Source organism: Pseudomonas sp. NY15437 (genome assembly GCF_048068435.1).
GTDB lineage: Bacteria > Pseudomonadota > Gammaproteobacteria > Pseudomonadales > Pseudomonadaceae > Pseudomonas > Pseudomonas nitroreducens_B.
This window is the reverse complement of record NZ_JBLUQC010000004.1, coordinates 399,754-512,781: the sequence shown is the minus strand read 5'-3', so window position 1 is coordinate 512,781 and position 113,028 is coordinate 399,754. Positions and strand designations below refer to the sequence as shown.

At 66.9% G+C, this 113,028-nt stretch carries 99 protein-coding genes, 1 tRNA gene and 2 pseudogenes (2 of these 102 cut by a window edge); 40 read left to right on the top strand and 62 right to left on the bottom strand.

Going from position 1 to position 113,028, the window contains the following annotated elements:
* The 7 genes from ureA to ACNFIA_RS12465 form a co-directional block, all read left to right on the top strand.
* Positions 1 to 52: the 3' end of an urease subunit gamma gene (gene ureA / locus ACNFIA_RS12495; protein WP_259757577.1), read on the top strand. The gene continues 251 nt to the left of window position 1, outside the view; only the last 52 of its 303 coding nucleotides appear in the window; its start codon lies beyond the left edge, outside the window; it ends in the stop codon at positions 50 to 52.
* Between the two features lie 59 nt (positions 53 to 111).
* Positions 112 to 618, top strand: coding sequence for a GNAT family N-acetyltransferase (locus ACNFIA_RS12490; RefSeq protein WP_416785166.1), 507 nt, complete (start codon positions 112 to 114; stop codon positions 616 to 618).
* On the top strand, positions 615 to 920 hold the full coding sequence (locus tag ACNFIA_RS12485) for an urease subunit beta (protein WP_416785164.1): 306 nt from the start codon (positions 615 to 617) through the stop codon (positions 918 to 920). The genes ACNFIA_RS12490 and ACNFIA_RS12485 overlap by 4 nt, the downstream gene beginning before the upstream one ends.
* 151 nt (positions 921 to 1,071) lie before the next feature.
* On the top strand, positions 1,072 to 2,772 hold the full coding sequence (gene ureC / locus ACNFIA_RS12480; RefSeq protein WP_416785162.1) for an urease subunit alpha: 1,701 nt from the start codon (positions 1,072 to 1,074) through the stop codon (positions 2,770 to 2,772).
* 461 nt (positions 2,773 to 3,233) lie between these two features.
* Positions 3,234 to 5,987 (top strand): autotransporter outer membrane beta-barrel domain-containing protein, encoded by a 2,754-nt coding sequence (locus tag ACNFIA_RS12475; protein WP_416785160.1) that lies wholly within the window; start codon positions 3,234 to 3,236, stop codon positions 5,985 to 5,987.
* Between the two features lie 672 nt (positions 5,988 to 6,659).
* Positions 6,660 to 7,259, top strand: a complete 600-nt coding sequence (locus ACNFIA_RS12470) for a biliverdin-producing heme oxygenase (RefSeq protein WP_416785158.1) — start codon at positions 6,660 to 6,662, stop codon at positions 7,257 to 7,259.
* Complete coding sequence (locus ACNFIA_RS12465; RefSeq protein WP_416785156.1) at positions 7,256 to 9,418, top strand: GAF domain-containing protein; 2,163 nt, start codon at positions 7,256 to 7,258, stop codon at positions 9,416 to 9,418. Before ACNFIA_RS12470 ends, ACNFIA_RS12465 begins: the two co-directional genes overlap by 4 nt.
* A gap of 152 nt (positions 9,419 to 9,570) precedes the next feature.
* On the opposite strand, the gene ACNFIA_RS12460 is transcribed toward ACNFIA_RS12465, so the two are convergent.
* Positions 9,571 to 9,837 (bottom strand): DksA/TraR family C4-type zinc finger protein, encoded by a 267-nt coding sequence (locus ACNFIA_RS12460; protein ID WP_259757584.1) that lies wholly within the window; start codon positions 9,835 to 9,837, stop codon positions 9,571 to 9,573.
* Positions 9,838 to 10,019: 182 nt separating this feature from the next.
* Between ACNFIA_RS12460 and ACNFIA_RS12455 the strand changes: the two genes are divergently transcribed.
* Positions 10,020 to 10,682 carry a hypothetical protein gene (locus ACNFIA_RS12455; RefSeq protein WP_259757586.1) on the top strand — a complete coding sequence of 221 codons (663 nt, stop codon included), beginning with the start codon at positions 10,020 to 10,022 and terminating at the stop codon, positions 10,680 to 10,682.
* 26 nt (positions 10,683 to 10,708) lie between these two features.
* Here ACNFIA_RS12455 and ACNFIA_RS12450 read toward each other — a convergent pair whose 3' ends face one another.
* Complete coding sequence (locus ACNFIA_RS12450) at positions 10,709 to 11,572, bottom strand: isocitrate lyase/PEP mutase family protein (RefSeq protein ID WP_259757587.1); 864 nt, start codon at positions 11,570 to 11,572, stop codon at positions 10,709 to 10,711.
* Between the two features lie 287 nt (positions 11,573 to 11,859).
* Between ACNFIA_RS12450 and ACNFIA_RS12445 the strand changes: the two genes are divergently transcribed.
* From ACNFIA_RS12445 to ACNFIA_RS12430, 4 genes are all read left to right on the top strand, one after another.
* Positions 11,860 to 13,125 carry an Hsp70 family protein gene (locus ACNFIA_RS12445; RefSeq protein WP_416785153.1) on the top strand — a complete coding sequence of 422 codons (1,266 nt, stop codon included), beginning with the start codon at positions 11,860 to 11,862 and terminating at the stop codon, positions 13,123 to 13,125.
* A gap of 72 nt (positions 13,126 to 13,197) precedes the next feature.
* Positions 13,198 to 13,416 carry a hypothetical protein gene (locus tag ACNFIA_RS12440; protein WP_416785151.1) on the top strand — a complete coding sequence of 73 codons (219 nt, stop codon included), beginning with the start codon at positions 13,198 to 13,200 and terminating at the stop codon, positions 13,414 to 13,416.
* Positions 13,417 to 13,502: 86 nt separating this feature from the next.
* Positions 13,503 to 13,847 carry an osmotically-inducible lipoprotein OsmE gene (osmE, locus tag ACNFIA_RS12435; RefSeq protein ID WP_259757591.1) on the top strand — a complete coding sequence of 115 codons (345 nt, stop codon included), beginning with the start codon at positions 13,503 to 13,505 and terminating at the stop codon, positions 13,845 to 13,847.
* Positions 13,848 to 13,988: 141 nt separating this feature from the next.
* Positions 13,989 to 14,444, top strand: a complete 456-nt coding sequence (locus tag ACNFIA_RS12430; RefSeq protein WP_416785149.1) for a GyrI-like domain-containing protein — start codon at positions 13,989 to 13,991, stop codon at positions 14,442 to 14,444.
* A 630-nt stretch (positions 14,445 to 15,074) separates the two neighbouring features.
* Here the strand turns inward: ACNFIA_RS12430 and ACNFIA_RS12425 are convergent.
* Positions 15,075 to 17,165, bottom strand: coding sequence for an AsmA family protein (locus tag ACNFIA_RS12425; protein WP_416785146.1), 2,091 nt, complete (start codon positions 17,163 to 17,165; stop codon positions 15,075 to 15,077).
* A 306-nt stretch (positions 17,166 to 17,471) separates the two neighbouring features.
* On the opposite strand from ACNFIA_RS12425, the gene ACNFIA_RS12420 reads away from it, so the two are divergent.
* The 3 genes and pseudogenes from ACNFIA_RS12420 to ACNFIA_RS12410 form a co-directional block, all read left to right on the top strand.
* On the top strand, positions 17,472 to 18,005 hold the full coding sequence (locus tag ACNFIA_RS12420; RefSeq protein ID WP_259757593.1) for a ferritin-like domain-containing protein: 534 nt from the start codon (positions 17,472 to 17,474) through the stop codon (positions 18,003 to 18,005).
* 332 nt (positions 18,006 to 18,337) lie between these two features.
* On the top strand, positions 18,338 to 18,943 hold the full coding sequence (locus ACNFIA_RS12415; RefSeq protein ID WP_416785144.1) for a hypothetical protein: 606 nt from the start codon (positions 18,338 to 18,340) through the stop codon (positions 18,941 to 18,943).
* 330 nt (positions 18,944 to 19,273) lie between these two features.
* A pseudogene (locus tag ACNFIA_RS12410) lies at positions 19,274 to 19,666 on the top strand (phage infection protein); the annotation flags it as partial.
* Between the two features lie 183 nt (positions 19,667 to 19,849).
* Here ACNFIA_RS12410 and ACNFIA_RS12405 read toward each other — a convergent pair.
* Positions 19,850 to 21,160: an MFS transporter gene (locus ACNFIA_RS12405; RefSeq protein ID WP_416785142.1), complete on the bottom strand. Its 1,311-nt coding sequence runs from the start codon at positions 21,158 to 21,160 to the stop codon at positions 19,850 to 19,852.
* Between the two features lie 218 nt (positions 21,161 to 21,378).
* On the opposite strand from ACNFIA_RS12405, the gene ACNFIA_RS12400 reads away from it, so the two are divergent.
* Entirely contained in the window at positions 21,379 to 21,621 is a 243-nt protein-coding gene (locus ACNFIA_RS12400) for a DUF6868 family protein (RefSeq protein WP_259757596.1), read from the top strand.
* A gap of 111 nt (positions 21,622 to 21,732) precedes the next feature.
* Positions 21,733 to 21,948, top strand: a complete 216-nt coding sequence (locus tag ACNFIA_RS12395) for a hypothetical protein (RefSeq protein WP_259757598.1) — start codon at positions 21,733 to 21,735, stop codon at positions 21,946 to 21,948.
* 7 nt (positions 21,949 to 21,955) lie between these two features.
* Here the strand turns inward: ACNFIA_RS12395 and ACNFIA_RS12390 are convergent, their stop codons facing one another.
* The gene (locus tag ACNFIA_RS12390) at positions 21,956 to 23,032 is read right to left on the bottom strand and encodes a fatty acid desaturase family protein (RefSeq protein ID WP_416785140.1); all 1,077 of its coding nucleotides are present in this window, start codon (positions 23,030 to 23,032) and stop codon (positions 21,956 to 21,958) included.
* Positions 23,033 to 23,046: 14 nt separating this feature from the next.
* A complete protein-coding gene (locus tag ACNFIA_RS12385) occupies positions 23,047 to 24,147 on the bottom strand; it encodes a ferredoxin reductase (protein WP_416785137.1) in 1,101 nt (366 codons plus the stop codon).
* A 154-nt stretch (positions 24,148 to 24,301) separates the two neighbouring features.
* Here ACNFIA_RS12385 and ACNFIA_RS12380 point away from each other — a divergent pair, with 154 nt between their 5' ends.
* The 5 genes from ACNFIA_RS12380 to ACNFIA_RS12360 all read left to right on the top strand — a co-directional run bounded on the left by ACNFIA_RS12380 (position 24,302) and on the right by ACNFIA_RS12360 (position 27,981).
* Positions 24,302 to 24,937 carry a TetR family transcriptional regulator gene (locus ACNFIA_RS12380; RefSeq protein WP_259757601.1) on the top strand — a complete coding sequence of 212 codons (636 nt, stop codon included), beginning with the start codon at positions 24,302 to 24,304 and terminating at the stop codon, positions 24,935 to 24,937.
* A 509-nt stretch (positions 24,938 to 25,446) separates the two neighbouring features.
* Positions 25,447 to 25,947 carry an urease accessory protein UreE gene (ureE, locus tag ACNFIA_RS12375; RefSeq protein WP_259757603.1) on the top strand — a complete coding sequence of 167 codons (501 nt, stop codon included), beginning with the start codon at positions 25,447 to 25,449 and terminating at the stop codon, positions 25,945 to 25,947.
* 100 nt (positions 25,948 to 26,047) lie between these two features.
* Positions 26,048 to 26,725, top strand: a complete 678-nt coding sequence (locus tag ACNFIA_RS12370) for an urease accessory protein UreF (protein ID WP_416785134.1) — start codon at positions 26,048 to 26,050, stop codon at positions 26,723 to 26,725.
* A gap of 10 nt (positions 26,726 to 26,735) precedes the next feature.
* Complete coding sequence (gene ureG, locus ACNFIA_RS12365; protein WP_017518232.1) at positions 26,736 to 27,350, top strand: urease accessory protein UreG; 615 nt, start codon at positions 26,736 to 26,738, stop codon at positions 27,348 to 27,350.
* Positions 27,351 to 27,408: 58 nt separating this feature from the next.
* Positions 27,409 to 27,981, top strand: coding sequence for a HupE/UreJ family protein (locus tag ACNFIA_RS12360; protein WP_416785132.1), 573 nt, complete (start codon positions 27,409 to 27,411; stop codon positions 27,979 to 27,981).
* 589 nt (positions 27,982 to 28,570) lie between these two features.
* Here ACNFIA_RS12360 and ACNFIA_RS12355 read toward each other — a convergent pair.
* The 9 genes from ACNFIA_RS12355 to ACNFIA_RS12315 all read right to left on the bottom strand — a co-directional run bounded on the left by ACNFIA_RS12355 (position 28,571) and on the right by ACNFIA_RS12315 (position 39,308).
* Complete coding sequence (locus ACNFIA_RS12355; RefSeq protein ID WP_416785130.1) at positions 28,571 to 29,335, bottom strand: SDR family oxidoreductase; 765 nt, start codon at positions 29,333 to 29,335, stop codon at positions 28,571 to 28,573.
* Positions 29,336 to 29,861: 526 nt separating this feature from the next.
* The gene (locus ACNFIA_RS12350) at positions 29,862 to 30,785 is read right to left on the bottom strand and encodes an ornithine cyclodeaminase family protein (protein ID WP_416785128.1); all 924 of its coding nucleotides are present in this window, start codon (positions 30,783 to 30,785) and stop codon (positions 29,862 to 29,864) included.
* A gap of 118 nt (positions 30,786 to 30,903) precedes the next feature.
* The gene (locus ACNFIA_RS12345; RefSeq protein ID WP_259757610.1) at positions 30,904 to 31,620 is read right to left on the bottom strand and encodes an ABC transporter ATP-binding protein; all 717 of its coding nucleotides are present in this window, start codon (positions 31,618 to 31,620) and stop codon (positions 30,904 to 30,906) included.
* Positions 31,617 to 32,492: an ABC transporter ATP-binding protein gene (locus tag ACNFIA_RS12340; RefSeq protein ID WP_259757611.1), complete on the bottom strand. Its 876-nt coding sequence runs from the start codon at positions 32,490 to 32,492 to the stop codon at positions 31,617 to 31,619. Before ACNFIA_RS12340 ends, ACNFIA_RS12345 begins: the two co-directional genes overlap by 4 nt.
* Positions 32,489 to 33,793 (bottom strand): high-affinity branched-chain amino acid ABC transporter permease LivM, encoded by a 1,305-nt coding sequence (livM, locus tag ACNFIA_RS12335; protein ID WP_416785125.1) that lies wholly within the window; start codon positions 33,791 to 33,793, stop codon positions 32,489 to 32,491. The genes ACNFIA_RS12340 and livM overlap by 4 nt, the downstream gene beginning before the upstream one ends.
* A 2-nt stretch (positions 33,794 to 33,795) precedes the next feature.
* Positions 33,796 to 34,710 (bottom strand): ABC transporter permease subunit, encoded by a 915-nt coding sequence (locus ACNFIA_RS12330; protein WP_416785123.1) that lies wholly within the window; start codon positions 34,708 to 34,710, stop codon positions 33,796 to 33,798.
* A gap of 132 nt (positions 34,711 to 34,842) precedes the next feature.
* Positions 34,843 to 35,979 carry a branched-chain amino acid ABC transporter substrate-binding protein gene (locus tag ACNFIA_RS12325; protein WP_416785121.1) on the bottom strand — a complete coding sequence of 379 codons (1,137 nt, stop codon included), beginning with the start codon at positions 35,977 to 35,979 and terminating at the stop codon, positions 34,843 to 34,845.
* 412 nt (positions 35,980 to 36,391) lie between these two features.
* A complete protein-coding gene (locus ACNFIA_RS12320) occupies positions 36,392 to 37,675 on the bottom strand; it encodes an NAD(P)/FAD-dependent oxidoreductase (RefSeq protein WP_416785119.1) in 1,284 nt (427 codons plus the stop codon).
* 142 nt (positions 37,676 to 37,817) lie between these two features.
* The gene (locus ACNFIA_RS12315) at positions 37,818 to 39,308 is read right to left on the bottom strand and encodes an aldehyde dehydrogenase family protein (protein ID WP_311197207.1); all 1,491 of its coding nucleotides are present in this window, start codon (positions 39,306 to 39,308) and stop codon (positions 37,818 to 37,820) included.
* A 120-nt stretch (positions 39,309 to 39,428) separates the two neighbouring features.
* Here ACNFIA_RS12315 and ACNFIA_RS12310 point away from each other — a divergent pair, with 120 nt between their 5' ends.
* Positions 39,429 to 40,322: a LysR family transcriptional regulator gene (locus ACNFIA_RS12310; protein WP_416785117.1), complete on the top strand. Its 894-nt coding sequence runs from the start codon at positions 39,429 to 39,431 to the stop codon at positions 40,320 to 40,322.
* A 168-nt stretch (positions 40,323 to 40,490) separates the two neighbouring features.
* Here the strand turns inward: ACNFIA_RS12310 and ACNFIA_RS12305 are convergent, their stop codons facing one another.
* Entirely contained in the window at positions 40,491 to 41,183 is a 693-nt protein-coding gene (locus ACNFIA_RS12305) for an NrtR DNA-binding winged helix domain-containing protein (RefSeq protein ID WP_416785115.1), read from the bottom strand.
* Positions 41,184 to 41,351: 168 nt separating this feature from the next.
* Between ACNFIA_RS12305 and ACNFIA_RS12300 the strand changes: the two genes are divergently transcribed.
* Genes ACNFIA_RS12300 through nadE form a run of 3 tightly spaced genes read left to right on the top strand, consistent with a single transcriptional unit; the run spans position 41,352 to position 44,059 of the window.
* Complete coding sequence (locus ACNFIA_RS12300) at positions 41,352 to 41,999, top strand: nicotinamidase (protein ID WP_416785113.1); 648 nt, start codon at positions 41,352 to 41,354, stop codon at positions 41,997 to 41,999.
* 2 nt (positions 42,000 to 42,001) lie between these two features.
* A complete protein-coding gene (pncB, locus tag ACNFIA_RS12295) occupies positions 42,002 to 43,198 on the top strand; it encodes a nicotinate phosphoribosyltransferase (protein WP_259757621.1) in 1,197 nt (398 codons plus the stop codon).
* A 33-nt stretch (positions 43,199 to 43,231) separates the two neighbouring features.
* Positions 43,232 to 44,059 carry an ammonia-dependent NAD(+) synthetase gene (nadE, locus tag ACNFIA_RS12290; protein WP_416785111.1) on the top strand — a complete coding sequence of 276 codons (828 nt, stop codon included), beginning with the start codon at positions 43,232 to 43,234 and terminating at the stop codon, positions 44,057 to 44,059.
* 46 nt (positions 44,060 to 44,105) lie between these two features.
* On the opposite strand, the gene trhA is transcribed toward nadE, so the two are convergent.
* Together trhA and azu are read right to left on the bottom strand one after the other, a co-directional pair.
* Positions 44,106 to 44,732, bottom strand: coding sequence for a PAQR family membrane homeostasis protein TrhA (gene trhA, locus ACNFIA_RS12285; protein ID WP_259757625.1), 627 nt, complete (start codon positions 44,730 to 44,732; stop codon positions 44,106 to 44,108).
* A gap of 125 nt (positions 44,733 to 44,857) precedes the next feature.
* Entirely contained in the window at positions 44,858 to 45,304 is a 447-nt protein-coding gene (gene azu / locus ACNFIA_RS12280) for an azurin (protein ID WP_259757627.1), read from the bottom strand.
* Positions 45,305 to 45,669: 365 nt separating this feature from the next.
* Between azu and ACNFIA_RS12275 the strand changes: the two genes are divergently transcribed.
* Positions 45,670 to 46,257, top strand: a complete 588-nt coding sequence (locus tag ACNFIA_RS12275; RefSeq protein ID WP_416785109.1) for a TIGR00730 family Rossman fold protein — start codon at positions 45,670 to 45,672, stop codon at positions 46,255 to 46,257.
* 4 nt (positions 46,258 to 46,261) lie between these two features.
* Here the strand turns inward: ACNFIA_RS12275 and ACNFIA_RS12270 are convergent, their stop codons facing one another.
* From ACNFIA_RS12270 to ACNFIA_RS12235, 8 genes are all read right to left on the bottom strand, one after another.
* Positions 46,262 to 46,642 (bottom strand): type IV pilin protein, encoded by a 381-nt coding sequence (locus ACNFIA_RS12270; protein ID WP_416785107.1) that lies wholly within the window; start codon positions 46,640 to 46,642, stop codon positions 46,262 to 46,264.
* Positions 46,643 to 46,647: 5 nt separating this feature from the next.
* Positions 46,648 to 49,875, bottom strand: coding sequence for a pilus assembly protein (locus ACNFIA_RS12265; protein ID WP_416785106.1), 3,228 nt, complete (start codon positions 49,873 to 49,875; stop codon positions 46,648 to 46,650).
* Positions 49,876 to 49,894: 19 nt separating this feature from the next.
* Positions 49,895 to 50,350 carry a pilus assembly PilX family protein gene (locus tag ACNFIA_RS12260; RefSeq protein WP_416785104.1) on the bottom strand — a complete coding sequence of 152 codons (456 nt, stop codon included), beginning with the start codon at positions 50,348 to 50,350 and terminating at the stop codon, positions 49,895 to 49,897.
* Between the two features lie 14 nt (positions 50,351 to 50,364).
* Positions 50,365 to 51,300, bottom strand: a complete 936-nt coding sequence (locus ACNFIA_RS12255) for a PilW family protein (RefSeq protein ID WP_416785102.1) — start codon at positions 51,298 to 51,300, stop codon at positions 50,365 to 50,367.
* Between the two features lies 1 nt (position 51,301).
* Positions 51,302 to 51,775: a type IV pilus modification protein PilV gene (pilV, locus tag ACNFIA_RS12250; RefSeq protein ID WP_416785100.1), complete on the bottom strand. Its 474-nt coding sequence runs from the start codon at positions 51,773 to 51,775 to the stop codon at positions 51,302 to 51,304.
* Positions 51,776 to 52,016: 241 nt separating this feature from the next.
* A complete protein-coding gene (locus tag ACNFIA_RS12245) occupies positions 52,017 to 52,868 on the bottom strand; it encodes a mechanosensitive ion channel family protein (protein WP_259757636.1) in 852 nt (283 codons plus the stop codon).
* Positions 52,869 to 52,977: 109 nt separating this feature from the next.
* Entirely contained in the window at positions 52,978 to 54,099 is a 1,122-nt protein-coding gene (locus ACNFIA_RS12240) for an SO2930 family diheme c-type cytochrome (protein ID WP_416785441.1), read from the bottom strand.
* Positions 54,099 to 55,346: a parallel beta-helix domain-containing protein gene (locus tag ACNFIA_RS12235; RefSeq protein WP_416785098.1), complete on the bottom strand. Its 1,248-nt coding sequence runs from the start codon at positions 55,344 to 55,346 to the stop codon at positions 54,099 to 54,101. Before ACNFIA_RS12235 ends, ACNFIA_RS12240 begins: the two co-directional genes overlap by 1 nt.
* Before the next feature lie 178 nt (positions 55,347 to 55,524).
* On the opposite strand from ACNFIA_RS12235, the gene ACNFIA_RS12230 reads away from it, so the two are divergent.
* Positions 55,525 to 55,935, top strand: coding sequence for a bacteriohemerythrin (locus ACNFIA_RS12230; protein ID WP_416785096.1), 411 nt, complete (start codon positions 55,525 to 55,527; stop codon positions 55,933 to 55,935).
* 35 nt (positions 55,936 to 55,970) lie between these two features.
* On the opposite strand, the gene ACNFIA_RS12225 is transcribed toward ACNFIA_RS12230, so the two are convergent.
* Positions 55,971 to 58,220 carry a YgiQ family radical SAM protein gene (locus ACNFIA_RS12225; RefSeq protein ID WP_416785094.1) on the bottom strand — a complete coding sequence of 750 codons (2,250 nt, stop codon included), beginning with the start codon at positions 58,218 to 58,220 and terminating at the stop codon, positions 55,971 to 55,973.
* Between the two features lie 216 nt (positions 58,221 to 58,436).
* Between ACNFIA_RS12225 and ACNFIA_RS12220 the strand changes: the two genes are divergently transcribed.
* Positions 58,437 to 60,329 carry a diguanylate cyclase domain-containing protein gene (locus ACNFIA_RS12220; protein ID WP_416785092.1) on the top strand — a complete coding sequence of 631 codons (1,893 nt, stop codon included), beginning with the start codon at positions 58,437 to 58,439 and terminating at the stop codon, positions 60,327 to 60,329.
* Here the strand turns inward: ACNFIA_RS12220 and alr are convergent, their stop codons facing one another.
* From alr to rnr, 8 genes are all read right to left on the bottom strand, one after another.
* Positions 60,330 to 61,406, bottom strand: a complete 1,077-nt coding sequence (alr, locus tag ACNFIA_RS12215) for an alanine racemase (RefSeq protein WP_416785090.1) — start codon at positions 61,404 to 61,406, stop codon at positions 60,330 to 60,332.
* A gap of 68 nt (positions 61,407 to 61,474) precedes the next feature.
* The gene (gene dnaB / locus ACNFIA_RS12210; protein WP_259757643.1) at positions 61,475 to 62,869 is read right to left on the bottom strand and encodes a replicative DNA helicase; all 1,395 of its coding nucleotides are present in this window, start codon (positions 62,867 to 62,869) and stop codon (positions 61,475 to 61,477) included.
* 127 nt (positions 62,870 to 62,996) lie between these two features.
* Positions 62,997 to 63,443 (bottom strand): 50S ribosomal protein L9, encoded by a 447-nt coding sequence (gene rplI / locus ACNFIA_RS12205; RefSeq protein ID WP_017518273.1) that lies wholly within the window; start codon positions 63,441 to 63,443, stop codon positions 62,997 to 62,999.
* 21 nt (positions 63,444 to 63,464) lie between these two features.
* Entirely contained in the window at positions 63,465 to 64,334 is an 870-nt protein-coding gene (locus ACNFIA_RS12200; protein WP_259757644.1) for a hypothetical protein, read from the bottom strand.
* A 34-nt stretch (positions 64,335 to 64,368) separates the two neighbouring features.
* Positions 64,369 to 64,599, bottom strand: coding sequence for a 30S ribosomal protein S18 (rpsR, locus tag ACNFIA_RS12195; RefSeq protein WP_003095634.1), 231 nt, complete (start codon positions 64,597 to 64,599; stop codon positions 64,369 to 64,371).
* 29 nt (positions 64,600 to 64,628) lie between these two features.
* Positions 64,629 to 65,045, bottom strand: a complete 417-nt coding sequence (gene rpsF, locus ACNFIA_RS12190) for a 30S ribosomal protein S6 (RefSeq protein ID WP_054906367.1) — start codon at positions 65,043 to 65,045, stop codon at positions 64,629 to 64,631.
* Positions 65,046 to 65,316: 271 nt separating this feature from the next.
* Complete coding sequence (rlmB, locus tag ACNFIA_RS12185) at positions 65,317 to 66,069, bottom strand: 23S rRNA (guanosine(2251)-2'-O)-methyltransferase RlmB (RefSeq protein WP_416785088.1); 753 nt, start codon at positions 66,067 to 66,069, stop codon at positions 65,317 to 65,319.
* The gene (gene rnr / locus ACNFIA_RS12180) at positions 66,066 to 68,795 is read right to left on the bottom strand and encodes a ribonuclease R (protein WP_416785086.1); all 2,730 of its coding nucleotides are present in this window, start codon (positions 68,793 to 68,795) and stop codon (positions 66,066 to 66,068) included. The genes rlmB and rnr overlap by 4 nt, the downstream gene beginning before the upstream one ends.
* Positions 68,796 to 68,998: 203 nt before the next feature.
* Between rnr and ACNFIA_RS12175 the strand changes: the two genes are divergently transcribed.
* Positions 68,999 to 69,085: transfer RNA gene (locus tag ACNFIA_RS12175), tRNA-Leu, on the top strand.
* A gap of 160 nt (positions 69,086 to 69,245) precedes the next feature.
* Here the strand turns inward: ACNFIA_RS12175 and ACNFIA_RS12170 are convergent.
* From ACNFIA_RS12170 to ACNFIA_RS12105, 14 genes and pseudogenes are all read right to left on the bottom strand, one after another.
* Positions 69,246 to 70,130 (bottom strand): methyl-accepting chemotaxis protein, encoded by an 885-nt coding sequence (locus ACNFIA_RS12170; RefSeq protein ID WP_416785438.1) that lies wholly within the window; start codon positions 70,128 to 70,130, stop codon positions 69,246 to 69,248.
* Positions 70,104 to 70,301: pseudogene (locus ACNFIA_RS12165) on the bottom strand (HAMP domain-containing protein); the annotation flags it as partial. The pseudogene ACNFIA_RS12165 and the gene ACNFIA_RS12170, both read right to left, overlap by 27 nt.
* 1,025 nt (positions 70,302 to 71,326) lie before the next feature.
* Positions 71,327 to 72,622: an adenylosuccinate synthase gene (locus tag ACNFIA_RS12160; protein ID WP_416785084.1), complete on the bottom strand. Its 1,296-nt coding sequence runs from the start codon at positions 72,620 to 72,622 to the stop codon at positions 71,327 to 71,329.
* Between the two features lie 66 nt (positions 72,623 to 72,688).
* On the bottom strand, positions 72,689 to 73,867 hold the full coding sequence (locus tag ACNFIA_RS12155; RefSeq protein WP_259757648.1) for an ATP phosphoribosyltransferase regulatory subunit: 1,179 nt from the start codon (positions 73,865 to 73,867) through the stop codon (positions 72,689 to 72,691).
* 34 nt (positions 73,868 to 73,901) lie between these two features.
* A complete protein-coding gene (locus tag ACNFIA_RS12150) occupies positions 73,902 to 74,087 on the bottom strand; it encodes a DUF2065 domain-containing protein (protein ID WP_037012084.1) in 186 nt (61 codons plus the stop codon).
* A 340-nt stretch (positions 74,088 to 74,427) separates the two neighbouring features.
* Positions 74,428 to 75,297 (bottom strand): protease modulator HflC, encoded by an 870-nt coding sequence (hflC, locus tag ACNFIA_RS12145; RefSeq protein ID WP_259757649.1) that lies wholly within the window; start codon positions 75,295 to 75,297, stop codon positions 74,428 to 74,430.
* Complete coding sequence (hflK, locus tag ACNFIA_RS12140) at positions 75,297 to 76,469, bottom strand: FtsH protease activity modulator HflK (protein ID WP_259757650.1); 1,173 nt, start codon at positions 76,467 to 76,469, stop codon at positions 75,297 to 75,299. Before hflK ends, hflC begins: the two co-directional genes overlap by 1 nt.
* 95 nt (positions 76,470 to 76,564) lie before the next feature.
* The gene (gene hflX / locus ACNFIA_RS12135; RefSeq protein ID WP_416785081.1) at positions 76,565 to 77,866 is read right to left on the bottom strand and encodes a ribosome rescue GTPase HflX; all 1,302 of its coding nucleotides are present in this window, start codon (positions 77,864 to 77,866) and stop codon (positions 76,565 to 76,567) included.
* Between the two features lie 12 nt (positions 77,867 to 77,878).
* Positions 77,879 to 78,127 carry an RNA chaperone Hfq gene (gene hfq, locus ACNFIA_RS12130; RefSeq protein WP_017520393.1) on the bottom strand — a complete coding sequence of 83 codons (249 nt, stop codon included), beginning with the start codon at positions 78,125 to 78,127 and terminating at the stop codon, positions 77,879 to 77,881.
* A 106-nt stretch (positions 78,128 to 78,233) separates the two neighbouring features.
* Positions 78,234 to 79,196 (bottom strand): tRNA (adenosine(37)-N6)-dimethylallyltransferase MiaA, encoded by a 963-nt coding sequence (miaA, locus tag ACNFIA_RS12125; RefSeq protein WP_259757652.1) that lies wholly within the window; start codon positions 79,194 to 79,196, stop codon positions 78,234 to 78,236.
* A gap of 78 nt (positions 79,197 to 79,274) precedes the next feature.
* The gene (gene mutL, locus ACNFIA_RS12120) at positions 79,275 to 81,179 is read right to left on the bottom strand and encodes a DNA mismatch repair endonuclease MutL (protein ID WP_416785079.1); all 1,905 of its coding nucleotides are present in this window, start codon (positions 81,177 to 81,179) and stop codon (positions 79,275 to 79,277) included.
* Entirely contained in the window at positions 81,176 to 82,606 is a 1,431-nt protein-coding gene (gene amiB / locus ACNFIA_RS12115) for an N-acetylmuramoyl-L-alanine amidase AmiB (RefSeq protein ID WP_259757654.1), read from the bottom strand. Before amiB ends, mutL begins: the two co-directional genes overlap by 4 nt.
* Before the next feature lie 7 nt (positions 82,607 to 82,613).
* Complete coding sequence (tsaE, locus tag ACNFIA_RS12110) at positions 82,614 to 83,081, bottom strand: tRNA (adenosine(37)-N6)-threonylcarbamoyltransferase complex ATPase subunit type 1 TsaE (RefSeq protein ID WP_259757655.1); 468 nt, start codon at positions 83,079 to 83,081, stop codon at positions 82,614 to 82,616.
* The gene (locus ACNFIA_RS12105) at positions 83,069 to 84,565 is read right to left on the bottom strand and encodes an NAD(P)H-hydrate dehydratase (RefSeq protein ID WP_416785076.1); all 1,497 of its coding nucleotides are present in this window, start codon (positions 84,563 to 84,565) and stop codon (positions 83,069 to 83,071) included. Before ACNFIA_RS12105 ends, tsaE begins: the two co-directional genes overlap by 13 nt.
* Positions 84,566 to 84,716: 151 nt before the next feature.
* Here ACNFIA_RS12105 and queG point away from each other — a divergent pair, with 151 nt between their 5' ends.
* Entirely contained in the window at positions 84,717 to 85,778 is a 1,062-nt protein-coding gene (gene queG / locus ACNFIA_RS12100) for a tRNA epoxyqueuosine(34) reductase QueG (protein ID WP_259757657.1), read from the top strand.
* A 102-nt stretch (positions 85,779 to 85,880) separates the two neighbouring features.
* On the opposite strand, the gene orn is transcribed toward queG, so the two are convergent.
* Positions 85,881 to 86,423, bottom strand: a complete 543-nt coding sequence (orn, locus tag ACNFIA_RS12095) for an oligoribonuclease (protein ID WP_259757658.1) — start codon at positions 86,421 to 86,423, stop codon at positions 85,881 to 85,883.
* A gap of 89 nt (positions 86,424 to 86,512) precedes the next feature.
* Between orn and rsgA the strand changes: the two genes are divergently transcribed.
* Positions 86,513 to 87,544 carry a small ribosomal subunit biogenesis GTPase RsgA gene (gene rsgA, locus ACNFIA_RS12090; RefSeq protein WP_259757659.1) on the top strand — a complete coding sequence of 344 codons (1,032 nt, stop codon included), beginning with the start codon at positions 86,513 to 86,515 and terminating at the stop codon, positions 87,542 to 87,544.
* Between the two features lie 162 nt (positions 87,545 to 87,706).
* On the opposite strand, the gene motB is transcribed toward rsgA, so the two are convergent.
* Both motB and motA read right to left on the bottom strand, forming a co-directional pair.
* Positions 87,707 to 88,765, bottom strand: coding sequence for a flagellar motor protein MotB (gene motB / locus ACNFIA_RS12085; RefSeq protein WP_416785074.1), 1,059 nt, complete (start codon positions 88,763 to 88,765; stop codon positions 87,707 to 87,709).
* A 15-nt stretch (positions 88,766 to 88,780) separates the two neighbouring features.
* On the bottom strand, positions 88,781 to 89,632 hold the full coding sequence (gene motA / locus ACNFIA_RS12080; protein ID WP_259757661.1) for a flagellar motor stator protein MotA: 852 nt from the start codon (positions 89,630 to 89,632) through the stop codon (positions 88,781 to 88,783).
* Positions 89,633 to 89,753: 121 nt separating this feature from the next.
* On the opposite strand from motA, the gene ACNFIA_RS12075 reads away from it, so the two are divergent.
* From ACNFIA_RS12075 to ACNFIA_RS12050, 6 genes are all read left to right on the top strand, one after another.
* Positions 89,754 to 91,277, top strand: coding sequence for an HDOD domain-containing protein (locus ACNFIA_RS12075; protein WP_416785072.1), 1,524 nt, complete (start codon positions 89,754 to 89,756; stop codon positions 91,275 to 91,277).
* Positions 91,278 to 91,390: 113 nt separating this feature from the next.
* The gene (gene rhdA, locus ACNFIA_RS12070) at positions 91,391 to 92,206 is read left to right on the top strand and encodes a thiosulfate sulfurtransferase (RefSeq protein WP_416785070.1); all 816 of its coding nucleotides are present in this window, start codon (positions 91,391 to 91,393) and stop codon (positions 92,204 to 92,206) included.
* A 3-nt stretch (positions 92,207 to 92,209) separates the two neighbouring features.
* On the top strand, positions 92,210 to 93,079 hold the full coding sequence (gene asd / locus ACNFIA_RS12065; protein ID WP_259757664.1) for an archaetidylserine decarboxylase: 870 nt from the start codon (positions 92,210 to 92,212) through the stop codon (positions 93,077 to 93,079).
* Between the two features lie 74 nt (positions 93,080 to 93,153).
* Positions 93,154 to 94,131 carry an HPP family protein gene (locus ACNFIA_RS12060; RefSeq protein WP_416785067.1) on the top strand — a complete coding sequence of 326 codons (978 nt, stop codon included), beginning with the start codon at positions 93,154 to 93,156 and terminating at the stop codon, positions 94,129 to 94,131.
* Between the two features lie 128 nt (positions 94,132 to 94,259).
* On the top strand, positions 94,260 to 96,068 hold the full coding sequence (locus ACNFIA_RS12055; RefSeq protein WP_259757667.1) for a molecular chaperone: 1,809 nt from the start codon (positions 94,260 to 94,262) through the stop codon (positions 96,066 to 96,068).
* A 65-nt stretch (positions 96,069 to 96,133) separates the two neighbouring features.
* The gene (locus ACNFIA_RS12050; protein WP_416785065.1) at positions 96,134 to 98,206 is read left to right on the top strand and encodes an EAL domain-containing protein; all 2,073 of its coding nucleotides are present in this window, start codon (positions 96,134 to 96,136) and stop codon (positions 98,204 to 98,206) included.
* A gap of 436 nt (positions 98,207 to 98,642) precedes the next feature.
* On the opposite strand, the gene serB is transcribed toward ACNFIA_RS12050, so the two are convergent.
* Positions 98,643 to 99,854 carry a phosphoserine phosphatase SerB gene (gene serB, locus ACNFIA_RS12045; RefSeq protein WP_259757670.1) on the bottom strand — a complete coding sequence of 404 codons (1,212 nt, stop codon included), beginning with the start codon at positions 99,852 to 99,854 and terminating at the stop codon, positions 98,643 to 98,645.
* A gap of 224 nt (positions 99,855 to 100,078) precedes the next feature.
* Between serB and ACNFIA_RS12040 the strand changes: the two genes are divergently transcribed.
* On the top strand, positions 100,079 to 101,644 hold the full coding sequence (locus ACNFIA_RS12040) for an AhpA/YtjB family protein (protein WP_416785063.1): 1,566 nt from the start codon (positions 100,079 to 100,081) through the stop codon (positions 101,642 to 101,644).
* 49 nt (positions 101,645 to 101,693) lie between these two features.
* Positions 101,694 to 102,230 (top strand): metal-dependent hydrolase, encoded by a 537-nt coding sequence (locus tag ACNFIA_RS12035; protein ID WP_416785061.1) that lies wholly within the window; start codon positions 101,694 to 101,696, stop codon positions 102,228 to 102,230.
* A gap of 6 nt (positions 102,231 to 102,236) precedes the next feature.
* On the opposite strand, the gene ACNFIA_RS12030 is transcribed toward ACNFIA_RS12035, so the two are convergent.
* The 9 genes from ACNFIA_RS12030 to cpdA form a co-directional block, all read right to left on the bottom strand.
* Positions 102,237 to 103,475 carry a calcineurin gene (locus ACNFIA_RS12030; RefSeq protein WP_416785059.1) on the bottom strand — a complete coding sequence of 413 codons (1,239 nt, stop codon included), beginning with the start codon at positions 103,473 to 103,475 and terminating at the stop codon, positions 102,237 to 102,239.
* On the bottom strand, positions 103,475 to 105,028 hold the full coding sequence (locus ACNFIA_RS12025) for an ArnT family glycosyltransferase (protein ID WP_416785436.1): 1,554 nt from the start codon (positions 105,026 to 105,028) through the stop codon (positions 103,475 to 103,477). Before ACNFIA_RS12025 ends, ACNFIA_RS12030 begins: the two co-directional genes overlap by 1 nt.
* 245 nt (positions 105,029 to 105,273) lie before the next feature.
* Positions 105,274 to 105,999 carry a PqiC family protein gene (locus ACNFIA_RS12020; RefSeq protein ID WP_259757674.1) on the bottom strand — a complete coding sequence of 242 codons (726 nt, stop codon included), beginning with the start codon at positions 105,997 to 105,999 and terminating at the stop codon, positions 105,274 to 105,276.
* 150 nt (positions 106,000 to 106,149) lie between these two features.
* On the bottom strand, positions 106,150 to 108,414 hold the full coding sequence (gene parC, locus ACNFIA_RS12015; protein WP_259757675.1) for a DNA topoisomerase IV subunit A: 2,265 nt from the start codon (positions 108,412 to 108,414) through the stop codon (positions 106,150 to 106,152).
* A gap of 7 nt (positions 108,415 to 108,421) precedes the next feature.
* Positions 108,422 to 108,946 (bottom strand): retropepsin-like aspartic protease family protein, encoded by a 525-nt coding sequence (locus tag ACNFIA_RS12010; protein WP_259757676.1) that lies wholly within the window; start codon positions 108,944 to 108,946, stop codon positions 108,422 to 108,424.
* The gene (locus tag ACNFIA_RS12005) at positions 108,943 to 109,983 is read right to left on the bottom strand and encodes an esterase-like activity of phytase family protein (RefSeq protein WP_259757677.1); all 1,041 of its coding nucleotides are present in this window, start codon (positions 109,981 to 109,983) and stop codon (positions 108,943 to 108,945) included. The genes ACNFIA_RS12010 and ACNFIA_RS12005 overlap by 4 nt, the downstream gene beginning before the upstream one ends.
* Entirely contained in the window at positions 109,983 to 111,878 is a 1,896-nt protein-coding gene (gene parE, locus ACNFIA_RS12000) for a DNA topoisomerase IV subunit B (RefSeq protein ID WP_416785056.1), read from the bottom strand. Before parE ends, ACNFIA_RS12005 begins: the two co-directional genes overlap by 1 nt.
* Before the next feature lie 11 nt (positions 111,879 to 111,889).
* On the bottom strand, positions 111,890 to 112,519 hold the full coding sequence (locus ACNFIA_RS11995; RefSeq protein WP_416785054.1) for a YqiA/YcfP family alpha/beta fold hydrolase: 630 nt from the start codon (positions 112,517 to 112,519) through the stop codon (positions 111,890 to 111,892).
* A gap of 75 nt (positions 112,520 to 112,594) precedes the next feature.
* Positions 112,595 to 113,028, bottom strand: partial view of a 3',5'-cyclic-AMP phosphodiesterase gene (cpdA, locus tag ACNFIA_RS11990; protein WP_259757680.1) — the 3' portion only. Its footprint extends 376 nt past the window's final position; only the last 434 of its 810 coding nucleotides appear in the window; its start codon lies off the right edge, out of view — the gene reads right to left on this strand; the stop codon is at positions 112,595 to 112,597.

Here is a 113,028-nt window from a genome sequence, read left to right as displayed (position 1 = left end):
CACCTTCCCGGACGGCACCAAACTGGTCACCGTGCACCAGCCCATCGCTTGACGCACCAATCGGCGAATAACGCGCTCCGCTGTATTCGCCCTACGAAAGAAGGACCCGACATGCTCATCCGCGACGCCAGCCAAGCCGACCTCGGCAGTCTGCGCGACATCTACAACGACGCCGTGGTCAACACCACGGCGATCTGGAACGAGGTGGCCATCGACCTGGAGAACCGCCGTGCGTGGCTTGCGCTGCGCGCGGAGCAGGGCTTCCCGGTGCTGGTGGCCGAAGAGGCCGGCGAGGTCGTGGGCTACGCCAGCTATGGCCCGTGGCGCGCCTTCGACGGCTTCCGCGAGACGGTGGAGCACTCGGTCTACGTACGCGCCGACCAGCGCGGCAAGGGCCTCGGCCCGCTGCTGATGCAGGCGCTGATCGAGCGCGCCCGCGCCCAGGGCCTGCACGTGATGGTCGCCGCCATCGAAAGCAGCAATACGGCGTCGATCCGCCTGCACGAACGCCTGGGTTTCGTCACCACCGGGCAGATGCCACAGGTGGGCCAGAAGTTCGGCCGCTGGCTGGACCTGACCTTCATGCAACTGATCCTCGACCCACGGAGCGCCCCATGATCCCTGGCGAATACGACATCCAGCCCGGCGACATTGAACTCAACGCTGGCCGCCGCACCCTCGCCCTGACGGTGGCCAACAGTGGCGATCGCCCCATCCAGGTCGGCTCGCACTACCACTTCTTCGAAACCAACGACGCGCTGCTGTTCGACCGCGACGCGGCGCGCGGCATGCGCCTGAACATCCCGGCGGGCACTGCGGTGCGCTTCGAGCCGGGGCAGAGCCGCGAGGTCAAGCTGGTCGAGCTGGCCGGCGAGCGCAAGGTGTATGGATTTGCAGGACGGGTGATGGGCGAACTCTAGGAGCCCCTCACCCCAGCCCTCTCCCATGGGGAGAGGGAGAAAAGCAGCCCGTTGCAGCGGGACGAATCAGCGCGCCGATCAGCCCCCTCTCCCTCCGGGAGAGGGTTGGGGTGAGGGCAGGAACCAGCGCACGGACAGCCCAGGAGGCGCCATGAAAATCAGCAGACAAGCCTACGCCGACATGTTCGGCCCCACCGTCGGCGACCGCGTGCGCCTGGCCGATACCGGCCTGTGGATCGAAGTGGAGCAGGACTTCACCGTCTACGGCGAGGAAGTGAAGTTCGGCGGCGGCAAGGTCATCCGCGACGGCATGGGCCAGGGCCAGCTGTGCGCCGCGCAGGTCGTCGACACGGTGATCACCAACGCGCTGATCCTCGATCACTGGGGCATCGTCAAGGCCGACGTCGGCCTCAAGCACGGCCGCATCACCGCCATCGGCAAGGCCGGCAACCCGGACATCCAGCCCGGGGTGACCATCGCCCTGGGCGCCAGCACCGAAGTGATCGCCGGCGAAGGTATGATCCTCACCGCCGGCGGCATCGACACGCACATCCACTTCATCTGCCCGCAGCAGATCGAAGAGGCACTGATGAGCGGGGTCACCACCATGATCGGCGGCGGTACCGGGCCGGCCACCGGGACCAAGGCCACCACCTGCACCTCCGGCCCGTGGCACATGGCGCGCATGCTCCAGGCCGCCGACGCCTTCCCGATGAACATCGGCTTCACCGGCAAGGGCAACGCCAGCCTGCCGCTGCCGCTGGAAGAACAGGTGCGCGCCGGCGCCATCGGCCTGAAGCTGCACGAGGACTGGGGCACCACCCCGGCGGCCATCGACAACTGCCTCTCGGTGGCCGACCGCCTCGACGTGCAGGTGGCGATCCACACCGACACGCTGAACGAGTCCGGCTTCGTCGAAACCACCCTGGCCGCGTTCAAGGGCCGCACCATCCACACCTACCACACCGAAGGCGCTGGCGGCGGCCACGCACCGGACATCATCAAGGCCTGCGGCTTCGCCAACGTGCTGCCCAGCTCGACCAACCCGACCCGGCCCTTCACCCGCAACACCATCGACGAACACCTGGACATGCTCATGGTCTGTCACCACCTGGACCCGAGCATCGCCGAGGACGTGGCCTTCGCCGAATCGCGCATTCGCCGCGAGACCATCGCCGCCGAGGACATCCTCCACGACCTCGGCGCCTTCAGCATGATCAGCTCCGACAGCCAGGCCATGGGCCGCGTCGGCGAAGTCATCACGCGCACCTGGCAGACTGCCGACAAGATGAAGCAGCAGCGCGGCGCACTGGACGGCGACGGCCCGCGCAACGACAACTTCCGCGCCAAGCGCTACATCGCCAAGTACACCATCAACCCGGCGATCACCCACGGCGTGGCCCATGAAGTGGGCAGCATCGAAGTGGGCAAACTGGCCGACCTGGTGCTGTGGCGCCCGGCCTTCTTCGGCGTGAAGCCGAGCCTGATCCTCAAGGGCGGCGCCATTGCCGCGAGCCTGATGGGCGACGCCAACGCCTCGATCCCGACACCGCAACCGGTGCACTACCGGCCGATGTTCGCAAGCTTTGCCGGCAGCCGCCACGCCACCTGCCTGACCTTCCTCAGCCAGGCCGCGTTCGACGCAGGCGTGCACCACGAACTGGGCCTGCGCAAGGCCATCGGCGTGGTGAAGGGCTGCCGCAGCGTGCAGAAGACCGACCTGATCCACAACGCCTACCTGCCGCACATCGAGGTCGATGCGCAGAACTACCAGGTGCGCGCGGACGGCCAGTTGCTCTGGTGCGAGCCGGCGAACGTGCTGCCGATGGCGCAGCGGTACTTCCTCTTCTGACTCGCCGCGCGCTGGCTGGCCGGCTTCGCGTGCGGCCGGCCAGCCAGCGGAAAACGGGGCCGCAGCGGCGACTCTTCAACCGTTTCCGCTGACGTGATCATGTCCCATACCTGAGGCCAGACCCGCCTGGCCGGATCGGTGCGCAATGCCCGGTCCGGGGTTTGCCCTTGTCATAAATCAAGCTTTTTCCCATCCCCCGCCCCGCCGCCCGCCGTTTGAGATTCGTCTTATTCGGCAACCTGAACGCGCGCTGAACAATGTGCCCACTGATCCGCCAGAGCCCTTACCGGCCGCGGGTCCGGCGTGGCGCAAACGCTCGCGGCCACGCCTCCCCAAAGAACCTCCAGCGACAGCAGGACCCTGATCCGGAAACGCTCCGATCTCCCGCCAGGACAGGCTCACACAGGCGCTGGACATCCGCCCCGCTTCGCCCACCGGCGACGGGTGCAAGGAGGTTTGCAATGCGCTTTACCAAGACCCTTCTGGCCTCGCACATCGCGTTGGCCATCGCCCTGGCGGGGCAGGCCGGCATGGCCAGCGCCACCTGCAGTACCAGCGGCGACGGCAAGACCTACACCTGTGACGAAACCGTGTGGTGGGGCCTTCCCGCTGGCGTGGAGAATGTCCACATCGACACCGGCAATACCCGTGGCAGCATGGGTCCCATGGGCGGCTTCGGCATCTACGGCAACAACGGCCAATACACCATCAAGGAAGCGGTCATTCTGACCGGCTCCACCTCGGGCCTGCTCAGCGGCTACAAGGCAGATGCCATCCAGGCCAACATCGGCACCAACAACATCTCAATCGACAAGCTGACCATCGTAACCAAGGGCTCATCGGCCGACGGCATCAACGTCACCGAAAACGCGGTCAACTCCACGGTCACCATCGGCGACAATGCCAGCATCACCACGTCCGGCATGGGCGTGCGGGCCAATACCTCGAAGAATGGCGGCACCAACCGCATTCTCCTGGGCAAGGGCGCGGTGATCAGCACCAGCGGCAGTGGCAGCAACGGCAGTGATGGCAACGGCTATGCGGTCTATGCCGGCAACCGTGATAACGAAGCACTGCTCTACAAGGGCGATGCCGAAGTGCGCATCGACGATGGCAGCACCATCAGCACCTCCGGCAGCAGCGCTCACGCGGTATTCGCCAACCGCGGCGGCGAAATCCACCTGGGCAGCACCGACATCACCACCGGTAAGGCCAACGCCTACGGCATCTACGCGCAGACCCTGGAAGACTTCAACGGTATGCGTGGCGGCAAGGTGCATCTGTATGGCGACACCACGGTTACCGTCACCGACGGCAACCGCGCCATGGCCGCCAACGGTGCGGACTCCAGCATCGTCTCGGAGAACGCCGCGATCTACGTGCTCGACAGCAGCGCGGCAGAGGACATCGCCAACCGCAAGGGCGTCGCGCTCTACGCCGAGAACCAGGGCAAGCTCGACCTGAAGATGGCCGCTGGCTCCTACCTCAACGGCACCACCAGCACCGCCACCGACGGGGTGATCGACCTGGCCATGGACGGGGCCGCCAGCCGCTGGGTGATGACCGGCAACTCCAACCTCACCAACCTCTCGCTCACCGATGGCGCGCAGCTGATCTACGACCGCCACGACGAACACGGCGACTACGTCTACAAGACCCTGACAGTGGATGGCGACTTCACCGGCGGCGGCCACCTGGTGATGAACACCTACCTGGGCGACGACAACTCCGAGACCGACAAGCTGGCCGTCACCGGCAGCACCTCGGGCGAGACGCTGGTCACCGTCAACAACACAGGCGGGCCCGGCGCACTGACCCTGGAAGGCATCGAGATGATCACCGTCGGCGGCACCTCCGCCGGTGAGTTCACCTCCAGCCGGGTAACCGAGGGCGGCTACGAGTACATGCTCCGCCGGGGCGGCAGCTTCGTCGGCTCAACCGGCGCGGACAGCAACTGGTACCTGACCTCGTACAAGCCCACCGAACCGGAGCCGGAAGACCCCGATCCGGTAGATCCGGGTCCTGAAGATCCGGGCCCTGTGGATCCAGGCCCCGAAGATCCGGGTCCTGTCGATCCGGGTCCCGAAGATCCCGGCCCTGTCGACCCAGGCCCCGAAGACCCGGGCCCTGTCGATCCGGGTCCGGAGGATCCCGGTCCTGTCGACCCCGGCCCCGAAGAACCCGGCCCGGTCGATCCAGGCCCCACCGACCCGGTCCCGGAGAAGCCAACCCCCAGCGACAAGGACCGTGTGCGCCAGCCCGAAGGCGGCAGCTACACCGCCAACCTCGCGGCGGCCAACACGATGTTCCTGCATCGCCTGCATGACCGCACCGGCAACCTGACCTATGTCGATCCGGACACCGGCAAGCAGGTCACCTCGATGCTCTGGATGCGCAACGTCGACGGCTCCAGCCGCTGGGAAGACAGCACCGGGCAGTTGAAGACCGAGTCCAACCGCTACGTGCTGCAACTGGGCAGCGACCTGTACCGCAAGCAGACCGACAATGGCGACTGGGTCGTCGGCGTGATGGCCGGCTACGCCAACGGCAACTCGACCACGAAGTCGCGCATCACCGGCTATCGCTCGCGCGGCGAGATCGATGGCTACAGCCTGGGCGTCTATGGCACCTGGTACGAGAACAAGGACGACGAGAACGGCGCCTACGTCGACAGCTGGGTGTTGTGGAACGACTTCGACGCCGAGGTACGCGGCGAGCAACTGGCCAAGGAAAAATACGACGCCAAGGGCATCACCGCCTCCATCGAAGCCGGCAAGACCTTCGAAGTGGCCAGGACCGACAGCGCCAGCTACTACGTGCAGCCGCAGGCGCAGGTGGTGTACATGGGCGTGAAGGCCGACAGCCACCGCGAGGCCAACGGCACCAAGGTCACCGGCAAGGGCGACGGCAACCTCATGACCCGCCTGGGCGCCCGCGCCGCCGTGCGCAGCAACCAGGAAGGCGGCTTCGCCAACACCTACGGGGTCGAGCCCTACCTGGAGACCAACTGGATCCACAACTCCAAGGACTTCGGCGCGAAGATGGGCAACACCTCGTTCGAAATGGACGGCGCGAGCGACATCTTCGAAGTGAAGCTCGGTGCCACCAGCAAGGTGAACAGCCGGGTCAATGTCTGGGGTGAAGTGGGCAAGCAGTACGGCGACAACGGCTACCGCGATCAGGCGGTAACGCTGGGGCTGAAGGTCAACTTCTGACCCCGTCGTGAACCCGGGCCGCCGCAGGCAACTGCGGCGGCTTTTTTCTGCGGACGATTTCCGTGCGAGCGCGCCATGGGCCAGACGGCCCCGCCCGTACCACAAGGAGACGCTGGCGTTGGGCGGTTCGCGAGCAAGCTCGCTCCTACAAAGAACCCATCCCCGCCTTTGGCTTTGACGAGGCTTCCAGGGAAACATCCGCACGCGCCGAACGCCCCGTTCAGGAGGCCGCGTTGAATGGGCGTTTCAGGGGTTGAACGACATGGATGTCGCGAAAGCCACGATGGGCCAGGGATGGCCCGTCGTGGCGTGCCCCTGAAATTTCCATTCAACGAGGGAATTTTTCGCCTAGGCAAAAAACCGGATGGGGCAAGCCTTCTTGGTTACTTCTTCGGCGTTTGGAAGAAGTGACTCGCCCGAGGGGGCGAAACACTGAGCCCGTGCGCGCGCCGAAGCCACGCTGGAACGCCCAGGCCAACGCAACCTATCTGCAACGCCAGAAACGCCGGCCCTACCGACAGATCGCGGACATGGCTCGCTATACAAGGAACCCCCGCCCCGACGCCCCGAAAGCCTGACAATTCGATCAACTTTTCCCGATATCGCACGGTCGTGCAAGCCTTGCTGCTATGCTCTGCACCTCGACGAAAAGGTGGACCCGCGATGACGGCGATGACTTCGCAACCGAACGAACGCCCGGGCCTCTCGCCCGCGCTGGCCGCACTGCGTGCCGCCACCCAGGCCCTGCATGCCGACCTCGACCGCCGCTCCCCTCTGAGCAGGGCGCTGACCCACGCCGACTACCTCGACCACGCCGAACGCGTGCTGGGCTGGATGCGTCCGCTGGAGCAGTCCCTCTGGCCTCTCTGGCCGGACCTCGACGATGCCCGGTCGCGCCGCGGCAAGTGCCAGTGGCTGCTGGAAGACCTGCACGCCGGGTCCCGGGCCACCAACGCCGTGCCGGACTGCCCCGCAGCGCCCATCGCGAACGGCCTCGCCGAAGCCTTCGGCATCGCCTACGTCGCCGAGGGCGCCACCCTCGGCGGGCGCGTGCTCTACAAGCGCCTCAAGGCCTCGCTCGAACCGTTGCCGTTGCGCTGGCTGCAGGGCTACGGCGAACACACCGGGGAGCGCTGGAGCGCCTTCCTGCGCCTGATGGCCGAACACGTCACCACGGATGCGGACATCGCGCTCGCCCAGGCGGCCGCGGTCCGCGCCTTTGCCTCCTTCCGCGACTGGGTGCTGGACGCCGCGCCGGCGGAACCGGCATGAGCGAGCAGCCGGTCACCCTCGCCAACTGCGAGGACGAACCCATCCACCTGCCGGGCGCCATCCAGCCCCACGGCGCGCTTATCGCCCTGGACGACCAGGGCCGCGTGCTCGGCTGCAGCGATAACCTCGGCACCCTGCTGGGCATCGCCCCCTCGCTGGGCGAGCCGCTGGCCGAAGCCGACGTCGGCCCCGGCGTGCTGGCGATGCTCGCCGAAGGCCTGCGCGAAGACGGCCCCTGGATCAACAGCGTGGAGGCACGGATCAACCGACGCTTCTTCGACGTGATCGGCCATAGCCACGACGGCGTGCGCTACCTGGAGTTCGAGCGGCGCGCCGCCGGCAGCGCTTCCTTCACCACCTTCGCCCTCAATGCCCAGCGCCTGGTCAGCCAGCTGCAACTGCGCAACGACGTGGAGAGCCTGCTGGTCAGCGTCACCGAGGAAGTGCGGCGCATGACCGGCTACGACCGGGTGATGGCCTACCGCTTCAACGAGGACGATTCCGGCGAGGTGGTGGCCGAGTCGCGCCGCGAAGACCTGGAAAGCTACCTCGGCCAACGCTACCCGGCCTCGGACATTCCCGCCCAGGCGCGCCGCCTGTACCTGCAGAACCCGGTGCGGCTGATCGGCGATGCGGCCTACCAGCCGGTGGCCGTGCACCCCACGCTGAACCCGCGCAACGGCCGGCCGTTCGACCTCAGCTTCAGCACCCTGCGCAGCGTGTCGCCGATCCACTGCGAGTACCTGGCCAACATGGGCGTGCGCGCCTCCATGAGCATTTCCATCGTGGTCGGCGGGCGTCTCTGGGGGCTGTTCTCCTGCCACCACATGAGCCCGAAGGTGGTGCCCTACCCGATCCGCATGTCCTTCCAGGTGTTCTCCCAGGTGTGCAGCGCGCTGGTCGAGCGCCTGGAGCAGAGCCGCATCAGCGAACTGCTGCGCCAGGCCTCCGAGCGCCAGCAGGCGTTGCTGCGCCGCGCCCGCGACTCCGACGACCTGCTCAGCGCCCTCTCCCGCGCCGACGCCAGCGTCGCCGACCTGCTGCCGTGCGACGGCGCGGTGGTGATGCTCGGCGGGCGCGCCAGCAGCATCGGCGGCGACTTCGACGACCTGGCCGTGTCCATCGTCGCCCAGCTGCAGCAGGACGATCAGCTGGACCTGTTCCACAGCGACCACCGCCTGGCGCTGAGCGACGACCACCAGGACCCGCGGTACTGCGGGGTCATGGCGATCCGCTTCCATCGCCAGGAGTCCGGCTGGATCGTCTGGCTGCGCCTGGAGCAGGTGCACCGCATCCGCTGGGGCGGCAAGCCGGAGAAGATCGTCCAGACCGGCCCTTCCGGCCCGCGCCTGACACCGCGCGGCTCGTTCGAAGCCTGGGAAGAAGTGGTGCGCGGACGCTCCATGCCCTGGACGGCCATCGACCAGAGCATTGCCGAGAAGCTGCGGACCGAGCTGGTGGAGCTGTGCCTCAACCGCGCCGGGGAGATCGACCGCATGCGCCAGCGCTTGATCGCGGTGCTCGGCCACGACCTGCGCAACCCGCTGCAATCGATCTCCATGGCGGCGGCGATGCTCTCCTCCAGCGACGTGCGCAACGCCGAGCTGCGCCAGCACATCACCTACTCCAGCAGTCGCATGGAACGGCTGATCAGCCAGATCCTGGAGATGAGCCGTCTGCAAAGTGGCGCGGGAATGACGGTGAAACCGGTGGCCGCCGACCTCTCGCGGCTGGTGCGCGACATCGTCCAGGAAACCGACGTGGCCTATCCGGGGCTATCCATCGAGACCTCCATCGAGGGCGGCGTGCAGGCCCAGGTCGATCCGGATCGCTACCTGCAGGTGGTCGCCAACCTGCTGAGCAACGCCCGTCACCACGGCCGCCCGGGCCGGCCGGTCCTGGTGGAGCTGTGCCGGCAGGGTGATCTGGCGCGGCTGAGCATTCTCAACGAAGCCGAAGCGCTGGACGACGCGCGCCTGGCCAACCTGTTCGAGCCCTTCAAGCAGGACGCTGGCGGCCATGGCCGCAACAAGAGCGGGCTGGGCATCGGCCTGTACATTTCCCAGGCCATCGTCAGCGCCCACGGCGGACGCATCGACGTGGAGCAGGCCGACGGCATCATCACCTTCAGCGTGCTGGTGCCGCTGCTGCCGGCCTAGCCGCAGCGCGTCCCTATCCCTGCAGGAGCGAGCTTGCTCGCGAACCCTGACAGGCATTCGGGCTCGGTCAGTTCGCGAGCAAGCTCGCTCCTACAACAGGCAGACGCAAAAACGGCGCCCCACGGCGCCGCTTTCCTATCACGCAGCAAACCTCAGCGCAGCTGGCTGTCCTTGCTGCCGCGCCGGTTGTAGCCGGCGTAGTTCGCCTGCTCCTTGTCGTGTTCGGCCTGGCAGTTCACGCACAGACGCACGCCCGGAATGGCCTTGCGCCGCGCCTCGGGAATCGGCGCGTCGCACTCCTCGCAATGGGTCAGGCTCTCGCCCTTGGGTAATTGGTTGCGCGCCCGTGCGATGGCGTCCTCGATGGTGCTGTCGATCTGCTCCTGAACCGCGCCGTCGTTTGCCCAGCCACTGGCCATGGCGACCTCCGATGATTGATCAGTATTTATACAGATATGAAGGGCGCCGGGCGCAATTGCAAGGGGCGGTCGTCATGAGACAAAAGCGGCATTCGATGCCAGGACTATCGGACTTATCTGACATTCAATCCTGAAGCGGATCACGAGAATGGCGGCCAGATCGTCTTCTTAAGGATTTTCCGATGCGACTCGTCCCCGCGCTGCTCGCCGGCCTGCTGCTGTCCGGCACGCTGGCGGCCGCCCCCGCCAAGGGCCCGACCAACCTCCGCACCGACCCGCTGCTCCAGGACATCGAACGCTACCTGCTGCTGTATGCCGCCACCGGGGATGAACGCTTCCTCACGCGGCTGAACAGCCTCGGCGCGGTGTTCGAGAAGAAACTGGACGGGCAGAAGCAGGCCGCCACCCTGAAGGACATCTGGCAACTGCACCAGCAGACGCTGGAGAAGGTGCACGACGCGTACACCAAGCGCGGCGTCGACCTGCGCCAGGCCCTGCAGCAGACCCGGCAAGTGGCCGAACTGTTCGACAGCTTCCTGCAACCGGCTCCCGGTGCGACGCAGGCGCCGACGTTACTGGACGAGGTGCGTGAACTGGCCCTGCTGGAAGCCCGCGGCGCCAACCGCAAGCTGCTGGGCGAGCTGACCGCGGCCGATGGCCGGCGCATCGCCGAACTGCAGGAGGAGGTCCAGGCGCGCCTGGAGGCCCTGCCGGACAGCCCCGAACGGGACAAGCTGCAACTGCACTGGCGCTACCTGCGCAAGGCGCAGACAGCGGATGGCACCCTGCTCTACCCGTTCAACGCGCAGATCGAGTACCTCACTGCCCACCTGCCCCAGGGCTGATGCCTGGGGGCGACGAAAACGCTGCGTTACTCCTTCACTTCCATGTATTCGCGCGCCCAGATCTGGTACTCCTCGGGCAGCGTGTACTTCTTCGCCAGTTCAGAGGCGGTCAGGTCGGAGGCGTGCACGCCGCGCTGCTCGCGCAGGCAATCGTAGGTGGCCTTGATGGCGGCGAAGTAGGCGGCGTGGCCATCGACCACGATGCGCACGCCAAGCTCGGCCAGGCGCGCATCGTCGCGCAGCTCGGGGTTGCCGTAGGACACCAGCATCAGCGGCACGGACAGGTGGCGGGAGATGACTTCCAGATGGTCGAAATCGCGGATGCCGACCATGCAGATGCCATCGGCGCCGGCAGCCTGGTAAGCCAGGGTGCGGCGGATCACGTCGTCCACTTCGAGCACTTCGGCGTTGGTGCGGGCAATGATCGCCATTTCCGGGTCGATGCGCGCTTCCAGCGCCGCGCGGATCTTGCCGACGCCTTCCTCGACCGGGATCAGGTCGGTGGACTTGCGGCCGAACTGCGCCGGCAGCAGGGTGTCCTCGATGGTCAGCGCGGCGACGCCGGCGCGTTCCAGCTCGACGATGGTGCGCATGGTGTTGAGCGCATTGCCGTAGCCGTGGTCAGCATCGGCGATCACCGGCAGGCGGGCGACGCGGCCGATGCGGGTGGCCTGCTCGACGAATTCGCTGAGGGTGATCAGGGCGAAGTCAGGCGCCGCCAGAACTTGTAGTGAAGCTACAGAACCGCCCAGGATGCCCACCTCGAACCCCAGATCCGCGGCGATGCGCGCGGACATCGGATCGAACACCGAAGCGGTGTGGTAGCAGGTGGAAGAATTCAGTAAGGCGCGGAAATCCTTGCGCAATTCGTGAAAGGAGGCTCTGTGCATGGTGGGTTCCAACTGCGAATACGGGGTGGGAGAACGGAAATCAGATAGTGGAAAACTCTTGTAGGAAAACTACAGGAACACAATGTAGCAAAACTACAAGCTACTCCCCAAGCCCTCTTTGCCACCATCGCTTCCCGACGGATAACCAGGGTCGCTCGAGGATTCCGCACGCCGGTGCGCCCCCGTGGCGCTGTCACGCGGCTCGTCAGGAAAGCTCGAGCGCCCCTGCATTTCCTACGGCGCTGGCGTACACTGCGCGGCCGTTTTTTCTCCGGACACCGCGCACCATGTTCCCGACCACCGCTTCCCGCGCCCTGGGTATCGACTTCGGCACCTCCAACTCCACCGTCGGCTGGTGGCGTCCGGACAGCGAGCCGCTGATCGCCCTGGAAGACGACAAGATCACCCTGCCCTCGGTGATCTTCTTCAACGTCGAGGAACGCCGTCCGGTCTATGGCCGCCTGGCCCTGCATGAATACCTGGAAGGCTACGAAGGCCGCCTGATGCGCTCGCTGAAAAGCCTGCTGGGCTCCTCGCTGCTGAAAAGCGAGACCACCGTGCTGGGCAGCGCCATGCCGTTCAAGGACCTGCTGGGGCTGTTCATCGGTGAGCTGAAGAAGCGTGCGGAAAACGTCGCCGGGCGCGAGTTCGAGTCCGTGGTGCTGGGCCGGCCGGTGTTCTTCGTCGACGACGATCCCAAGGCCGACCAGGACGCCCAGGACACGCTGGTGGCGGTGGCGCACAAGCTCGGTTTCAAGGACGTCTCCTTCCAGTACGAACCGCTGGCGGCGGCCTTCGACTACGAGCGCGGCATCGAGCGCGAAGAACTGGTGCTGATCGTCGACATCGGCGGCGGTACCTCGGACTTCTCCCTGGTGCGCCTGTCGCCGGAGCGCCGCGACGTCGCCGACCGCCAGGGCGACATCCTCGCCACCGGCGGTGTGCACATCGGCGGCACCGACTTCGACAAGCAGCTGAGCATCCAGGGCGTGATGCCGCTGTTCGGCTACGGCAGCCGGATGAAGAGCGATGCCTTCATGCCCACCAGTTACCACCTCAATCTCGCCACCTGGCACACCATCAACGCGGTGTACGCCCAGAAGTCCCAGCTGGCGCTGCAGAACATGCGCTACGACATCGTCGACGCCACCGGCATCGACCGCCTGTTCAAGCTGATCGAGCAGCGCGCCGGCCACTGGCTGGCCATGCAGGTGGAAGCGAGCAAGATCGAACTGTCCGACGCCCAGCGGCGCGACATCGACCTGGCACGCATCGAAGCCGGCCTGGTCGCCGAGCTGAGCCGCGAGCTGTTCGAGGCCGCCATCGCCCCGCTGCTGGAGCGCGTGCGCGGCAGCATCAGCGAGCTACTCAATTCCGCCGACGTGGACCCGGCACGGGTCGACACGGTGTTCTTCACCGGCGGTTCCTCCGGCGTGCCGGCGCTGCGCCAGAGCGTGGCGGCGATGCTGCCCAACGCACGCCACATCGATGGGGACCGCTTTGGCGGGATCGGCAACGGCCTGGCCATCGAGGCGATGAAGCGCTACGGCTGAGCGGTCGCGCACTGACGGCAATGCCGCCATGGGCTAGTGTGGCGGTAATGCCCCTCGCGCCCGGAGTCCGCCATGCGCCTCGTCCAGTTCACCAGCCTGCTGCTCCTGTCCGCCGCCCTGTCCGCCTGCGGCCTGGGCGAAACCGCCGCCACCGCGGCCACCACCGCCAACCTGCAGGCCCAGCAGGCGCAACAAGCCCAGCAGCAGATGCAGCAGCTCAAGCAGCAGGTCGATGCGGCCAACGTGCAGAACCAGCAACGCCTGGACAATGCCCTGAAGCAATCCCAGTAAGCCCTGGCCGCGCAGATTTCTTGAACGCCCGAACATGACCTAGGCTCCAAGTTGAGCGAGTGAGTTGCTCAACCAAGGAGAACACCATGTACAAGCGATCACTGCTGGCGCTGATGGTACTGGCCTCGGTGGCGGGCTGCGCGTCCACCAAGGTGCAGAACCCGGTCAACTACATCACCTTCCGCGACCAGCCGCTGGTGCGCAATGTCGAGAAGGGGATGAGCCAGGAAGAAGTCCTGAAGATTGGCGGCACGCCGTCCTCGACGCAGAAGCGCCTGATGAAGCCGGGCAGCTGCAACAGCTACATCCTCAGCAAGGACGGCCAGCAACAGCCGTTCTACGTGAGCTTCGACGGCAGCGGCCGGGTCGATGGCTCGGGCTTTCTGACCTGTTCCGAACTGGACCGGCACGAGCGCGACTACCAGCCCTGACGGCCCTGCGGGCGGTACGACAAGGCCCTCGCCCTGTGGCGGGGGCCTTTTCATTGGGCGCTGCGGCGCGCTCCGGCGTGCGGGATGGTCGCGCCACGCGGCGGCCGTCTATCATCGGTGCAGCCACGACAGGAGCCGAGCATGAAATACCGCATCATCGAACTACCCGCCTTCGAGGTGGTGGGCATGGAATACCGCGGCGGCGCGCCGGGCGACAGCATCGGCCAGCTGTGGCAGCGCTTCCTGCCACGGGAGGAAGACGTCGTGGCCAGCGCCACGGACAAGACCGCCTATGGCGTCTGCACCCAGTTGCCGGGCGGCGAGTTCCATTACATCGCCAGCCTGCCGGTGGACGCCGGCGCGGCCGTCCCCGAGGGCATGGTGCGCTTCACGGTGCCGGCGCAGAAGTATGCGGTGTTCACCCACATCGGCCCGGTCGACGCTATCGCCGACAGCTTCCAGGCCATCTATTCCAGCCTGCTCGCCCGCCACGGCCTGGAGCCGAAGAAAGGCGTGGACCTGGAGCGCTACACCGAGCGCTTCCTCGGCCCGCAGGACCCGGCGTCGGAGACCGATCTCTACGTCCCCATCTATTAAGTCGTCGCTCCCTGTAGGAGCGCGCCACGTGCGTGATCGCGGGCATGGCCCGCTCCTACACCCAGCACGGAGTTTGCCGGTGGCGTAGGAGCAACTGTCTTTTCGGATACCCCGTGCGAGCGATCTCGCTCTCGCTGCTGCGCGCCCCGCTCCGAAGGGAGAGGGACCTTATAGGGCTGGGGAGAGGGCAGGCCCGGCACGATATTTCAGGTAGGAACGGTGCCATGCCGTTCGCGAACAAGCTCGCTCTAAGAAGAGCCCACTCCACAGGTCCGGATTTGGCTTTGGCTTCTGGAGACTTCCAGAGAAATGTCCGCATGCGCCGAATGCCCCGTTCAGCAGGCCTCGTTGAAGCGAAGTTTCAGGGGTTAAGCGACATGGATGTCGCGAGAGCTGCGATGGGCCATGGATGGCCCTTCGCAGCGTGCCCCTGAAACTTCGCTTCAACGAGGGAATTTTTCGCCTAAGCGAAAAACCGGATGTCCGGGGCAAGACCTTTGCCTTCTTTGGGGCGTTTGCCAAAGAAGGTCGCCCGAGGGGGCGAAACAAGAAGTCCCAGAGCACGCCGAAGCGGCGCAGAACACCGAAATCAAAAGCATCGCGGACGGAGTCCGCTCCTACAGGAAAGGCCTATTTCCGCTTCGCCGGTGCCGGCGCCTTGGGCGGCTGCTTCATCTGTTGCAGCAGCGCGGCGCACTGGTTATCGTCCTGCTTGCTCGGCGCGATCAGCGCCAGCAGCGCCGCCGCCGGGGCCACCGCCACGCCCAGGGCGACCATCCCCGCGCCACGCGCCGCCAGCGGTACCACCTGCACACCGGCCTTGGGATTCTTGAAGGTGCCCTGCACGTACAGCGGCGAGCGCAGGGAGAAGATGCGCACCCCCTTGCTCTGCGGGGTGATGTCCAGGTCCAGCTGCTCGGTGGCGAAATTGGCCGTACCGTCCACGGTGATGATCGCGTTTTCGGTATCGAAGGCGAACACCCGCGGCGTGGCCAGGCCATTGGTGATGCCGACATCGGCGGCGGCGCAGTTGATCTTCACCTCGTCATCGCCGAACAGCTTGTTCACCACGTAGTTGCCGACGTTGAGCCCGGCGATCTCCATCAGGCTGCGGCTGATGCGCCCATCGTTGATCAGCAGCTTCATCTCGCCGTTGGCGCCGGCAAGGAGGGTCGCCACCGAGTTGCCGGTGCCGCTCAGCGCCGCGTCGCCATTCAGCTCGCCGAAGCTGGACTGCATCGGCGCGAAGCTGGGGAACAGCTCCTTGAGCTTGAAGTTACGCGCCTGCAGCTGGACCCTGCTCTGCAGCGGGGTCTTGCCGCCGTCCAGGCGGATGTGCGAATCCAGCGTGCCGCCCGCCACGCCGAAGCGCAGTGGTTCGAGGGTCAGCAGGCCGTCGTTGAGCACCAGGTGGGTATAGAGGTCGCTGATCGGCAGCTTGTCGCTGTGCACGATGCGCTTGCCGGTGAACTCGACGTCGGCATCCATGGCGCGCCAGCGGTCGGTGCGGAACTCTTCCACCGGCAGCACCTTGTCCGCCGGCTGGCGGGTGCTCTGGCCGCGCGCCTGTTTTTCCTGGTTGGAATCGGCGCCGATCAGCGGGCCCAGGTCAGCCATGCGCAGTTGTTCCGAGCGCAGCTTGCCGGAGAGCTTGGGTCGCGGCTGGCGGTTGACGAAGACGAGATCGCCATGCAGGTCGCTGTCGCCGACCTTGCCGTTGAAGTTCTCATAGTGGAAGCGTGCGCCGGCGGAGTCGTGCAGCTCGGCCTTGAGGCGCCCGTCGGTTTCGTAGGCCGGCGTGTCGGGCAGGGTGACGCCGGTGAGCGGGAAGAGGTTGGCCATGCTGCTGCCAGCCAGTTTCAGGCGCAGGTCCAGCGCCCCCAGGTTCAGCGGGTCGGTCAGCGTACCGACGATGCTGGCGCGGGTGCTGCCGGCGGACACGTCAGCCTGTACCGGGAAGGGCTTGGTGGCGTCCTGCAGGGCGAGCATGCCGCCGACCTTGCCCGCGCCGGCAAGCGGCAGGCCCTTGTACTGGCCCTTGAGCTTCCAGCCGAACACGTAGTCCTGGGTCGCGGCCTTGTCGCCGCCCGCCAGTGCCTTGCCCGCCAGTTGGCCGAACGGCACCGGCTTGCCCAGCGGGTCCACCAGCAGTTCGAGGCGGGTCTTCAGGTGCTGGTCATCGAGGGTCACGCTGCCCTTGTCGAAGCCGATCTCGCCGATGTCGAGCGTCCAGGAGGACTGCTCGGCCGGCGCGTTGGGGTCTTCATCCTTCTTCGGCAACTCGAAGGTCCAGGTTGCGCGACCATCGGCCAGGCGCAGCAGGTCCGCACTGGGGCGGGTCAGGACGATCTGCGGGATCTTCACCGTCTGCCACAGCAGCGGTAGCGGGGCGAGGCGGAACTCGACCTTCTCCAGGCTGGCAAAGTTCGCCGAGCGCGTCTTGCCGGCGGCCCAGGCCGGGTTGGCCAGGGTGATATCGGCGGCGCTGAAGTGCGGCCACGGCACATAGCCGCGCCAGCCGCCCTCTTCAGGCTCCGTGCGCCAGAACACCTGCAGGTCGCCGTTAATAGCGAAGGGCCGCCCCAGCTCGGCCGAGACTTTGTCGTTGATGGTGGGCTTCAGCCGGTTCCAGTCGAACGTGGCGATGAACACCACCAGCGCGGCGATCACCGCGAGGAAACCGATGAAGCTCCAGAGGCAGATTCTTTTCCCGCGCGTCATACCTGAACTCCCTGCTGGCCGCGTCGGTGGAAGCAGCCACGTCCCCACGCGGCTGCCGGTAAGCGTCGGCCGCCTGAGCATGCCGGGCCGGCATTCTCCCTTGGCCTGTCGTCTTGGACCAGCATAGCGAGGCAATGGCTCCCGCAATCCGCCTCGCCTGCTTTCAGGACGTTTCGCACAGGCACCGGCCGCACAAAAAAACCAAACTTTTCCGCCGCCTCGCCACTCACACCCTTGTGAACCCAACCGCGCCGCGCGCCACCGTAGCGCCGGCCCGGCACAAGGCCGCCGATAAGGAGATATCTGATGAACCAGGCACAACTGACCGACGTCCAGACCCTGCGCCAGCGGGCGCGCCAGAACATCGAGGAAGGCGCGGTGACCGAGGGCTACCATGCCGACCGTGAAACCGTGCTGCGCCTGCTCAACGAGTCGCTGGCCACCGAACTGGTGTGCTACCTGCGCTACAAGCGCCACTACTTTATGGCCACCGGCCTGAAGGCCAGCGTGGCCGCCGCCGAATTCCTCGAGCACGCCGGCCAGGAACTGCAGCACGCCGACCAGTTGGCCGAGCGCATCATGCAGCTGGGCGGCGAGCCGGACTTCAACCCCAACGGGCTGACCGAGCGCTCCCACGCCGAATACGTGGCCGGCGCCAACCTGCGCGAGATGATCACCGAAAACCTGGTCGCCGAACGCATCGCCATCGACAGCTACCGCGAGATCGTGGTCTACCTGGGCGATGACGATCCGACCACGCGCCGCCTGTTCGAGGAGATCCTCGCCCAGGAAGAAGAGCACGCCGACGACATGGCCGACCTGCTGCAAGACCTGAAGTAACCCACCTGACTTCCCTCAACGACGCCCGGGCATCCGGCCGGGCGTCGTCTTTTTTACCCCCGCCCTCGCCAGAACCCTCGTCGCAGAGCCTGCGCGGCCAGGCCGACCTGCAACATATCTATTTATCTGATACTAGCAATCACGCCGATAACGCCCATCGAGGACGTTGATAGAAGTCAATTTTTAAAATCAAGTATTTGATTTTAAAGGGGCAATTCAACAATCATCGGCGTCGATAGCGACTATCTTGCGGAGTCGTTTTCCAATCGATAATCCAGAACAGATACTGAGCCCGTGTCCAACGAACTCCCCACTCTTTCTGGAGCCGCATCATGAAACGCACCCTCGTACTTGGCTTTGCCCTTTCCGTACTTGCTGCCAACGCCGCTTTCGCCGGCTCCCAGCAGGAATCCCCGGTCATCAACGCCAGCCAGACCCAGGTCCTGGTTCAGGACGGCGCCGAACGCACCCTGGATCAACGCCAGAAACAACTGGACGCCGCCAAGGCCCGTGTCGCCGAAAATGGTTCCAGCCAATCGGTCGATCGCCTGATTCAGAAAATGAACGTGGCCGAGAATGGTTCCAGCCAATCCATCGACCGCCTGCACCGCGAAATGAGCGTTGCCGAAAACGGCTCCAGCCAGTCGGTTGACCGCCTGCACAAGCAACTGGGCGTGGCCGAGAACGGTTCCAGCCAATCCATCGACCGCCTGCACCGCGAGATGAGCGTTGCCGAAAACGGTTCCAGCCAGTCGGTTGACCGCCTGCACAAGCAACTGGGCGTGGCCGAGAATGGCTCCAGCCAGACTGTCGACCGCCTGCACAGCGAAATGAGCGTTGCTGAAAACGGCTCCGAGCACACTGTCGATCAACTGCACGGCAACATGGTCGCCGAATCGGGTGGCGATACCGTCTTCGATGCCCACCTGAAGGCGTAACGCTCCCGGCAGTACACCGCAAGGTGAGAGAAAAGCCCGGCCCCGCCGGGCTTTCTTATCCCTGGCTTTCCGCGTAGCCCCACTCTCGTCGACAGGCCAGCCGAGCTTTGTAACGGCGTCTTGCCTGAAACTTCCCGGAACACCCGTGAATACGCCGCCCTAGAGCGGTTTTCGTCGTTCCATCATTCACGGCGATAGTTGAAATTAGCCGGCTAAATAATCGACATCACTGATGCTCTGTATTACGCGGCATCGTTTTTAAATCGATTTATCCGAAGGGAAAATAACCCCGTAGCCAAAACATACCGCCCCCTTTCGGAGCCACGGAACATGAAAACCAAGATCGCCCTCAGCCTCGCACTCACTTCCCTGATGACCGCCAGCGCCGTGTTCGCCGCTCCGGCCATCCTCAACAACGGCCCGCGCAGCAGCGAGCAACTGCAGCAGCAGAGCGCCCAGGCCCGCGTCGCTGCCAACGGCACCGAGCGCACCATCGATCGCCTGCACCAGCAAATGAGCGAAGGCCGCGTGGCCGACAACGGCTCCGAACGCACCATCGATCGCCTGCACAAGCAAATGGACGAAGCCCGCGTTGCCGACAACGGCTCCGAGCGCACCATCGACCGCCTGCACCAGCAAATGGAAGGCGCCCGCGTCGCCGACAACGGTTCCGAGCGCACCATCGACCGTCTGCATCAGCAAATGGATGACGTCCGCGTCGCCGAGAACGGCTCCGAACGCACCATCGACCGCCTGCACAGCAACATGGTCGCCGAGTCCGGTGGTGACACCGTGTACGACGCCCACCTCAAGCGTGTTTCCTGATCCTGACGAAATACGCCTGAACGGCGAAAGAAAAGCCCGGCATCTGCCGGGCTTTCTCATTTCTGCGCGACGGAAATGGGCTCAGCCCTTGGGCTCCCCGGCATCGGGCGCACCATCGGAACGACCGATGCTTGGCGGCGCGTCCACCACCAGTTCCTCCGGCACTTCATCGACGCGCGGGTCCAGTGCGGCGGCCATCGGGCTGACGGTGTCGGGCATGGCCACGTGGTGCAGCGGCGCCTCGTCCACGCGGTGCGCGCCGGTGACGCGCTTGGGCTGCACCCAGAAGATCAGCACCAGCGCATAGGCCGAGACCAGCATGTAGAACATGCCCGGCCCGAAGTGGCGCATCATCGCGCCGGCGAACAGCGGGCCGATGCAGGCACCGACGCCATAGGTGGTCAGCAGCATGGCCGACAGCGCCACGCGACGGGACTGCTCGACGTGGTCGTTGCCCAGCGCCACGGCCAGCGGGTAGAGGGTGAACAGCAGCATGCCGGTGACGAACCCGTTCACCAGCAGCAGGGTGTAGGGCAGCTCGATCAATCCCCACATCGGCACGGCGGCCAGGCACAGCAGCAGGGCGTTGGCGCGGATCAGCCAGCTGCGGTTCACCCGGTCCGACAGCCAGCCCAGCGGCCACTGGGCGCAGAAGCCGGCGACGATGCACATGCCGACGAAGAAGCTCGATTGCGCGGTGTCCAGCCCATTGCGCGCGGCGTATACCGGCGCCAGGCCATAGAAGGCGCCGACCATCAGGCCGGCGACGAAGATGGTGCCCAGCGACTGCGGCACGCGCTTCCAGAAGAAGCCGATCTCCAGCGGCGCCGCCACCAGCTTGGCCGGGTGCACGCGGCGGGTCAGCGCCAGCGGGATCAGGCACGAGGAGAAGCAGATGGCGACCAGCAGCAGCGGCTTGTAGTCCAGCGCCGGGCTCAGCGCCAGCAGGCCCTGGCCGACCACCAGGCCGGCGTCGACCGCCACCATGTAACCGGCGAACACCTTGCCGCGCTGGTGACCTTCGGCCTGCTCGTTGAGCCAGCTCTCGATGACCATGTACTGGTTCATCATCACCGCGCCCATGACGAAGCGCAGCACGATCCACACCTCCAACTGCGACACCAGCGCGTGGATCAGCACGATCACCGTCGCCATCCCGGCGCAGGCCACGTAGGAACGGATGTGGCCAAAGCCGGCGATCAGCTTGTGGCCGAACTTGCCGCCGCAGACCAGGCCGAAGTAATACGCCGCCATCAGGCCGCCGACCCAGAGGTCGCTGACGCCTTCCTGGGTCAGGCGCAGGCCCATGTAGGTGGTGAACAGGCCGGAGCCGGCGAGCATCAGCAGCGTGGCGGTATAGAGCGCGGGGAACGTGACGAGCGGGCTGAACATGGCGAGTCCGGCAGGTAAGAAGGGATGGGAGTGTGGCGGCAGCGGAGGCCGCCCGCACATCGGACAGCGTCGGCGGGGCAAAGATCACAATGCCTTGACCCACTTGGCATTATGGCCGTCCGCCAGCGTCGCGACCATCGGACGCGCGCCCGCCGGCAAAAGTGGTGCAACGCTCAATGATGTCGCCACCCCCAACAGCCGGTGGCCGGAGAAACATCATGCCCTTCGTCGAACTCAAACCCTTCCTGCTCTACTGCACCCTGGTCAACTACGCCATCCTGGTGATCTGGTTCGCCGCCTTCAGCGTCGCCCACGACGCGCTCTACCGCCTCCACGCGCGCTGGTTCGCCGTGCCGGTGGCGACCTTCGATGCCATCCATTACGGAGGTATGGCGGTCTACAAGATCGGCGTCCTCCTGCTCAACCTGGTGCCGCTGCTGGCGCTGTGCATGCTTTCCTGAATCGCTGTGCCAGCGGTGCGACACCATGACCGTCGATCGGAAAGCAACTTGTTGAAATTTATTGGAAATACTCAGGTCGTAGGGTGCGTGCAGTTTTCAGGAGAACACACCGTGAATCACGCAACCCGCAGCCTGCGAAAAACCCTCGACGCCGTCGCCGCCAACAACGAAGCCACGGCGCTGGAGGTCATGCGGGCGGTCGAACAGGTCCAGGACGACCTGCTCCGACAGAAGCTGCTCAAGGCCATCCACCACCTCAATCAGGACGCCGCCGAGTTGCGCGCCCTGCGCGAAGAAATCGCCTCGCCGATGACCCGCCGCGCCTGAACCAGCCTCACACAGCGGCGGGCGGCGTCGGCCGGCGATATACCCAGATGCGCTTGAGCACCGTGGCGAACTGCGCCGACAGCCGGCCGCTGTTGTAGGTCTGGCCGTAGCGCGCGGCGATGGCCCGCACCTCTTTAGAGAGCTGCGCATAGCGGCGCGCCGGCAGGTCCGGATAGAGGTGGTGCTCGATCTGGTGGCTGAGGTTGCCGGTGAGGATGTGGAACAGCGGCCCGCCCTCCAGGTTGCTCGACCCGCGCAGCTGGCGCAGGTACCAGTGGCCGCGCGTCTCGCCCTGCACCACCTCGCGCGGGAACACCGCCGCCCTCTCGGTGAAATGGCCGCAGAAGATCACCGTGAAGGTCCACAGGTTGCGCATCAGGTTGGCCACGACGTTGCCCAGCAGCACCGCCCCAAACGCGCCGGTGAACAGGCCCAGCAGCGGGAACGCCAGGTAGTCCTTCACCCACTGCCGCCCGACCTTGGCGTTGAACTGGCGCAACAACGGGCGCAGCTCTTGCTTGCTCATCCGCCCCTTCAGGTACTGGTCCAGGCGCAGGTGCTGCACCGCCACCGCGTACTGGAACAGCAGCGCCTGGATCGTCACCCAGAGCGGCTGCCAACGGTAGAAGGGTTTCCATTTCTGCTCGGGGAACAGCCGCACCACGCCATAACCGACGTCATCATCCATGCCCAGCACGTTGGTGTAGGTGTGGTGCACGTGGTTGTGCGTGTGCCGCCAAAAGTCCGAGGGGCCGACGATGTCCCACTCGTAGCTGCGGCCGGCGAATTCCGGATCGTTCATCCAGTCGTACTGGCCATGCATGACGTTATGGCCCAGCTCCATGTTCTCCAGGATCTTGCCCAGCCCCAGCAGCACGGTGCCCAGCAGCCAGGTCGGCGGGAACCAGCCGGCCATCAGCAGCGCGCGGCCGCTCCAGCAGCACCAGCGCACCGCCGCGCGGATGCGCCGTATGTAGCGGGCGTCCTGCTCGCCCAGGTCGTGCAGGGTGCGCTGGCGCAGGGCGTCCAGCTCGGCACCGAAGGCCACCAGTTCGGCGGCGCTGAGGTCGCGGTCTTCGCGCATGACGAGGTCCTGATTCAGAGATCGACGGTCAGGTCGCCCTGGGGCGCACTGACGCACAGACGGATCGGTTGGCCGGGTTCGCTGAACAGCTCGCCGCTGCGCAGATCGCGCACGCAACCGCTCACCAGCGTGCAGGTGCACCGGGTGCAGACGCCCTGTCGGCAACCATGCAGCGGGCGCAGGCCCTGGGCTTCGGCCTGCTCCAGCAGGCTGCGGCGGCTGTCCCCTTGCACCTGCAATGCGCTGCGGGCGAAGCGCAGGTTCACGGAGCGTGCCGGCTCGCTGTCATCCCAGGCCGGCGGGCTGAAGCTTTCCACCTGCAAGCTGCGGCAGCTTGCGTCCAGCGCCTGGCGCACGCTGGCGACGAAACCACCGGGCCCGCAGGCCAGCACGTGGCGACTGCCCAGGTCGGCGACATGCTCGGGGCAAAAGCGCCCGGCGAACTCCCCGTCCTGCACGGCATCGCCGCTCAACGCCCAGCGCAGCTCGAGGTTCGGATACTGCCGCGCCAGCGCCTGAAGCCCGTCGACGAAGGCCTTCTGGCCACGCTCGCGGACGTAATGCAGCAGCGTCACTGGGCCGCTGTAGCCGCGCGCCAGCGCCTCGCGCAGCAGGCCGAGCAAGGGCGTCAGGCCGCTGCCGGCGGCCAGCAGCAACACGCCCTGGTCGTCCGCCGGCCAGCTCAGCTCGCCGCCCGGCGCGCCCAGCTCCAGCACATCCCCGACACACAGCCGATGCGCCAGGAAGGACGAGATCCGCCCGCCCGGCTGCCGCTTCACGGCGAACTCCAGGCAGCCATCGTCGGCGATACGGGTCAGGCTGTAGCTGCGGCTGTGGCGTACCCCGTCGCGCTCGACGAACAGCTGCACGTGCTGCCCCGGGCGGGCGCCGCGCCAGTGCGCATTGGGGCGCAGGCGCAGTTCGAGCATGTCGTCGGCCACCCACTGCCGCGCCTCGACCCGAGCGAACACCCGCCGCAATGCCCAGCCTGGGTTGCAGGCCCGCAGCACGGCGTCCACGTCCGCCTCGCGCAGCCACTGGCTGCGCACCAGGGCACGCAACGGGGTCAGCAACGGCGAGACGAAGCGCAGGCCGGCGAAGGGCAGCAGGGACATGGATGAACACCAACCAGTAAACATGTGTTCACTTAAAATCGCATGGGCAGGACTTTTCAGTCAACACCTGTTCACTGGAAAGCTCAGGAACTTCCCCCGCGCCGGGCGGCATTTGCTAGAGTGCCTGCGCCTTCGCCTTGGATAGACCTGCCGTATGTCCACTCCCCGCGCCGAACAGAAACAACAGACCCGCCTGGCCCTGATGGACGCCGCGCGCAGCCTGATGGACAGTGGCCGCGGCTTCGGCAGCCTGAGCCTGCGCGAGGTGGCGAAAGCGGCGGGCATCGTGCCGGCGGGCTTCTACCGTCACTTCGCCGATATGGACGCGCTGGGCCTGGCGCTGGTCGCCGATGTCGACGAGACCTTCCGCGAAACCCTGCGCGTGGTGCGTCACAACGAGTTCGAGCTGGGCGGCGTGATCGAGGCCTCGGTGCGCATCTTCCTCGACGCGGTGACCGCCAACCGCACCCAGTTCCTCTTCCTCGCCCGCGAGCAGTACGGCGGCTCCCATCCCATCCGCCAGGCCGTGGGCGCGCTGCGCCAGCGCATCACCGACGACCTCGCCGCGGACCTTGCGCTGCTCAACAAGCTGCCGCACCTCACCGCCCAGGACATCGACGTGATCGCCGACCTGGTGGTGAAAACGGTGTTCGCCACCCTGCCCGAGCTGATCGACCCGCCGGCCGACAGCCTGCCGACGCACCTCTCGCCCCAGGCCAAGATCACCCAGCAGCTGCGCTTCATCATGATCGGCGCCAAGCACTGGACCGGCATCGGCTCGCGCCCCTGAAGCGCCGGGCATGCTCTGCCAACCCCCTGTAGGAGCGAGCTTGCTCGCGAACCACCCCCAGCGGGCAAGTTCAGGAGCTGGCAACGTAGGGCGCATAACGCCCCAGGCGTTATGCGCCCTACGCTGTCTCAGGAGCGTCTGTGCCCTTGCGTTCCCTCACCCCAGCCCTCTCCCAAGGGGAGAGGGGACAGATCGTGCCGGCTGATGCCGTAGTGTCATCCTTCTTTGAACGAAGCGTTGGAGCATCCCTGTAGGAGCGGGCCATGCCCGCGATCGATCCCCGCTCAGACCGCCCCTAGCGCCAAGCCACCCAATCGCGGACAAAGTCCGCTCCTACGCTTCAAACGCGCCCCGCCTTGGTGCGCACCGTTTTCGTGCGCACCATCGTCGAGCGCCCGCACCATTCCTGATCACCTGGACAACCCCGCCAGCCCGCGCCAGCGCTGGCGGAGGCCCGCACTGGCAAGCCCCTTGCTGTAGCTGTGCCATTGCTACTGCCGGACGCTGCCATGCTGGTCATCCACCAACGAATCGAACCCCGCGAACACTGGGACGCCGAGCTGCACCTGAATTACGAGGCGCGCAGCAAGAGCCGCCTGCGCTGCTTCACCCGCAGCGGTGAAGACGTCGGCCTGTTCCTAGAACGCGGGCAGTCACCGCTGGTCGATGGCGAGTGCCTGCTGGCCAACGACGGCCGCGTGGTGCGCGTCTGCGCGGCGCCGGAACAACTTCTCCATGTCACCTGCGCCAACGCCCGCGAGCTGAACCGCGCGGCCTATCACCTGGGCAATCGCCATGTGGCCCTGCAGGTCGGCGAGGGGTGGCTGCGCCTGCTCGACGACTATGTGCTCAAGGCGATGCTCGACCAGCTCGGCGCCACGGTGGAGGCCATCGAAGCGCCCTTCCAGCCGGAGCACGGCGCCTACGGCGGCGGGCATCACCACTCCCACCACGGCGAAGAGCAGTTCAATTACGCGCCGAAGCTGCACCAGTTCGGAGTGCGTCTGTGAACATCGTGCTCGGGATCGGCACCCTGTCCCCAACCCTGGCTGCGCGCCCCGCTCCGAAGGGAGAGGGGGCTGCTCCGAGTCGCCGGGGAAGACCGTAGTCATGAGCGAAGTCTTGAGTCTCTGGTCGCTGCTGCGCCTGGCCAGCCCGCAGTTGCCCATCGGCGGCTACAGCTATTCCCAAGGGCTGGAGAGCGCCATCGACCAGGGCCAGGTGAAGGACGCCGAGAGCGCCCGCACCTGGCTCGTCGATCAGCTGCAGCTGAACCTTGCGCGCTTCGAAGGCCCGTTGCTGGCCGAACTGCTGCGCGCAGCCGACGCCGCCGACTGGGACGCCCTGGGCGACGCCGCCGAACGACATCGCGCCAGCCGCGAAACCCGCGAGCTGGGCCTGGAGAACCGGCAGATGGGCTTCTCCCTCGGCCAGTTGCTCGACGCCTTGCCCGAGCTGGACGCCCCCGCGCGCCAGTGGCTCGCCGCACAGGCCGAACCGTCGTTCGCCGCCGCCTGGGCGCTGGCTGCCCGCGCCTGGCGGTTGACCCCGGAGCAGGCCCTGGGCGCCTGGCTGTGGAGCTGGCTAGAGAACCAGCTGGCGGTGCTGATGAAGACCCTGCCGCTAGGCCAACTGGCCGCGCAGAAGCTCACCTCGCAGCTGCTCCCCGAGCTCGACGCCGCCTGCCACGCTGCGCTGCGCAATGACGCCCACGGCGGCGCGCCCTTCGGTCTCGCGCTCGCCTGCATGAACCATGAAACCCAATACAGCCGTCTGTTCCGCTCCTAGGAGAACTGCCATGAACTCTCAACCCCTTCGCGTCGGCATCGGCGGCCCGGTGGGCTCCGGCAAGACCGCCCTGACCCTGGCGCTGTGCCGCGCCCTGCGCCAGCGCTACAACATCGCGGTGGTCACCAACGACATCTACACCCAGGAGGACGCGCAGTTCCTGGTGCGCAACGAGGCGCTGGAGCCGGAGCGGATCATCGGCGTGGAAACCGGCGGCTGCCCGCACACGGCGATCCGCGAGGACGCCTCGATCAACCTCGAAGCCGTGGATCAGCTCAACCGCCGCTTCCCCGGCCTCGACCTGATCCTGGTGGAATCCGGCGGCGACAACCTCTCGGCCACCTTCAGCCCCGAGCTGTCGGACCTGACCCTCTACGTGATCGACGTGTCCGCCGGCGACAAGATCCCGCGCAAGGGCGGGCCGGGCATCTGCAAGTCCGACCTGCTGGTGATCAACAAGATCGACCTCGCCCCGCTGGTGGGCGCCTCGCTGGAAGTGATGGACCAGGACGCCACGCGCATGCGCGGGGACAAGCCCTTCGTGTTCAGCAACCAGAAGACCGGCCAGGGCCTGGCCGAGATCATCGCCTTCATCGAACGCCAGGGCCTGCTGACCGCGGCCTGATGCCTTCTCCGCGGCCGCGGATGCCGGCCGCCCCATCACAAGAACCAGGGAGTCTTCCATGCAACTGCGCAAAGCCCTCTACAGCATCGCGCTGTTCCTCACCCCGGCGGTGGCCTTCGCCCATCCGGGCCACGGCGACCACGGCCTGATCGCCGGCATCGCCCACCCCATCACCGGCCTCGACCACCTGCTGGCAATGTTCGCCGTCGGCCTCTGGGCCGCGCAGCAACGGGGGGCGGCACGCCTGGCGCTGCCGTGCACCTTTGTCGCGACCATGCTGGTCGGCGGCCTGCTGGGCTTCGAAGGGCTGCAACTGCCGTTCATGGAGACCGGCATCGCCGCCTCCGTCCTGGCGCTGGGCCTGTGCGTTGCACTGGCGGTGCGACCGCCGCTGGCCCTGGCGATGGGCGCGACGGCGCTGTTCGCCTTCGCCCATGGCGTAGCCCACGGCCTGGAACTGCCGGACCTGAGCAGCCCGTGGCTGTACGCCGCCGGCTTCGTCGCCGCCACCGCCGCCCTGCATGCCGCCGGGTACGGAATCGTTCGCCTGCTGCCGCAGGCCGCTGCACCGCTGGTGCGCTTCGCCGGCCTGGCGTCGGCGGGCGCCGGCGCCTGGCTGCTGGCCGGCTGAACGAACGTAGGAGCGGACTCCGTCCGCGATGGCTTCCGGCGCGATGCGGGCCTATCGCGGACAAAGTCCGCTCCTACGCCACAGACACAAAAGCCGCCCCCCTGTAGGAGCGGGCCATGCCCGCGACAACCCCGCTGCGGGGCCGGTTCGCGAGCAAGCTCGCTCCTACGAGAGCAGACAACCCGGCACGGAATCAGCGCCGCCCGCACACCAAGCCCGGATCACCGGCGGGCTGCGCGGCTACTGGCCGGCTGAACAAACGTAGGAGCGGACTTCGTCCGCGATGGCTTCCGGCGCGATGCGGGCCTATCGCGGACGGAGTCCGCTCCTACGCCACAGACACAAAAGCCGCCCCTGTAGGAGCGGGCCATGCCCGCGACAACCCCGCTGCGGGGCCGGTTCGCGAGCAAGCTCGCTCCTACAAAATCAAGAGCACCGCTCCCTAACCCTCTCCCGCCAGCGGGAGAGGGGATTGTTCCGAGCAGCATGGAATCGCCCCATCAGCCCCCTCCGCCAGGGACACGCATGGATGCAGGAGGTAGAGCGACGCCGGATGCCAAAGCCCAGGGCTGGGGTGACAACCTGGACATCACCCCTTGCGATGCACCGCAAACCCGGCCCACGCCTGGCTGACCGGCATGATCTCAAGGGTGTTGATGTTGATGTGCGGCGGCTGGTTGAGGATCCAGTGGATGGTCTCGGCGATGTCGGCGGACTGGATCGGCTCGGCGCCGGCGTAGGTCTTGTCGTACTTCGCCTGGTCGCCACCGAAGCGCACCAGGGAGAACTCGCTCTCGCACATGCCCGGCTCGAGGTTGGTGACGCGCACGCCGGTGCCCTGCAGGTCGCAGCGCAGGTTCAGCGAGAACTGCTGGACGAAGGCCTTGGTCGCGCCGTACACGTGGCCGCCCGGATAGGGCCAGTGGCCGGCCACCGACCCCAGGTTGAGGATGCTCGCGCCCGGGCCGTGGGCGATCAGGCGCGGCAGCAGCAGGCGCGTGGCGTACATCAGGCCCTTGATGTTGGTGTCCACCATGGTGTCCCAGTCGTCCAGCTCGCACTCCTGCGCAGGGTCCGCGCCCAGGGCGAGGCCGGCGTTGTTGATCAGGCCGCGCAGCTTGGCGAATTTCTCCGGCAGGCCGTCCACCGCGGCCGTCATCGCCGCGCGGTCGCGCACGTCGAGCACCAGCGGCAGTACATCGGTCTCGGAGGACAGCTCCTCGGCCAGCGCCGTCAGGCGCTCCTCGCGGCGGCCGGTGATCACCAGCGACCAGCCGTCGCGGGCGAAGCGCCGCGCACAGGCTTCGCCGAAACCGGAAGTAGCGCCGGTAATGAAGAGAGTGGGAGTGGTCATCACTGAAATCCTCATGCTGGGCACTGCCGTCGCCGATGCTTGCCGGGGAATCGTGCGGTGCGCGTTCTTGTCGGTCGGTCGAGCATAACAGCCTGCATCCGCTGCGTTGCGTAACAGCCAGGCTGGATAAAACCCGCACAGCCGCGCGAAAGCCGCATGGCTGCTGGCGCGCCGCGACTTGCGCCCACCTTGTCCACAGGCTGTTCCCCATTTTCTGTGGGCAAGCGCAACGCCGGATTCTGCCTGGACGATTTTCGAGCGCCCCGCTACGGGCCGCGCCGCCGCTGCGCTGGAGAAGTTCTTCCCAAGGTTATCCACAGGTCTTTCAACGGCTGCCGGGGACAACTATCGGGACAGCGGAACTTTCCCGCCCAGGCGTAACTGTCCATCCATACAGGGGTTGCAGCCCTATCGAGCAGAAATCGACCGCCCTGCTGCACCCCTGATCCTCCGGGGCCCGGCGCGGTTCTCCCAGAGGTTATCCACAGGCGAACCCACAGATTTTCTGGACGCTTTCGGCGGCGCCTCACTGCACCAGCAGGCGCGCAGCGATCAGGTCTTCCAGTGCGTAACCGACGGACTTGAACAGGGTGATCTCAGAGTCATCCGCGCGTGCGCCGCGACCGCGCAGCAGGTCGCTGAGCTGGCACTCAATAGCGCTCTCGTCGATCACGCCCTCGCCCAGCGGGATCAGCAGGTCGCCCGCCTCTTCCAGCGCGCCGTCGCGGGTATCCACGACAATGCGCGCGCGGCGGACGGCGTCGCTGTCGGTCTCGCGCATGGATGGCAGGAAGGCGCCGACCAGATCGAGGTGGCACCCCGAGCGCAGCCAGGCGCCATGGACGATGGGTTCGCGGGAGGTGGTGACGCAGCTGATGCAATCCGCCGCCGCGACGGCGCCGCGCAGGTCCGCGCAGGCGTGGACGGGATAGCCTTCGTCCTGCAGTTGCCTGACCAGCGCGTTCACCTTGTCGTCCTGGCGGCCCCAGAGGGCGATGTCCTCGTATTCGCGCACCGAGCAGTGGGCGCGAACCATGTGCGGTGCCAGGGTGCCGCTGCCGACGATCAGCAACCGCCGCGCATCCCGGCGCACCAGGTAATCGGCGGCCAGGGCGGAGGTGCAGGCGGTACGCCGCGCGGTCATTTCCGAGGCTTCGAGCATGGCCAGCGGGCGGCCGGTTTCGCCGTCGAACAGGCAGAACAGCGCGGCCACCGCCGGCAGGTTCTTCGCGCCGTTGCCGGGGAACACGGTGACCAGCTTGACGCCGATATCCTGCCCCGGCCGCCATACCGGCATGGTCAGCAGCGAGGCGTTGTCGGGCAGCTCATGGCAGCCGCGCACGGGCGCCTGGCAATCGCCGGCCAGGCCAATGCGCAGGGCTTCGATCAGTTGGGGATAGCCCAGGCGTTCGGCGACGTCGGTGTTGGTGAGGAAGCGGAGGTCGTGCATGGAAACCCTCTGCAGGAAAGCAATGGATAACCGTAGGAGCGGACTCCGTCCGCGATGTTCTCAGGCGCGCGCCGGAAAGCATCGCGGACGGAGTCCGCTCCTACGAAAGGTGATGGCGTCAGTGCCCACCCAGATACGCGTTGCGAACCTCCTGGTTACCCAGCAGCTCCGCGCCGGTGCCGCTCAGGCGGATCTCGCCGTTGACCATCACGTAGCCACGGTCGGACAGCTTCAGTGCGTGGTTGGCGTTCTGCTCCACGAGGAACAGGGTCATCCCGCTCTGCGCCAGCTCGCGCAGGGTCTGGAAGATCTGCTTGACCACGATGGGTGCCAGGCCCAGCGAGGGTTCGTCGAGCAGCAGCAGCTTGGGCCGGCTCATCAGCGCGCGGGCGATGGCGAGCATCTGCTGCTCGCCGCCGGACATGGTCATGGCGCGCTGGTTGCGCCGCTCCTTCAGCCGCGGGAAGAGGTCGAACATGCGCTGCATGTCTTCCTGGGCGTGGTCCATGCCGACGGGAATGGTGCCCATCAGCAGGTTCTCCTCCACCGTCATGTCGGGGAACACCCGGCGCCCTTCCGGCGACTGCGCGATGCCGTTGGAGGCCACGTAGTGCGCGGATTTGTTGCGGATGTCCTGGCCCTTGTAGAGGATCGCGCCGCTGGTCGCGCGCGGCTGGCCGAAGATCGACATCAGCAGCGTGGACTTGCCCGCGCCGTTGGCGCCGATCAGCGCCACGGTCTCCCCCTCGCCCACGGTCAGCGAGACTTTCTTCAGCGCCTGGATCGGCCCGTAGAACACATCGACCTCACGGAATTCCAACATCGGCGCCGTCATGCCAGTTCCTCTTCGTCCGCGCCGAGATAGGCGGCGATTACCTTGTCGTTGTGGCGAATCTCGTCCGGCGCGCCACGGGCGATGACCACGCCGTGGTCGAGCACGATGATGTGGTCGGAGATGTTCATCACCATGCCCATGTCGTGCTCGATCAGCAGCACGGTGATGCCGTGGTGGTCGCGCAGGTAGCGCACGATGCGCGCCAGGGCCTGGGTTTCCGCCGGGTTGAGGCCGGCGGCGGGTTCGTCGAGGCAGATCAGCTCGGGCCGGGTGCACATGGCGCGGGCGATCTCCAGGCGGCGCTGCTGCCCGTAGGACATCTCGCCGGCCAGGCGGTTGGCGCAGTCCACCAGGTCCACCACCTCCAGCCAGTAGAAGGCGTGGTCCAGCGCCTCGCTTTCCGCGCGGCGGTAGCCGGGGGTGTTGAGCACGCCGGCGATGAGGTTGCGGTTGACGAACATGTGCTGGGCCACCAGCAGGTTCTCCACCACCGACATCTCGCGGAACAGCCGGATGTTCTGGAAGGTGCGCGCCAGCCCCGCGCGGTTCACCAGGTGGGTGCCGCCGAACATCTTGTAGTAGAGGCGGTTGGCGAACTGCGCCGGGTTGACGAAGTCACCGCCCTGGAACGGCTGGCCGAGCACCTTGATGACGTCGGTGGTGCCGCCTTTCGTGTTGAGCAGGATGTTGCCGCCGGTGGCCTTGTAGAAACCGGTCAGGCAGTTGAACACCGTGGTCTTGCCCGCGCCGTTGGGGCCGATCAGCGCGGTGATGGAGCCGCGCTCCACGTCGAGGTTGACGTCGTTGAGCGCCTTGATGCCGCCGAAGTGCATCATCAGGTGCTCGACGCTGAGGATCTTGTCACCGCTCATGGCGCCACCCCCTTGCGTACGGCGAAGCCCGAGCGGCTGATGCGGATCAGCCCGCGCGGTCGCCAGATCATCATCAGCACCATGAGGATGCCGAACAGCAGCACGCGGTAATCGGCGAAGCTGCGCAGCAACTCCGGCGCGACGGTGAGGACGAAGGCGGCGATCACCACGCCCACCGTCGAGCCCATGCCGCCCAGCACCACGATGGCGAGGATCAGCGCGGACTCGAAGAAGGTGAAGGACGACGGGTTGACGAAGCCCTGGTAGCTGGCGAAGAACACCCCGGCCAGGCCCGCGGTGGAGGCGCCGAGCATGAACGCCGAGAGCTTCACCAGCACGTGGTTCAGGCCCATGGCACGGCAGGCGATCTCGTCCTCGCGCAGCGCTTCCCAGGCGCGGCCCACCGGCATGCGGGTCAGCCGGTGCTTGATGTAGAGCACCAGCAGCACCACCAGGAAGAGCACCACGTAGATGAACAGGAACTTGAAGTTCTGGTTGTACTCGATGCCGAGGAACTCGTGGATCGGCGTACCGCCCTCCTTCGCCCGGCGCCCGAACTCGAGGCCGAAAAAGGTCGGCGACGGCACCGGCATGCCGTTCGGGCCGCCGGTGAAGGACAGCCAGTTGTTGAGGATCAGGCGGATGATCTCGCCGAAGCCCAGGGTCACGATGGCCAGGTAGTCACCGTGCATGCGCAGCACCGGGAAGCCCAGTAGCGCTCCGGCCAGCGCGGCGGTGAGGGCCGCCAGCGGCAGCACCGTCCAGAAGCCCAGGCCCAGGTACTGGTAGCCCAGCGCAAGGCCGTAGGCGCCGATGGCGTAGAAGGCCACATAGCCGAGGTCGAGCAGGCCGGCGAGGCCGACCACGATGTTCAGCCCCAGGCCCAGCAGCACGTAGATCAGCCCGAGGATGATCACCGTGAGCAGGTACTTGCTGGCGAAGAACGGGAAGATCACCGCGGCGACGATCACCAGCGGGACGATCCAGCGCAGGCGCGTCTTGTAGCCCGGCGGCAGGACGCTGATGCCCGAGTCGGAGGTCTCGAAGCGTTCCATGACGCGCAGGCCGGCCGGCGTCTGCAGGTACAGGCTGAGCAGCAGGCGGCCGAGCATCACCGCGCCGATCATCCAGGCGAGGCGAACCGGTTCGAGCTTGAAGCTGTAGCCATCGAGCACCACGCCGACGATGGGGCCGAACACGATCAGGGCGATCAGGCCGGCCAGGACGGTGTCGACGAGGCTCTTCTTGATATCGATGCGCGCCGGTTTCGGCGCGCCGGAAGTCGGGGTCGCGGACATCATGCTTACACCTTCGACACCTGGGGACGCCCCAGGAGCCCTTGCGGCCGGAAGATCAGGATGGTCACCAGCAGCCCGAAGGCGAACACGTCCTTGAAGTCGGTGTTCACCACGCCCGAGAACTGCGCCTCGGCCACGCCCAGGATGAGCCCGCCGAGCATGGCGCCGGGCAGCGAGCCGATGCCGCCGAGCACCGCAGCGGTGAACGCCTTGATGCCGATGATGAAGCCGGCGTAGAAGTCGAAGGTGCCGTAGTTCATGGTGATCAGCACGCCGGCCAGCGCGGCCATGGCGGCGCCGATGACGAACACGTAGGAGATCACCCGGTTGGTGTTGATCCCCAGGATCGAGGCCATCTTGCGGTCCTGCTGGGTGGCGCGGCACATGCGCCCGAGCTTGGTGTACTGGATCACGTAGGTCAGCACCGCCATGCCGACGAAGGCGGCAATGAGGATGAACACCTTGGTGTAGGTCAGCTGCACGAAGCCTTCGCCGATGTGGAACTTGAAGGCGCCGTCGAGCAGCGTGGGCACGCCCTGCTGGCGCGGGCCCTGGGCCAGCTGCACGTAGTTCTGCAGGATCAGCGACATGCCGATGGCAGAGATCAGCGGCGCCAGGCGCGTGGAGTTGCGCAGCGGCTTGTAGGCGATGCGCTCGATCACCCAGCCGTAGACACCGGTGACGAAGATGGTGAAGACCAGGGTGCCGAGGATCAGCAGCGGGAACGACTGCAGGCCGAAGAAGGCCAGCAGCGCCAGGGCCACGGCCGAGAGGTAGGCGGAGATCATGTACACCTCGCCATGGGCGAAGTTGATCATGCCGATGATGCCGTAGACCATCGTGTAGCCGATGGCGATCAGGCCGTAGACCGACCCGAGGGTCAGCCCGTTGATCATTTGCTGGAGGAAGATACCGTCCACGATTGGGTACTCGCGCAAGCTGGGCAGGAAAGGCTGACGGCTCGCGCGATCACCGGCTCGTGACCAGCTGCGCGTTTCGTCGACCTGCGGGGAAGCCGGCGCCGCGGGTAGCGGCGCCGGCAGGTCAGGCGGTTACTTCTTGAACGCGTCGAGCTGGTGGTACTTGCCCTTGTCGTCCCACTCGTAGACCACGTAGTCGGAGACTTTCAGGTCACCCTTCTTGTCCCACTCCTTCTTGCCCATCACGGTCTGCACCGGATTGGCCTTCAGCCAGGCGCTGGCCTTGGCCGGGTCGGTCTTGCCGGCGCCGTTGAAGGCAGCGGCCAGGGCCTGTACCGAGGAATAGGCGTAGAGGGTGTAGCCCTCGGGCTCGAAACCGTTGGCGCGGAATTTCTCCACCACGGCCTTGCCGTCCGGGATCAGGCGCGGGTCGGCACCGAAGGTCATCAGCACGCCCTTGACGTACTGCGGGCCGCCGGCGGTGGTGACCAGTTCGTCGGTGACGATGCCGTCGTCGGACATGAACTTGGCGGTCAGGCCCTGCTCGCGCATCTGCCGGACCAGCGGGCCGGCTTCCGGGTGCAGGCCGCCGAAGTAGACGACTTCAGCGCCCGAGGCGCGGATCTTGGTGACCAGGGCGTTGAAGTCCTTCTCGCCACGGGTCAGGCCTTCGTACAGCACTTCCTTCACGCCGCGCTTGTTCAGTTGCGCCTTGGTGGCGTCCGCCAGGCCCTGGCCGTAGGTGTCCTTGTCGTGGATCACCGCCACTTTCTTGGCCTTGAGCACGTCGACGATGTAGTCGCCGGCGACGATGCCCTGCTGGTCGTCACGGCCGCACATGCGGAACATGCCGGAGAGGCCGCGCTCGGTGACCTGCGGGTTGGTGGAACCGGGGGTGATGGCGATGACGCCGGCCTCGTCGTAGACCTCCGAGGCGGGGATGGTGGAAGAGGAGCAGAAGTGGCCGACCACGGCGACGGCCTTGTCCTGGTCCACCAGGCGGTTGGCCACGGCCACGGCCTGCTTCGGCTCGCAGGCGTCGTCGGCCTTCACCAGCTTGATCTTCTCGCCATTGATACCGCCGGCGGCGTTGATATCGTCTGCGGCCTGGCTCGCCCCACGCCAGTACTGCTCACCGAACGAGGCATTCGCCCCGGTATGCGGACCTGCGACCCCGATAACGACATCGGCCTGTACTACGGAAGACACGCCTAGGGCGGTGGTGACCGCCAGAGCCAGAAAGCCTTTTCTGAAAATCTTCTGCGACATGGAGTTTTGCTCCTGAGGGTTTTTGTAATGGCGCGGTGTATGTCTTGTTGGCGATTTCTCGTTTAAGCGATTCAGCGATTAATCGACAGCAAGCGGCGTGCCATTCGTTTTTGTTATTAACCAAGTCCTACAGCGAAAACAGCCCGAGCTGGCAGACATCAAGTGCTAGACACGTGCAACCCATTGAAAGCAGAAGGTGCAACCAGACAGGCAGCAGGGTGCAACCTTCCCTCCCGTGGACTGGCTTTTTCCTGCCACCACAGGCGCAACCCCAACCGTAACCATCGCTGTCACCGAACTGCACATCCGCGGTGCAGACCCGTCGGGGTAACGCACCATAAGAGGCTAGACCAAAGTGCGGCGAGCGGTGGCGGGTCAAACCGGGGCGGCGCACGCCCCGTTCCGAACAACCTCAGATGACCACCCGCAGGCACTGCCCGGCGTGGTAGAGGGAGAAGCCGGCTTCGTACAGACAGCTGCGCAGGCCCACCGCGGAGATTTCCTCCATGGGCCTGAGCGGCATCGGCAGAGCGCTGGCGTCGCCGTCCAGCAGGAAGTCGGCGAAGGCCTTGCCCACCACCGTGCCGGTGGTCACGCCACGCCCGTTGTAGCCGCTCATGGCGACCAGCCCCGGCGCCGGCTCGAACAGGCGCATGAGGTGGTCGGGGGTGAAGTCGATGCAGCCGGTCCAGGTGAACTCCCAGTCCACCTTGCCCAGCTTCGGGAAGTAATGCTGCTGGATGCGATCCGCCCAGCTTTTCAGTAACCACGCCGGCTTGCCGGTGCCCTTGCCCAGGCTGCCGAGCAGCAGGCGGCCATCGGCGTCGCGGCGAATGCTGCTGAGCACCTGGCGGGTATCCCAGGAGCCCTGCCCGCCTGGCAGGATGCGCGCGGCTTCTGCGCCCTCCAGCGGACGCGAGGCAACCTGGTAGTAGTAGCCGGGGAAGAAGGTGCGGCGCAGCTGCGTCCACTCGCCTTCGGTGTAGGCGCTGGAGGCGATCACCACCTTGTCGGCGGTGACCACGCCACCGGCGGTGATGACATTCCACGTACTGCCCACGCGCACCAGGCCGACCACCGGGGAATGGTGGTACAGCTCGCCCCCCAGGCCGAGCACCGCACGGGCGAGGCCGCTGACGTAGGCCATGGGGTTGAGCGTGCCGGCGCGGCGGTCGAGCAGCGCGCCGGCGATCTTGTCGGTGCCGCAGGCCTGCTCGCACTCGGCGCCGGTGAGCAGTTCCACCGGCGCACCGCGGCGGCTCCACTGCTCGCAGCGGCTGCGCAGGTCAGCCAGGCCCCGGGCGTTGTGCGCCATGTGCAGGGTACCTTCGCGGCGCGCCTGGCAATCGATGCCGTACTGGTCGATCAGCGAGAACACCAGCGACGGGGCGTTGCCGAGCATGCGGTTGACCCGTTGCCCCACCTCCGCGCCCATGCCGGCCTCGATCTCGTCCGGGGGAATCCACAGGCCGGCGTTGACCAGCCCGACGTTGCGCCCCGAGCCACCGTGCCCGGTGGTGTGGGCTTCCAGCACGCAGACCTTCTGGCCCCGCTGCAGCAGGTGCAGCGCGGCGGACAACCCGGTAAAGCCCGCACCGATGACACACACGTCGACCTTGCGATCCCCACGCAGCGCCGGGGCTTCCGGGCGGTCGGGAGTCAGGTGTTCCCACAGACATTCTTGGCGAAGCGACATCCAGCGATCCTTCTACGCGAACCTTTGTGAATGACTCGGTACAGCATGCTTTTCGTAGGAGCGAGCTTGCTCGCGAAGGGGTCCGCAGCGGGGCTTGTTCGCGAGCAAGCTCGCTCCTACAGGAAGTGCAATTCCTGCGTGTTCAGTCGAAGACTATGCCCTGCGCCAGCGGCAGTTCCCGCGAGTAGTTCACGGTGTTGGTCTGCCGGCGCATGTAGGCCTTCCAGGCGTCGGAGCCGGACTCGCGGCCGCCGCCGGTTTCCTTCTCGCCACCGAAGGCGCCGCCGATCTCCGCGCCGCTGGGGCCGATGTTGACGTTGGCGATGCCGCAGTCGCTGCCCACCGCCGAGATGAAGGCTTCCGCCTCGCGCAGGTCGGTGGTGAAGATGCACGACGACAAGCCCTGGGGCACGCCGTTGTTCAGCGCCAGCGCCTCCTCGAAGTCCTGGTAGGGCACCACGTAGAGGATCGGTGCGAAGGTCTCGCTGCGCACCACGTCACTCTGCTCGGGCATCTCGACGATGGCCGGCGACACGTAGTAGGCCTCGGGGAACTGGTCGGCCAGCTGGCGTTCGCCGCCGAACACCACGCCGCCTTCGCCGCGCGCCTGCTCCAGCGCGCCCTGCATGGCGAGGAAGCTGCGCTCGTCGATCAGCGGGCCGATCAGGTTGCCTTCCAGCGGATGGCCGATGCGCACCTTGGCATAGGCGGTCTTCAGGCGGCTGACGAACTCGTCCTTCACCGACGCGTGGGCGATCAGCCGGCGCAAGGTGGTGCAGCGCTGCCCGGCGGTGCCGACGGCGCTGAACAGCACGGCGCGCACGGCCATGTCGAGGTCGGCGCTGGGCGCCAGGATCATGGCGTTGTTGCCGCCCAGTTCGAGAATGCTGCGGCCGAAACGGGCCGCCACGCGCGGGCCGACTTCACGGCCCATGCGGGTGCTGCCGGTGGCGCTGACCAGGGCGACGCGCACGTCGTCCACCAGCGCTTCGCCGGCGCTGCGATCACCGATCACCACCTGGCTGAGGTAGTCAGGCGCATCGCCGAATCGCTTCAGCGCTCGCTCGAACAGCGCCTGGCAGGCCAGCGCGGTGAGCGGCGTCTTCTCCGATGGCTTCCAGACCACCGAGTTGCCGCAGACCAGCGCCAGCGCGGTGTTCCACGACCAGACGGCGACCGGGAAGTTGAACGCGCTGATCACCCCGACCACGCCCAGCGGGTGCCAGGTCTCGCGCATGTGGTGGCCCGGGCGCTCGGAGGCGATGGTCAGGCCGTAGAGCTGGCGCGACAGGCCGACGGCGAAGTCGCAGATGTCGATCATTTCCTGCACTTCGCCCAGCCCTTCCTGGGTGATCTTGCCGGCCTCCCAGGACACCAGCTCGCCGAGGGCCGCCTTGCTCGCCCGCAGCTCCTCGCCGAACAGCCGCACCAGTTCGCCACGGCGCGGCGCCGGCACCTTGCGCCAGGCGTCGAAGGCGTGGGCGGCGCGGCCGATCTTCTGCTCCACCTCGGCGGCGCTTTCCAGGCGCACCGCGCCCAGGCGGCTGCCGTCGATGGGAGAGTGGATGACCTGATCGCCGCCGGTGGTGAGGCGGGCGTCGACGCCGAGGGATTCGAGCAGTGCGGAAATCATGCGGACTCCTGTGTCGTTGCGATAACCCATTGGAATGCCAGCAGTAATAAACGGCTTGCCGAGGCACAACAAACGACGTTTCCTATGCACATCATTCCGTAAATTCATGAACCGCCCGCCATGCTGAGCAAACGCCACCTGCCGTCCATGACCGCCCTGCAATGCTTCGAAGCGGTGGCGCGGCACCTGAGCTTCACCCGTGCCTCCGAAGAGCTGAACCTGACCCAGAGCGCGGTCAGCAAGCAGGTCGCGCAGCTGGAGGAAATGCTCCAGCACCTGCTGTTCCGGCGCGTGCGCCGCCGCCTGCAGCTGACCCCGGCGGGGGACCTGTACCTGGTGGAGGTGCGCAAGATCCTCACCCAGGTGGAGATGTCCACCCACTACCTGCTGTCCTACGGCGGCGAAACCGAAGTGCTGCGCGTGGCGACGCCACCGACCTTCGGCGCGCGCTGGCTGATCCCGCGGCTGAACGGCTGGCGCCATCGCCACCCGAACATCCACCTGGACCTGCGCCAGGAACTGGAGCCGGGCGACCTGCTGCAATCGCGCTGCGACATCGCGTTCTTCTTCGGCGCCGGCACCCTGCCCGGCGCGGAGTGCGTGGCGTTGTTCGGCGAGGAGATGGTGCCGGTGTGCTCACCGGCGATCCTGCCGGCGCAGCCGCTGAGCGACCCGACCCAACTGGCGGACCTGGTCCTGCTGCAGAACGCCACGCGCCAGGAGGCCTGGCACGAGTGGTTCCTGAGCCTGGGCCGACACAGCGAGCACAGCTACCACGGGCCGCGCTTCGACACCTTCTACATGTGCATCCGCGCGGCACAGGCCGGCTGCGGCGTGGCGCTGCTGCCGCGCTTCCTGGTGGAGGAGGAATTGAACGAGGGCAAGCTGGTGATCGCCTGGGAGCAAGGGCTGCAGAGCCGCAGCGGCTACTACCTGGCGTACCCCGAGCATGCGGCGGCAGTGCCGAAGGTACGGGCGTTCGTGGAGTGGATCGGGGAGCGGGTGGAGGGGTGACTTCCGCGTGGCCGGTGACACCCTCTCCCCAGCCCTGGCTGCGCGCCCCGCTCCGAAGGGAGAGGGAGCTACCCGTGCCGGCTGAGGACGTGGAGTGATCCTGCACCGATCAGTCCCCTCTCCCTCCGGGAGAGGGTTAGGGTGAGGGGAAGCGCGAGCGCCGTAGGTTCAGACCAACAAACTCCGATCAAACACGAACGCCCCCTCCCCCTGCGGCGTAAAGCGCAACACATGCTGCGGCCGCCCCATCGGCGGCTGGTGGCGCTCGCCGGTGTCTTCCACCCAGCCCGCCGCCTTCATCCGTTCCAGTCGCCCGCGCAGGCTGGAATGCTGGATCTCCTCGCCAATCGACCACTCGAAGGCCTTCAGCGCCTCGGCCACGGTGAAACGCTCCGGCAACAGGTGCAGCGGCAACGCGCTGTACACCGACTTACCCGCCAACCGCTCACAGGCCTGCTGCACCAGCTGGGTGTGGTCGAAGGGCAAGGCAAAGCGCTCACTGCGCACCGACTCCAGCGGCACGAAGTCCAGGTCATCGGCCGCCAGCTCGGTATCCGGCGCCACCAGCACCAGGTAGAACACGCTCAGCGACCAGCCCCGCGGGTCGCGCACCGCGTTGCCCACCGTGGCCACCTGCTCCATGTACGCCGGCTGCACCCGCGCCTTTTCACGCAGCGCACGCAGGGCCGCATCGTCCAGGCCATGGTCGGCGCAGCGGCCGTTGATCAGCACGCCAGGCAGTGCCCACTGGCCTTCGAACGGCGCCTGGGCACGACGGATCAGCAGCAGCTCCAGGCCATGCTCGGGGTTCAGGCGCAGCGCCACGATATCCACGGTGGCCAGCACTTCAGCGGTACTCATCGATGCTCCTCGAATGCCGGGTCGCTCAGCGACACCCTGTGACTTATTTCACCATGTACAGAAAGCATCTTCCACTTCCTGAGATTTTCGATCTTTCTGCTTGACGACTTATTTCACGTCGTGAATTATGTAGCCACGACAGACCACAACGGTCAAGCGGAGGCTTCCATGAACCTGATCGCCAGCTTCGACGTAGATGCCCAGAAGAGCTTCACCCCGATCTGCCCCGACGAACTGCCGGTGCCCGGCGGCGACGCCATCGGCGGCGAACTGAACCGGATGGCCGAGCGCGCCCAGCTGCGCGTGGGCAGCAAGGATGCCCACAGCCCGCAGGCCCCCTGGGTGGTGAGCGAGCCGGCACAGATGCTGCAGCCGTTGGCCCTGCCCAACGCCGACCTCACCTGGGTCAGCCACTGCGTGCCGGGCACGCCGGGCTTCGAGCTGCTGGACGAGCTGCCCCGGCCGATGGACTACGACTTCTTCGTCTGGAAGGGCGTGGAGCCGGACCTGCACCCCTACGGTGCCTGCTACCACGATCTGGCGGAACGCCGCAGCACCGGGGTGATCGAATACCTGCGGCAGAACGCGGTCAGCCACGTGCTGGTCGGCGGCCTGGCGCTGGACTACTGCGTCAAGACCACCGCGCTGCAGCTGCGCCGCGCCGGCTTCCAGGTGCTGCTGTACCTGCCGGCCTGCCGCGCCATCGCGGAGGACACCGCGAAGGCCGCCTGCAACGAGATGCGCGGCGCCGGGGTGGTCCTCTGCGCGGACGAGAACGAATTGGATGGAGCCCTCATGGGCATCAGGGAGAACTGAACATGGCCGAGAGCGTGTTTGCCGACAGCATCGTGCAGAACCTGCTGGACACCGACTTCTACAAGCTGACGATGATGCAGGCGGTGCTGCACAACTATCCCAACGCAGAAGTGGAGTGGGAATTCCGCTGCCGCAACGCCGAGGACCTGCGCCCCTACCTCGCGGAAATCCGCTACCAGATCGAGCGCCTGGCCGAGCTGGAAACCACGCCCGACCAGTTGGCCTTCCTCGAACGCATCCCGTTCATCAAGCCGGACTTCATCCGCTTCCTCAGCCTGTTCCGCTTCAACCTGCGCTACGTGCACACCAGCATCGAGGACGGCCAGCTGGCCATCCGCCTGCGCGGGCCGTGGCTGCATGTGATCCTCTTCGAGGTGCCGCTGCTGGCGATCGTCAGCGAGGTGCGCAACCGCTATCGCTACCGCGAGGTGGTGCTGGAGCAGGTCGGCGAGCAGCTCTACCGCAAGCTCGACTGGCTGGCCGGCAACGCCAGCGCGGAGGAGCTGAAGGAATTCCAGGTCGCCGATTTCGGCACCCGCCGGCGCTTTTCCTACCGCACCCAGGAAGAGGTCGTGCACATCCTCAAGCGCGACTTCCCCGGCCGCTTCGTCGGCACCAGCAACGTGCACCTGGCCCGCGAGTTCGACGTAAAGCCCATCGGCACCATGGCCCACGAATGGCTGATGGCGCACCAGCAGCTCGGCCCGCGGCTGATCGACAGCCAGATCGCCGCGCTGGACTGCTGGGTGCGCGAGTACCGCGGACAGCTGGGCATCGCGCTGACCGACTGCATTACCATGGACGCCTTCCTGAGCGACTTCGACCTGTACTTCGCCAAGCTCTTCGATGGCCTGCGCCACGATTCGGGCGACCCGCTGGTCTGGGCCGAGAAGGCCATCGCCCACTACCGCCGCCTGGGAATCGACCCGATGACCAAGACCCTGGTGTTCTCCGACGGCCTCGACATGCCCAAGGCGTTGCAGCTCTTCCGCGCATTGCGTGGCAAGATCAACGTCAGTTTCGGCATCGGCACCAACCTGACCTGCGACATTCCCGGCGTCGAACCGATGAACATCGTGCTCAAGATGACGGCCTGCAACGGCCACCCGGTGGCGAAGATCTCCGACACGCCGGGCAAGACCCAATGCCGCGACGAGAACTTCGTCGCCTACCTGCGCCACGTGTTCAAGGTGGCGTAGCAACCCCATCCGTCCCCGACAGGAGCCCCTCCGATGAAAGACAGACAGGCCGCCATCGCCAGAGAACTCAATGTGCAGCCGCCCTTCCAGTCCGACGCCGAGCTGCAGGCCGAGGTCCAGCGCCGCATTCGCTTCATCCAGGATTGCCTGAAGGGTTCGGGCATGAAGACCCTGGTGCTGGGCATCAGCGGCGGTGTCGACTCGCTGACCGCCGGCCTGCTCTGCCAACGCGCCGTGGAGGGCCTGCGTGCCGAGACCGGCAACCAGGACTACCGCTTCCTCGCCGTGCGCCTGCCGTACAACGTTCAGGGCGACGAGCAGGATGCCCAGGACTCGGTGGACGTCATCGCCCCCGACGAGCGCCACACCGTGAACATCGGCCCGGCCGTGCAGGCGCTGGCTACCCAGACCCAGGCGCTGGAAGGCCTCGCGCCGGCCACCCGCGACTTCGCCCTGGGCAACACCAAGGCGCGCGTGCGCATGGTCGCCCAGTACACCATTGCCAACGCCCGTGCCGGCCTGGTCGTCGGCACCGACCACGCCGCCGAGGCGGTGATGGGCTTCTTCACCAAGTTCGGCGACGGCGCCTGCGACCTCGCTCCCCTCACCGGCCTGGTGAAGAACCAGGTGCGCAGCATCGCCCGCAGCCTGGGCGCACCGGAGCACCTGGTGGAGAAAGTGCCGACCGCCGACCTCGAAGACCTCGCCCCCGGCAAGCCGGACGAGCACGCCCACGGCGTGACCTACAAGGAAATCGACGCCTTCCTGCACGGCCAGGACGTCGGCCAGGAAGCCTTCGACATCATCGTCCGCACCTTCGAGAAGACCCGCCACAAGCGCGCCATGCCCATCGCGCCGTAAGCACGCGGCAACCGGCGGCGCGGGAGCGATCCCGAGCCGCCCGGGTTCAGTGCTGGGGAATGACGTAGCGCCAGATGGCGATGAAGTGCAGCAGGCTGCCGGCGATCACGAACAGGTGCCAGATGCCGTGCCAGTGGCGGAAGCGGCTGTCATAGGCGAAGAAGATGATGCCGATGGTGTAGCAGGCGCCGCCGCCCACCAGCCAGGCGAAACCCGCGCCGCCCAGCGCGCGGTACAGCGGCCCGACCGCGATCAGCACGATCCAGCCCATCACCGCATAGATGATGATCGACAGCACCCGCGCCTCGGAGCGCGGCTTGATCTCCTGCAGCATGCCGATCACCGCCATCGTCCAGACGATGCCGAACAGCGTCCAGCCCCAGGGCCCCCGCAGCGTCACCAGGCAAAAGGGCGTGTAGCTGCCGGCGATCAGCAGGTAGATCGACAGGTGATCGAGCTTGCGCAGGATCACCTTCGCCCGCCCGCGCACGCTGTGGTAGAGCGTCGAGATGCTGTAGAGCAGGGTCAGTGTCGTGCCGTACACCGCCACACTGACGATGCGCAGCGGCTCGCCCACCAGGCTGGTCGACACCAGCAGCCAGATGCCGCCCACCAGCGCCAGCACGGCGCCGATCAGGTGGGTCCAGGCGTTGAAGCGTTCACCGTGGTACATGGGTCCCCCGTTTCGATTTCAACCACGCAACACTCGACTCCCATTTATGAAATAAAAACCGTGAAAGAAAAAGCCCGACCAAGGGTCGGGCTTTCTCGATCAGCCAACTTCCGAAGAAAGCCGGATCACTTCACGGCCAGCGTGCCCTTCATCATGGCCGAGTGGCCCGGGAAGGAGCAGAAGAAGGCGTATTCGTCGCCAGCCTTGAGCTTGGACACATCGAAGGTCACCGAGTCCTTCTCGCCGGAGCCGATGATCTTGGTGTGGGCGATCACGCGGGTGTCGCCATCCTTGATGTAGTTCTTGTCCAGACCGGCGGCCATGCCATCGGTCACCACGCCCTGCATGTCGGCGGCGGTGGTCAGCACCCAGTTATGGCCCATGACGTTCTTCGGCAGGCTGCCCGGGTGGGAGAGGTTCACGGTGAAGGTCTTGCAGCTCTTGTCCACGGTGATGGCGTTGGTGCTGAACTGCATCTGGTCGTTGCCCTGGATGTCCACGGAGCATTCGGCGGCCAGCAGCGGGGCACTGAACAGGCCAAGCAGGGATACAGCGGCGAGTTTACGGAACATGACATGCCTCCTAGGCAGGTTGGGCGGAGAATCCTGAAGGGGAAGACTGCCCGAACGCGATCGGGGTTCCCCTGATCTGCATCAAGTGGCGTTCCGCCACGTGCGAAGCCTTGAACTGTCTATCAGGCCGATCAGCGCAATCAACGAGGCAGAACAGCGCACCCCGCCTAGCATAGACCCCATCCCCCGGCCCAACAGGAGTTCGCGCCATGCACCGTCTTGCTCTGTTACAAAGTCTCCTCGCCTGCTATGCCCTGGGCGCCTCCGGCGGTGGCTGCCAGCGCGACTGATTTCGGCTTGGTCGCCCTCCTCGCAACCGGTAACCTGTCGGCCTGCACAACCCGGCCTGCACCACGAGGACAGCCATGACCTTGCGTTCCATCTGCGTATTCTGCGGCGCCAGCCCCGGCGCCACCCCGATCTACCAGGAAGCTGCCGAATCCCTGGGCCGCCACCTCGCTGAGAATGGCATCCAGTTGGTCTACGGCGGCGGCGCCGTGGGGTTGATGGGCATGGTCGCCAATGCCGCGCTGGCCGCCGGCGGCGAGGTCATCGGCATCATCCCGCAGAGCCTGAAGGACGCCGAAGTCGGGCATAACGGCCTCACGCGCCTGGAAGTGGTGGACGGCATGCACGCGCGCAAGGCGCGCATGGCCGAGCTGAGCGACGCCTTCATCGCCCTGCCGGGCGGCCTGGGTACCCTCGAAGAGCTGTTCGAGGTGTGGACCTGGGGCCAGCTGGGCTACCACGCCAAGCCGCTGGGCCTGCTGGAAGTGAACGGTTTCTTCGACCCGCTGCTGACCTTCCTCGACCACCTGGTGCAGGAGCGCTTCGTGCGCCAGCCGCACCGCGACATGCTGCAACGCGCCGCCTCGCCGGCCGAACTGGTCAGCGCCCTGGCCGCGTGGAAGCCCCTGGCCGCGCCGAAATGGGTGGACCGCACGCCCACCTGATCCGTTACCAGCAGCGCTCCATGGCCGCGCCACGGAGCCCGCTGCTGGCCAGCGTCAGCACCCCGCAGGCATCCTGCGCCATCGCGCCGACCGGCACCGCCTGCAGCACATAGCCCGACTCGTCAGGGCCACTGGCGAAGCCCAGGCGGTAGAACGCTTTCGTCGCCTCCCGTGGCGACTGGTCGAACGCCAGCGTGGCACCCACATAGGTACCGCGGCTGGTGTAGAAGCGCTCCAGCGCCTGCGCCAGCTCCACCAGCGACTTTTGCGCATCCCCCCGGCGCACGCGCCGGATGTGCTCCTGATAGGTCGGCACGGCGATGCCCAGCAAGATACCCAGCAGGCACAGGCAGACCAGCAGCTCCACCAGGGTAAAACCACCCATCCGCCTCATCGCAACTCCCACCAGGCCTTGCGCCCGCTGCCTGCGGGCAAGTCGACGGCCTCGCTTTGCGGCCGGCCGTCGCGATCCACCCCGAGGATGCGCCAAGCGCCGCCCGGGTCAGCCTGGAGCAGCACGGCACCCGCCGGCTGCGCCAGGTCGTCGTTGGGCGACGGCAAACGCGCCGCCAGCCGTTCTCCGGAGCCAAGGTCAAGGATCATCCACGCATGCACGAGCGGGTCGGCGCAGGGGTCGGCTCCCGGCGCCATCAGGTTGAACAGCACCCACCTCCCGTCGCGGACCTGCGGCTGCTCCACCAGGCGCGAGCCATCCGCCGGCAGATCCAGGTACCAGCCCCGCACCGCGCTCTTGTCCGCAACAACCGGCACGGGACGAAGACTGGCCCGGCCGGCGATGGGTCGGCCATCATCGAGCACGCCATACAAGGTCTCGGTGTTTGCGGAGGCTTCGTCATCCCCCACGCGATAGAAACGCCCGCTGCCCAACAGCACCCGCACCTGGCCACTGCGGTCCAGCGCCGCCGTCACCGGCGCACTGATCGCCTGGGGGCTGCCATCCGGCGCCAGCGCGCGGAACAGCGGCTTGCCGGCCAGCGATGGCGTGATCGCCGACTCACCGCCTTCTTCGCCCGCCAGGTCGACCCGCCAGAGATTGCCCAGGCTGTCGCCGACGTACAGACGATTGGCGGTTACGCCCCCCAGGCTGCTGATTGCCGTCACCGGCCCGAGGTCGCCGGCATCGGGCAGAGAAATGCGCTTGAGCACATGGCCGTCCGCCGCATCGAGCAGCCAGATATCCCCGCCGCGCGTTGGCGGGTCCTGGGCGCCCGACGACACCGCCACCACGAACTTGCCCGACGCCAGGGCCACCAGAACCGGCCGCCCCAGCGTGTAGCCGAGGTCTGCATGACTGAACTCCCACAACACGCTGCCAGCGCCTACCCGCTCCGGGTCGGTCACGTCCAGGGCGAACACGCTGTGGCCACCGGCGCCAGTGGCGCCCACCAGCAAGGTTCGCCATTGCCCGCCGATCCAGGCATTGCCCACGGCCGGCGAGCCATCGACGTAATAGCGGTGTGCGTAGCCGGGCTCGGCCAGCTCACGCAGCTGCCCCAGCACCGCCACCGGCACGTAGCCAAACAACTCGCGCCCGTCCCGCGCGTCGAAGCCGTGCAGCATGCCGTCGTTGGCGCCCACCGCCACCAGCGGCGCGCGTTGCTGGAAGAGCGCACTGGCAAGAAAGGCCCGATAGCTGCTGCCCTGCGGCTCGGGCAACTCGGCGTAGGGCTGCGGATCGTGCCAGGCGTGCACCGGCTGCGATCCAACGATATCCCCCAACCGGCTGGCCCGCAGGCGAAATGGCGATGGGCTGCCGGATTCACGGCGCTCCTGCAGACGCGACCCGCGCAGGTACGCCAGCAGCGATTCGCCCTGCACGGCGCCGAGCCTGCGGCGTTGCTCGTCGTTCAAGGCACTCCAGTCGAAGGGCATGCCCTCACGGGCGATCAGCGCGCCATCCGCCCCGGCCGTGGCGGGCCGCACCGTGAGCAGGTTGCGCCCCGCCAGCTGCGCTTCGCTCAGCGCGTCCAGCTGCTGGGCGGCCGACCACCGCGGCCGGGGCTCGCCCTCACGCCAGAGCTGCAGGTCGCCGCTCCAGTGCCGCCCCTCCAGCAGTGTGCTGAAGTACTCGCCGGGCTGGGGGCCCACACTGAACCGGCCGATACTCCTGGGCTGATCGTCTGCCGTTTCGGCGAAGGCCTGTTTCAACTCATCGCGCAGCCGCTCGGGGTCGGCGAGCGTCAGCAGATGGGCAGGCCAACCATTCGCCGCCTTCCACCAGGTTTCCGGCAGCGGTGACGTGCGTTCGAGGGCGTAGCCGCGCGGCATGGCAAACCCGCCGTACTGGGTCGCCAGCCAGAGGCCGCTCCCCTGCCCGGCGACCTCATGCGAAGCCGCCAGCCAATAGGTCGAAGCACTTTGCCGGCCCGGCAGGTCCGGGCGCAGATCGCGCACATGGGCGTCATAGGCCAGCCCCGCCAGGGCCAGTGCGGCAGCGGAACCCGCACTGCCGTGCATCCGTGCGACCCGCTGCGCCGCCTGGGCCGTTTCCGGATCAGCCGAGCCGAGCAGGCTCGTGCCAGGCTCACCCGCCCCCGCGCCGCCCACCCCGAGAATGGCGTTGCGCTGGCAGGCGAAGGTGAGCGGATCGGCATGACCATCCACATGACGCAGATAGCGCACCGCGGCCTGCAGCAAATCGCCCAACTCATCGAACGGCCGCAGCCCGGACTCGTCGAAGCGGTTGAGCTGCGTGATGACCCCTGCCTGTCGCGCCAGGAATACCCCGGTCTGGGCCGACCACTCTTTCTGCGGATTGTCTTGCCCATCCGCCAACCAGGGGCCGACGAACCGTTGCGGGGAGCGCAGCAGATCGCCCGCCGCCTGCCCGTCCCTGCCGAAGACACTGAAACGCAGGCGCTCCGCGTACTGTTGCAGCAGCCCTTCGGGCTTGTAGTGCTCGCCGTAGCGCTGGCAGTTGCGCTCCAGCTGACCGGCAACGCACACCTGCACGCGTACCGGCAGCCGGTAGGTCATCGCCGCCTGCAATGGCTCGCCGGGCAGCAACTCCTGCGGCTCAGCGGGAAAATCAGCGCTGCGGCTGAGCAGCAGGCTGCGCTCCTGCCCGGCGATGCGCAGGTGCAGGCTAGTGCCGGAAAACGGCGTGGCTCCAGCCACCGCGTCGAGCGGCAGGCTGCGATCCGGGAATGCCACCGAGGTTGGCGGGCTCCGTCCCTTCTGCAGCACCGTCAGCCCAGCGCTGTCGAGGAAGCGGTCGCCGCCGGTCAGGACCGCACGGTAGACATCGATCGTCTGCGCCGTTGCCCAGTTGAGGAAGTTGCCGCTCCACGCCTGCCGGCAGACATGGACCAGAGCCGGGCCGAGGGGTTGGAAATAGCGTTCCGCCTTGGCCTCGCCCCGGCGGTAGGCGTAGCACTTGTCCGGATCGAAGTAACCGATGTAGCGCTCCCCAGCAGAATACGTGGCGCTCGGATTCGCGGCCGCCGCCTGGGCCGCCCCAGCCGAGGACGGCAACAGCAACAGATTGCCCGGCGCACCGCTGGCGACCTGTAGCGGAACCTGGCTGACCGGCGCCGCGCGGAGCGGGCACGCCAGGATGGCCCCGAGTAGTACGGCACACAGACTTGCGAGTTTCACCACCACCTCCTGTTTGCCGTCACCGGATGAAGTAGATGCTGTTCACGCGAACGCTGGAGATCGGCGCACCCGACGGCTGTCGGCGTGCGCCGAAGCCGGTCGCGCGCACCTCGATGGCCACGCCATTGGCCGCCGCGCCCTTGCCGACCTCCAGACCGTCGCTGGGCAGCCAGCGTAGGAAGCGCAGCCGGTACACCGGCGCCGCCGCGCCTTCGGCAAAGCCAACGACAACGCCATCGATGTCGTAAGCGGCCGCCTCGACACCGCCGCGCCGGCGGATATCCCAGGCCGCCGCCTCGCCCGCACGCAGCGCCACTTCCGCCGCCTGCAGTGCGCTCTGCCGGTCACGCAGATTGCCGGCCATGCGCTCCTCCAACTGCACCATGCGCATGCCCGCCAGACCGACGAGGGTGAGCAGCACCAGCATGACCAGCGACACCAGCAACACCGCGCCGCGCTCTGATCCTCGGGACATCGACCGTCGCCTCGTCATGGCGAGAGGTTCCGCAGCGCGATGGTGCTGCCCATCACCAGGCGCAGCCTGCGCTCCGCGTTAAGTGCCAGGGTCCGGCCGTCGAACGCTAACGATGTGGGCGCCTCATCGACGTCACGGGCCTGGCTCTGCAACAGCAGGCTGACGCGCACCGTGCGCACCCGCGGCCAATCCCCCGCGGCCATTTCCCGCGCTGCCTTGTAGGTCGACACCACCTCACTGTTCGCCCCCGCTACGCCGTAGCGCAGGCTCATGCCGGCGACGCCGGTCACCAGCTCGCTGGTCTGCTTGTCGAGGTTGTCGCTGTTTTCGGTGACGAACAGCCCTGTCGTTCCATCGTCGTTGCGGCGCACCCAGTAGACGGCGTAGCGGTAGGGGTAGACCCGCGTGGCAGGCGCCAGGAAGTGCTCCAGCGAACGATCCGCAAGCAGGCTCGATGCGTTGCCGGCGTTGCGCATCAGCAGGCAGGACTGTTGGTCACTGAGCAGGTAGACAGCCCCAGCCACCACACTGCCTGCGGCGAGTGTCAGGCGATTGCCGGCAATCGATTTCGTCTCGACGGTCGAAGCGGAGGCGAGGCGCAGCAGCAACGCGTCGGTATTGGCCAAGCGCCCGGCCGGCACCCAGGCGGCAGCCGACATGCCGGGGGCATACCCCTCGATGCCGGATTGCTCCAGTGCGAACAGCGCACCTTCTGCTCCACAGGCGTTGACCAGCCCGCCTGGGCAGGCCCCCGTGAAGCCGGCGCTGCGCAGGTCCTGCGCCATGGCTTCCAGCGCGAAGCGCCCGGTCTCCTGCAGTTCGGCCAAGGCCACGCTGGCCTGATAGCTGCGCTTGCTGCTCAGGACGACCTGAATGACACCCGCCAGGAGCAGCAGGCCGAGCGCCGTGGCGACCAGCAGCTCCACCAGCGACAGCCCGCGCTGGCGCATGTCACAGCCCTGCCCGATAGACGAACGTCTCCCGACCATCGCCCGGCGCCTCCAAGCGGTCACGGGGGCGGCGATCGCTCCAGCGGACGGAGATCAGTGCGCTGAACAACTCCCCGCTGCGGCTCACCTGCACCGAGCCGCTGCCCGTTCCGCCGAGCGTCTCGCAGACCGCGGCCAACCACTGGCCGAGGTCGAGTTGCGCCCGCGTCGAGCCGGCCGCTTTCGGGCATCCACCCGCTACCTCGGCGAAACCCGTGTCATAGGCCCCCGCGCGGGCGGCGTCCGAATTGGCGCGCAGCAGATCGGCCATCTCGCCGGCCAGCCAGGAGGCCTGGGAGCGATGCAGCGCGCTGTAGCCAGCGGCGATGCCAGCATTCTGCAGCCCCGCCATCCCCAGCAAACCGATGCCGAGGATCAGCACCGAAACCAGCACCTCCACCAGGGTGAATCCTTCACTGCGCTTGCCGCCATCCATGCTCGTGCCTCGCCAGGGGTAGACCCTCAGAGTGCAAGCCGTGTAGCGGAGCAGTCAGCCAGACGATGGCTGGGAGAAGTTAGGGAAAAATCCGCCAGCCGACCGGGATCGAGCGTGCAACTAGGACGGCGTCCGAAGTACAACGCGCCTCATGCCTTCCAGCCCGCCATCCGCCCCAGCGGGTCACGCCGGAAAAAGAAAAGGCCACCTCCCGGTGGCCTTTTGCAAGGGCGCTTAAGCCTCAACCATTCCCCGACTGCTGCACGATCACCGTCTGCGCCGGCATTGGTGCCGGGAAGTCGGTGCCCAGGGCTTCCTTGATGGTGCGGTTGGTGTCGAAGTAGACCTGCCAGTAGTTGTCGTTGTGGCAGTACGGGCGCACCGCGAGCACCGGGCCGACCAGGTTGAATTCGAGGATTTCCACGTCCACCGGCGGGTCGCTCAGCACATTGGGGATCGCCGCGATGCGCTGCTTGAGCACGGCCGCGGCGGCCTGGTAATCAGCGGCGCCGGAGAGCTGCGCCTTGAGGTCTACGCGGCGGAAGGTGTTGTGACTGAAGTTCTGGATGGTGTCGCCGAAGATCTTGTTGTTGCCCACCAGCGTCAGGACGTTGTCCGGGGTGTTGATGGCGGTGGCGAACAGGCCGATTTCCTTCACGGTGCCGGTGACACCGCCGGCGGAGACGAAGTCGCCGACCTTGAACGGCCGCAGGACGATGATGAAGCCGCCGGCGGCGAGGTTCGCCAGCAGGCCGGACCAGGCCATGCCGATGGCCAGGCCGATGGCGGCGATCAGCGCGGCGAGGCTGGTGGTCTGCACGCCGAAGTAGCCGAGGATGCCGACGACCAGGAGGATATTCAGGGTGACGGTGATGAAGGAGCCGACGTAGCGCAGAACGGTGGGGTCGACGCTCTGTCGGGCCAGGGCCTTCTCGACCATGTTGACGGCAAAGCTGATCAGCCAGCGGCCGAGCACCCAGAAGAGGATGGCGACAATGATCTTCACACCGAAGGCGAGCGCGTACTGCGAAACCGTCGCCCACAGTGCGTTGATCTTCTCCGTACCCACATTGATGATGTTCGTATCGTCCATGGAAGCGCACCTGCGAGAGAAAGGGACCAGATGAACGCTAGCACGCCCCTGGCCGTTTGCTCGGTGCAGCACGCAGCCCAGAGCCCTGGCGCGCTCCGGGCCGTTTCCATCAGCAGTCGCCGGGCAGCGAGGCGATCCAGCGGTCAAGCATTTCCAGCCCTTCGTGGTGCACCAGGGCACGACCCAGCTCGGGCATCATGTCGCCCGGCTTGTCGCTGCCGACGCGGTAGCTGAGCACGGACTTCTGCGGGCTGCCGGGGTGGATGTCTTCCAGCCGCCCGCCGGTGCCGCCGCCCGCGGCTACCGGCGGTTTGCAGAGGCCGTAGGCGATGGAGACCGGCGTGTGCGGGTCGAGGTAGAGGCCGGAGGTCCGCGCGGCGCCCCTGGGGTTGTGGCAGTGCGAGCAGTTGGCGTCGAGGTAGCTGCGGGCCTGTTTCTCCAGCGTTTCACTCTCGCGCGGATGGCCCCACAACGCGTTCTGCGGCACCTGCGCCAGCGCCGGCAGGCCCTTGAGGAAGCCGCGCGCCTGCCAGTGCTGCAGCTGGTTGTCGCTGCCTTCGGCGTAGGCGAAGTCCTTGTTCAGGTGCCGGGCCTTGGGCCCGAGCGGGGCGATGCCACCGCCTTTCTGTTCGGCGTGGCATTCGGAGCACTGGTTGGCGTCCGGGACCATGTAGGTGAAGGCGGTCTTCCTGCCGTCCGCGGCGGTCAACTCCAGCGCCGGGCTGTCGCCGGCCAGTTCCAGGGTCGCTTCGCTCTGGTCGGCATTCCACACGTAGGGCAACGCCGCCCAGCCGCCCTTCTGCCGCACCAGTACACGGGTTTCCACCAGGTGCACCCGGGCCAGGTCGAGCCCGGCCTTGGGGTCGCGGTCGTCCTGGCTGTTCTGCAGCAGGTTGCCCTGGGCATCCTTAGGGTAATAGAAGGTCTTGGTCAGCACGGTGCCGACGGGGTAGTCGAAGCGCTCCTCGGCGTACTGCGCGGCCTGGCCTTCGGGCATCCACACGGTGCGCAGCTTGTGCGCGTAATCGGTGAACAGCGGGGTGTTGAGGTCATAGGGCAGCACCTCGGCGGCGGGCGTCAGGTGGCCGTCGGCCAGGTGCAGCATGCCCCAGCCGCGGAGCGTTTCCGGGTAGTCGTCGCCTTCGGGCTGGTAACGCGGCTTGCTCTGCTGCCCGCACCCGGCCAGGGCAACGGCCAGGGCGAGCGACACCAGGAACGAAGCGGGTTTCATCATGCCTTGTTGCCCTTCTCACCCAGGCCGGCCTGTTCGATCTTCGGCAGCGGCTTGAGCTTGCAGCGGTGGCTGCTCATGTCGGTGCTGATGTTCTTGTAGCCGTTGGGGCCATCGACGTTGACGATGCCGGCGTTGCCGTTGTCGATGCAGATGGCCAGGGCCTCGGGCAGCTTGCCGTCGACCAGTTTCTTGTCGTTGAAGTAGCCGTCCCAGAGGATGTCCGGGAGGCGCCCGGTCAGGCCGAACTGGGCGACCTTGAGGGCTTTCAGCTCCAGGTGATCGGGGCTGTCGCCGCCCGGGCCGAAGGTGTTGCCGTGGATGAAGATGCCTTCGGGATAGGGGTCGAAGTTCGGCTGGGTCGCCTTGTCCGAGTAGTCGGTGCTGAAGTAGCTGCTGATGATGACGTTGGCGGTTTTGTGGTTGCCGATCTTGTTGTTGAAGATCTCCACGTCGTCGTTGGAGTTCACCACGACGCCGGAGCCGGCCGGCACGCTGGCCACAGGCGTGCCCTTGTGGCCGAAGTTCTCGTGGTTGTTGCCCTGCACGTCGTTGTCGAAGACGCGGGTGCCGCGCCCCGGCTGCTGCAGGTTGGGCATGTTGAAGACGAGGATGCCGCCGGTGTTGTCGGTGGCGACGTTGTTGTAGACGTCGGCGCCGATGGTGTTCTCGATCTCGATGCCGGCGACGTTGCGCTCGGCGCGGTTGTTGCGAACGATCACGTTGCGCGACTGACCGACGTAGATGCCCGAGTCCGAGGCGCCGATGGCGACGTTGCCTTCGAGCAGGGTGTTCTCGGTCTGTACCGGGTAGATGCCGTAGCCGCCATTGTCGGTGGAGGCGCCATTGGTCCACTCGGTGCGGATGTTGCGGATGACGATGTTCTTGCCGCCGATGACCTTCAGGCCGTCGCCCTTGGTGTCTTCGATGGCGAGGTTCTCCAGGGTGAAGTCGGAGGCGTCGACGAACAGCCCTTCGGCGCCGGCCTTCTGGTTCTTGAAGCTCAGGATGGTCTTGTCCATGCCGGCGCCGCGGATGGTCACGCCATCGACCTTCAGGCTCAGGCTGCGATCCAGGTGGTAGGTGCCGGCGGGAATGTCGATCACGTCGCCCGCCTTGGCCTTGATCAGGCGGGCCTGCAGATCCTTCTGGAAATCGGCGCTGACGGCGGCGGTGGGCTTGTCGCCGTCGCCGCAGGCGGCCAGGGCAACGGAGAATGCGAGAAGGGACAGGGTGGCGAGACGCATGGCGGGCTCCGGTCTTGTTCTTATGATATGGAACTATCGTACCAACTAAGACCGAGAATACTCCTACATCCCGCGCCACGCCAGCCCTTCAGACACTTCGCACTTTGATTGATTGGCGTCACGGTTTCGCGGTGGCGGATCGGGATGATCTGCGCTTCCACCCCGAAGGAGTGCACGGATGAGCTTCATGCCCTGGAACGACGAGTTCGTCATCGGAATCGAGCGGATCGATGCACAGCACCGCTGGCTGGTCGACCTCACCAACGCGCTGCATGACCGGCTGCAAGGCAGGGACGACCAGGGCCCGCCCATCGGCGAACTGCTGGAGCAACTGGTGGAATACACGATGAACCATTTCATCGTCGAGGAGGTGCTGTTCCAGCGCCTGGGCTACCCGGAGGAGGAGGCGCACCGGACCGAGCATGATCGCTTCAACCGGCAGATCATCGACCTGCTGTACCGCCACGAGGATGGCGAGGCGGTCTCGCTGCAGGCGCTGGAACTGCTCAAGGCCTGGCTGACGCACCACATCCTCAAGGTGGACAAGGCCTACGTCGGCTTCTTCCAGCAAAAAGGCGTGACCGCCTAGCGGCCACGCCTTTTCTCGACCCAGCTCACCGCGACTCAGCGCGGGATGTTCGGCTGCCGCTTGGTGGTGCGCTTCTTGCCCTTGGCGTAGCCGGTGGCCTTGCCTTCCTCGGCCTTGTTCCACGGCTTGGAGCCGTTGCTGGCGCGCGGCGGCAGGCCGGTGTGCTGGGTCAGCAGCGGCTTGCCGGCCTTCTTGCTGCCGACCGGGGTGGAGTTCTTGCGGCGCGCGCTCTGGTACTCGTCGGTCTGCGGCTGGTAGGTCGGGATCAGGTGGTGCTTGCCGTTGCCGATCAGGTCGGCGCGGCCCATGCGCTCCAGTGCTTCGCGCAGCATCGGCCAGCCCTTGGGGTCGTGGTAGCGCAGGAAGGCCTTGTGCAGGCGGCGCTGCTGGTCGCTCTTGACGATGGTCACGCCGTCGCTCTTGTAGGTGACCTTGCGCAGCGGGTTCTTGCCCGAGTGGTACATGGCGGTGGCGCTGGCCATGGGCGAGGGATAGAACGCCTGCACCTGGTCCGCGCGGAAGCCGTTGCGCTTGAGCCACAGGGCGAGGTTCATCATGTCCTCGTCGGTGGTACCGGGGTGCGCCGCGATGAAGTACGGGATCAGGTACTGCTCCTTGCCCGCCTCCTTGGAGAACTTCTCGAACATGCGCTTGAAGGCATCGTAGGTGCCGATGCCCGGCTTCATCATCTTCGACAGCGGGCCTTCCTCGGTGTGCTCCGGGGCGATCTTCAGGTAGCCGCCGACGTGGTGCGTCACCAGTTCCTTGACGTACTCGGGCGACTCCACGGCGAGGTCGTAGCGCAGGCCGGAGGCGATCAGGATCTTCTTCACGCCCGGCAGGGCGCGGGCCTTGCGGTACAGCTCGATGAGCGAGGAATGGTCGGTATTGAGGTTCTCGCAGATGCCCGGCCAGACGCACGACGGCTTGCGGCAGTGACGCTCGATCTCCGGGTCCTTGCAGGCGATGCGGTACATGTTGGCGGTCGGGCCGCCCAGGTCGGAGACGACGCCGGTGAAGCCCGGCACCTTCTTCATCTCCTCGATTTCGGCGAGGATCGACTCGTGGGAGCGGTTCTGGATGATCCGCCCCTCGTGCTCGGTGATCGAGCAGAAGGTGCAGCCACCGAAGCAGCCGCGCATGATGTTCACCGAAAAACGGATCATCTCGTAGGCCGGGATCTTCTCCTTGCCGTACGCGGGGTGCGGCACGCGCGCATAGGGCATGCCGAACACGTAGTCCATTTCCTCGGTGCTCATCGGGATGGGCGGCGGGTTGAACCACACGTCCACCTCGCCATGCTTCTGCACCAGCGCGCGAGCGTTGCCCGGGTTGGTCTCCAGGTGCAGCACGCGGTTGGCGTGGGCATAGAGCACCGGGTCATTGCGCACCTTCTCGAAGGACGGCAGGCGGATCACCGTGCGCTCGCGGGTCAGCTTCGGGCTGGGCAGCAGCTGCACCACCTTGGCTTCGTTGGGATCGTCCTGCGGGCCCTTGTCCTGCTCGATGGCGCAGGCGGCGGTGTCCTGGGTGTTCACGTAGGGGTTGATGATCTTGTCGACCTTGCCCGGACGGTCGATGCGGGTGGAGTCCACCTCGAACCAGCCGTCGGGGGTGTCGCGGCGCACGAAGGCAGTGCCGCGCACGTCGGTGATCTGCTCGACCCGCTCGCCGGCGGCCAGGCGCTGGGCAATCTCCACCACGGCACGCTCGGCGTTGCCGTACAGCAGGATGTCGGCGGTAGCGTCCATCAGGATGGAGCGGCGCACCTTGTCCTGCCAGTAGTCGTAGTGCGCGATGCGGCGCAGCGACGCCTCGATGCCACCGAGCACCACCGGCGTGTCGCTGTAGGCTTCCTTGCAGCGGTGGCTGTAGACCAGGCTGGCACGGTCCGGGCGCTTGCCGGCCAGGCCGCCCGGCGTGTAGGCGTCGTCGCTGCGGATCTTCTTGTCCGCGGTGTAGCGGTTGATCATCGAGTCCATGTTGCCCGCCGCCACGCCGAAGAACAGGTTCGGCTGGCCGAGCTTCATGAAGTCGTCCTTCGAGCGCCAGTCCGGCTGGGCGATGATGCCCACGCGGAAGCCCTGGGCCTCCAGCAGACGGCCGATGATGGCCATGCCGAACGACGGATGGTCGACGTAGGCATCCCCGGTGACGATGATGATGTCGCAGGAATCCCAACCCAACTGATCCATCTCTTCCTTGCTCATGGGCAGGAACGGCGCCGGGCCGAAACACTCGGCCCAGAACTTGGGATAGTCGAACAGCGGTTTGGCGGCTTGCATCACGGGCACCGGGTATCTCTAAGTAGGTATCGCGGAAAAACGCGGGCGCGGAATATAGCACAAAAAGTGTACAAATCCGACCAGCGTGCTCAGATTTAACGGGGATTGGCCGGCGATTCAACCGGACGGTAGATTGCCAATGCCATCATCTGGCTATACTTCAGCCACTATCCGCAGTACGCCTGGCCAGCCGGCCAAGGCCAGGGAGTGCCTGTCGTGCGTCGTGCCTTCGTGCTGTTGCTTACCCTGCTGTTCTGCCACACGGCGCTCGCCTTCGAACTGGACGACAAGGCCAGCGGCGCCTGGCTCAACGATCACCTCGAGCTGCTCCAGGAACAGGCGGGCCCGCTGTCGCTGGACGCCGTGCGTGGCAGCCGCGATTTCGTCCCCGCCAACGGCCGCACCAGCGTCGGCCAAAGCCCCAGCGGCTGGTGGCTGCGCCTGGATCTGGATCGCCGCACGTCGCCGCCGGGGGGCTGGTGGCTGGAGGTGGACGCGGTCAACCTGCAGGACCTGCGCCTGTACCTGCCCGACGACGCGGGCGCCTACCGGGAAGTCCGTTCAGGCGAAGCCGTGCCCTTCGCCCAGGGCCGCGACCGCGACTACCGCCGCCCGGTCTTCCACCTGCCCGAGGGCACCGGACCGGTTCGCCTGTACGCCCGCGTCTACGATCCGGGCGGCAACTCCTTCCCGCTGCGCATCTGGTCGCTGGATGACCTGCAGGACCACCGCGCCGACACCAGCCTGTTCCTGGGCTTCATCTACGGCCTGATCGCCGCCCTGCTGGTGTACAACCTGTTCATCCTGCTGACCCTGCGCGACCCGGCGTACTTCTGGTACGTGCTGACGACCGCCAGCGCCCTGCTGTTCAGCCTGGGGATGAGCGGCCACGGCTTCGAGTACTTCTGGCCCGACCATCCGGTGCCCTGGTGGCTGGACCGCATCACCCTGCCCTCGCTCTGGGGCCTGTGCGTGTACCGCTTCACCATCACCCTGCTGCAGACCCGCCGCCACGTGCGCTGGTCGCACTGGCTGCTGAACCTGAACTGCGCGCTGTACCTGCTGACCATCGTCCTCGGCGCCCTGCACCTGCGCGGCGTGGCCAGCTGGATGCTGGTGGTGATCACCCTGATCGGCGTGCCGGCGGCCCTGGGCGGCGCCCTGGTGCGCTGGCGCCAGGGGTCGTTCCCGGCCTTCCTCTACCTGCTCGGCTTCGGCCTGGTGCTGACCAGCGTGAGTGTCTCCGTGCTGCGCGCCACCGGCCTGGTGCAGCCCTCGCCGCTGACCTCGTACGTCTTCCCCATCGCCGTGGCCATGGAGTCGGTCCTGTTCTCCTTCGCCCTCACCTCGCGCATCCAGGGCCTGAAACGCGAGCGCGCGCAGGCGCTGGAACAGGCGGACCGGGAGAAGAGCGCGCGCCTGACGCTGATGCAGAGCGCCCAGCACGACCTGGCCAAGGCCGTGGCCGAACGCACCGCCGAACTGACCCAGAGCAACCAGCTGCTGCGCGAGCGGGAAGTCCAGTTGCAGCACGCCGCGCATTACGACCCGCTGACCGGCCTGCCGAACCGGCGCTACCTGGTGGAGCACGCCGAGCACGCCCTGGCCAATGCCCAGCAGAATGGCGAAACCCTGGCGCTGATGCTGATCGACCTCGACCACTTCAAGCCGATCAACGACAGCCACGGCCACGATGCTGGCGACTTCATGCTGCAGAACGTGGGCAATCGCCTGCGCCAGTGCGTGCGCGGCAGCGATTGCGTGGCGCGCCTGGGCGGCGACGAGTTCGCGGCGCTGATCGCAGGCCCGGATGCCGAGGGCCACGCCAAGGAGATCGCCTGCCGTATCCTCAACGAGCTGTCGCGCCCGGTGCAGTTCGACAACCTGGAACTGCGCGTCACGCCGAGCATCGGCGTGGCCATCTACCCCAGCCACGCGATGCAGTTCAGCAAGCTGTACAAGGCCGCCGACCAGGCGCTCTACGACGTGAAGGGCAACGGCCGGGCGGCCTACGCCATGGCCAGCGAGGCCGGCGGCGAAACCAGCGAGCTCTGGCCGGAAAAAGAATGGCTGGAGAACGAACGGCTGGAAAGCGAAGACCGCGCCTGATCAGCTGCGGTAGCGGCGTGGCACGCGGGCGGTAACCTTGGTCAGCAACTCGTAGCCGATGGTCCCGGCGTGGGCCGCGACCTCATCCACCGGCAGGTTGGCGCCCCACAGCTCGACGCGATCGCCCACGGCGGCGCCGGGCAGGTCGGTCAGGTCCACCGCCAGCATGTCCATGGACACGCGCCCGGCCAGCGGCGCGCGCTGGCCATCCACCAGCAGCGGCGTACCGCTGGGCGCGTGCCGCGGGTAGCCGTCGGCGTAGCCGCAACTCACGGTGCCGATGCGCGACGGCCGCTCGGCCACCCAGGTAGCGCCATAGCCGACGCTCTCCCCCACCGCGACCTCGCGCACCGCGATGAGCTGCGCCTCCAGGCTCATGGCCGGGCGCAGGCCCAGTTCGGCGGCGCCGATATCGGCAAAGGGCGTGGCGCCATAGAGCATGATGCCGGGCCGCACCCAGTCCATGTGCGCGGCCGGAATGGTCAGCACGGCGGCGGAATTGGCCAGCGAGCGCAGGTCGAAGTCCAGGTCCAGCACGCTGAGGAAGCAGGCCACCTGGTCCTCGGTCAGCTCGTCGCCGCGCAGGTCGGCATTGGCGAAGTGGCTCATCAGGTTCAGCTCGGCCACCTGCGGCGCCTGGCGTAGACGCGGATGCCAGTCACGCAGCGCTGTGGGCGAGAAGCCCAGGCGGTGCATGCCCGAATCCAGCTTCATCCACACGTTGAGCGCGCTGGGCAACTGCGCGGCGAGCAGCGCCTGGGCCTGCTCGGGGCCTTGCACCGCGACGTCCAGGCGCAGTTGTGCGGCGATCAGGTACTCCGCCGGCTCGAAGCAGCCCTCCAGCAGCAGGATGCGCGCGCCGGCGTGCAGGGCGCGCACTTCGGCGGCTTCCTCCAGGCAGGCCACGGCAAAACCATCGGCCTCGTCGTGCAGGCAGCTCACCACCTCCCGCGCGCCATGCCCGTAGGCATTCGCCTTGACCACCGCGAAGGCTTCGCGTCCGGGCGCACAGCGCTTGGCGACGGCGTAATTGTGGCGAATGGCGGCAAGATCGACGTGGGCGACGAGCGGGCGCATGGCGGCCTCTGCAATGAAAACGGGCGCCTATCTTAAGGCGCCCGTCGGTCACGCGGAATGCGGCATCGTTACTCGTCTTCGAAGTTGTACATGCCGGGCGCGAGGTTCTCGAAGCGGCTGTAGCGGCCGAGGAAGGCAACGCGCACGGTGCCGATGGGGCCGTTACGCTGCTTGCCGATGATGATCTCGGCCACACCCTTGAACTCGGTTTCCGGGTGATACACCTCGTCGCGGTAGACGAACATGATCACGTCGGCGTCCTGCTCGATCGCGCCGGATTCGCGCAGGTCAGAGTTCACCGGGCGTTTGTTGGGGCGCTGTTCCAGCGAGCGGTTGAGCTGGGAAAGCGCCACCACCGGGCAGTTGAACTCCTTCGCCAGCGCCTTGAGCGAGCGGGAGATCTCGGAAATCTCGTTGGTGCGGTTGTCGCCGGCGGAACCGGGGATCTGCATCAACTGCAGGTAGTCGACCATGATCATGCCGATCTCGCCGTGCTCGCGGGCCAGGCGGCGGGTGCGCGCGCGCATTTCCGACGGGGAGATGCCGGCGGTATCGTCGATGAACAGCTTGCGGTCGCTGAGCAGGTTCACCGCCGAGGTCAGGCGCGGCCAATCCTCGTCGTCCAGCTTGCCGGTCCGCACCTTGGTCTGGTCGATGCGGCCGAGCGAGGCGAGCATACGCATCACGATGGAGTCGGAGGGCATCTCCAGGGAGTACACCAGGATCGCCTTGTCGCTGCGCATCAGGGCGTTCTCCACCAGGTTCATGGCGAAGGTGGTCTTACCCATGGACGGTCGGCCGGCGACGATGATCAGGTCGGACGGCTGCAGGCCGCTGGTCTTCTCGTCGAGGTCGGTGAAGCCGGTGGTGACACCGGTCAGCGCATCGGAGGTGTTGAACAGGTGGTCGATGCGGTCGATGGTCTTGACCAGGATGTCGCCGATGCCCACCGGACCGCCGGTCTTGGGCCGCGCTTCGGCGATCTCGAAGATCTTGCGCTCGGCTTCGTCGAGCACTTCGTTGGCGCTGCGTCCCTCGGGGTTGAAGGCGCTGTCGGCGATGTCGCTGCTGATGCCGATCAGTTGCCGCAGCGTGGCGCGCTCGCGGATGATGCCCGCATACGCCTTGATGTTCGCCACCGAGGGCGTGTTCTTCGCCAGCTCAGCGAGATACGCAAGACCGCCCACCTGGGACAGTTGCCCTTCGCGCTCGAGCTGTTCGGAAAGGGTCACTACGTCAATCGGCTGGTTGGCTTCGGCGAGCTTGTAGACGGCGCGGAAGATCAGGCGATGGTCATGACGATAGAAGTCGCCATCGGACACGGCGTCGGAGACGCGTTCCCAGGCGTTGTTGTCGAGCATCAGGCCACCCAGCACCGCCTGTTCGGCTTCGATCGAGTGCGGCGGCACCTTGAGGGAAGCAGTCTGCAGGTCGTATTGCTCGGGGATGGTGATGTCGTTCATGGGCTCTACGTGTTGAATGAAACGGCGGAAAAAACAAAGGGCACGGACCGAGGATCGGCACCGTGCCCATTGTTATTGGACTGATTCACCCAGGCAAGCCGTGTGAATCGTCCTAGCGACGGATCGCTTACTCGGCGACTACAACCACGTGCAGGGTTGCATCAACATCCATGTGCAGTTGCACTTCGATGTTGTATTCGCCTACAGCGCGCAGGGCGCCGTCGGGCAGGCGAACTTCGCTCTTTTCCAGCGGGTAGCCGGCAGCCGAAACGGCGTCGGCGATGTCGCGGGTGCCGATCGAACCGAACAGTTTGCCTTCGTCGCCAGCGTGGGCGCCGATGGTCACGATCAGTTCGGACAGCTGGGCAGCACGAGCTTCGGCAGCGGCTTTTTTCTCAGCAGCGGCTTTTTCCAGCTCTGCGCGGCGCTCTTCGAAAGCAGCGACGTTGGCAGCGGTGGCAGCGGTGGCTTTGCCCTGCGGCAGCAGGTAGTTACGGGCGTAACCGCCCTTTACGTTCAGCTTGTCGCCCAGGTTGCCCAGTTTGGCGATCTTTTCCAGCAGGATGACTTCCATTTGAGTCTTACCTCTTAACTTTTAACCTTCACCGTTCGCAGCGTTCTGGCGCTTGGCCAGGCGACCGCGAAAATCAAACAGACTGTCGACCACGGCGACGAGACAGATCACATTGCCCAGTACGAATACCAGCAGGTACAGCGGTGCCAGCCAGAAGCCCGGAAGCCTCTTCAGCGCGGCCAGGCCGTGCCCCAGTGCGATCCCGGCGAACAGCAGCGGGATCATGCACAGCGGCGCCAGCATGGTGGCCGCGGGCCCTGCGAAGGGCAGTGCCACAACGCCGACCAGCAGCGCTACAGCCGTGCCCGGCGACAGGCGCAGTGCGCGGAACTCGCGGCCAAACCCTTCCGGGTTGAACAGTACTGCTTGCCAATAACGCGCCAGCATCAGGCACAACAGGCTGATCGTCTGCAGCGAGGCTGCCATCAGGCCGGTGATGGTCGGAACCATCTCCGCCTGCAGGGCGGCCATCTGTTCCGGCGAAAGCTTGGCTTCGGCCAGAACCTGCGGCAGTGCCTTGCCGAATGCATCGGCAAGACCCGCGACCAACCCGGCCGACACCGTGCTGAGCAGCAGCACGAACACCGCACCGAGCACAACGCTCGCCAGCATCACCTGGTTCCAGGACACCTTGCTGCGCAGAACCTGCGCCAGCACCGCGCTACCCACCAGAACCAGACTCACGCTGGGGTCACCCAGGTACCACCAGGCCAGTGCCGGAAGCAGCGCCCAGGCCAGGATGCCAAAGGCATCGCCGGCGCCACGGCGCAACAGCACCAGACTGCCTGCTGCGGCACCGAGCCAGAACAACGGCTGCAGTACCGCGGCTGCGACGACCACCAGGGTCGCCTGCATGCGGCCTCGCATGACAAATTCAGCCAATGCGCGCATGCGATCTATCCATCAATTCCGGTCGACTGCCCGATCAACGGCCGTGGCTGTCGGTGTAGGGAAGCAGGGCCAGGTAGCGGGCGCGCTTGATAGCGGTCGCCAGCTGACGCTGGTACTTGGCCTTGGTGCCGGTGATACGGCTCGGAACGATCTTGCCGGTTTCGGAAACGTAGGCTTTCAGGGTGTTCAGATCTTTGTAATCGATCTCTTTCACGCCTTCAGCGGTGAAACGGCAGAACTTACGACGACGGAAGAAACGTGCCATGTGTGTGGCTCCTCAATACTGGTCCGGGATTACTCGTCAGCGCTGTCGCGGCTATCTTCGCCGTCAGCGGACTCGCCCTCGTTCGATTCGGGACGCTCACGGCGCTCGCGGCGCTCGTTGCGGCTCTCTTCGGCCTTCAGCATTTCGGACTGGCCGGTGACGGCTTCGTCGCGACGGATGACCATGTTACGGATCACGGCGTCGTTGTAGCGGAAGTTGTCTTCCAGCTCGGCCAGGGCCTTGGCGGTGCACTCGACGTTCATCAGAACGTAGTGAGCCTTGTGCACGTTGTTGATGGCGTAAGCCAGCTGACGACGGCCCCAGTCTTCCAGACGGTGGACTTTGCCGCCGTCTTCTTCGATGGCCTTGGTGTAACGCTCGACCATGCCACCGACTTGTTCGCTCTGGTCCGGGTGAACCAGGAACACGATTTCGTAATGACGCATAAATGCTCCTTACGGATTGCAGCCTGCCGACAAAGCGGTCAGACAAGGAGTGAATGATTTTTTCCTTGCCACCTGAGAAGACGCGCGAACGCCTGCCCGGACGGCAAGGGCCGACATTCTAGAGAAGGGGGGAAGGTGGCGCAAGGAAATTGACGATTATTTGTACAACCGTCGCCACTGGAGTCTTTTCGTAGGAGCGAGCCTGCTCGCGAACCGGGCACGCTCGGAGCCGGCACCGTTCGCGAGCAAGCTCACTCCTACAAAAGAAGTGTTACGCGCCGGTCTTCAACTGGCGCTGGCGGACGATCTCGAACAGGCAGACGCCGGTGGCCACCGAAACGTTCAGGCTGCTGACGCTGCCCTGCATCGGCAGCTTGGCCAGGTAGTCGCAGTGCTCGCGGGTCAGGCGGCGCATACCCTTGCCCTCGGCGCCCATCACCAGCACGGTCGGCCCGGTGAGGTCCAGTTCATAGAGCATCTGCGTCGCCTCGCCGGCGGTGCCGACGATCCACAGGCCGCGCTGCTGGAGTTTTTCCAGGGTACGCGCCAGGTTGGTCACCGCCACCAGCGGGATCACCTCGGCGGCGCCGCAGGCCACCTTGCGCACGGTGGCGTTGAGGGTGGCGGACTTGTCCTTCGGCACGATGACCGCCAGCGCGCCCGCCGCGTCGGCGGTGCGCAGGCAGGCGCCGAGGTTGTGCGGGTCGGTCACGCCGTCCAACGCCAGCAGTAGTGCCGGGCCGGTGGAGCGCTCCAGCAGCTCCTCCAGCATGTTCTCGCCCCACACCTGGCTCGGGCTGACCTCGGCGACCACGCCCTGGTGCACGCCTTCGGCCCACTCGTCGAGCTCCTTGCGGTCGCGCGTGCCCACCGGCACGCGCACTTGCCCCGCCAGCTCGACCAGCGCCTGGACGCGCGGATCGTGGCGCCCCTCGGCCAGCCACAGCTGCTTGACCCGCTTGGGGTGATGGCGCAGCAACGCTTCTACGGCATGGACCCCGTAGACCTTTTCCCACTGACTCATTTCTTCGCCTTACGCTTGCTGGCCGGCGCGCCACCCGTGGCACCGGCCTTGGGCGCAGCGGAGCCCTTGCGGTGCTTGGTCGGCTTGGCGGACCGGGCCTTCTGTTTGGACGGGTTGCGCGGCTTGCCCGCGGCGGGCGCGCCCTTGCCCTTGCCGGCCGCCGGCTTGTTGCCGCCGACCTTGGCTTCGTCGAGCAGCGCCTTCTTCACTTCGCGGCTCTTGCGTACGTCAGTATTGCCGAGCATTTCCTCGGCCTTGGCGAGCATCTCCGGGGCCACCGACGGCAGCGCCTGGACCACGCCGACCTTGCGCTTGCGCGGCTGCACGGCCACATCCGGAGCGAGATAGGGATCGTCCGCGACGGCACGAGGCGCCCGGGCCGGTTTGTCTTTCGCCGCCACCGCCTTGGGCGCCTTGCCCTTGGCCGCTTTGCCCTTGGCGACCGGCTCGGCCTTTTCGCCACGCTTCTTGCGGCCGATGGGCGCGCTGAGCACGTTGTCGGAAAGCTCGAAATCGATCTTGCGCTCGTCCAGGTCGACACGCGCCACGACCACTTCGACGGTATCGCCGAGGCGGAAGCTGCGGCCGGTGCGCTCACCGGCGAGGCGGTGATGCACGGCATCGAAATGGTAGTAGTCGCCGGGCAGCGCAGTGACGTGCACCAGGCCTTCCACATAGATGTCGGTCAGCTCGACGAAGATGCCGAAGCCGGTAACGGCGGTGATCACCCCCGGGAAGGTCTCGCCCACGCGCTCGCGCATGAACTCGCACTTCAGCCAGTTGGTGACGTCGCGGGTCGCCTCGTCGGCGCGGCGCTCGGTCATCGAGCACTGCTCGCCGAGCTGCGCCAGACGGGCTTCGTCGTACGGATAGATGCGCGCCTTGGGCATGCTGGCGGCGCCGACGCGCTGCACATGCTCGGAGGCCGCCTTGGAGCGGATCAGGCTGCGGATGGCGCGGTGGGTCAGCAGGTCCGGGTAGCGACGGATCGGCGAGGTGAAGTGGGTGTACGCCTCGTAGTTCAGGCCGAAGTGGCCGGCATTCTCGGGGCTGTACACCGCCTGGCTAAGAGAGCGCAGCATCACGGTCTGGATCAGTTGCAGGTCCGGGCGGCCCTGGATGGACTCCAGCAGTTTCTGGTAGTCCGCCGGGGTCGGGTCGCCCTTGCCGCGGTACAGGGTCAGGCCCAGTTCACCGAGGAACTGCCGCAGGTTGTTCAGTTTTTCCTGGGGCGGGCCGTCGTGGACGCGGTACAGCGCCGGAATGGAATGCTTCTCGAGGAACTTGGCGGTGGCGACGTTGGCCGCCAGCATGCATTCCTCGATCAGCTTGTGCGCATCGTTGCGCTGGGTCGGGCGGATCTCCGCGATCTTGCGGTCGGCGCCGAAGACGATGCGGGTTTCCTGGGTCTCGAAGTCGATGGCCCCGCGCACGTGGCGCGCCCCCACCAGGACCTTGTACAGGTCGTACAAGGTGTTGAGGTGCGGCACCACCGCCGGCAGCTGTTCCTTCAGGCGCTGGCCTTCGGGGCTGTCCGGGGTTTCCAGGTACTGGCTGACCTTGGTGTAGGTCAGGCGCGCATGGGAATGGATGACCGCCTCGTAGAACTGGTAGTCGGTCATCTTGCCGGCCTTGGAGAGATTCATCTCGCAGACCATGGCCAGGCGATCGACCAGCGGGTTCAGGGAGCACAGGCCGTTGGAGAGAATCTCCGGCAGCATCGGGATCACCCGCTCGGGGAAGTACACCGAGTTGCCGCGCTTGGCCGCCTCTTCATCCAGGGCCGAGCCGACCTTCACATAATGAGAGACGTCGGCGATGGCGACGAACAGCTTCCAGCCGCCGCCCTTGCGCTTCTCGGCGTAGACCGCATCGTCGAAGTCGCGGGCGTCCTCGCCGTCGATGGTGACGAAAGGCAGGGCACGCAGGTCGACGCGCTTTTCCTTGTCCTTTTCCAGCACCTCGGGCTTGAGCTTGGCCGCTTCCTTTTCCACGGCCTCGGGCCAGGTGTGGGGAATGTCGTAGCTGCGCAGCGCGACTTCGATTTCCATGCCCGGCGCCATGTAGTCGCCGAGCACTTCCACCACCTCGCCCTGGGCCTGGCGATGCACGCTCGGCCAGACGTCGATGCGCACCTGGACAAACTGGTTGTGCTTGGCCTTGCCGGCCTTGCCCGGCGGGATCAGCACTTCCTGCTGGATCTTCGGGTTGTCGGCGACGACGGTGCCGATGCCGCTCTCGTCGAAATAGCGGCCGACGATGGTCTCGTGGGCGCGCTCGACCACTTCCACGATCGCGCCTTCGCGGCGACCCCGGCGGTCGAAGCCGGACACGCGCGCCAGGGCGCGGTCGCCGTCGAACACTAGGCGCATCTGCGTCGGGCTGAGGAACAGGTCGTCACTGCCGTCATCGGGGATGAGGAAGCCGAAGCCGTCGCGGTGGCCGGCGATGCGGCCCAGGATCAGGTCGAGCTTGTCCACCGGCGCGTATGCGCCACGGCGGGTATAGATGAGCTGGCCGTCGCGCTCCATGGCGCGCAGTCGGCGACGCAGCGCTTCCTCCTGCTCTTCGCCGGAGAGGCCGAGCTCGTCCATCAACTGGGAGCGCGTCGCGGGGGCGCCCCGCTCGGCGAGATGCGCCAGGATGAGTTCACGGCTGGGGATGGGGTTGTCGTATTTTTCCGCCTCGCGGGCGGCCTCGGGATCGAGGTTTTGCCAATCGGCCATTAAAGTGCGGTCACCTTATATAGGGGTATGGATCGCCATGTGCTTATTGAAGCGCGAAATCCGCTCGTCGGTCAGCTTTGGGCGAGAATAAATTTTTTATCGCATCAGGGGTTTACAAGCGAAAACGCTCTCCGTATAGTTCGCGCCCACAGCGTCACACAGACGTTGTAACACGGAAACGATGAGCAATCATCGACTCCAGTGCCCAGGTGGCGGAATTGGTAGACGCACTAGGTTCAGGTCCTAGCGGTGGCAACACCGTGGAAGTTCGAGTCTTCTCCTGGGCACCATCTTCAAACGAAAAAGCCGAGCACTGCTCGGCTTTTTCGTTTTTGCATTCCTGAAAATTCAAACCTGGCGTAGGAACGGACTTCGTCCGCGATGGTATCCGGCGCGATGCGGGCCTATCGCGGACGAAGTCCGCTCCTACGAAAAATTTCCAGCACTCCTTCAAGCCTTGAACTGCCCCAGGCTCGCGCGCAACTGACCGGCCAGGCCATCGAGCACGCGCCCACTGCTGGCGGTCGCGCTCACCGCTTCGGCCGCGCGGCTCGCCTCGGCATGGATCACCTCGACCCGCCCACGCACCGCCGCAGCGCCGGCCGCCTGCTGCTGCGCCGAATGGGTCGCCGCCTCGATGGCGCCATGCACTTCTTCGACGGCACTCTGCACTTCGCGCTGCAGCCGCTCACTGTCCTGCAGCGCCGCCAATCCCTGCACCGCCTGCTCGCGAGCCTGCCCAATGGCCGACACCGCCTCACGGGCGCCTTCCTGCAGGGCGCCGATGTGCGACTGGATATCGCCGGTGGACTGCTGGGTCTTGCTCGCCAGGGCCCGCACCTCATCCGCCACCACGGCGAACCCGCGACCACTCTCGCCGGCCCGCGCGGCCTCGATGGCGGCATTGAGCGCCAGCAGGTTGGTCTGCTCGGCGATGCCATGGATCACCGACAGCACCACCTCGATCTGCTCGCTCTGTCGCGCCAGGCGCTCGATCACCCCGGCGCCGTTCTGTACGCGGGACTCCAGGGTTTCGATCAGGCCCCCCACCTTGCGGGCGATGGCTGCATTGTCCTGCGCGGCCTTGCGGATCTCACCGACCCGCGCGAGGGCCGCCTGCATGGAACGGCTCTCCATTTCGGCCTCGGCTGCCATGCCGGAGAGCGCCTCCAGGCTACCGGCCACCTCATTGCGCTGCCGGTCCGCCGCCGCTTCGGCACTGGCGCTGCGGCTCGCCAGCGCGGCGATTTCGCTGCCGGTCTGCTGCGCCACTTGCCCCGCCTCGCGCACGATGGGCTGCAACTTGTCGACGAAGCGGTTCACCGCGGTCGCCATTTCCCCCAACTCATCACGACTGTCCAGCCGCACCCGGCGCGTGAGGTCGCCCTCCCCGGCCGCCAGGTCGTTCAATGCCTCGATCAGCAGGCGCAGGCGATTCACCACGCGGCGGCCGAGCACAACGGCCAGGCACAGCAACACCCCCAGCCCCACCAGCAGCAGCCCCATGCCGATACGCCAGCGCAGCGTTCCCGCCGCCTCCTCGATGGAAGCCCTGGCGCCCTGGCTCATGCCGTCGGCCGCCTGCTTCGCCGATTGCAGGCGGGCGGTCAGCGCCTTCGTGCTGTCGGCCGCCGCACCGGCCAGGCTGTCACCCACCAACTGGTCCCCACTGGCGACCAGGGCGGAGAAGCGCTGGTCCAGGGCGGCAATCTGCTTCTCGATGGCATCGGTGGAAACGCCCAGGCGCACCGTACCGATGACCACACCGTTGGGACTGATCGGCGCCTCGACCAGGAACACCGAGGCGTCGTGACTGGCCGCTTCGAGCACCTTGTCCAGCGCGCGTTCGCCCTTGCCCTTCTCCAGCAGCGCCTTGACCCGCGCATCCTCGCGATTGAGGTAACGGGTCAGGTGCTGCCCCTGCGGATCGTCGTAGACCACGAAGAGCACATTGGGGTTGGCCTGGGCGCGCCGCGCATAGTCCGACAGCAGCGGCACGTCGTTATCCCACATGGCCTTGGGCGCCACAGCCGCCAGCAGCTGCGCCAATTCCGTGGCGGACTGCCGCAAGCTCTGCTCCAGCCCCTCGCGGAGCTGGCCCTGTTCTTCCTCCAGGCGCGCCGAAAGCGCAGACCCCAGGCGCTCGCGGGTTCGCGCGGAGAGGTCGTTCAACCCGGAGGTGACCTCCCTGCCCGCCTGCTCCAACTCGCCGGCCAGGCGTTGCGATTCGTTACCCAGGCGGGTTCCCAGGTCGCTGACCAGGCCATCGACAGTGCTACGGGTGAGCCACAGGGCGATCACCAACTGCACCAGCAGCGCGATTCCCAGGGCAATGAAAGCGGGGCGCAGCAAGCGGCTGCGCAGAAGCGACAGGACGGCGGACACGGCGGGCTTCCTCCGGACGTAACGGATGTCTGGCGCGACAGGCGCCAATCCGTTTCACCAGCAAAGCGCGTGCCGACGCGCAGAATCGAACCGCCGGAAACGACAACGGGCCGCATGAGCGGCCCGTTGCGGTGTACAGCGATGGATCAGGCGAACGGATGGCGCAGGACGATGGTCTCGGCGCGGTCCGGGCCGGTGGAGATGATGTCGATGGGCGCACCGACCAGCTCCTCGACGCGCTTGATGTACGCGCGCGCGTTGGCCGGCAGGCCTTCCAGGGTCTGAACACCCACGGTGGATTCGCTCCAGCCCGGCAGGTCTTCATAGATCGGCTGCAGGCCGATGTAGCTGTCGGCGTCGGTCGGCGCGTCGGTCAGCAGTTCACCGGCGGCGTTCTTGTAGCCGGTGCAGATGCGCACGGTTTCCAGACCGTCGAGGACGTCCAGCTTGGTCAGGCACAGGCCGGACAGGCTGTTGATCTCGATGGCGCGGCGCAGGATGACGGCGTCGAACCAGCCGCAACGACGGGCACGACCAGTGGTGGCGCCGAACTCGTGACCGACCTTGGCCAGGTGGGCGCCAACGTCATCGAACAGCTCGGTCGGGAACGGGCCGGAACCCACGCGAGTGGTGTAGGCCTTGGTGATACCCAGGATGTAGTCCAGGTACAGCGGGCCGAAGCCCGAACCGGTGGCGGTGCCGCCGGCGGTGGTGTTGGAGCTGGTGACGAACGGGTAGGTGCCGTGGTCGATGTCCAGCAGCGAGCCCTGGGCGCCTTCGAACATGATGTTCTCGCCGCCACGACGCAGGTCATGCAGGGTCGAGGTCACGTCGGCCAGCAGCGGCTTGAGCTGTTCGGCGTAGGCCATGCACTCGTCCAGGGTCTTCTGGAAGTCGACGGCCGGCTCCTTGTAGTAGTTCTGCAGGACGAAGTTGTGATAGTCCAGCAGCTCACCGAGCTTGGCGGCGAAGCGCTCGCGGTGGAACAGGTCGCCAACGCGCAGGCCGCGACGGGCCACCTTGTCTTCGTAGGCCGGGCCGATGCCGCGACCAGTGGTGCCGATCTTCGCGTCGCCACGGGCCTTCTCGCGCGCCTGGTCCAGGGCCACGTGGAAGGACAGGATCAGCGGGCAGGACGGGCTGATGCGCAGGCGCTCGCGCACCGGTACGCCTTTCTCTTCCAGCTTGGCGATCTCGCGCATCAGCGCGTCGGGCGCCAGTACCACGCCGTTGCCGATCAGGCACTGCACGCCTTCGCGCAGGATACCCGACGGAATCAGGTGCAGAACGGTCTTCTCACCAGCGACTACCAGGGTGTGACCGGCGTTGTGGCCGCCCTGGTAACGCACCACGGCAGCAGCCTGGTCGGTCAGCAGGTCGACGATCTTGCCTTTGCCCTCATCACCCCACTGGGTGCCCAGGACTACGACATTCTTACCCATAACACTTGTCCCCATCGTGGATGTTCGGTGCCGGCCGCGGCCGGCAGAAACTCGAAGTGGCGCGCCTCAGAGCGCAGCCACCTGCCAATTGCCATCGCGAACCAGCAACTGCTGGTCGCAGCCCGCTTCGGAAGCCGAAGCCGCATCCTGCCCGGGCAGCGCCTGTACCACGCGCACGCCCTGACGGCGCAACTGCTGCACCGCCTGCCACAAGCCAGCCCCTTCGGCCGGCGCCCAGACTCCGGTGCGCGGCTCGTCGAGCTGGGCGCGACCGAGAGTGACCAGGGTCTTGAGGTCGGTCGAGAAACCGGTGGCCGGACGCGCACGGCCGAAGTCGGCGCCAATGTCGTCGTAACGGCCGCCCTGGGCGATGGACTCGCCAACGCCGGGCACGAACGCGGCGAACACCACGCCGGTGTGGTAGTGGTAGCCACGCAGTTCGCCGAGGTCGAAATACAGCGGCAGCTGCGGGAAGCGCGCGGCCAGCGAGTCGGCGATGGCGGTCAGGTCGGCCAGCGCCGCCTGCACATTGGCCGGAGCACCGGCGAGCACTTCGCGCGCCTGGTCCAGCACTTCGCGGCTACCGCACAGCTCGGCCAGTGCACGGAGCATGCCGGCCAGCTCGGCGGGCAGGCCTTCGGTCAGCGCCGCGACTTCATCCACGGCCTTGCGCTGCAGGGCGTCGAACAGCAGTTGCTCGACCTCGCCGGACAGGCCGGCGGCCTGGGCCAGGCCACGGTAGATGCCGACGTGGCCGAGATCCATGTGCACGTCCGGCACCTGGGCCATCTCGAGCATGTCGAGCAGCAGGCTGATCACTTCGACGTCGCCGGCCGAGCCGGTGTCGCCGTACAGTTCGGCGCCCAGCTGGATCGGGCTGCGCGAGGTCGCCAGCGCACGCGGGCGAGCGTGCAGCACGCTGCCGGCGTAGCACAGGCGGTTCGGGCCCTCGCGGCGCAGGCTGTGGGCGTCCATGCGCGCCACTTGCGGCGTGATGTCCGCACGGAAGCCCATCAGGCGGCCGGACGCCGGATCGGTGACCTTGAAGGTACGCAGATCCAGATCCTGGCCGGCACCGGTCAGCAGGGATTCCAGGTATTCGATATGCGGGGTGACGACGAATTCGTAGCCCCAGCGCTGGAACAGGTCCAGCACCTGACGGCGGGCTGCTTCAACGCGCGCCGCCTCCGGTGGCAGCACTTCTTCGATCCCATCTGGCAGCAGCCAGCGGTCTACCGTTGCCATGTCGCCTCTCTCCTTTTTTAGGCCGGGCGGCACTTCAATGAATGCAGTAAAGAAGGACGGTGCCGAGCAGCATGCTGCCCAGCCCGATGAGTCTCAGACTGCGGTCGCCAAGGCGCCCGAGCCCGCTCACGGCGTCGCGCCAGCCACGCGGATACAGGAATGGAAGGATGCCTTCCAGCACCAGCAACAGACAGAACGCCTTGCCGAATTCCTGCCACATGGTTCTCGTACATCATTCTCGCGGACGCAAAAAAGCCGGGATTTCCCGGCTGACCCATGATAACACGATTTCTCCGGCGGGCGCTGCCGCCCGCCGGAGAGATGCGAGGGTCCGTTGATGTTTCGGCGTGAATCGCGTTGCTGCGCCACATCACGCCAGGCTAGACGCGGGACGACGGTAATGGCCGTCCCTTGCCTAGTCCCGCAACGACGCATGGCGGGATGTGCCGCGCAACCCGAAGGGACGAACCCCGTGTAGCGCGGCGCCCGAACCTCAACTCGGCATCGGAACACTCGCTACACGGGGTTCGGCGCGATCACGACGAAGCGTCGACGGATCCTCAGGGTTTGGCTTTTTCGAGGTAGCGGAAGAAGTCGTTGCTCGGATCGAGCACCAGCACGTCCTTCTTGTCCGCGAAGCTCTCGCGATAGGCCTTGAGGCTACGGGTGAAGGCGTAGAACTCCGGGTCGGCAGCGTAGGCCTTGGCGTAGATCGCTGCCGCCTTGGCATCGCCGTCACCACGGGTTTCTTCCGACTCGCGATACGCCTCGGCCAGCAGCACGCGGCGCTGACGGTCGGCATCGGCGCGGATACCTTCGGCCAGCTCACGACCCTTGGCGCGGTGCTCGCGGGCTTCCCGCTCACGCTCGGTGCTCATGCGCTCGAACACGCTGCGGTTCACTTCCTTGGGCAGGTCGATGGCCTTGACGCGAACGTCGACCACCTCGATACCCAGCTCCTTCTGCGCCATGCGGTTCAGCGACGCGGTGATATCGCCCATCAGCGCATCACGCTCACCCGACACCACTTCGTGCAGGGTGCGCTTGCCGAACTGGTCGCGCAGGCCGGCTTCCAGACGACGGGACAGACGCTCGTCGGCAATCTGCTTCATGCCGGAGGTCGCGGTGTAGAAGCGCTCGGCATCGGAGACGCGCCACTTGGCGTAGGCGTCGACCATCACCGCTTTCTTCTCCAGCGTCAGGAAGCGCTGGGTCGGCGAATCCAGGGTCAGCAGGCGGCCATCGAACTTGCGCACCGTGTTGACGTACGGAATCTTGAAGTGCAGGCCGGGCTTCACGTCCGGCTCGACCACGCGACCGAAGCGCAGCAGGACGGCGCGTTCGGTCTGCTGCACCACGTAGACGCTGCTCCAGAGGGCAACAGCAACCACCACACCCGCGATGAGGGCGATCAGGGACTTGTTACTCATCAGCGGCTCTCCCGGGTACGCGTGTCACGCTGCTGCAGGTCGCTGGCGACCCGCGAACCGATATCCGGCGTGCTGCTGCTCGCGCTGGGCGCGGCGCTCGGAGCTGCCGAACCACGGCCATCCATCATCTTGTCCAGCGGCAGGTAGATCAGGTTGTTCTGACCCTGCTGGCCGGTGACCAGCACCTTGCTGGTCTGGCTCAGGACATCCTGCATGGTGTCCAGGTACAGACGCTGACGGGTGACTTCCGGGGCCTTGTGGTACTCGGCGGCCAGCTTGGCGAAGCGATCCGCCTCACCCTGGGCGCGGGAGACCACCTCATCGCGGTAGCCGTTGGCTTCCTCGATGATACGTTGCGCCTGGCCGCGGGCTTCAGGCACCACGCCGTTGGCGTAGGCTTCGGCCTGGTTCTTCTCGCGCTGCTCGTCCTCGCGGGCACGGATCACGTCATCGAACGCTTCCTGTACTTCACGCGGCGCGGCGGCGCTCTGGATGTTCACCTGGGTGACCGTGATACCGGTCTTGTAGGTATCCAGGAAACGCTGCAGACGATCGCGCACCTCGGTGGCCATCTGTTCGCGGCCCTCGGTGAGGATCTTGTCCATGGTGGTGGAGCCGGCCACGTGGCGCAGGGCGCTTTCGGTGGCGTGTTGCAGGCTCACTTCCGGCTGGTCGACGTTGAGCACGAAGTCCTTCAGGTTGCTGACCTTGTACTGCACGGTCAGCGGAACCTCGACGATGTTCTCGTCCTCGGTGAGCATCTGACCCTGCTTGCTGTAGGCACGCTCGCGGGTGACGTTCTCCTGGAACTTCTTGTCGATCGGCGGGAAATAGATATTCAGGCCGGGGCCCACGGTGTCGTGGTATTGGCCAAAGCGCAGGATCACCGCCTGCTCCTGTTCGTCCACCACGTAGATGGCGTTGTACAGCCACAGCACGGCGAGGATCGCCAGGCCGATACCGAACAGGCCGAGGCTGCCGCCCCGACCACCGCCACCACCGCCCGAACCACTGCCGCGCTTGGGTTTACCGAAAATTCCGTTCAGGCTGTCCTGCAGCTTGCGGAACGCCTCATCCAGATCAGGCGGGCCCTGGCGACCACCACCACGGCGTCCGCCCCAGGGGTCCTGGTCGTTCTTGTTCGAGTTGTCACCCGGCTCATTCCAAGCCATAGCGCTCTCCATCTGATAACGCGAAAACGCGCCTACGGCGCGCCCACCTATGCTACCGAATGCCCCTTACCCTGCCAAAAGCAGCGTGCCGGGCTTTATTGCAAAGTGTGTTGCGCAATGAACTCCGCCGGCTGCCAGCCTTCGCGGCTCACCATGCGGTTCAACTCGACACGCGGCAGGCGAACCTGCAAAACGGCGCGTCCCTGTTCGTCGTGGTTCTCCGACTGTACCGCACCCAGCTCGAAGAACTGAGCGCGCAGCCGTCCCAGGCGCTGCGGCAGGCACAGCGTTCCAACGAACATGTCCTCCCCCAGCAACTCGGCGATCGCCTGCTCCAGCAACTCCAGCCCGCGCGATTCCCGCGCCGACAGCCAGACGCGGACCGGCTTGCCCAGCTCGTCGCGCTGGATCATCGGCTGCATGTCCGGCAGCAGGTCGATCTTGTTGTACACCTCGAGCATCGGCAATTCGTTCGCGCCGATTTCCTTCAGCACCGCCAGCACCTGTTCGATCTGCGCGTCGCGATCGGGCTCGTGGGAGTCGATCACGTGCAGCAGCAGATCGGAGTTGCTGGACTCTTCCAAGGTAGCTCGAAACGCCTCCACCAGCTTGTGCGGCAGGTGACGGATGAAGCCCACGGTGTCGGCCAGCACGATCGGCCCGACATCATCCAGCTCCAGGCGGCGCAGGGTGGGGTCGAGGGTGGCGAACAACTGGTCGGCCGCATAGACCTCGGATGTGGTCAGCGCATTGAACAGCGTGGACTTGCCGGCGTTGGTATAGCCCACCAGGGACACCGCTGGAATCTCCGCACGGCGACGGCCGCGACGGGCCTGTTCGCGCTGGCTGCGGACCTTCTCCAGGCGGGATTTGATCTGGCGGATGCGTCCACGCAACAGGCGGCGGTCGGTTTCCAGCTGGGTTTCACCCGGGCCGCGCAGGCCGATACCGCCTTTCTGGCGCTCAAGGTGAGTCCAGCCGCGCACCAGGCGCGTGCTCATGTGCTCCAACTGGGCGAGCTCCACCTGCAGCTTGCCCTCATGGGTGCGGGCGCGCTGGGCGAAGATGTCGAGGATCAGACCCGTACGATCGAGCACGCGGCATTCGAGCGCTCGCTCGAGGTTGCGCTCCTGGCTCGGCGTGAGGGTGTGATTGAAGATGATCAGCTCGACCTTCTCGGCGTGGACGAGGTCGTGCAACTCTTCGACCTTGCCGGTGCCGATCAGGTACTTGGCTGAGGGCTGATGGCGCGAAATGCTGACGAAAGCAACCGATTCCGCGCCTGCCGAACGGGCAAGCTCCTGGAATTCCTGCGGGTCTTCGCGCGCCTCGGGGTCCTGACCTTCCAGATGGACCAGAATGGCCCGTTCCCCACCACCCGGGCGCTCAAAGAACAAGGCGGACTCCCGTCAAACGTTGCCCGGCTCGGCCGGTTGATCACCGGTGGGCAGGCGCACGGGGCGGCTGGGCACCACGGTGGAAATGGCGTGCTTGTAGACCATCTGGCTGACAGTGTTCTTCAGCAGGATGACGAACTGGTCGAAGGATTCGATCTGACCCTGCAGCTTGATGCCGTTGACCAGGTAGATGGAAACCGGAACGCGTTCTTTGCGCAGGGTATTGAGGTAAGGGTCTTGTAGCGAATGCCCTTTTGACATATGCCGCACTCCTTGTAAGGGTAAAAAACTGATTTAGTAGTAGTCGAATTTGGCTTAACGCCGTCCTGAACCCCAAGGATAGACGGCCGGAATTAAGGTCTCGAGCCTATATGGAGACCGCCTCAAAGTATTTCAAGGCACGCGGCAAATTGTCGCTTGCCTGGCTGTCCAACCAGTGTAGATCGCTCCAGCTGCGGAGCCAGGTGAACTGGCGCTTGGCCAGCTGCCGCGTGGCGATGACGCCGCGCTCCACCATGTCAGCGTAGGACAGTTTGCCCTCAAGGTAATCCCATACCTGTCGGTAGCCCACCGCCCTTATGGACGGCAGCCCCACGTGCAAGTCGTTCCTTGCGCGGAGGCGTTCGACCTCGGCGATGAAGCCCTGTTCCAGCATCTGGTCAAAACGTTGCGCGATACGCGCGTGCAACACCTGGCGCTGCAGAGGCGCGATCGCCAGATGAGCCACAGTATACGGTAATTGTCCACCGCCTTGCGCGCCGAAACCCGCATTTTCGCTCGCTTGGCGAAGGCGGTGTGCAGTCATGGATATACCGCTGACGCGAAAGACTTCGAGGGCCCGGACCAGCCGCTGAGGGTCGTTGGGGTGGATGCGCGCAGCCGATTCCGGATCGACTCGGGCCAATTCCTCGTGCAGGGCGCCCCAACCGTCGGCAGCAGCCCAGGCCTCCAGCTCGGCACGCACGGCGGGGTCTGCACTGGGCATGTCGGCCAGGCCTTCCAGCAACGCCTTGAAATACAACATGGTGCCGCCGACCAGCAACGGGATCTTCCCGGCTGCAGTGATCTCGGCCATCGCCGCCAGGGCATCGGCGCGGAATTCCGCCGCCGAATAGGCTTCGCTGGGGTCGCGGATGTCGATCAGGCGATGCGGGAACGCCTCCAGCACCTCGCGGGACGGCTTGGCGGTGCCGATGTCCATGCCGCGATAGATCAGCGCCGAATCAACGCTGATCAGCTCCACCGGCAGCAGGCGCGCCAACTCCAGCGCCAGGTCGGTCTTGCCGGCGGCGGTGGGGCCCATGAGGAAAATCGCGGGAGGCAGGGACATCGGTGGCTCGTTATTGCGCGCAGCTGAATCGTTTGGCGCGCAGTTTACTGCACTTTTCTGAACGCAGGCTTACGAAAATTAACGTCCGCGCAGGAATAGCTTGTCCAGTTCGTCGAGCCCCAGTTGGGTCCAGGTCGGCCGGCCGTGGTTGCACTGGCCGCTGCGCTCGGTCACTTCCATGTCGCGCAGCAGGCCGTTCATCTCCGGCAGGGTCAGGCGGCGATTGGCGCGCACGGCGCCGTGGCAGGCCATGGTGCCGAGCAACTCGTTGAGGTGCGCCTGGATGCGGTCGCTGGTGCCGTATTCCAGCAGGTCGGCGAGTACATCGCGCACCAGCTGGGTGGCCTCGGCCTGCTTGAGCAGCGCGGGAATCTGGCGGATCGCCAGGGTCTCCGGGCCAAGACGCTGCAGCTCGAAGCCCAGCCTGGAGAACCAGCTGCCGTGCTCCTCGGCGCAATCCGCCTCGCGCTCGCTGACGGCGATGGACTCGGGCACCAGCAGCGGCTGGCCGCGCAGCCCTTCGCTGGCCATGGCGGTCTTCAGGCGTTCGTACATGATGCGCTCGTGGGCCGCGTGCATGTCCACCAGCACCAGGCCGTGGGCGTTCTCCGAGAGGATGTAGATACCCTTGAGCTGCGCCAGGGCGTAACCCAGCGGCGGCACGTCCTGGCTGCTTTCCGGCAGGGCCTGCGGCGCCTGGTCGGGCAGCGGCGCGAAATAGGCCTTGTAGGCACCCTGGGCTTCCTGGATCGGCGGAATGTCCGGGCGTGTCGGTTGATAGCTGTAGCCACCGCCACCGCCCGAGCCGCCAGAAACCGCGCTCGGCTGCCAGGCACGCGCGGCGGCCGGCGCTTCCAGCACCGTCTCGGACAGGCGCATCTCGCCCTGCGGCCCGAACTCGCCGGCTTCCGCGCCGGTGGGGCGCGGCACGGTCAGGGTCGTCGCGCCCGGCGGGGCCAGCTGGTCGTCCGGCCGCACTTCGGCCAGCGCCCGGTGCAGGGTGCCGTAGAGGAAGTCGTGGACCATGCGGCTGTCGCGGAAACGCACTTCGTGCTTGGTCGGGTGGACGTTGACGTCCACCACCGCCGGGTCGACCTCGAAGAACAGCACGAAGGTCGGGTGCCGGCCGTTGTACAGCACGTCGCGGTAGGCCTGGCGCACCGCGTGGGCGACCAGCTTGTCGCGCACCATGCGGCCGTTCACGTAGAAATACTGCAGGTCCGGCTGGCTACGGGAGAAGGTCGGCAGGCCAACCCAGCCCCACAGGTGCAGGCCGTTACGCTCGACCTCGATGGGCAGCGCCTGCTCGAGGAAACCGGCGCTGCACACCGCGCCGACGCGGCGGGCGCGGGAGGCTTCGTCCTTGGCTTCATGCAGCGAGAGGATAGTCTTGCCGTTGTGGCGCAGGTGGAACGCCACGTCGAAGCGCGCCAGCGCCAGACGCTTGATGACTTCCTGCAGGTGATCGAATTCGGTCTTTTCGGCGCGCAGGAACTTGCGCCGCGCCGGGGTATTGAAGAACAGGTCGCGCACTTCGATGCTGGTGCCCACCGGGTGGGCCGCCGGCTTCACCGTGGACTCCATGTCGCGGCCCTCGACCTCCACCTGCCAGGCCTGGTCGGCATCGGCGGTGCGCGAGGTGAGGGTCAGGCGCGAGACGGAACTGATCGAGGCCAGCGCTTCGCCACGGAAGCCCAGGCTCATTACCCGTTCGAGGTCTTCCAGTTCGCGGATCTTGCTGGTGGCGTGGCGCGCCAGGGCCAGCGGCAGGTCGTCGGCGGGGATCCCGCTGCCATCGTCGCGCACGCGCAGCAGCTTGATGCCGCCCTGCTCGACTTCGACGTCGATGCGTTTGGCGCCGGCGTCCAGGCAGTTTTCCAGCAGTTCCTTGATAACCGAGGCGGGGCGCTCGACCACTTCGCCGGCAGCGATCTGGTTCGCCAGCCGCGGGGTCAGCAGCTGGATACGGCGGACCTCGCTCATTGCTGCGACGCCAGGGAGGTGCCGGGAATGCTCAGCACCTGGCCTGCCTTCAGCGTGTCGGTCTTCAGGCTGTTGGCACTGCGGATCGAGGCGGCGCTGACGTCATAGCGGCTGGCGATCATGCCCAGGCTCTCGCCGGCGCGCACCACGTGCTCGCGCGGTCCGGCGGGCAACTGGCCGCCATCGCGCAGCGAAGCGATGTAGGTGCCCGGCGGCGGGGTCTGTACGAAGTACTGCCGCACGCCGCTGGCGATGGAACGCGCCAGCGCCTGCTGGTGCGAGCCACTGGCCAACTTGGCGGATTCGTTGGGGTTGGAGATGAAGCCGGTTTCCACGAGGATCGACGGGATATCCGGGGACTTCAGCACCATGAAGCCGGCCTGTTCCACGCGGCGCTTGTGCAGCGGAGTGACGCGGCCGACGCTGGTCAGCACCTTGTGGCCGACGTCCAGGCTGGAGGACATGGTCGCGGTCATCGACAGGTCGAGCAGCACGCCGGCGAGCATCTTGTCCTTGTCGTCGAGGTTCACGCCGCCGTCGCCGCCGATGAGGTCGGAACGGTTTTCCGTGTCGGCCAGCCAGCGCGCGGTCTCGGACGTGGCGCCGCGGTCGGACAGGGCGAACACCGAGGCCCCGAAGGCGCTGCGGCTGGGGGCGGCGTCGGCGTGGATGGAGACGAACAGGTCCGCGCCCTTCTTGCGGGCGATCACCGTGCGGTTGCGCAGCGGGATGAAGTAGTCGCCGGTGCGCGTCAGCTCGGCGCGGAAGCCCTTCATCTGGTTAATCTGCCGCTGCAGTTCGCGGGCGATCGACAGGGTGATGTTCTTCTCGTGCAGGCCGTTCGGGCCCAGGGCACCGGGGTCTTCGCCGCCGTGGCCGGCGTCGATGGCGATCACGATGTCGCGCTTGCCGCCGGTGCTGGGGGCGGGAATCTTGGTGACCGACTGCGCCGGGCTGACCGGCGTGGCGGGCACGCTGGGGGTCGGCGTCGCCGGGACGTCCGGGGCGATGTCGGCACCCTGGTCATACAGATCGACGACCAGGCGGTTGCCGTACTGCTGGTTCGGCGGCAGCACGAAGCTCTTGGGCGTGACCTGGTTCTTCAGGTCCAGCACCAGACGCAGGTCGGTGGGGGTGCGTTGGGCGGAGCGCATCGCGGTGATCGGGGTATTGCCGAGCTTGAGCTTGTCGAGGGCGGCGGACATCTGCGCACCGTTGATATCGACGACGATGCGGTTGGGCGCGCTCAGGGTGAACAGACTGTGCTGCACGGGCCCGGACAGATCGAACACCAGGCGTGTGTTGTCCGGCGCGCGCCAGATGCGCACGCTCTTGATTTGCGTGGCGGCAGAAACTTCGCCGGCAAAGAATGCCAGCAGAACGGACACCCCGATAAACAACGCCCGAAGGCGCAACCCCCAACCCATCTTTTTTCTATGCTCCCGTGGCCAGGGCGGCACACCAGGCTTCGCCCCGTGTTCCGTGCGGGTCGAGGCGCAGCATGCGTCCGCCCGCATGCGGAACAATGGTAATGTCCATGTCGGCCTTTGGCAAAATGCCTTTGCCGCGCTCCGCCCACTCGATCAGGCACAGCGCGTCGCCCTCGAAATAGTCGCGGATGCCGAGGAACTCCAGTTCCTCCGGGTCGGCCAGTCGGTAGAGGTCGAAGTGGAAGGCGCGAACCTCGCCGATTTCGTAGGGCTCGACCAGGGTGAATGTCGGACTTTTCACCGCTCCGCCATGGCCCAATCCCCGCAGGATGCCGCGCGACAGCGTGGTCTTGCCCGCCCCCAGGTCGCCGTGCAGGTAGATCACCCCGCGCCCGGCGGTTGCCTCGGCAAGGCGCCGGCCCAGGTCGACCATGGCCTCTTCGCCATCGGCAAACAGATTCAGTTCAGGCATGGGGACAGCTCCTCGAGCAACTGACGAACGGCAGGAATCAGATCGGCGGCCGCCAGCCCGCGACCTTGCGCGCCAAGCGACTCGCCGGCGCACGCATGCAACCAGACGGCCAGGCAAGCGGCGTCGAACACTGGCAACCCCTGCGCCAGCAGCGCACCGAGGATGCCGGACAGCACGTCGCCCAGCCCGGCGCCGGCCATGGCGGGGTGACCGTGATTGCACAGCGCCAGGCGGCCATCGGGGGATGCGACCAGGCTGCCAACGCCCTTGAGCACCACCACCGCCTGATAGCGCTGCGCCAGCGCGTGGGCGGCTTTGGGCCGGTCCGCCTGGACCTCGGCGGTGGACATGCCCAGCAGCCGCGCCGCTTCGGCCGGGTGCGGGGTGATGACCCAGTCGCCGGACGGACGCGCGACCAGGCCTTCGGCCAGCAGGTTGAGCGCGTCGGCATCCCACACCTGTCGGCGCGCGAGGCTCGCTGCGGCGCTGACCAGCACCCGCCCCCAGGCTTCGCGACCGACGCCAGGGCCGACCACCAGCAGATCGGCGCGCTCGGCCAGGCGCAGCAACTCGGCGGAAGAGGAGACGCCGCGCGCCATCAGCTCGGGCCGGCGAGCCAGTGCAGCGGGTACGTGGGCGGCCCGGGTCGCCAGGGACACCAGCCCGGCGCCGCAGCGCAGCGCGCTCTCGGCGGCCAGCAGAACGGCGCCGCCCATGCCGGTATCGCCACCGATCACCAGCGCATGGCCGAACAGGCCCTTGTGCCCAGCCTTCGGGCGCGCTGCCAGGCGCGGCAGCGAATCCGCCGCGAGGCGAACGGCGGCGCCCGCAGAGGGAAGCAGCGCAGGGTCGGCGTCGAGCCCGTCGAAAACCAGCTCGCCGCAGCAATCAGGGCCGCTGGCCGTGAACAGGCCGAGGTTGAGGCCGATGAAGGTCACGGTCAGGTCGGCCATCACCGCGCCGCCGAGCACCTGCCCGGTGTCGGCGCTCAGGCCGGAGGGAATGTCCACCGCCAGCACCGGCAGCCCGCTGGCATTGATCGCGGCGATGGCCGACGCGTAGGGCTCCCGCACCGGGCCTCCCAGGCCGGTGCCGAGCAGGGCGTCCACCAGCACGCCGCGCAGCTCGGCGCCGTCGCTCCAGGGGGCAACGTCCACCCCGGCCGAGCGCGCCTCGCCATGGGCCGCGGCGGCGTCGCCCGACAGGCGGGAGACATCCCCCACCGCCAGCACGCGCACGCGCCAGCCGGCGCGCATGGCCAGGGCAGCGATGAGATAACCGTCGCCGGCGTTGTTGCCGTGGCCGGCCAGCACGGTGACCTCGCCGGCATCCGGCCACTGGCGGCGCAGGGCGCGCCAGGCGGCATGGGCGGCGCGGCGCATCAGTTCGAAGCCGGGCGTGCCGGCGGCGATCAGGCGCGCGTCGAGGTCGCGCACCTGCTGGGCACTGTAGAGATTCAGGGGCAGATCGTCGTGGGCAATCATCGCGGTTCCGGGCGGCAGGATGTGTCGCCTTGGAGACGGATCAAACGCCGGCGCGCGGCGTATTTTGAACCTCTCCTGGCGTACGGACGGGCCGACGCCGGCTGGGTCTGGCAGAATTATACGCACCCCCGACTTCGCTTTCCCGCCTTCCATGCACGATTCGACGCTCGACTATGACGACCTCGCCCTCTCCATCAAGGACTGGGGGCGCGAACTCGGCTTCCAGCAGGTCGGCATCAGCGGGCTGGACCTGGAGGCCCACGGCGAGCACCTGCAACGCTGGCTGGAGGCGGGCTACCACGGCGAGATGGACTACATGGGCGCCCACGGCAGCAAGCGCTGGCGGCCGGACGAACTGGTGCCCGGCACCCTGCGCGTGGTGTCGCTGCGCATGGATTACCTGCCCGGCGACACGCGCATGGCACAGGTGCTGGGCGACCCGGAGAAAGCCTATGTATCGCGCTACGCCCTGGGCCGCGACTACCACAAGCTGATCCGCAAGCGCCTGCAGCAACTGGCCGAGCGCATCCAGCAGCAGATCGGACCATTTGGCTTTCGCGCCTTCGTCGACAGCGCGCCGGTGCTGGAGAAGGCCATCGCCGAGCAGTCGGGGCTGGGCTGGATCGGCAAGAACACCCTGGTGCTCAACCGCAAGGCCGGCAGTTACTTCTTCCTCGGCGAGCTGTTCACCGACCTGCCGCTGCCGGTGGACCCGCCCCACGGCACGGAGCACTGCGGGCGCTGCTCGGCCTGCCTGGACATCTGCCCCACCGCTGCCTTCGTGGCGCCGTATGTGCTGGACGCGCGGCGCTGCATTTCCTACCTGACCATCGAGCTGAAGGGTTCGATCCCCGAAGAACTGCGCCCACTGATCGGCAACCGCGTGTTCGGCTGCGACGATTGCCAGATGGTCTGCCCGTGGAACCGCTTCGCCCGCGCCACCGACCAGGGCGACTTCCAGCCGCGCCACAGCCTGGACAACGCCGCGCTGGCGGCGCTGTTCCTGTGGACGGAGGAAGAATTCCTCAGCCGCACCGAAGGTTCGCCGTTGCGGCGCGCCGGTTACGAGCGCTGGCTGCGCAATCTGGCCGTGGGGCTGGGCAATGCGCCCTCGACCATCCCGGTGATCGAGGCCCTGCGCGCGCGCCGGGCATTCCCCTCGGAACTGGTGCGCGAGCACGTGGAGTGGGCGCTGGCACGGCACAACGTTTGACGCGATGGCTTTTCGTAGGAGCGAGCTTGCTCGCGAACCAGCCCCGCAGCGGGATTCATGTTCGCGAGCAAGCTCGCTCCTACAAGAGCAGAATCGCTCCGCTTACACCTTGATGAAATGCTCGCGGTAGTAGCGCAGCTCGGCGATGGATTCGCGGATGTCGTCCAGCGCCAGGTGGGTGTTGCCCTTCTTGAAGCCGTCACGCACCGCCGGCGCCCAGCGCGCGGCCAGTTCCTTGAGGGTGGAGACGTCCAGGTTGCGGTAGTGGAAGTAGCCTTCCAGCTTGGGCATGTGGCGGTAGAGGAAGCGGCGATCCTGGCAGATGCTGTTGCCGCAGATCGGCGAGCTGCGCTTGGGCACCCACTTCTCGAGGAAGGCGATGGTCATCGCTTCGGCCTCGGCGGCGGAAATGTTGCTTTCGCGCACCCGCTGGGTCAGGCCGGACTGGCCGTGCTGGCGGGTGTTCCACTCGTCCATGCCGGCGAGCAGTTCCTCGCTCTGGTGCACGGCGATCACCGGGCCTTCTTCGAGAATGTTCAGGTCGCTATCCGTGACGATGGTCGCCATCTCGATGATGACGTCCTTGTCCGGGTCCAGACCGGTCATTTCCAGGTCGATCCAGATCAGGTTCTGTGGGTTCTGCATGATGGGGCTCCTCAGCTCAGCCCTCTAGTTTAGCGGGAAGCACACCGCCGCATGCTAAACTCCGCCGCGATTTTCCCTGTGGATACCCTATGGCCAAGCGTCACCTCACCCGCCGGCAGAGCTGGCGGATCGAAAAAGTCCAGGAAGAACGCGCTGCGCGCGCGGCGAAGCGCGAGTCGCGCGCCCTGGAAGAACTGGAAGGCGGCGACCTCGGCCCGGAACAGACCGGCCAGGTGATCGCCCACTTCGGGGTGCAGGTGGAGGTCGAGGCCCAGGAAGGCGACCACGCCGGCGAAGTGTTCCGCTGCCACCTGCGCGCCAACCTGCCGCCGCTGGTGACCGGCGACCAGGTGGTCTGGCGCCCGGGCAACCAGGGCATCGGCGTGATCGTCGCGCAGCTGCCGCGCACCTCCGAGCTCCGCCGCCCGGACATGCGCGGCGTGCTCAAGCCGGTGGCGGCCAACGTCGACCGCATCGTCATCGTCTTCGCCCCGCGCCCGGAGCCCCACGCCAACCTGATCGACCGCTACCTGGTGGCCGCCGAGCACGCCGGCATCAAGCCGCTGCTGCTGTTGAACAAGGCCGACCTGATCGACGAGCAGAACGCGCCCTTCCTCGATTCGCTGCTGGGTACCTACCGCGAGCTGGGCTATCCGCTGCTGGAGGTGTCGGCCTTCAACGGCCTGGCGCTGGACGCCCTGCGCGCGGCGCTGAACGAACACGTCAGCGTGTTCGTCGGCCAGTCGGGCGTGGGCAAGTCGTCGCTGGTGAATGCGCTGCTGCCGGGCGTCGACACCCGCGTCGGCGACCTGTCGGAAGTCACCGGCAAGGGCACCCACACCACCACCACCGCGCGGCTGTTCCACTTCCCCGCCGGCGGCGACCTGATCGACTCCCCCGGCATCCGCGAATTCGGCCTCGGCCATGTCAGCCGCGACGACGTGGAAGCGGGCTTCATCGAATTCCACGACCTGCTCGGCCACTGCCGCTTCCGCGACTGCAAGCACGACCGCGAACCGGGCTGTGCACTGCTCAAGGCGCTGGAAGACGGACGCATCTCGCCGCAGCGGATGGCGAGCTACCGGCACATCCTCGCGAGCCTGCCCGAAGACGAATATTGATCGGCGGATGACGACTTGCCCTGATCTGTAGGAGCGAGCTTGCTCGCGAACAAGCTCCACTGCGATGCGGTTCGCGAGCAAGCTCGCTCCTACGAAGAGCCAGCATATCCGTGATCTGGCCATAACGAAGAAGGCCAGCGTTTCAGCTGGCCTTTTCGTTCATCACTGCTGCTTGTTCAGCTCGTCGAGCTTGAGCGTGCCGCCGTCGTCGAACAGGTTGAGCTTCTGCTTGAGCTGGTCCGGCGGCAGCGGGTCGCCCTGGCCGGCCGCCGGCTTGGCCGGCGCGGCGTTGGGCGCCTCCGGAGCGACGCCTGGGGCTGCCGGGGCAGCAGCGGCCTTGTCAGCGCCGCCATCCTGCCCCTCGATGGCACGCTGGGCCTTCTTGGTCAGGACGATGATGTCGATGCGGCGGTTCACCGGGTTGAGCGGCTTGTCGCGGTCGAACAGCGCGGACGAGGCATAGCCGACCACCCGGGCGATCTGGTCTTCCGGGTAGCCGCCGGCTTCCAGCGCCCGCCGCGCGGCGTTGGCGCGGTTGGCGGACAGCTCCCAGTTGCCGAACTCGCCGTTGCCGGCGTAGGGCTTGGCGTCGGTGTGGCCGCTGATGCTGATCTTGTTCGGCACCTGCTTGATGGTCTCGGCCAGCGCCAGCAGGATGTCCTCGAAGTACGGCTGCAGGCGCGCGCTGCCCAGGTCGAACATCGGCCGGTTGTCCGAGTCGACGATCTGGATGCGCAGGCCGTCCTGGGTGATCTCGAAGAGAATCTGGTCCTTGAAGCGCTTCAGCGTCGGGTTCTCGTCGACCTTGTTCTGCAGCTCCTGCAGCAACAGCTCCAGACGCTCCTTCTCCACCTGCTCGGCGACGTCCTGGGCCTGCTGCTCGTTGATCTTGGCGTTCTCGTCCGGGTTGACCCGCGTCTCGTCGGCATCCGGCTGGGCCTGGATCTGCGGGTTCAGGGTCTTGTCCGGCGCCGGCGTCGGCGTGCCGCCCAGGTCGATGACGTAGGGGCTGGCGCTCTCGGTGAAGCCGATGGGGTCCTGGAAATAGCCGGAGATGGCCTTCTTCTGCTCCGGCGTGGCCGAAGACAGCAGCCAGAGCACGAGGAAGAACGCCATCATGGCGGTGGCGAAGTCGGCGAAGGCGATCTTCCAGCCACCGCCATGGTGGCCGGCGGCATAGCGCTTGACGCGCTTGACGATGATCGGCTGGTTGTTATCCATGCGTCAGACGCCCCATCAGCGACCGCGAACGGCCTGCTCCAGTTCGCTGAAGCTCGGGCGGTGCGCCGGCAGCAGCACCTTGCGGCCGAACTCCACGGCCAGCGACGGCGGCATGCCGGAGGCGGACGCCACCAGGCAGGCCTTGATCGCTTCGTAGAGGTTCAGCTCTTCCTTGGCGTCGTGCTCCAGGGCGTTGGCCAGCGGGCCGACGAAGCCGTAGGCGGCGAGAATACCGAGGAAGGTGCCTACCAGCGCCGCGGCGACGTGGTGGCCGATCTCGGCCTGGCTGCCCTGGCCGAGCAGGGCCATGGTGATCACGATGCCCAGTACCGCGGCGACGATACCGAAGCCCGGCAGGGCGTCGGCGACACGGGTCACGGCGTGGGCCGGGTGCTCCAGGTCCTCCTTGAGGCTGCCCAGCTCCATGTCGAACAGGCCTTCCAGCTCGTGGGGCGCCATGTTGCCGGAGGACATGATGCGCAGGTAGTCGCAGACGTACGCCGTCATGCGTTCATCCTTGAGCACGGCCGGGTACTTGCTGAAGATCGGGCTGGCGGCCGGATCCTCGACGTCGGCCTCGATGGCCATCATGCCTTCGCGGCGGCTCTTGTTGAGCACCTCGTAGAGCATCCCCAGCACTTCCAGGTAGAAGGTGTGGGTGAAGCGGTTGCCGAACATCTTCGGCGCCTTCTTCAGCACGGTCATGAAGGTGCTGCCGGGGTTGGCCTGGAGGAAGGCACCCAGCGCCGCGCCGCCGATGATCAGCACTTCGAACGGCTGGATGATGGCCGCGATCTTGCCGCCGGAGAGCATGTAGCCGCCGAGGACGCTGCCCAGAATGACGATGATGCCGATGATTTTTGCCATGGGGACCGGACTGAAACGGTGAACAGAAAGAGAGGCATGATTCCCGCCTCCCTGTTGTTATCGGAGATTTCGGGCAAGACTATAGGCCGAAAACACTAAAAACCAGTTCGGCGCCTCACGCATGCCCAAGCAAATGCTTCATCCCGAGCGTCTCAAGGCCTGGCTTACCCAGCTGGAAGATCTGCCGTTGCCGGTTCCGCTGGAGCAGCGGGATGACATTCGCCGGGCGCTGAACGACAGCCGCCGCTCGATCCGCGACATCGCCGAGCTGCTGCAGGACGCGCCGACGCTGGCCTTCGCCATCCTGCGCGAGGCCAACCGCGCGCCCAGCGCCCGGGACAACCCGGCGGAAAGCCTGGAGGTCGCCCTCAACCGCCTGGGCTTGTCCCGCGCCAGCCAGTTGCTGGAGCGCCTGCCGGCGGTGCCGGAAGCACAGATGCCGCGCGCCCTGAACCAGTTGCTGCTGATCAGCCGCCACGCCATGCAGCAGGCCAGCGGCCTGTTCGCCAACCGTCTGGCGCGGCTCTGGCAGGAAATCCACTGGGGCAGCCTGTTCACCCTCGCGCCACTGTGGGCACTGGCCACCGCCAGGCCGGAATTGGTGGAGAATTGGCAACGCCAGGTCTACGGACTGGGCCGCTGCAGCAGCGAAGTCGAGGAGGAGCTGCTCGGCACCCCTCTGCTGCCGCTGTGCCGCGCGCTGGCCGACAGCTGGCGATTGCCGGACTGGGTCGGCCAGGGCTATGCCCTGCTCAGCGACGACAAGCGCCTGCTGGTGCGCGCCCTGCACGTCGCCCACACCGAACTCGAACCGCTGGGCCAGCAGCAGCGCCTGGACGCCGATCCGGAACTGCAACGCTGGCTGACCCGCCCGGCCAACACCATCCTGCTGGCCAACAGCCTCGCCATGGCGGCGCACCAGTCCTGGGGCGGCGTGCACATGCTGCGCTGGCAGCGCCTGACCAGCCTGTACTTGCAGATGCCCCTGGAGGAGCTGCAGCAGACCGTCCACGGCCTGGCCGCGCAAAGCGCCCGCCGCCACGCCCGCCCGTTGCTCTGGCACCCGGCCGAGGCGCTCCTCTGGCCCTGGGATGCGCGCCGCTGGCTCAATGGCCCGAAGGCCGAGGAACCGGCCAAGGCCCCGGACACCCTCGAAGACTGGCGCCGCCAGTGTGCCCGGCTGATGCAGACGCCCAGCCCGTTCGGCAACGCCGTGCAGTTGCTCGATTGCGCCAGCGCCGCCCTGCAGGCCTGCGGGCTGCAACGCGGGATGATCCTGCTGGCCGACAAGGGCGGCGGCTGGTTGCAGGCGCGCCGGCACTTCGGCCTGGACAGCGAGATCGGCGACTTCAAGCTGGAGGTCGCCGCCAGCCCGGTGCTGCGCAAACTCCTGCAACAACCCGGGCAGTTGCGCCTGAGCCCGGCGAACATCGCGGAATTCTCGGCCCTGATTCCCGGCACACTGAAGGCGCTGCTTCCCAGCGAACACCTGCTGCTGCGCTCGCTGGGCAACGGCGTGCGCGTGGTCATGCTGGTGGTCTGCGACCGCCACGGCCAGCCCCTGGCCGACCTGCACGCCCAGGCCTTCGGCCGCACCGTGCAGTGCATCGAGCACGCGGTGAAGCAGATGGCGCGGGGCGCCTGATCCGGAAAGGTTTGCGCCCCGCCGCGTCCCCTTTAAACTAACCGCCCTCAAGGGGTAGCCCAGGGCGCGAGCTCACGTTGCCTCCCCCACTGCTCTCGCCGGGAGACTCCGACATGTCCGCCTTTTCCGCCCTGCCCCTGGTGATCGAACCGGCTGACCTCGCCAGCCGCCTCGATGCCCCCGAACTGATCCTGGTCGACCTGACCAGCGCCGCGCGCTACGCCCAGGGCCACATCCCCGGCGCCCGTTTCGTCGCCCCCGCGCGCACCCAGCTGGGCGGCACGCCGGCGCCGGGCCTGCTGCCGGCCAAGGCCGACCTGGAAGCGCTGTTCGGCGAACTGGGCCACAACCCCGATGCCGTCTACGTGGTCTACGACGACGAAGGCGGCGGCTGGGCCGGCCGCTTCATCTGGCTGCTGGACGTGATCGGCCACGACAAGTACCACTACGTCGACGGCGGCCTGCACGCCTGGCTCGCCGATGGCCTGCCGCTGAGCGAAGACGTCCCCGCGCCCGCCGGCGGCCCGCTGCCGCTGACCCTGCACGACGAACCCACCGCTACCCGCGAATACCTGCAGAGCCGCCTGGGCGCCGCCGACCTGGCCGTCTGGGATGCGCGCAACCCCAGCGAGTACAGCGGCCAGAAAGTACTCGCCGCCAAGGGCGGGCACGTGCCCGGCGCCGTGAATTTCGAATGGACCGCCGGCATGGACCCGGCCCGCGCCCTGCGCATCCGTACCGATATGCCGCAGATCCTCCAGGACCTGGGCATCACCAAGGACAAGGAAGTGATCACCCACTGCCAGACCCACCATCGTTCCGGCTTCACCTACCTGGTGGCCAAGGCCCTCGGCTATCCGCGGGTCAAGGGCTATGCCGGTTCCTGGTCGGAATGGGGCAACCATCCCGACACCCCCGTAGAGGTTTAAGGAATGTCGTTCAAAGATCGTCTGTTCATCCTCGCCCAGTACCTGCTGCCGCATCACCTGCTGTCGCGCCTGATCGGCTGCGCCGCCGAATGCCGCGCGCCCTGGTTCAAGGACCGCCTGATTCCCTGGTTCGCCCGCCGCTACCAGGTGGACATGCGCGAGGCCCAGGTCGAGGACCTGCGCGCCTATGAGCACTTCAATGCCTTCTTCACCCGCGCCCTGAAAGACGGCGCCCGCCCGCTGGACGAAACCCCCGGCGCGGTGCTCAGCCCCGCCGACGGCGCCATCAGCCAGCTCGGCCCCATCGAGCACGGCCGCGTGTTCCAGGCCAAGGGCCACAGCTACAGCCTGATGGAACTGCTGGGCGGCGACGCCGAGCGCGCCGCGCCGTTCATGGGCGGCGACTTCGCCACCGTCTACCTGTCGCCCAAGGACTACCACCGCGTGCACATGCCGCTGGCCGGCACCCTGCGCGAAATGGTCTACGTGCCGGGCCGGCTGTTCTCGGTGAACCAGCTCACCGCCGAGCAGGTGCCGGAGCTGTTCGCTCGCAACGAGCGCGTGGTGTGCATCTTCGACACCGAGCGCGGGCCGATGGCGGTGGTGCTGGTGGGCGCGATGATCGTCGCCTCCATCGAAACCGTCTGGGCCGGCCTGGTCACGCCGCCCAAGCGCGAGCTGAAATCGTTCGCCTACGACGAAGCCTCCCGTGCGCCGATCCACCTGGAGAAGGGCGCCGAGCTGGGCCGCTTCAAGCTGGGCTCCACCGCCATCGTGCTGTTCGGCCCCGAGCAGGTCAGCTGGGCGGAAAACCTCGCCGCCACCAGCGCCGTGCGCATGGGTGAGCGCCTGGGTGGCGCTCGCCAGGGCTGACGCCCGCCTCCATAAGACGGGCGGCCGACGAGCCGCCCGCCAATGCTTCTCGCCTCATCGTGTCTGCTCCTGCCATGAAACGCTTCCTGCACCTGATGGGCTGGCGCGCCAACGCCACCAGCCATCTGGAAAAATGGCTCTCCGCGATCGGAGCGCTGTGCGGCATCGCCGCCATCTATGCCGTCACCCACTGGGTATTGCCCAGTGAAGCGGCCATCTGGGTCGTCGCTTCCATGGGCGCCAGCGCCGTGCTGCTGTTCGCCGTGCCCCACGGGGCGCTGTCGCAGCCCTGGGCCGTGCTGGGCGGCCAGGTGCTCTCGGCCATCGTCGGGGTGCTCTGCCAGACACTCTTCCCTGACCAGCCCTTCACCCCGGCCCTCGCGGTCGCGGCGGCGATCCTGGTCATGCACTACGCGCGCTGCATCCATCCGCCAGGCGGCGCCACCGCGCTGGCGGCGGTCTCCGGCGGCCCGGCGATCACCGCCCTGGGCCTGCACTACGTGCTCAGCCCGGTGCTGCTCAATGTGGCGCTGATCCTCGTCGTCGCCGTGCTGTTCAACGGCCTGTTCGCCTGGCGCCGCTACCCCGCGCCGCTGGCGCGCCTGCCGGCCACGCCGACGCTGCCGGCCGGCCCGGCGCCGGAAGACCTCTACCACGCGCTGCGCAAGATGGATTCCTACATCGACGTGCAGTTCGACGACTTGCTGAAGATCCTCCAGCTGGCCCAGGAGCACGCCCAGGCGCAGCGCCTGACGCCCGAGGACATCCTGCTCGGCGCCCGCTACAGCAATGCCCTGATCGGCGACGCCTGGGCCGTGCGCCAGGTGATCGACGACCACCCGGACAAGCGCGGCCGCCAGGACCAGGTGGTCTACAAGGTGGTTGCCGGCGCCGGCAAGGGCAACACCGGCGTCTGCCGGCGCCAGGACCTGCTCGACTGGGCCGCCCACCCGGTGATCCCCCAGGGCGACGGCTGGGTGCGCAGCAGCGCCCAGGACTCGGCGCAGGACGCCCTGCAACGCCAGCTCAAGGGCGAAACGCCGCGAGCGTGACCTGTCCGCGCACCATCCGGGCGATGGGCTGCGGCGGGCGACGGATGCTGCTAGAGTTCGGAAAAAGCCGACAGTAATGACCAACCGGTTCGTACAACGGGCCGGATTGTGGAGAAATCATTTCCGCCATGGACAACAGTCCCCAGCAGTTTCTACGTGTACCCACCCCGTCGCACGAGAGCCTGAGCTTCTGCAACGCCAACACGCGCGAGCTGAAATACTGGCTGGATCACCTGCCCAAGGCCAACCTCGGGGAGACCGCCCGCCAGCTCTACCAGGGTCTGATCGAGCTCAACCAGCTCAAGCTGCCGGTAGAGGCGCGCCTGCAATTGCTGGAACTGTTCCGCCCGGAAGTCCACTTCGTCTGCCATAACCTGGAGCGGCACTTCCTCAACCAGTCCATCGTCCTGGACGAGCGTCCGCGCAAGGTCGCCAACCTCTGCCAGGCCCTGCAGAACCACCTGGCCATCGGCTACAAGCTGATCGTCGTGCGCGAGGCCTCGCGCTTCACCCGCGAGCGCGCGCAGGTGATGACCGCCGCCATCCAGCGCGCCATCCGCAGCCTCAGCGGCCCGCTGGTGCGCGCCTCGCAACTGTACTGCCCGGTGCCCGAGCACCTGTGGCTGGAACTCCACCAGCTCTACCAACTGGCCCGTCAGCACGGCCTGCAGCACACCCCGGTGCGCGATGCGCTGGCGCGCCAGGCGCAGGGCCTGTCCATCGAGCACGCCTACCTGGTGGCGCTGATGCTCGGTTCCGCGCGCTGCAACCAGATGCGCCAGAACAACATCGCCCGCGTCGCCGAAGCGCTCGAAGGCTGGGCCGCACAGGTAAAGGTGCAGGCGGCCGATGCGCCCTCCACCCTGTTCGTGGTGGTGCCGCAGGTGGATGGCCCGCCGCGCTACCGCACCCTGTTCAAGGACAGCGATCTCACCGGCGCCCTGGGCATCGACCCGCAGCCGCTGGTGGACGTGATCCGCGAATACCTCCTGCTGCCGCCGGAAAACCGCGCCCAGGCACGCCTGAAGGTGCCTGAAGGCGTCAGCATCGACCTGCTGCAACACCTCGCGGCGGCCTGGGGCGACATCGCCGAACGCACCTTCCACCGCACCCCCGGCCAGGGCCAACTGACCCTGTGCATCGGCATGAGCGCCCTGCACTACTTCCTCGCCGGGCGGAAGAACTTCGCCGACCTGCTCAAGCTGCAGGTCGAACTCCAGGCACCCACCTTCAAGACCGAAGTGAAGGACGCCTGGGCCGGCGCCTTCGACGCCCAGAAGGTCAACGACTGGCAACCCGGCATGCCGCTGGAAGAGATCGAATACACCGCCCCGCGCGCCGGCGACGACTCAGGCCTGGGCGTCGCGGCGCAAACCCCGCGCGACGACTACCCGGTGTACACCCTGGCCATCGTCAACCACAGCCCCGGCGGCTACTGCCTGACCTGGCCGAAGGACATCCCCAGCCAGTTGCAGGCGGGCGAGCTGCTCGGCATCCAGGACACCCCGGAGCATGGCTGGAGCGTCGCCGTGGTGCGCTGGATCCGCCAGGTCCGCGGCGGCGGCACGCAGATGGGCATCGAACTGATCGCCCCGCTCGCCCAGCCCTGCGGCCTGCAACTGCTGCGCAAGACCGAACAGGGCAGCCAGTACCTGCGCGCCCTGCTGCTGCCGGAGATCGCCGCGATCTCCCGGCCGGCCACCGTCATCACCCCGCGCCTGCCCTTCCAGGAAGGCAACCGCGTGCAGCTCAACCTGCACGGCGACGAGCGCCGCGCCACGCTGACCCGCAAGGTCACCGCCACCGCCAGCTTCACCCAGTTCGAATACCAGGCGCAGGACGCGGCCGGCGTCCCGAGCGATAAGCCCATCACAGGGACGAACGCTCGCAGCCCAGGCGGGGAGGAAGACTTTGACTCGCTGTGGAAGTCTCTGTAGATTCCGAAGGCTCCCCTTTCGTCGCCTTTTTGCTGCCGCCCAGCGCGGTATAAGCAGCCTTCCCCATGGCCAATGAAAAGAAAACCATCCGCCTGCTGATCCTGGAAGACTCGCAAAATGAAGCCGAGCGCCTGGTCAGCCTGTTCCGCAACGCCGGTCGCGCGACCCGCGTCCATCGCATTACGTCCAGCGAAGACCTGACGGAGATCCTGCCCCAGGGCTGGGACCTGCTGATCGCCGCCCCCGAGGCCGAGGCGCTGGATCCCAGCGAAGCGCTGGGCGCGATCCGCCGCCAGGCCAAGGACATCCCCTTCATCCAGCTGGTCAGCGGCAACGACTCCGACGCCGTGACCGAGGCCCTGGCCCTCGGCGCGCAGGATGCCCTGCCGCAAGGCGAGGACGAGCGCCTGATCCTGGTGGCCAACCGCGAGCTGGCCAACCTCGAGGAACGCCGTGCGCGGCGCTCTGCCGAAGTTGCCCTGCGCGAGGCGGAGAAACGCTGCCAACTGCTGCTGGACAGCTCGGTGGACGCCATCACCTACGTCCACGACGGCATGCACATCTACGCCAACCGCGCCTACGTCGGCCTGTTCGGCTACGAAGACGCCGAGGAACTCGAAGGCATGCCGATGATCGACCTGATCGCCGGCTGCGACCAGGCCACCTTCAAGGATTTCCTCAAGGGTTACCAGACCACCGAAGACAACGCCGAACTGGCCTGCAGCGGCATCCGCAGCGACGGCCAGACCTTCGCCGCGCGCATGACCTTCTCGCCGGCCACCTATGACGGCGAGCCGTGCATCCAGGTGGTGATCCGCGCCGAAACCGGCAACGCCCAGCTCGAGGAAAAACTCCGCGAGGTCAGCAGCCAGGACCTGGTCACCGGCCTGTTCAACCGCGCCCACTTCCTCAACCTGATGGATGGCGCCGTGGAGCGCGCCGTCACCGCCGGCCAGCCAGCGACCTTCGCCTACATGCTGCTCGACCGCGCCCAGGCACTGCAGCTCGACCTCGGCGTCGCCAGCATCGACCTGCTCCTGGCGGACCTGGGCAACCTGCTGCGCGGCCAGTTCCCCGAGCCGGCCCAGCTGGCGCGCCTGAGCGACGACGTGTTCGCCGTGCTGCTGCCGGGGGAAACCCCGGAGCAATCGGCGCCGCGCTTCAGCGCGCTGCTGAAGAAGGTCGAGGGCCACCTGTTCGACATCCATGGGCGCACCGCCCAGGTCACCCTGTCCATCGGCACCGCCGGGCTGGACGAGAAGACCACCCGCGCCCAGGACGTGATCGAGCGCGCCCACCGCGGCGCCGACGACGTGGCGCAGAAGGATGGCAACGGCCTGAAGGTCTACAACCCGGCCGATGAACTCGCCGCTGCTGCCTACCGTGGCGACATCGTCGCGATCATCCGCCAGGCGCTGGAGCAGAACAGCTTCCGCCTGCTGTTCCAGCCGATCATCAGCCTGCGCGGCGACACCCACGAGCACTACGAAGTGCTGCTGCGCCTGCTCAACCCGCAGGGCGAGGAAGTGCCGCCGGCAGACTTCCTCAATGCCGCCAAGGCCAGTGGCCTGGCCGAGAAGATCGACCGCTGGGTGCTGCTCAATTCCATCAAGCTGCTGTCCGAACACCGCGCCAAGGGCCACGAGACCAAGCTCTTCGTGCACCTCTCCGGCCCCAGCCTGCAAGACCCGGAGCTGCTGCCGTGGCTGAGCGTGGCGCTGAAGGCCTCGCGCCTGCCGGCCGATGCGCTGATCGTGCAGATCAGCGAGCCGGACGCCATCGCCTACCTGCGCCAGGCCAAGCTCCTCAGCCAGGGCCTGGCCGAGCTGCATTGCCAGATCGCGCTGTGCCAGTTCGGTTGCGCACTCAACCCGTTCAACACGCTCAAGCACATGAACGTCGACTTCGTGAAGGTGGACGGCTCCTACGTGCAGGACCTGAACAGCGCGGACAACCAGGAAAACCTCAAGACCCTGATGGCCAGCCTGCACGCCCAGGCCAAGCTGACCATCGTGCCCATGGTGGAAAGCGCCAGCGCCCTGGCCACCCTGTGGCAGGCCGGCGCCAACTACATCCAGGGCCGCTACCTGCAGGGGCCGAGCCAGGCGATGGACTACGACTTCGCCTCGGACGAATAACCCGAACGAACCTGTAGGAGCGAGGGGGACGCCATCGTCATTGCTCGCGAACCACTCGGTCATGGGGCAGTTCGGCGCTGGGCGTGATCGATCGCGGACAGAGTCCGCTCCTACCTGAAAATCGCGCCGGGGCGTGCCCTCTCCCCCGCCCTGGCTACGCGCCCCGCTCCGAAGGGAGAGGGAGCTGTCCGTGCCGGCTGACGCTAAGGTTTCATCCTGCACCATACGGTCCCCTCTCCCTTCAGGGAGAGGGTTAGGGAGAGGGAAATACAGGCACGAGCTTTCAGAGAGACAGTTGCTCCCACACCCAACCTGAACGTAGGAGCGGACTCCGTCCGCGATCGGGTTCGCTTCATGCCGAGGCCACCAGCGCCTGCGCAAAACAAAAAGCCGCCCCTCGGGGCGGCTTTTTCATTACGTCGTCGATCCGCGCGGATCAGGCACCTTCGCGATCACGGAAGCCGAGCAGGTAGAGGATGCCGTCCAGCCCCAGGGTGGAGATCGCCTGCTTGGCCGACTGCTTGACCAGCGGCTTGGCGCGGAAGGCCACGCCCAGGCCGGCCAGGCCGAGCATCGGCAGGTCGTTGGCGCCGTCGCCCACGGCAATCGTCTGCTCCAGCTGCAGGCCTTCCTTCGCCGCCAGCTCGCGCAGCAGGTCGGCCTTGCGCTGGGCATCGACGATGGGTTCGATGGCCACGCCGGTCAGCTTGCCGTCGACGATCTGCAGTTCGTTGGCGAACACGTAGTCGATGCCCAGCTTCGCCTGCAACTGCTTGGCGAAGTAGCTGAAGCCGCCGGACAGGATGGCCGTCTTGTAGCCCAGGCGCTTGAGTTCGGCGAACAGGGTCTCCGCGCCTTCGGTCAGGCGCAGCGACGCACCGATTTCTTCCAGAACGTCCTCGGAAAGGCCCTGAAGCAATGCCAGACGTTCCTTGAAGCTCGCCCGGAAATCCAGTTCACCACGCATGGCGCGTTCGGTGATTTCCGACACCTTGTCGCCGACGCCGGCCGCCTTGGCCAGCTCGTCGATGACCTCGGCCTCGATCAGCGTCGAGTCCATGTCGAACACCGCCAGGCGGCGGTTGCGGCGGAACACCGAGTCCTGCTGGAAGGCGATGTCGACGTTCAGCTCCTGCGCCACGCTGAGGAACTCGGCGCGCAGGGCGGCCGGGTCGGCCGGCTCGCCGCGCACGGAGAACTCGATGCAGCCCTTGCCCTCGTCGGCCGGCATGTCCAGCGGCATGCGCCCGGACAGGCGATCGATCTGGTCGATGTTCAGGCCGTACTTGGCCGTGATCGAACTGACCCGCTGCAGTTGCTCGGCGGTGACCCGGCGCGTCAGCAGCGTGACGATGTGGCGCGGCTTGCCCTGGCCACCGACCCACTGCCGGTAGTCGTCTTCGGACACCGGGGTGAAACGCACCTGCTGGTCCAGCTTGTAGGCCGTGAACAGCACGTCCTTGAGCACCGACGAGGCCCGCTCGTTATCCGGGATTTCCACCAGGATGCCGAAGGACAGGGTGTCGTGGATCACCGCCTGGCCGATGTCGAGGATGTTCACACCACCCTGCGCCAGGACGCCGGTAATGGCCGCGGTGAGGCCGGGGCGGTCTTCCCCGGTGATGTTGATCAGGACGATCTCGCGCAAGGCGCTGTCTCCGCCATGGAAAAAAGGCCGACATTCTACCTGCTTTCACCGCCGGCGGATGCTCCGCTCGCCCGCCCGGATGGCGTCGCCGCCGATCGGAATGCACGACAGATGGGCGCGCCACGCCGACTTTCGCCGCCTTGACAGTGCCTGCGACGCTTTGCCCCCCGGTAGGGCCTCGTTATACTGCCCCGCATCTGCCCTTAAAGAAGACCGAGCCCGCTGTGACCCGGCCCACGTCCGTCAAGCCCGACAATTTCTTCCTGCTGCTGTTCCACGCCCTGCGCCAGCGCCGCGTGCCGATCGCCTTGCGCATCGCCATCCACGGCCTGTTGCTGGTGGCCGCCGCCCTGGTGATCTACGCCTGGGTGATGGGCATGCAGTTCAAGCAGGCCATGCAGCAGCAGGCCGACGCCCTCGGCCAAAGCCTGACCACGCAGACCGCGCAATCGGCGACCGAGCTGCTGGTGTCCAACGACATCCTTAGCCTCAACGTGCTGCTCAACAACCTGACCAAGAACCCGCTGGTGGCCCACGCGGCGATCTACAGCGTGGACAACCGCATCCTCGCCGAGTCCGGCACGCGGCCCAAGCAGGGCCTGCTGGGCGATGCCGAAGGCCTGTATTCCACGCCGATCACCTTCCAGGAAGTGATCGCCGGCCACCTGCGCATCAGCCTCGACATGCACCAGTTCGAGCAGCCGATGACCGTCAGCCTGCAGAGCATGGGGCTGATCAGCCTGATCCTGCTGTTGCTCACCCTGACCTTCGGCCTGCGCCTGGGCCGGCAGATTTCCACGCCACTGCTGCAGCTGCGTGTCTGGCTGCGCGATCCGGACGACCCCGCGCCGGGCGTCGGCCTGCAGAACGAGATCGGCGACCTCGCCCGCCAGTTGCAGGCACGCCTGGTGCCGGAGAAGCCGCCAGCGCCCGAGCCGGTGGTCAGCGCCCCGGCGCCGCGTGCGAAAGCGCCCGCCAAGGCCGCCGTGAAGGAACCGCTGCTGGAAGGCGCCGACGCCACTGACGAACACGAGTTCGACGAGAACATCTTCTCCGACGACGAACTGCTCGCCCCCGCCGCACGCCGCAAAGCCGCTGCCGACACCGACGACGACTTCCCCGAGGACGACTTCGAGCCCGCGGTCGAAGAAGAGGCTGACGACGAGATCGGTGTCGAGGAAGAGGAACCCGAGGCCGAGCCGGAACCGCTTTCCACCGGCACAAGCGCCGTGCTCGCGGTGCAGCTGGGCGCCCAGGAACAACTGCGCCGACTGCCGCGCCCGCGCCTGGTCGACCTGCTGCAGCGCTACCGCGATTGCCTGGAGCAGGCCGCGCGCCTGTACAAGGGCACGCTCTACACCCTCAACGACGGTGGCAGCCTGATTCTCTTCCACAGCCGCGACCAGGACGAGGAATTCCTCACCAACGCCCTGTGCTGCGGCGAGCTGATGCGCGCCCTGGGCCACGCCCTGCAGATCGAAGTGGCCGACAGCGGCATCACCCTGCAGCTACAGCTGGGCCTGGTGCTGGGCGAAGACATCGCCGAGCTGGAACAGCCCGAGCTGCTGGAGAACTCCGCCGCCCAGGACGCCCTGGCCCTGAGCCAGCACAGCCGCAACCTGCTGCTGGTGGAAAAATCCATCGGCGACGATGAAAAAGTCCGCGAACGCGCGCGCATCCGTCCCATCGCCAGCCCGGAAAACGCCTGCTGCGTGGAATGGCTGAAGGAACCCTACCCCTCCATGCTCGAACGCCAGCTGTCGCGCATGCGGGCGCTGCGCACCAGCTGACCCGCCATAGAAAGAGAGGGGCCGCCCGGCCCCTCGTGGAACGGATTCCATGACCACCCTGATCACCCATCCCCTGCCTGTGCTGGCCGTGGGCCTTGCGCTCGGCTCAGGCGTGATCCCGCCGCGCCTGCTGCTGGCCGGCCTGCTGGCCGCGTGCCTGCCCGACCTCGACGTGGTCGCCTTCAAGCTCGGCATTGCCTATCACGACGCCTTCGGCCATCGCGGCTTCAGCCATTCGCTGCTGTTCGCGGCCTGCCTGGGCGTGCTCGGGGCTGCCGGTTGCCGGCTGCTGGGCAGCGGCCCGCTGAAGGCCGGCCTGTGGATCGGCCTGGCGACCGCCTCCCACAGCGTGCTGGACGCCATGACCGATGGCGGCCTGGGGGTCGCCTGGTTCTGGCCCTGGAGCCAGCAGCGCTACTTCCTGCCCTGGCACCCCATCGAGGTCTCGCCCATCGGCCTGTCGCGCTTTTTCAGCCCGCGCGGGCTGGAGGTGGTGATCTCCGAGGCGCGCTGGGTCTGGCTGCCGTGCCTGGGGGGGGCCCTGGCGGGGATCGGCGTGCGCCGCCTGCTGCCGCGCAACGACTGACGCCGCTCAGCGCTTGCCGAGCTGCGCCTGCAGCTGGTCCAGCAGCGACGCCGGCGAGCCCTGCACGGGCAACTGGGCGCTGTAGCCCTGGAAGCTGCTGAAGCGCGCCTGGTAATTCAGCTCGATCCGGAAACGGTGGTCCCAGCCGGGTGAGTCCTCGGGCATCAACTGGTCGCAATCCCCCATCGCCTGCGGCGACTCGCAGGGCTTGTAGGCCTGCGGGTAGACCTGACGCTTCCACAGCACCCAGGGCGACAGCGACAAGCCGGCCAGGCTGTTGCGCCGCAGGTCCAGCTCCAGTAGCTGCAACAGGCCGTTGCCGCCCAAGTACTGGTGCTGGTAGTCGACCATCACCATGTCCACGCTGTGCCCCTGGTCGTTGAGCATCCGCGTGTGCACGGCGCCGTCGGCATGGGCGTTGAGGGTGAGGAATATCTGGTCGTTGCGGCGAATCAGGCGCTCCCACAACCGCGCGCCACTGCCATTATCGTCGTGGGAAAGCTCCGCCACGCCCTCCGCATTGCGCTGCAGGATGCTGTGGGAAGCGAGGATCACCGGCACGTGGGGATGCTCGTCGATCACGCCATGCGCCCACGCCAGGGTCGCCTCGGACGGGTTCCAGTCCAGCGCCAGCAACAGGAAGGACTGGCCGTAGCGCTGGAACAGGTGCACCTGGCTCAGTCCCTTGGGGTCGCTGCCGACGTAGGTGCTCTGCCAGGCGGCGCGCTCCGGACCGAAGTGATCGGCGAAACGGTCGAGGAAGGACCGCCGGTCATCCGAACTGGCTTCCTCGTGCACGTCGCGCTCGCCGGTGGCGATGCTGTACGGCACGCCGCGCTCTTCCAGGGTGCGCATGGCGCCGCTGGCGGTCTGCCACTGGCTGGCGACACCGGCGTTTTCCACCACGTCGCCCAGGTGCACCACCAGCGGGACCTGCAGCACCTCGGCGTGCTTGGCCAGCCAGAAGGTCTGGGCGAAGAACGCCAGCGCCGGCTGGTACGGCAGGTTGGGGAAGCGCTGTTCGCTGCGGAACAGGTGGCGCTTGCGGTGATTGTTCTCGGCGTAGAACTGGGTATCGGGCAACAGCGGCAGGACAAAACTGCCGCCGCCGGAAACGAGCTCCAGCGGCGGCAGCGGGTGCTGGCGGAAGAACGCCTGGTCGCGCTCGACCACGTCCTGGGTGTCGGCATCGCCGCAACCGCCGAGCAGCAGGCAGCAGGCGAGCAGGGAAGTCAGTGCTTTCATCACGGCGTGGTGCCCGCTCCCGGGAGCCGCAGCAGGCGGTAGGTGTCGTTGTCGAAACGGCCTTCGAACAGCGGCGAGGCCATGGGCAGGACGGCGGCGAGGCGCTGCGCATCGCGCGCCTGGATCATCAGGTAGAACGGCCCGCGTTGCGCTGCGAGCTGCTCCGGGCGGTCGAGGAACAGCGGCTGCAGGTCGCGGTCGAGGTTGACCATCAGCTTGATCGCCCGCGCGTCCGGCGCCATGCCGTACAGCGCCAGGGGCGCGGGCTGCGCATCGAGGTGGCGAAGCAGCTCGGCAGAAAATGCCTGGCTGTCGTACAGGCGGTGTTCCACCGGCTCGAACACCAGGATGTAGCTTGCCCACAGCGCCAGCGCGGCCCCCAGGGCCAGCGCCGCCGGCCGCCGCCAACGCAGCGCGCCGAACGCGAGCAACCCGGCGAGCGCGACGATGCAGGCCGGCAGGCGCCAGCCCAGCGCGGCGAGCTCCTGCGGATAACGTTTCCAGGCCAGCCACAAGCCGGCCAGCAGCAGTGCCGGCAAGGCCAGCCAGAGCACCCGCAACACACCGCGCAGGGCCTGTGCCAGTCGGCTGCCGGCGACCATGAACGGATACCCCGCGACCACGGCCGCCAAAGGCGCCAGGGCGATGATGTAGCGGGCCTTCTTGGCCTGCGGCACCGACAGCCCCGCCATCACCACCAACGCGGCCAGGGCACAGCCCGCCACCAGGCGGAACGCCGGCTCGCGGCGCCGCTGCCAGAGCAGCGCCAGTGCCGGCAACGCCAGCGGGAAGGCCAGCGCGTAGTTGCCCAGGGAGCTGCGGAAGTAATACAGCGCATCACTGGAGCCGGCGGAGCCGTCCAGTCGACCGATCACCTGCATCCGCAGGACGTCCTGCACGAATGTCTCGCCACCGGCGGCGCGCGCCAGGCCGATCAGCAGGAACACACAGGCGATCAGCAGCGCCAGCGCACTGGCCGAGAAGGCGAACAGTGGCTTCCAGCGCCGATCCAGCAGCAGTTGGCTGCACACCATGCCCGCCGGCACCACCAGCCCGAGCGGCCCGCGCAGGGCGAAGCCGGCCAGCAGCAGCGGCAACAGTCGCAGCAGCAGCCCCGCCAGGGAGTGGCGTTCGGCATGGAAAGCGACGTAGAAGGCGAGCAGCCCGACGGACGCGACCATCAGGTCGAGGGACACCGCCCGCGTTTCGCTGACGAAGGTGGCGGTCAGCAGCAGCATGGCCACGCTGATCAGCGCCCAGGAGCGGGAGAACGGCGCCACCAGCCGATACACCACGCCCGTGCAGATCGCCGCCGCCAGGGCTGTGGGCAGCCAGGCGGTAAATTCTGTGACACGCCCCAGCGGCAGGGACAGCAGGTAGGTCAGGAAGGTCGAGGTCGCCGGGTAATCCGGATAGGGCACGCCGTAGGTGGTGGGGAACCAGCCCGGCCCGTGGCGCAGCATTTCGCGGGCGAACAGCACGAAGCGCGAGTCGAAGCCGACGAAGGCATCGCCCTGCACGCCGAGCAGGAACAGCACCAGCGCCGCCAGCATGACGCAAAGCGTCTGACGACCCAGGGCGGAATCCGCCTGAACACTGGAGGTTGGGGGGAATGACGACACGCGCGAGTCTCTCGCAGGCTCCGCGCGGAAACGTCCGGGCGCCAATAGCCTGCACAAGCGCCTGTAGATACCACGAAGGCCGTCAAGAAAATGTCAAAAACGGCCAGCGCAGAAACAGAACGGCCCGCAAAGCCATGGCTTGCGGGCCGCGATCGAGCCGGTGCGCAGCGTCCGACTTAGAAGCGATAGACCTCGACATCGGTGCGGATCGGCACCACCAGCGGGATCTTCGGCCCCTCTTCCTTGGGCTTGGCAGCCTGGCCGGTGTTGGCCACCGCTGCCGGCTTGCGCGGCGGCGCCGCCTGCTGCTCCGCCACGGCGGCAGCGACCGGACGCACATCGCGGGCCAGTTGCACGGACAGCTTGCGCAGCAGATCACCCTGGGCGCGCACCTGATCCTGCACGCTGCCCGAGTGCGCTTCTTCCTCGCGGAACACGCGGCTGTCGCGCAGCTCACCCTTCGGGTCGAGCAGGCGCCAGCGCGCCTCCAGCACCGCCGGCTCCTTGGGGCCGGAGTCCAGGCGGCTGATGGTCAGCATGACCTGCACCTGCGGCGTAAAGCCGGGCTTCTCCGGGAACAGGGCCAGGCGCGTGCTGTCGAGCTCGCCGGAGAGCAGGCGCATCAGCTGCTGGCTGACGTTGGTCTCCAGGCTGCCGGCCCAGCGGGCTTCGGTCGACAGATTGAGGATACCGTCGGCCTGGCGCTGGACCATGGTCTCGCGCTTCAGGTAATCGGCCAGGGAAACCGGGCCGAGCAATACGGCGACACCGTTGTCACGGGTCGGAACGGGAACCGCGCCGGCGTCCAGCTGGTACAGCTGGGTCGGTCGATTCACCGTACAACCCGCCAGCCCGAGAAGGCTGACGAGGGAAAGAAAGGCCAAGGCGCGCAATGCGCTCATCTGGATCACCGTCATTCGCCGAAGTTCGGCGCTACTTCCAACAAAACCAAAAAAATTCAGGCAACGCGCGAAAGGCGCCGGTAGCCAAAGGGACGTATCATCCCTCAACCGGCGCCTCAGCTCCAGAGGCAGGATGTATCGAACCGCGTTTCAATCCTGAGACAGCGATTCTACCAGCAAGGCATCCACCCGCTGGAATCCGCGCGGCAGTTTATTGCCCCGACGGCCCCTTTCGCCTTTGTAGTGCTCCAGGTCGTCACCCTTGAGCGAGAGCGTCCGCTTGCCCGCCTGCAGTACCAGGGTCGCGCCCGTCGGGAGAACGGCGAGGTCGGTGAGGTACTCCTCGCGGCTCGCCACGCGGTCGCCCGGCACGCTGATGATCTTGTTGCCCTTGCCCTTGGCCAGTTGCGGCAGGTCGGACACCTTGAACAACAGCAGTCGGCCCTCGGTAGTGACTGCGGCAATCCAATCCTGTTCCAAATCATTTACCGGACGCGGCGCCATCACCTGCGCACCGCTGGGCAGGCTGAGCAGCGCCTTGCCGGCCTTGTTCTTGGCCTGCATGTCCTCGCCCTTGGCGACGAAGCCGTAGCCGGCGTCGGAGGCCAGCACATACAGGGCATTATCCTCCGGCAGCAGCACGCGGTCGAAGCTGGCGCCCGGCGGCGGCGTCAGGCGGCCAGTGAGCGGCTCGCCCTGGCCACGGGCGGACGGCAGGCTGTGGGCGGCCAGCGAGTAGCTGCGCCCGGTGGAGTCGATGAATACCGCGTACTGGTTCGAACGGCCCGGCGCGGACGCCTTGAAGCCGTCGCCGGCCTTGTACGACAGGCCAGTGGCGTCGATGTCGTGGCCCTTGGCGCAGCGCACCCAGCCCTTCTCGGACAGCACCACGGTCACCGGCTCGGTCGGCATCAGCTCGGTTTCCGACAGGGCACGGGCCTCGGCGCGCTCGACGATGGGCGAGCGGCGGTCGTCGCCGTAGGTCTCGGCGTCGGCCAGCAGCTCGTCACGCACCAGCTTGCGCAGCTTGGCGTTGGAACCCAGGATCGCCAGCAGCTTGGCGCGCTCCTTGGCCAGCTCGTCCTGCTCGCCGCGGATCTTCATCTCTTCCAGGCGCGCCAATTGGCGCAGGCGGGTGTCGAGGATGTAGTCGGCCTGAAGCTCGGACAGCTCGAAGCGCTGCATCAGGACCGGCTTGGGCTGGTCCTCGGTACGGATGATGTGGATGACCTCGTCGAGGTTGAGGAAGGCCACCAGCAGGCCTTCCAACAGGTGCAGGCGCTTCTCGACCTTGTCCAGGCGGAACTGCAGGCGACGGCGCACGGTGTCGGTGCGGTAGGTCAGCCATTCGCTGAGCACCTGGCGCAGGTCCTTGACCTGGGGTTTGCCGTCCAGGCCGATGACGTTCATGTTCACCCGGTACGAGCTTTCCAGGTCGGTGGTGGCGAACAGGTGGGTCATCAGCTCTTCGGCATCCACGCGGTTGGAGCGCGGGATGATGACGATGCGGGTCGGGTTCTCGTGGTCGGACTCGTCGCGCAGGTCGGCCACCATCGGCAGCTTCTTGGCCTGCATCTGTCCGGCGATCTGCTCCAGCACCTTGGCCCCGGAGACCTGGTGCGGCAGCGCGGTGACTACGATGTCGCCATCCTCGACGCGGTACACGGCGCGCATGCGCACCGAGCCACGGCCGGTTTCGTAGATCTTCTGCAGGTCGGCGCGGGGGGTGATGATTTCCGCCTCGGTGGGGAAATCCGGGCCCGGCACGTGCTCGATCAGGTCGGCGACGGTGGCCTGCGGCTCGTCCAGCAGGCGGATGCACGCGGCGGCCACTTCGCGCAGGTTGTGCGGCGGAATGTCGGTGGCCATGCCCACGGCGATGCCGGTGGTGCCGTTGAGCAGCAGGTTGGGCAGGCGCGCCGGCAGCACGGCCGGCTCGTCGAGGGTGCCGTCGAAGTTCGGCACCCAGTCCGCGGTGCCCTGGCCCAGTTCGGAGAGCAGGGTCTCGGCGTAGCGCGACAGGCGGGCCTCGGTGTAACGCATGGCGGCGAAGGACTTGGGATCGTCCGGCGCACCCCAGTTGCCCTGGCCGTCCACCAGCGGGTAGCGGTAGGAGAACGGCTGGGCCATCAGCACCATGGCTTCGTAGCACGCCGAGTCGCCGTGGGGGTGGTATTTACCCAGCACGTCACCGACGGTCCGCGCCGACTTCTTGTGCTTGGCGTCGGCGTCCAGGCCCAGTTCGCTCATGGCGTAGACGATGCGCCGCTGTACGGGCTTGAGGCCGTCGCCGATGTGCGGCAGGGCGCGGTCCATGATCACGTACATGGAATAGTTCAGGTAAGCCTGTTCGGTGAAGTCGGCCAGTGACCGGCGCTCCACGCCCTCCAGACTCAGATCGAGGGTTTCGCTCATGCGTGCCTCACGGTGTAGATCGCTGGCGCAGCACCAGGGTGCCGTCCTGCTGGGTGAAATCCAGTTGTCTGAGTGCGCTCATGCCGAGCAGCACCTCGTCGCCTTCCATGCCCGGCGCGATCAGCGCCGGCACATCGGTCAGGCGGATGTCGCCAAGCTGCAGACTGGGCAGGCGCGTGCGCCAGCCCTGGCTGCGGCCGTTGGCGGTGTCCAGGGTCACCGGCAAGCCGCGCGGCAGGCCGAGGCGGTCGGCCAGGCGCTGCGGCAGGGCCACCTGGGTGGCGCCGGTGTCGAGCATGAAGGTCACCGTCTCGCCGCCGATCTTGCCGTCCACCACGTAGTGGCCGGCGCGATTGCCGATCAGCCGCACTTCCACGTAACCGTCGCCGCGGGTCGATTGCGGCTGCGGATTGGGGTTGTGCTGGCGGGTTTCCCAGGCGCCGAAATAGCGGGTGGCCAGCAGGATGCCCGCGCCCCAGGCGAGGAACATCATGATCTTGCCGATCCGCCTGCCCGGCACCGCGTCGTTCATTTGCCACCCAGCCAACCGCCGGCCGGCGCCGCGAAGCGCAGCACGTAAGGCCGCGCGTCACCGTCGGCGCGGGCGTGCTCGCCGTTGTCCAGGCCGATCCAGGCCCCCGCATCGTCGAGGATCAGGGCTTCGGCGACGCCATAGGGCAGGTCGTAGCGGCGTTCGGGCGCCAGCGCCCCGGCGGCGAAGGACCAGCACAGCTCCTGCGCACCGGTCTTCACGTCGCGGCGACAGATCTGGTGCGCCAGGCGCTCCAGGGTGAACAGCTTGTCCTTGTACAGCGCCAGGTCGGAGAAATCGATCGGCAGCGCACGCTCGGCGCCCAGCTCCGGCGGCGGCAGCGCGGTGCCGCCTTCGCTGAGCATCACGCAGTTGCCCTCGCACTTCCAGGTGCCGTTGTCGTTGCGCACCTTGAGCAGGCCGCGGCGCTGACGCTCGGCCGCCAGCCAGAGCTGCTTGCCGTCGGCGCTGATGGCAATGCCTTCGTAGAGCGCATTGAACTCCATGAGCAGTCCATTGGCGCGGGCCTGGCGCAGCAGGTTCTGCGGCAGCGGCAGCCAGCTCGGCTCGCCGACCGCGGGCAGCAGCAGGACGGCGGCATAGCCTTCGCTGACCACATAGCGGTTGCCCGCCTGGTCGCAGGTGATGCCTTCGAAATCCATCGCCCCGCCGCGCAGCAGGCCGCCGACGCTGACCCGCGCCTTGGCGCCCCAGGACAGGCCGCTTTCCGGCGTGCCAGGGACGACGAAGGGCTCGGCGGTGGCCTGCCAGGCCTTGCCCGGCGTCTCGTCGATCAGCAGGCGATAGATGCGGTCGTCGTCGCGGTCGGACACCGTCCACATCTCGTTGCCGCACAGCGCGAGGCCCGAGAGGTTGCCGTTGGGCATGCCCTCCACCGGGTGCTCGGTGACGAACTGCAGCGAGGCTGGCGCCGTCGTCGGCGCGACCGCCGCCGAAGCCTTGGGCGCTGGCTCCGGCGCCTGGGCGGCAAGCGCCAGGCCCGCGATCAGGCCAGAGCAGGCCAGCAACCAGCGCATCAGGCGATGTCCGCCAGGTTGCCCTTGGTTTCCAGCCAGGACTTGCGGTCGCCGGCGCGCTTCTTGGCCAGCAGCATGTCCATGATTTCCACGGTGCCGTCGGCGTCTTCCAGGGTCAGCTGGACCAGGCGGCGGGTATTCGGGTCCATGGTGGTTTCGCGCAGCTGCGGCGGATTCATCTCGCCCAGGCCCTTGAATCGGGTGACCTGCGGTTTGCCACGGCGCTTCTCGGCGGCCAGGCGGTCGAGAATGCCGTCGCGCTCGGCCTCGTCCAGGGCGTAGAAGACTTCCTTGCCCAGGTCGATACGGAACAGCGGCGGCATGGCGACGTAGACGTGGCCGGCTTCCACCAGGGGGCGGAAGTGGCGGACGAACAGCGCACACAGCAGCGTGGCGATGTGCAGGCCGTCGGAGTCGGCGTCGGCGAGGATGCAGATCTTGCCGTAGCGCAGCTGGGTCAGGTCCGCTGCGCCTGGGTCGACGCCGATGGCAACGGCGATGTCATGGACTTCCTGGCTGGCGAGCACTTCGCCGCCGTCCACTTCCCAGGTGTTCAGGATCTTCCCGCGCAGCGGCATGATCGCCTGGAATTCCTTGTCCCGCGCCTGCTTGGCCGAGCCGCCGGCGGAGTCGCCCTCCACCAGGAACAGTTCGGCGCGCATCGGGTCCTGCCCCGCGCAGTCGGCCAGCTTGCCGGGCAGCGCCGGGCCCTGGGTGATCTTCTTGCGCTCGACCTTCTTGCCCGCCTTGAGGCGGCGGCCGGCGTTGCTGATGGCCAGTTCGGCCAGTTGCAGGCCCAGTTCGGGGTGCGCGTTGAGCCACAGGCTGAAGGCGTCCTTGACCACGCCGGAGACGAACGCGGCGGCCTCGCGAGAGGACAGGCGTTCCTTGGTCTGGCCGGAGAACTGCGGCTCCTGCATCTTCATCGAGAGGACGAAGGCGATGCGCTCCCAGACGTCTTCCGGCGCCAGCTTCACGCCGCGCGGCAGCAGGTTGCGGAATTCGCAGAACTCGCGCATCGCATCCAGCAGGCCCTGGCGCAGGCCGTTGACGTGGGTGCCGCCCTGGGCGGTGGGAATCAGGTTGACGTAGCTTTCCTGCAGCGATTCGCCGCCCTCGGGCAGCCACAGCAGGGCCCAGTCCACCGCTTCCTTGTTGCCGGCCAGCGCGCCGCAGAACGGCTCGTCGGGCAGGCGGATATTCTCGGAGACGGAATCGACCAGGTAGGAACGCAGGCCGTCCTCGTAATGCCATTCGATGCGCTCGCCGCTGGACTTGTCCTCGAAGCTCACCAGCAGGCCGGGGCAGAGCACGGCCTTGGCCTTGAGCACGTGCTTGAGGCGGCTGACGGAGAACTTGTGCGAGTCGAAGTACTTGGCGTCCGGCCAGAAGTGCACGCTGGTGCCGGTGTTGCGCTTGCCGACGGTGCCGATCACTTCCAGGTCGCTGGACTTGAAGCCGTCGGCGAAGGTCATGCGGTATTCGTTGCCGTCGCGCTTGACCCGCACCTCGACCGTGGTCGACAGCGCGTTCACCACCGAGATGCCGACGCCGTGCAGGCCGCCGGAGAACTGGTAGTTCTTGTTGGAGAACTTGCCGCCGGCGTGCAGCTTGGTGAGGATCAGTTCGACGCCGGGCACGCCCTCTTCGGGGTGGATGTCCACCGGCATGCCGCGGCCGTCGTCGATCACTTCCAGCGAGTTGTCCTCGTGGAGGATCACCTGCACGCTCTTGGCGTGGCCGGCGAGGGCTTCGTCGACGCTGTTGTCGATGACTTCCTGGGCCAGGTGGTTGGGGCGGGTGGTGTCGGTGTACATGCCCGGGCGCTTGCGCACCGGATCGAGGCCGGAGAGAACCTCGATGGCGTCTGCGTTATAGGCGTTCTGCTGGGCCATGGAGTTCCTGCTTAATCAGTCGAAGAGGTGATGGCTTCAAATTCGGAGAAGTCGACGTCGCGCCACTGGCTGGACGGCACGCCGGCAAAGGCCAGCAGCGCCGGCACATGGCTGACGAAGCGCTGGAAGCCGTGGTCGCCACCGGACTCAATGCGCAGCGCCGCGGCCCGGTAATAGCGCTCGGCGGCGCGGTAGTCGAGGGTTTCGTCGGCGGTCTGCAGCCACACCTGGTAGCGCGAGCCGTCGGTGGGCGGCGGCACTTCCAGCTCCGCCAGCGCGGCGACGTGGTCCAGGGTCAGTTCCCAGGTCTCGCCGCTGTAATAGTTGGTCTGCGCGCCGAGCTGGCCGTCGAACAGCCGGTGCGGCGCCACGGCCGGGTTGATCAGCACGGCCTTCAGGCCATGACGCTCGGCCAGGTAGGTCGCGTAGTAGCCGCCCAGGGAGCTGCCGATCAGCAGCGGCTGGCCCAGTTCGGCAACAGCGGATTCCAGCTGCGCCATGGCCTTGCGCGGGTGATGGTGCAATGCGGGCAGGCGCAGTTGGTCGGCCAGGCCCAGGCGCTGCAGGGCCGCCGTGAACTGGCGGGCCTTCTGCGAGCCGGGCGAGCTGTTGAATCCGTGGATATAGAGGAATGCGGTCATGGGCCGGGAGGCTACAAGCTGCAAGTGGCATGCCGCAAGTGGGTCAGCGTCGCAAGGCGTTCCAAGCGTGACCGATCAATAGCCCTTGATGCTGTAGTCGACTTCGAAGGCAATGTCGGTCACTCGCGATACACCCGTCTGCACGCTGCCATCGGGCATCAGCCGCAGCCAGCGGTAACCCGGTGCCGGGCTGTCGACGCAGAAGTCCTCGCTGCCGGGGGTGAACTGCACGCAGGTGGACGGCGACGCCAGCAGGCGCACGTCACCGCGCAGGCGGTCGATCTCCTGGTGGACGTGCCCCCAGAGCAGGCAGCGCACGTTCGGGTAGCGGTCCAGCACGGCGAAGAGTTTTTCCGGATTGTGGATGCCGATGCGGTCCATCCACCGGCTGCCGATGGGCACCGGGTGATGATGGAAGCTGATCAGCAGATGCTTGTCCGGCGCGGCCTGGATGGCGTTTTCCAGCAGCTCGACCTGTTCGTCGCTCACCTGCCCGGGCACTGCGCCGG

Coding starts and splice junctions, on each gene's coding strand:
- ACNFIA_RS12490 (WP_416785166.1), top strand. CDS start 112: ATGCTCATCCGCGACGCCAGCCAAGCCGACCTCGGCAGTCTGCGCGAC.
- ACNFIA_RS12485 (WP_416785164.1), top strand. CDS start 615: ATGATCCCTGGCGAATACGACATCCAGCCCGGCGACATTGAACTCAAC.
- ureC (WP_416785162.1), top strand. CDS start 1,072: ATGAAAATCAGCAGACAAGCCTACGCCGACATGTTCGGCCCCACCGTC.
- ACNFIA_RS12475 (WP_416785160.1), top strand. CDS start 3,234: ATGCGCTTTACCAAGACCCTTCTGGCCTCGCACATCGCGTTGGCCATC.
- ACNFIA_RS12470 (WP_416785158.1), top strand. CDS start 6,660: ATGACTTCGCAACCGAACGAACGCCCGGGCCTCTCGCCCGCGCTGGCC.
- ACNFIA_RS12465 (WP_416785156.1), top strand. CDS start 7,256: ATGAGCGAGCAGCCGGTCACCCTCGCCAACTGCGAGGACGAACCCATC.
- ACNFIA_RS12460 (WP_259757584.1), bottom strand. CDS start 9,837: ATGGCCAGTGGCTGGGCAAACGACGGCGCGGTTCAGGAGCAGATCGAC.
- ACNFIA_RS12455 (WP_259757586.1), top strand. CDS start 10,020: ATGCGACTCGTCCCCGCGCTGCTCGCCGGCCTGCTGCTGTCCGGCACG.
- ACNFIA_RS12450 (WP_259757587.1), bottom strand. CDS start 11,572: ATGCACAGAGCCTCCTTTCACGAATTGCGCAAGGATTTCCGCGCCTTA.
- ACNFIA_RS12445 (WP_416785153.1), top strand. CDS start 11,860: ATGTTCCCGACCACCGCTTCCCGCGCCCTGGGTATCGACTTCGGCACC.
- ACNFIA_RS12440 (WP_416785151.1), top strand. CDS start 13,198: ATGCGCCTCGTCCAGTTCACCAGCCTGCTGCTCCTGTCCGCCGCCCTG.
- osmE (WP_259757591.1), top strand. CDS start 13,503: ATGTACAAGCGATCACTGCTGGCGCTGATGGTACTGGCCTCGGTGGCG.
- ACNFIA_RS12430 (WP_416785149.1), top strand. CDS start 13,989: ATGAAATACCGCATCATCGAACTACCCGCCTTCGAGGTGGTGGGCATG.
- ACNFIA_RS12425 (WP_416785146.1), bottom strand. CDS start 17,165: ATGACGCGCGGGAAAAGAATCTGCCTCTGGAGCTTCATCGGTTTCCTC.
- ACNFIA_RS12420 (WP_259757593.1), top strand. CDS start 17,472: ATGAACCAGGCACAACTGACCGACGTCCAGACCCTGCGCCAGCGGGCG.
- ACNFIA_RS12415 (WP_416785144.1), top strand. CDS start 18,338: ATGAAACGCACCCTCGTACTTGGCTTTGCCCTTTCCGTACTTGCTGCC.
- ACNFIA_RS12405 (WP_416785142.1), bottom strand. CDS start 21,160: ATGTTCAGCCCGCTCGTCACGTTCCCCGCGCTCTATACCGCCACGCTG.
- ACNFIA_RS12400 (WP_259757596.1), top strand. CDS start 21,379: ATGCCCTTCGTCGAACTCAAACCCTTCCTGCTCTACTGCACCCTGGTC.
- ACNFIA_RS12390 (WP_416785140.1), bottom strand. CDS start 23,032: ATGCGCGAAGACCGCGACCTCAGCGCCGCCGAACTGGTGGCCTTCGGT.
- ACNFIA_RS12385 (WP_416785137.1), bottom strand. CDS start 24,147: ATGTCCCTGCTGCCCTTCGCCGGCCTGCGCTTCGTCTCGCCGTTGCTG.
- ACNFIA_RS12380 (WP_259757601.1), top strand. CDS start 24,302: ATGTCCACTCCCCGCGCCGAACAGAAACAACAGACCCGCCTGGCCCTG.
- ureE (WP_259757603.1), top strand. CDS start 25,447: ATGCTGGTCATCCACCAACGAATCGAACCCCGCGAACACTGGGACGCC.
- ACNFIA_RS12370 (WP_416785134.1), top strand. CDS start 26,048: ATGAGCGAAGTCTTGAGTCTCTGGTCGCTGCTGCGCCTGGCCAGCCCG.
- ureG (WP_017518232.1), top strand. CDS start 26,736: ATGAACTCTCAACCCCTTCGCGTCGGCATCGGCGGCCCGGTGGGCTCC.
- ACNFIA_RS12360 (WP_416785132.1), top strand. CDS start 27,409: ATGCAACTGCGCAAAGCCCTCTACAGCATCGCGCTGTTCCTCACCCCG.
- ACNFIA_RS12355 (WP_416785130.1), bottom strand. CDS start 29,335: ATGACCACTCCCACTCTCTTCATTACCGGCGCTACTTCCGGTTTCGGC.
- ACNFIA_RS12350 (WP_416785128.1), bottom strand. CDS start 30,785: ATGCACGACCTCCGCTTCCTCACCAACACCGACGTCGCCGAACGCCTG.
- ACNFIA_RS12345 (WP_259757610.1), bottom strand. CDS start 31,620: ATGACGGCGCCGATGTTGGAATTCCGTGAGGTCGATGTGTTCTACGGG.
- ACNFIA_RS12340 (WP_259757611.1), bottom strand. CDS start 32,492: ATGAGCGGTGACAAGATCCTCAGCGTCGAGCACCTGATGATGCACTTC.
- livM (WP_416785125.1), bottom strand. CDS start 33,793: ATGATGTCCGCGACCCCGACTTCCGGCGCGCCGAAACCGGCGCGCATC.
- ACNFIA_RS12325 (WP_416785121.1), bottom strand. CDS start 35,979: ATGTCGCAGAAGATTTTCAGAAAAGGCTTTCTGGCTCTGGCGGTCACC.
- ACNFIA_RS12320 (WP_416785119.1), bottom strand. CDS start 37,675: ATGTCGCTTCGCCAAGAATGTCTGTGGGAACACCTGACTCCCGACCGC.
- ACNFIA_RS12315 (WP_311197207.1), bottom strand. CDS start 39,308: ATGATTTCCGCACTGCTCGAATCCCTCGGCGTCGACGCCCGCCTCACC.
- ACNFIA_RS12310 (WP_416785117.1), top strand. CDS start 39,429: ATGCTGAGCAAACGCCACCTGCCGTCCATGACCGCCCTGCAATGCTTC.
- ACNFIA_RS12305 (WP_416785115.1), bottom strand. CDS start 41,183: ATGAGTACCGCTGAAGTGCTGGCCACCGTGGATATCGTGGCGCTGCGC.
- ACNFIA_RS12300 (WP_416785113.1), top strand. CDS start 41,352: ATGAACCTGATCGCCAGCTTCGACGTAGATGCCCAGAAGAGCTTCACC.
- pncB (WP_259757621.1), top strand. CDS start 42,002: ATGGCCGAGAGCGTGTTTGCCGACAGCATCGTGCAGAACCTGCTGGAC.
- nadE (WP_416785111.1), top strand. CDS start 43,232: ATGAAAGACAGACAGGCCGCCATCGCCAGAGAACTCAATGTGCAGCCG.
- trhA (WP_259757625.1), bottom strand. CDS start 44,732: ATGTACCACGGTGAACGCTTCAACGCCTGGACCCACCTGATCGGCGCC.
- azu (WP_259757627.1), bottom strand. CDS start 45,304: ATGTTCCGTAAACTCGCCGCTGTATCCCTGCTTGGCCTGTTCAGTGCC.
- ACNFIA_RS12275 (WP_416785109.1), top strand. CDS start 45,670: ATGACCTTGCGTTCCATCTGCGTATTCTGCGGCGCCAGCCCCGGCGCC.
- ACNFIA_RS12270 (WP_416785107.1), bottom strand. CDS start 46,642: ATGGGTGGTTTTACCCTGGTGGAGCTGCTGGTCTGCCTGTGCCTGCTG.
- ACNFIA_RS12260 (WP_416785104.1), bottom strand. CDS start 50,350: ATGTCCCGAGGATCAGAGCGCGGCGCGGTGTTGCTGGTGTCGCTGGTC.
- ACNFIA_RS12255 (WP_416785102.1), bottom strand. CDS start 51,300: ATGCGCCAGCGCGGGCTGTCGCTGGTGGAGCTGCTGGTCGCCACGGCG.
- pilV (WP_416785100.1), bottom strand. CDS start 51,775: ATGGATGGCGGCAAGCGCAGTGAAGGATTCACCCTGGTGGAGGTGCTG.
- ACNFIA_RS12245 (WP_259757636.1), bottom strand. CDS start 52,868: ATGGACGATACGAACATCATCAATGTGGGTACGGAGAAGATCAACGCA.
- ACNFIA_RS12240 (WP_416785441.1), bottom strand. CDS start 54,099: ATGAAACCCGCTTCGTTCCTGGTGTCGCTCGCCCTGGCCGTTGCCCTG.
- ACNFIA_RS12235 (WP_416785098.1), bottom strand. CDS start 55,346: ATGCGTCTCGCCACCCTGTCCCTTCTCGCATTCTCCGTTGCCCTGGCC.
- ACNFIA_RS12230 (WP_416785096.1), top strand. CDS start 55,525: ATGAGCTTCATGCCCTGGAACGACGAGTTCGTCATCGGAATCGAGCGG.
- ACNFIA_RS12225 (WP_416785094.1), bottom strand. CDS start 58,220: ATGCAAGCCGCCAAACCGCTGTTCGACTATCCCAAGTTCTGGGCCGAG.
- alr (WP_416785090.1), bottom strand. CDS start 61,406: ATGCGCCCGCTCGTCGCCCACGTCGATCTTGCCGCCATTCGCCACAAT.
- dnaB (WP_259757643.1), bottom strand. CDS start 62,869: ATGAACGACATCACCATCCCCGAGCAATACGACCTGCAGACTGCTTCC.
- rplI (WP_017518273.1), bottom strand. CDS start 63,443: ATGGAAGTCATCCTGCTGGAAAAGATCGCCAAACTGGGCAACCTGGGC.
- ACNFIA_RS12200 (WP_259757644.1), bottom strand. CDS start 64,334: ATGCGCGCATTGGCTGAATTTGTCATGCGAGGCCGCATGCAGGCGACC.
- rpsR (WP_003095634.1), bottom strand. CDS start 64,599: ATGGCACGTTTCTTCCGTCGTCGTAAGTTCTGCCGTTTCACCGCTGAA.
- rpsF (WP_054906367.1), bottom strand. CDS start 65,045: ATGCGTCATTACGAAATCGTGTTCCTGGTTCACCCGGACCAGAGCGAA.
- rlmB (WP_416785088.1), bottom strand. CDS start 66,069: ATGAGTCAGTGGGAAAAGGTCTACGGGGTCCATGCCGTAGAAGCGTTG.
- rnr (WP_416785086.1), bottom strand. CDS start 68,795: ATGGCCGATTGGCAAAACCTCGATCCCGAGGCCGCCCGCGAGGCGGAA.
- ACNFIA_RS12170 (WP_416785438.1), bottom strand. CDS start 70,130: ATGGCGACCGCGGTGAACCGCTTCGTCGACAAGTTGCAGCCCATCGTG.
- ACNFIA_RS12160 (WP_416785084.1), bottom strand. CDS start 72,622: ATGGGTAAGAATGTCGTAGTCCTGGGCACCCAGTGGGGTGATGAGGGC.
- ACNFIA_RS12155 (WP_259757648.1), bottom strand. CDS start 73,867: ATGGCAACGGTAGACCGCTGGCTGCTGCCAGATGGGATCGAAGAAGTG.
- ACNFIA_RS12150 (WP_037012084.1), bottom strand. CDS start 74,087: ATGTGGCAGGAATTCGGCAAGGCGTTCTGTCTGTTGCTGGTGCTGGAA.
- hflC (WP_259757649.1), bottom strand. CDS start 75,297: ATGAGTAACAAGTCCCTGATCGCCCTCATCGCGGGTGTGGTGGTTGCT.
- hflK (WP_259757650.1), bottom strand. CDS start 76,469: ATGGCTTGGAATGAGCCGGGTGACAACTCGAACAAGAACGACCAGGAC.
- hfq (WP_017520393.1), bottom strand. CDS start 78,127: ATGTCAAAAGGGCATTCGCTACAAGACCCTTACCTCAATACCCTGCGC.
- miaA (WP_259757652.1), bottom strand. CDS start 79,196: ATGTCCCTGCCTCCCGCGATTTTCCTCATGGGCCCCACCGCCGCCGGC.
- mutL (WP_416785079.1), bottom strand. CDS start 81,179: ATGAGCGAGGTCCGCCGTATCCAGCTGCTGACCCCGCGGCTGGCGAAC.
- amiB (WP_259757654.1), bottom strand. CDS start 82,606: ATGGGTTGGGGGTTGCGCCTTCGGGCGTTGTTTATCGGGGTGTCCGTT.
- tsaE (WP_259757655.1), bottom strand. CDS start 83,081: ATGCCTGAACTGAATCTGTTTGCCGATGGCGAAGAGGCCATGGTCGAC.
- ACNFIA_RS12105 (WP_416785076.1), bottom strand. CDS start 84,565: ATGATTGCCCACGACGATCTGCCCCTGAATCTCTACAGTGCCCAGCAG.
- queG (WP_259757657.1), top strand. CDS start 84,717: ATGCACGATTCGACGCTCGACTATGACGACCTCGCCCTCTCCATCAAG.
- orn (WP_259757658.1), bottom strand. CDS start 86,423: ATGCAGAACCCACAGAACCTGATCTGGATCGACCTGGAAATGACCGGT.
- rsgA (WP_259757659.1), top strand. CDS start 86,513: ATGGCCAAGCGTCACCTCACCCGCCGGCAGAGCTGGCGGATCGAAAAA.
- motB (WP_416785074.1), bottom strand. CDS start 88,765: ATGGATAACAACCAGCCGATCATCGTCAAGCGCGTCAAGCGCTATGCC.
- motA (WP_259757661.1), bottom strand. CDS start 89,632: ATGGCAAAAATCATCGGCATCATCGTCATTCTGGGCAGCGTCCTCGGC.
- ACNFIA_RS12075 (WP_416785072.1), top strand. CDS start 89,754: ATGCCCAAGCAAATGCTTCATCCCGAGCGTCTCAAGGCCTGGCTTACC.
- rhdA (WP_416785070.1), top strand. CDS start 91,391: ATGTCCGCCTTTTCCGCCCTGCCCCTGGTGATCGAACCGGCTGACCTC.
- asd (WP_259757664.1), top strand. CDS start 92,210: ATGTCGTTCAAAGATCGTCTGTTCATCCTCGCCCAGTACCTGCTGCCG.
- ACNFIA_RS12060 (WP_416785067.1), top strand. CDS start 93,154: ATGAAACGCTTCCTGCACCTGATGGGCTGGCGCGCCAACGCCACCAGC.
- ACNFIA_RS12055 (WP_259757667.1), top strand. CDS start 94,260: ATGGACAACAGTCCCCAGCAGTTTCTACGTGTACCCACCCCGTCGCAC.
- ACNFIA_RS12050 (WP_416785065.1), top strand. CDS start 96,134: ATGGCCAATGAAAAGAAAACCATCCGCCTGCTGATCCTGGAAGACTCG.
- ACNFIA_RS12035 (WP_416785061.1), top strand. CDS start 101,694: ATGACCACCCTGATCACCCATCCCCTGCCTGTGCTGGCCGTGGGCCTT.
- ACNFIA_RS12030 (WP_416785059.1), bottom strand. CDS start 103,475: ATGAAAGCACTGACTTCCCTGCTCGCCTGCTGCCTGCTGCTCGGCGGT.
- ACNFIA_RS12025 (WP_416785436.1), bottom strand. CDS start 105,028: ATGCTGGCGGCGCTGGTGCTGTTCCTGCTCGGCGTGCAGGGCGATGCC.
- ACNFIA_RS12020 (WP_259757674.1), bottom strand. CDS start 105,999: ATGAGCGCATTGCGCGCCTTGGCCTTTCTTTCCCTCGTCAGCCTTCTC.
- parC (WP_259757675.1), bottom strand. CDS start 108,414: ATGAGCGAAACCCTCGATCTGAGTCTGGAGGGCGTGGAGCGCCGGTCA.
- ACNFIA_RS12010 (WP_259757676.1), bottom strand. CDS start 108,946: ATGAACGACGCGGTGCCGGGCAGGCGGATCGGCAAGATCATGATGTTC.
- ACNFIA_RS12005 (WP_259757677.1), bottom strand. CDS start 109,983: ATGCGCTGGTTGCTGGCCTGCTCTGGCCTGATCGCGGGCCTGGCGCTT.
- parE (WP_416785056.1), bottom strand. CDS start 111,878: ATGGCCCAGCAGAACGCCTATAACGCAGACGCCATCGAGGTTCTCTCC.
- ACNFIA_RS11995 (WP_416785054.1), bottom strand. CDS start 112,519: ATGACCGCATTCCTCTATATCCACGGATTCAACAGCTCGCCCGGCTCG.